The sequence below is a fragment of the Halobacillus litoralis genome (genome assembly GCF_009856355.1).
GTDB lineage: Bacteria > Bacillota > Bacilli > Bacillales > Halobacillaceae > Halobacillus > Halobacillus litoralis_B.
In genome coordinates, this window is record NZ_WMEW01000006.1 from 57230 (window position 1) to 169468 (window position 112239).

A 112239-nucleotide genomic window follows, 5' to 3' on the forward strand; every position below is an offset into this window, starting at 1 on the left:
TCCTCCTTCTCCATAAAAAAGGCCCCGTCTCTAATAAAAGAGACGAGGCCTGGGCTCGCGGTGCCACTCTTAAAGCTGAACATCATTCAGCCGCTTGTATTTGGTAACGGGGAATCCCCGGCTCTTCCTACTCCAGTTTCAGAAGAACATCTCCAAAGTCCGGTTCACCGACAGAAAGACTCCCGGGCTTCCACCATCCCCCAGTTCGCTGTGGCCTTCCTGCCGGCTACTCTCTTTGTCGTTGATTTTGAATATTTGAAAAGATTATATCGGAATTCCAGAAGAGATGCAATGTTTCATTTAAGAATAGGGTGGTGGTCTTTGGTGAACCTAGTTGGAAGAGGTGAAATCATGGATTGGATATGGAAAGCTGTACTAATCATCATTGCGGGTACGATTATCCTGCGTATCGCCGGCCGGAAGTCAATCTCACAAATGACCTTGTCCCAGACAGTTATCATGATTGCCATTGGGTCCCTGCTTATTCAGCCGGTAGCAGGAAAAAACATCTGGGTGACGTTTGGTGTTGGTGGTGTGCTTGTCTTAACCTTGATGGCGATGGAATATTCACAGGTGAAATTTGATTTTATGGAACGGTTTTTAACGGGGAGGTCTGTCTCCATTATTGAGAATGGCCAGCTGAATGAAAAAAACTTGAAGAAGCTGCGTTTCACCGTGGACCAACTGGAAATGAAGCTCCGTCAGTCGAATGTTTCCTGTATCCAGGATTTGAAATCCGCCACACTGGAGCCGAACGGCCAGCTTGGCTTTGAGTTGAAGGAACATAAGAAACCAGCCACTAAACAGGACATGGAGGATATAAAGCAGCAGCTGCATCTGCTGGCTTCCAAGCTGTATCCTGATCAAGCAGTTCAGGCTTCATCCGAAAGCCCGTCAGGCGAGGACCTGTTTAAGGAAGTCGAAAACAAACACCATGAACAGCCCTTTCCGAAACGTCTTCAGTAAACGTCTTCAGTAAGGGAAGGCATTTGAAAGGAATTTTGGATCGGAAGCTGATATAATGAACTCGAGGTGAGACAAATGGATTATATACACTCCATTGAAGATTTAGATGCTTTTGTGAATGAGGAAATGCTCTCGATTGTTTATGTATCCAGACCGGGCTGCTCCGTTTGTCATGGTCTTCTGCCTCAAGTGGAGGATCTGCTGGCTGATTACCCCAAGATCAAAGCCCGACATGTGAATGCAGATGAGGTACCCCAGGTAGCCGGTCATTATTCTGTTATGACCGTTCCGGCCGTTCTTGTCTATTCGGAAGGGAAGGAACTCTTCCGGAAAGCCCGTTTCGTGCCGATTGGTGAACTCAATCAGCAGCTTGCTAAATTAAATCATTTTATAAACGAAAGCTAAACGCCTGCTGCTGGTCTTTTTGACCAGCAGCGGGCTTTTTATATGCAGAAAAGAAGGCATAAGAAGATTTTCTTGAAGAGTAGGCGAAGCAGAAGAACCAATAACTGATCATTCTAACAATTCGGTTTTGTCGAGCATTTCTTAAAAATTCAAGGCGCAAATACTTCCATAAGACGAGATTATTTCCGATGAGAAGCGATGAATGCGAAATATCTCTTCATGAAACCGTTTACACGGACTAATTGACGAATATAGACCCGACTTGTATCAAAGCCCTTGAATATGTATTTGCCAGTGTTATGATGAAAAACGTCTTAGAGAAAAAGCGAACAAAAATGCGAACGGGAGAGATTAACCCAAATGATTAAACAAACGATTGCTTTTCTAGGTGCAGGATCTATGGCAGAGGCGATGATTTCAGGAATGGTGGAATCGGAAAATATTCCAGCTGAACAGATCATTGTAACCAACCGAAGTAATCAGGAACGTTTAAACCACATTCAATATAAATACGGCGTCCGTACAGTTTTAAAAGATGAATTGAATTTCGCTGAAGTGGATCAGTTCATTCTGGCCATGAAGCCGAAAGATATTGACGCTGTTTTGGAAGACTTGAAAAATAAATTGAACCCGGATCAAGTACTGGTTTCGGTTCTTGCCGGTATTTCTACTTCTTATATGGAAGATCGTCTGAACGACCATCAGCAGGTGGTGCGTGTGATGCCTAACACTTCCAGCATGCTGCGTGAATCAGCCACGGCCGTGTGCCCTGGTCAATTCGCAGACATGGAGAACGTCGAGGTTACGAAAGCCCTGCTTCGTTCAATCGGTGAAGTTTTCGTCATTGAAGAAGAGAAGATGGATGTTTTCACTGGAATCGCTGGAAGCGGACCTGCTTATTTCTACTATTTGATGGAGCATATCGAAGAAACAGGTCGTGCAGAAGGAATGGACTCAGAAACGCTTCGGGAAATCGGAGCACAGACGCTTCTTGGTGCCGCTAAAATGATGTTGGAGCGCGACGAATCTCCGGCAGAACTGCGGGAAAACGTAACTTCTCCAAATGGTACAACAGCAGCAGGACTCGATGCGCTTGCAGCCAGCGGCGGAGGTCAGGCTATTTCAGAAGCCGTGCGTGGTGCAGCATCCCGATCCAAAGAACTAAGTGCAGAACTTGAAGGACTACTCGTAGGCAGTAGATAAATACAGCAATCAGACGCAAAATCGTTAAACAGGAGTGATAAGTTGAGTCAAAATAAGAAACGAATCGTTATTAAAATTGGAAGCAGTTCACTTACAAGTGCCCACGGTGAAATCAGCCGTCGTAAGCTTGAAAAACTTGTCGATGAAGTTGTCCGCCTGAAGGACGACGGCCATGAAGTTCTCCTTGTTTCCTCAGGAGCTGTAGCCGCAGGTTACCGGAAACTGGGATGCCTCGAGCGTCCAAGCACCCTTCCGGAAAAACAGGCAGCCGCATCCATCGGCCAGGGACTGTTAATGGAATCTTATTCCGACCTATTCCTATCCCATGGGTATATGGGTTCTCAAATCCTCATCACACGCAGTGATTTTTCTGATGAAAACCGCTACAACAACGCACGTAACACCATCAATGTCCTACTAGAACGCGGAATAATCCCTATTGTAAACGAAAATGACACCATTACGATCGACAGACTTAAGTTCGGAGATAACGACACGTTGTCAGCAAAGGTCGCCGGCCTTGTCGACGCAGACCAGTTGATTATCCTTTCAGATATCGATGGACTTTATGATGCTGATCCTAGAAAGAACTCCGATGCAAAACTGCTTGATAAAGTCCACGAGATTACCCCTGAAATTGAAGCTGCTGCCGGTGACCCTGGTAGTGCAGTTGGAACAGGCGGCATGAAATCTAAAATTGACGCCTTTAAAATTTCCATGGCTTCCGGTATCGCGTCCTTCCTAGGGAAGGCCAATACCCCGAATATCGTATATGATGCGGTCTATGGAGATGCTGTAGGAACGTACTTTGAAATCACGACTGACTCTGAAAATCTGGATCAGAAGAAACAGTGGATCGCCTTTAATTCCGGACCGGAAGGGAAAGTGATCATTGACCACCGTGCGAAAGAAACGGTTGTCGACATGAAGCAGAGTTTAATGCCGGGGAATGTTCATCACGTCACAGGCCGCTTTGAAAAAGGTGCCGTCGTAAGAATTCAGGACCTGGATGGTGAAGAAATCGGCTTAGGCGTAGTCAACTATTCTTCTGAACAAATGAAAAATATGATCAATCTGACAGAACCTGAACTCGAGTCTTACGATAAAGCCGCCGTTGAACAAAAAGATTTTGTCTGCCACTTAGAAGTATCCATGCCCGTAGGCGTTTAAAATACTCAAGGAGGTCTTTGATGACTGTAACTACAAAAGTAAATGTGGAAGCCCAGGCGATTGAAGCGAAGAAAGCATCCAAACAGCTCATGATCCTTTCAAAAGAAGAAAAGAACGAAGCCCTGCTGCATCTGGCTGATGTTCTGGAACGTGAATATGAAAGCATTCTCCAGGCCAACGAAAAAGATCTGGCCAATGGACGCGAACAAGGATTTACCGATGCGTTTATGGACCGTCTTTCCTTGTCTAAGGAACGCGTGGAGGATTTTGCCCAGGGACTTCGGGATGTTGCTGAACTGGAAGATCCGACAGGGCAGGTTCTGACCGACTGGACACTGGAAAATGGACTACAGGTAGAGAAAGTTACTGTCCCGCTCGGTGTCATCGGGATGATCTATGAAGCACGTCCGAACGTCACTGTTGATGCAACCGGGCTTGCTTTGAAATCAGGCAATGCTATTGTCCTGAAAGGTGGATCTTCTGCCATTCATTCGAACGAAGCGATTGTAGAAGTGATTCACAAAGGTCTTGAGGAAACGAAAATGCCTAAGGAAGCTGTCCAGTTCATTGCTTCCACAGATCGTGCTGCAACGAACGAACTGTTCACAATGAAAGAGCATATCGACGTATTGATCCCACGTGGAGGCGGCCGCTTGATTCAGGCTGTTGTGGAAAACGCCACGGTTCCTGTTCTTGAAACAGGGGTCGGAAACTGCCACATTTATATCGATGAGCAGGCGGATGCAGAAAAAGCGTTGAACATTTTGATCAATGCTAAAACCGATCGTCCGGCTGTTTGTAATGCAGCAGAAACACTGATCGTTCACAAAAACTGGTTGAAAGAGAACAAAGATGCGCTCATCGCAGCATTAAAAGAGCACAACATTGCGGTTCATGGGGATGAGCACATCGTTGATACAATTCCAGGTGCTGTTCCCGCCGGAGAAGAAGACTGGGCCAATGAATACTTGAGCACGGATCTTGCGGTGAAAGCTGTAGATAGTCTGACAGATGCAGTCGCTCATATTGAAACGTATGGAACGAAGCACTCTGAAGCGATTGTTACAGAAGATCAAAAAGCTGCCGACCACTTCCTGGCCCTTGTTGACGCAGCAGCTTTATACCACAATGCGTCCACGCGCTTTACAGATGGAGGGGCCCTTGGATTCGGGGCGGAAATCGGAATTTCCACCCAGAAACTTCATGCCCGTGGACCAATGGGACTGCCGGCACTGACAACGATCAAGTTCCTTATGAAAGGGAACGGTCAAATCCGATAAAGCATGATAAAGATGCCGAAGGCTGTCGAGAATGTTCTCGACAGCCTTCTTTGTTATATGCGGGTACAGGGAGTAGAGCGCATTTTAGATCAGTGGTTTGTTCACTCCCCACTGGCGGCGACAGCCGGAAAGGATGTGCCTTATCCTTATCGAATCCTCTCCCGCTGTATGGAGGTTTACTTTATATTCCAGCCGCTGTATGATGGTGTAATCGATATGTTTTCAGGAGGGATGGAGATGAGACAGGAAGAGGCTGTAGACGCACTGTTGAAAAGTTTGAAAGCGGATCCGCTCGTGAAAGCTGTCTTTTTAAAAGGATCGATGGGAAGAGGGGAGGAAGATGACCATTCGGATGTCGACCTTTACGTTCTTGTAGATGAAGAAGAACAGGATGCGTTTTTAAAGGAAAGAAAAAAGCATCTATTACGCTACCGACCTCTCCTGTTTTATGACGAAATCTTCATTATTGCTCCGCAGGTCATTGCGGTTTATGATAATCTCCTCCACGTGGATCTATTTACGGTTACAGAACAAACGCTTATACATAAGGATTATTTCCGAGTGCTTTATGACCCTGAAAGGCGGATGGAAAAGCATCAACAGGAGCAGCATCTGTATCTGGATGAGCAGGACTTTCAGGATGCTGTGGATGATGTCACATTCTTTTTGCTGCAGTATAAAAAAACATCCGATAGAGGAAATGATATGTGGGCTTGTAAGGTCATGAATGATCTGGCTGTAAAGACAGCAGAAATTCTTCTTCAGCATTATGTTCCCGATCGTGCACAGCTGGGGTTGAAAACAGCGGAAAAATCCCTTCCTGCAGAGCCGAAAGAAAAACTGCAGCACGTTTATCAACACCTCTCCCTGAAGGATCATCCAAAAGCTGTGCATCTCCTCATCCATTTAATTGAAGGGGAGATGACGTGGCTCTATGAAGTGTGGAAGGGTAAAGAAGACATTCTTCCGTTTTTGGAACGCATGATCAGCGAATTAAAGAGATAGAGTTTTCTCGTGGAGCTGCTCTTATTCCAAGTGTATATTCACGTATGAGCGCCGCGGGTAAAGGCTCCGTCCCAGACAGGATGTTTGTTTTTGGCTGTAGAAAAAACCTGTGTTAACCAGTAAGAGTTATCCATTTGTCGTGTGAAGGGTCACTTTCCGCTTATCGGTGGATGAATGCCGCGGGCACGCCCTCAGCTGACTTGGTCAGGAAAACCGCCTGCCCAAGTGGATCTTCGGCCCGTGCTGTTCCCGCAGGCATCACTACCGAACGCTCCTCGTGCCGACGTTAGTATATATAGGAGAGATTCTGCATTAAGCAGGTTTGCCGATTCAAAAGAACGGCAGGCTGCGCTGCTGCCGCCTGTGTGGAAAAGAAAAAGGGAAGGAACAGGCGCTGATGACGGCTGTCTGCCGGAATATGAAAAAGATTGGCCTTCATCCAGCAAGGGTGAGCTGGGTGAAGGAGGGTCTTTTTCGATTTTAAAGAACGCCCAAGGAGCGGTGCCCCTTCACTCGAGTGTGCCGAGATCACCGAGCGTGGGTTTTGTGAGGAAGCTCGGACGCTCGTCCGCGGAAAGGGAAGGGGTTCGCTCCTGTCGGTAAGAAAGAAAAAAGCTTGTAGAGAAACCCCTGTTTCTTTACAAGCTGAAACAAGCATCCTGTCCCAGACAGGATGCTTGTTTTTAAAAGGTTTGACCTGCCATCGCCTGCGATAACGTTGCCGTCGTCGTAACATGGCTGAAATCCAGGCCGAGGGAAACAGCGGTCTGGGCAATTTCAGGACGTATGCCTACGACGGTTGAGGAGACTCCGATAAGGCGGAGACTGTCGATCAGCTGGAAAATCTGCTGGGCAACCATCGTGTCTACGAGATAGACTCCAGACAAGTCTATGTACAGCAAGTCTACATCCTGTTCCGTGCACTTCCTTAAAATATTTTCCAAAATGGCAGCGGCTCTGTCCGTATCAATGTTTCCGACAAGAGGAAGGAGAGCCTGATCATTGGAAAGTTGAATCAATGGAGAGCTTAATTCATTGATCGTCGACTGCTGTTTTTCAATCGTACGGTTCAGGTAATTGGATTTCTCCTCGACGACTTTATACATGATCTGATCGAAGGCATCCACCAGTAGGCGGGTCCATTGTGTTTCTCTTTCCCTGTCTACGCTGACATTCTGGGTTTCCATGAATTCTTTAAGGAAATCAAGGTACTGGATACGGACGCGCATGAACTCCCGCATAATCTCGTGGGTGGGTGTCTCAAGATGGTGGGGATCCCGTCCAATTTCAACGATCCAGTCGTTCATATGTTCGAGGAAATCCTCTTTATCCAGTGTGAAAATCTCGGCCAGGTGTTTATGAAACGCATAGTTTTGGGATTTTAAGTTTTCAATCGTTGCTTGGTCACGGGAGGCGTAAACACCGGAAACCGAACTTTGATCGAGTGAATTGTACCATTCTTCCGTTAAATTCCAAGCTTTTTTCAACAGAAATTCGCGAAATGCTAGATTGGCTTTCAAAGGGGAAGCTCCTCTCTCTACTTGAGCCTCTCATAAAAGATCCGGAGAGCTTCATAGTTAATTCTATTATATAAGGTCATCTCTGTATTTTCCATCTTTACGAGGCTGGAAACAAAATAAAACAACCTGCAGCATACAGGTGATCAGAATCATCGATGTCTACCATGTTTTCCTCGGAGTAGTGGTACCTAAACATCGGATGGAACAGAAGCATGAAAGGTCGACTTTAATAAACGTTCCCGTAGCCGTATAGTGAGAGGGGTGATTTTCATGGATAATCAAAAGCTCCAGAACGGCACAGGAAGAGTGGTCGGGAGAACGTTTAACAGCTCTGAATATAGAAGATTTGACGCATACATAAACACCATCCTTTTCCTTGATGCCATGCGCGCAGAAGCGTTGTCCATCTTTACAGTACAGCATAAACGGAATGGTCGTATCTCCTCGTAAGTGCTGATGATCGCCGCGAAGAGCCGCGATAGATGTACGGCAGCTGATTTCAGAATGACGTCGGGACACCATATTCTGTGCTTTGATGATGGCCGTCACAGTCCTAGTAACCGAGCAGCGGCAGGAAGACAAGGGTTTCAAAGGCAGAATCCTCCTTTCTATTCGTTTCTTCTATTCTATTCCGTGCAGGGAGAAAGGGCTGTGCTTCTGTCCTGTTCCACCCTGATATAGGACAAAGGCCAATCCATAAGAAAGGGTCGATGCATAAGGTATAAGACAGCGGAAGGAAGATCGGCAGCTAGAGACTGCATATACAAGGAAACACCTTCCGTTTCGAGAATGCCAGCGTACACTGGCATTCTTTTTGTCGTTTTTACTTCCATATGAGTAGAAATCTCCTCATTTTTATAGATGGATTAAAGTGAATGTTCATTCATTTTCTGGTTGAATTTTCAGAATAATGAAGGTAGAATGAATACATACTAACCGTTTGGTATGTTACATAACCGATTTTCCTAAGGAGTGAGCCGATGCATGTGAAGGACTTGTTTGATCTAACGGGGAAGACGGCACTCGTAACCGGTGGGGGACGAGGGCTTGGGAAACAGATGGCCGAAGGATTTGCAGAGGCAGGGGCGGATCTCGTCCTTTGTTCAAGAAAACAGGAGGCGTGCGAGGAAACCGCCCGGCAGCTGGAAAGAGAACATGGAGTCAAGGTTTCCGCCTATGGGTGTGATGTCACAAAGATAGAAGATATTGAACACGTGGTCCAAAAGACGTTGGAAGAGTTCGGCACCATCGACATTCTCGTCAATAACAGCGGAGCGAGCTGGGGGGCACCGACATTGGAAATGCCGTTGGAAGCTTTCCAAAAAGTGATGAACGTCAACGTGACCGGGACGTTTTTAATGTCCCAGAAGGTCGGAGAAGTCATGGTAAACCAAAAATCAGGGAAAATCATTAACATTGCCTCTGTAGCGGGTCTGGGCGGAGCGGATCCAAGGTTCATGGATACGATTGGATATAACGCGAGTAAAGGAGCGGTGATCACTTTCACGAAGGATCTGGCCGTGAAGTGGGGAGCTCATAATATTCAAGTCAACGCCCTTGCTCCCGGGTTCTTTCCGACGAAAATGTCGAAAGGACTATTGGAACAGGGGGGAGAGTTCATTCTGGACCGTACCCCTCTCAACCGCTTCGGTTCAGAGGAGGATTTGAAGGGAGCCGCTCTTTTTCTAGCTTCCCGGGCATCGGATTATGTCACAGGAGACGTGCTCGTCGTCGATGGCGGCATGCATGCGTCATGCTGATAAGAAAGAGGTTTGAGCAAGGGGGGGGAATGAAGCAGACCGGGTTATGCGTTTCTATCAAACATCTCCCTTTTTCAGATCCCAGGTATCCTTATGAGGATTTTCCAAGTTTCAGAGGAGGAATCATATGAAGGTGAATCAGATCGCTGTCGTTGGTGCGGGAAGTATGGGGCATCAGATCGGCATGTTGTCGGCACTTGCAGGTTTTCATACGTATGTACAGGATGTCCGTCCGGATGCTTTAAGGGAAGCCGAGGAGAAGCTGAGACAGATCATGGCGAAATGGGTGAAAAAAGAGAAAATCTCGGAGCAGGAGAAAACCGAAGCCTTTGAACGACTTTCCTTTACGACAGACTTACGAGAAGCGGCCGGAGAGGCGGATCTTGTCATTGAAGCCGTCGTCGAAAAGCTGGATGTGAAGAGGGAAGTGTTTGCGCAGCTTGATGAAATCGTCCCTTCCCATACAGTGCTGGCCACAAACTCTTCCACCATTGTCAGTTCTTTGATCGCCGATACGGTTTCACGTCCGGATCAGGTCTGCAATATGCATTTCTTCTATCCTCCCCTTGTCATGGACTGTGTAGAAGTCGTCAAAGGGGATCATACATCAGAGGAGACAGCCCGGACAGCTATGGATGTCTGCCGGGCGATGAACCGTACAGCCGTTTTGCTGCAGAAAGAAATATCAGGATTTATCGCCAACCGGATTCTTTTTGCGATTCAGAAAGAGGCGATGAGCTTGTATGAAGGTGGATATGCGGACTTCAAGGATATCGATAAAATTACCCGCAAAGCGTTGAGCCATCCGATCGGCCCGTTTGAACTGATGGATTTATCAGGCATTGATGTCGGATATTACGTCATGCAGCAGCAGTATAATGAAACGGGCGATCCTGCTCATCTGCCATCCAGGACGATGAAGGAAAAGGTCGAAGCCGGTGAGCTGGGAAGGAAGACAGGTAAGGGCTTTTATACGTATGAAACGAAGGTGAATCAGTAGGAGGAATGGGTCATGCATGAAATGGAGGTCACCGTAAGATTTTGTGAAACAGATATGCTCGGTCATGTGAACAACAGCAATTTCTTTGTCTATATGGAGGATTCACGGATTCGGTTTTTCAACGAGGTGAATTTGGTCGGTGATGACTGGAACTTTATTCTGGCCTCTGCCAAGTGTGATTTCCTCAAGCAGGTGTATTTCAATCAGACGCTGATCATCAAGAGCAGTGTCGCAAAAATCGGGAAGTCCAGTTTTCATCTGACACAGGAAATGGTGGAGAAAGATTCCGGGGTGGTCGTGGCCGAGGGAAGCTCGGTAATTGTGCAGTTTGATTTTGAAAAGCAGAAGAGTCTGCCATTTACAGTCGAGATGAGACAACGTCTGGAAGAACATATGCCCGTTGCGAAATAGGAGGGGTCGGATGGCCGATACGAAAGATACGCAGGCGGTACGTAAAGGTGAAGAGCTGGATTATGAAACATTGGTTCCTTTTTTAAAAGAACGATTGAATATGCCGGACCAGGAGCTTTCGATCAGGCAGTTTGGCGCCGGACATTCCAATTTAACATATGAGCTTTCGGCCGGGGACGACTGGAAGGTTGTGCTGAGACGTCCGCCGCTCGGCCTTGTCGCCCCCAAGGCCCATGATATGGAGCGGGAGTTCAATGTGCTGCAGGCGCTGCATCCTGTCTATCCGCTGGCTCCCAGGCCTTTTCTTTATGAATCCGGAGACCTTATCGGAGCCCCTTTTTTCATTATGGAACGTAGAGAGGGGATCGTCTATGATAAACAGTTTCCCGAGGGAGTGGAAGGAAGTGCGGAGCTTGGCCGTCGCATTTCAGAGACGATGGTGGACAAGCTTGCCGCACTTCATGATGTGGATTACACAAAAACGGAACTCGTCCATATGGTAAAGCCTGAAGGGTTTATGGAGCGTCAGGTGCACGGATGGATCAAACGGTACGACCGCTCCCGTACGGATGATGTTGTGTCGGGGGAGCGGCTGAAGAAGTGGCTGGTGGATCATGTTCCTTCTTCTGAAGCTGCCTCTGTCATTCATTATGATTATAAGTTGAACAATGCCATGTTCAGCCGGGACGATCATGCGGAAATGGTCGGCCTGTTTGATTGGGAAATGACAACAGTGGGAGACCCTCTTGCGGACCTTGGAGCAGCACTCAGTTACTGGATTCAATCTGATGATCCTCCGATGCTGCAGGAAGGACTTGGACGTCCCCCGGTTACCGTAGAGGAAGGTTTTTTTACAAGGGACGAATTTGTAAACGCTTACTCATTGAAGAGCGGGCGGAATGTTGACGACGTCCATGTGTATTTGACGTTTGCCTATTTTAAGCTGGCTGGAATCATCCAGCAGATTTACTTCCGCTATAAAAAGGGGCAGACCGAAGACCCAAGGTTTGCTCATATGAACCATTTCGTCAATAACTTGATTCAGCATGCCGAAGAAACGGCAGGGCTGTAACTATGGGGAAAATCGAAGTCATATTTAAAAAAGAGGACATTCATCCCGAAAAACTGGCAGGGAAAACAGCTGTGGTCTTTGACGTTCTGTTTGCAACCTCCACAATGACGTCCGCGATTGCTGATGGTGCGCTTTCTGTGCTTCCTGTCTACAGTCCGGAAGAAGCCGTGAAAACAGCGGAAGCCTTTGATGAGCCGTTCCTTCTTGCCGGTGAGGACCAAGGGCGGACGATTGATGGGTTTCACCCGCCTCTTCGAAATCAGCTGAAAGAACTTGTGGCTGGGAAGCATCTGATTTTGACTACAACCAATGGTACAGTCGCTCTTCATAAGGCTCAGCAAGCTGCTCATCTTTACGCTTCTTCACTGCTCAACAACCCGGCAACAGCCAGGCATCTGAGTGAATCACACAGCGGGGAAACGATTGTGATCATCTGCTCCGGGTCGAGCGGGCTGTATACAATGGAGGATTTTTATGGCGCAGGAAGCCTCGTGCACTACATGCAGCAGAATGGAAACTGGGAGCTCTCCGACGGGGCGTTGACTTCGCTCCACTTTTATAAGGGAAGTGGCAGTGCGCGGACGGTGCTTCGTTCCTGCCGGATTGGCGGCTGGTTAATGAAGTATGGCCTGGACCCTGCTGAAATTGACTTTGCTGCACAGGAAGGGATTTATGAAACGGTTCTTGCTTACGACAGAAACACAGGTCAAGTCAAGGAGGGGCATTATGCATCCAGTTGAACATGAATGGAAAGGTGGTCAGTTCCTGACTTCCAGTGTGGATCCGGAAACGGTATTCACTCCGGAAGATCAGACAGAAGAGCACCGGATGATCGGACAGACAGCCCGCCGGTTTATAGAGGGCGAGATCCGTCCGCACAGGGAACGGATTGAAAAGGGAGATTATGACTTTGTTGCAGAGCAGATGAAAATAGCAGGGGAACTGGGACTCCTGGCTCACAGCATTCCAGAAACATACGGTGGTCTTGGACTTGATAAAATCAGCAAAGGCATTGTAGGGGAGGCACTGGGAAGCGCCGGCGGCTACAGTGTAGCGCATTCCAATCACACGTGCATCGCGACTCTTCCCATTACCTACTTCGGATCGGAGGAGCAGAAGCGGAAGTATCTGCCGAACCTTGCTTCCGGAGCATTTATCGGCGCCTACTGTCTGACAGAACCGGACGCCGGCTCGGACGCCTTATCCGCAAAAACTACAGCCGTATTGAATGAAGAAGGCTCCCATTATGTGCTTAATGGAACGAAGATTTATATCACAAATGCAGCTTTTTCTGATACGTTCATCGTTTACGCCAAAGTAGATGGAGAACATTTTACAGCCTTCATTGTTGAAAAGGATTTCCCGGGTCTGTCCATCGGGCCGGAAGAAGACAAGATGGGGATCAAGGGATCATCCACCTGCTCGGTGATTATGGAAGATTGTCACGTACCGGTGGAAAATCTGCTGGGAGACGTCGGCCACGGCCATTTGATTGCTTTGAACGTATTGAACCTCGGCCGGTTTAACTTAGGGTTTGCAACGCTTGGTGCGGCTAAATACAGTTTCCAGCTTGCTCTTTCCCATGCATCTGAACGCCGCCAGTTTGGTAAGACGATCTCGGATTTCCGGGCGAGTAAACAGAAATTAGCCTGGATGGCCGCGGATTTGTATGCCGCTGAATCAATCATGTACCGGACAGGCGGTCACATAGAATCAGCGCTTGCCGGTCATTATGAAACCAAAGACAAACGCGCTGCAGCCAAGGCGATGAACGAACATCGTATGGAAGCGGCTATCTGCAAGATTGTCGGTTCAGAAACCTTGGATAGAGTCGTGGATGAAGCTGTTCAGCTTCACGGAGGAGCCGGGTACATCAAGGAATATCCAATCGAACAGGCGTATCGTGATGCCCGCATCAACCGTATTTTCGAAGGTACCAACGAAATTAATCGTCTGCTTATCCCGGGAGCCTTTTTCCAAAAAGCCGGGAAAGGAGAATTTGATGCCGATGCTTTAGTGAAACAGGCCGATGATTCTTTGAAAACAGGTGGATATAAGCGGGAAGGTGGGACAACGGCGAAGCTGGAGGAAGCCGTCGCTTTGTTCAAAGATTTATATCTTGTAACCGCCGGTGCTGCCTACAGCATCTATGGTGCAGGTATCAAAGAAGAACAGGAAACACTGATGGAACTGGCGGATATTGCTATTGAAATTTATCGTTCCGAATCGTCTGTGCTGCGAGCCAAAAAAGCCGGAGGGGAAAAGGGTCTTCATCTGCATCTGGCCGAGACGGCCGTGGAGCGGTCTGTGGAAACCGTCCGGCAGTCAGTCAGCCGATTGTTTGGTTCTCTTCTTAAAGGAGAGGAACGGACGAAGGCACTGAGGAGTGCTGCTGCCCTGTTAAGTGTGTATTCATTTGAAGGAAGCCTGGATCGGAACCGCCGCCTTGCTGAACAAATGGTGGAAGCCGGTCACTATAGAGTTTAAAAGGAGAGATGATGGATGAAATTAGGGAATGATCATGTAGCTGTCGATATTAATGGACCTGTGATGTCTTGTGTATTGAATCGTCCAGACAGTCTGAACGCTTTTTCCGACCAAATGATCGGCGGTTTGATGGAGGCTTTGGAAGAGGCGTCCGGAAATGAGGATGTGAAAGTGATTGTACTGTCCGGAGCGGGGCGGTCGTTCTCAGCAGGCGGGGATGTCAAAAGTATGGGGGAGGCCTCAGCCCAGCATCTGTATGACCATGTGGGAGAGCTGAATAAGCTGATCTTGAAGATTAAAGATGTACCGAAGCCGGTTGTAGCTGTGGTGCATGGTTATGCGGCCGGGGCCGGTTTCAACCTCGCTCTTGCCTGTGATCAGATTCTTGCAGCCGAAGAGAGTCAATTTGTTCTGAGCTTTGCCCAGGTGGGCTTGATTTCCGATGGCGGAGGCCATTATTTCCTTTCCCGTCTTATCGGACCTTACCGGACAAAAGAGCTGCTGTTTACCGCCGAGCCGATTCCTGTTGAGACAGCGGCCGAGTGGGGGCTGATCAACAGGGTGATTCCGATAGGGGAACTGGAAGAGGAAGCTATGAATTATGCGCTTCGTCTGGCTAAAGGGCCTGGACGAGCTATCGGTATGATGAAGAAAATCGTAGACCAATCTGATAAATCCGACCTTGCTGCCATTTTAGAACAGGAGCGGATTTCACAAACCATGATGGCTGAAACATCGGATCATAAAGAAGGTGTTGCCGCATTTAAGGAAAAGCGTAAGCCGCATTTCACAGGAAAGTGAGGGATAGGTAATGAAAGCTATTCAATTCAAAGAATATGGAAGTCCATCGGTGCTTGAGAAAGTGGATGTGGAAAAGCCGTCTCTGGATAAGGATGAAGTGTTGATCAACGTGTCGGCCGTCGGGGTCAATTATGCCGATACGGCCCGCAGGGAAGGGGCCTACGTTGTTCCAACGCCGCTGCCGTTTATTCCGGGTGCTGAAGTGGCCGGTGTTGTGGAGAGCGTCGGCTCTGGAGTTCAAAATGTGAACGAAGGAGACCGGGTGGTCACGCTGATTGAATCCGGCGGTTATGCTGAGTTCGCAAAAGCGAAGGCTGTCTCTCTCATTCCTATACCTGATGGTGTGGACGATGAAACGGCCGTTGCGATTCCTCTCCAAGGGCTGACCGCCTATCATATTCTAACGACAATGGGCCGGATGGAGCACGGAGAAACGGTGCTTGTCCATGCAGCAGCTGGAGGGGTAGGTTCACTTGCTGTCCAGCTGGCCAAACAATTTGGTGCAGGAAAAGTGATCGCAACAGCAAGTACGGAAGAGAAGCGGCAGCTGGCCCTTGAACTTGGAGCGGATGAAGCGGTGGACTACACGAAGGAAAACTGGCGGGATGATGTTCTTGGAATGACGGGGGGCCGTGGTGTTGATGTTGCCCTTGAGATGGCTGGAGGAGATGTGTTTCATGAAACAGTGAAATGTATGCGGTCCTTCGGGCGTGTCGTTGTGTATGGGGTGGCCAGCGGGGACCCGCCGAAAATGTATCCATCCGGGTTGATGAACCGGAATTTATCAGTGATCGGTTTCTTCCTCCCGCAGATTATGAAGAAGCCCGAGTTGTTTAAACGAAGCCTCCATCACTTGTTGGAACTGGTGAATACCGGCGATTTGAATTTGACGGTAGGGGGCGTTTATTCGTTGGAGGAAGCGGCTGAAGTTCATGAATTGATGCAGGGGAGAAAGACGAAAGGAAAACTGGTGCTTAAGCCATAATACCGGTGGAAGGCTGTTGGGAGAATCCTCTCGACAGCCTTTTTAGTTTAGCTCTGTTCAAGTCTGTTGTTGATATTTTAAACGATTACTAAATCGTCTCCGTCCGGCCGGGGCCGGTCCGTTATTTACTCAAGGCATGGTACGGCAGGGAAAACCGTCCGCTTTCCTCGGGGAACGATGAGCCTCCTCGAACTTCGTCCTCCGGTCTCACCTTGTTCCTTTTTCCCGCAGGAGTCTACCTGTTTTCCCTGCCATCCCTTTCGTAGTGATGTAATGGACTTCGGTTATGTCCTTTTTAACTATCCGTTTTTGAAGAGGCGGCCTTGGGAATGGCGGGACTCCTGTGGGGTGTAGATACATCGTGAGACCCCGGAAGACGCAGCCTGAGGAGGCTCACGGTACCCCACGGAAAGGGAGTCATTCCCAAGGCCGCCTCATACAAATCCCATGACAGAAAGGGGTAATAGGCGCTCACATGTTAAATAACAACACCACGCTATAACAGAGCCTTTAGTTTAATGGACTTTGAGGCTGGTCCCGCAGGGAGGAATCCACCGGGAAATTGTCGAATACACAGGACACGCAGAAATAAAGGAGGCTTTTATTTTGTTTATTTACACAGTGGATGACCAGTTGTCATTAAAATTAATTGGACACGAAGACGCAGAAGAACTCTTTCAATTATCCGACCAATCCAGAGACCACCTTCGAACGTGGCTTCCATGGATTGATTTCACAAAGACGGTGGAGGACACACAGGGGTTTATTAAAAGCAGTCTAAAGAGATATGCTGAAAATAATGGATGGACGGTCTGTATCCTTTGGGAAGGTCGGATAGCTGGGATCGTTGATTTCCACGAACTGGATTACAATAACAAAAGGACAAGCATTGGTTACTGGATGGGAGAGGAATTTAAGGGCAGAGGTCTGTTGACCCGTGCGTGCCGCGAACTATTCGACTATGCTTTCCATACGCTTGGGATGAACCGGATTGAAATCCGGGCGGCAGAGCAGAATGTAAAAAGCAGGGCCGTCCCGGAGCGTCTCGGCTTTGTGCAGGAGGGGCTCATCCGCAGCGCAGCCCTGCTTTATGATGAATACACGGATCATGTCGTGTACGGGATGCTGAAAAAAGACTGGGTCAAGGAACCGCTGGACGTATGAGGTACAAGGTAGAGGCTGTCCAGTTGAAAAGTCCGTCCAAAAAGGAAAGCGAGGATGCATATGTCCTTCACGAAGAGGCCGGTGTTTTCGGAGTATTTGATGGGGCGACCCCTCTGGTCTCATTTGAAGATGAGGACGGACATAACGGGGCCTATCTTGCCGCCCACCATTTCAGAGAACAGCTGCAGGGCATGGATGCGAACGATACCCTGATTCAAACGGTCGAGTCAGCCAATACCCGTTTGTACGAGAACATGGTGGCATACGGGGTGGATCCCTCGAAAGGAGAGGAACGATGGTCGACGTGTGTGGCTGCAGTTAAACTGGGAAGCACGCACTTCCATTATGCTCATCTGGGAGATTCGATGGTTATCGCCGGTGATAAAATGGGGGCTGTCCATGTCCTTACGACAGATACGGTAGCCGGAATAAGTGACAGAGCAAAAAAGAAAAGAGCAGAGGATCGGGAAGAAGGCCGGGCGGTTCGGGAAGAGTCGTATTATGATGTGCTCCTTCATAAACTTCAGTACAACAGGGAGCTGGCTAATGTGCATGGTGGATATACAGTCGCGAACGGGATGCCGGAGGTCATGACACACCTGGATACAGGTTCCTATCCGATGAAAGACCTGGAGGATATCTGGCTTGTAAGTGACGGTTTATTCCATCCCGGACTTTCCCTGGAAGAGACATGCAGGAAAATGAAGCAGCAAGGGATACGCTCCTACATCAATGACCTTACTGCCTATTTAGAAAATCACCGCCATCCGATTGATGACCGGACAGTCGTTCATCTGCGTTTTACATAATGAAAGAGTCCGCGGAAGAAGAATCTGCTGCCAAATCGAAAAAATGAAAAGCTGTACGATGATCATACCCTCTTGATCATCGTACAGCTTTTACTGCTGTCTATTGGACGACAGCAAGCAGAAAACCGTCATAACCTTTGTTTCCGACCGTTTGGAAAGCTGTACTCTCCAGACGTGGATGATGGTGAAGCAGATCGAACATCCGCCGGATTCCCTGAATACTGCTGGATTTACTGTCTTCCTCCAATATTTCCCCGTTCCTGATTACGTTATCCACCAAGATGGTGGTTCCTGGTTTGGACAGCCTCAAGACATGTTCAATGTAGTGAGGATTGTTTTCCTTATCCGCATCGATGAAAACAAAATCGAAAGGCTCTTCGTTCTGGAGCGCAGGCAGCGTCTCAAGAGCAGGACCGACATGGATGGAAATTTTATCCTTTACACCTGCGTTTTCCATGTTGACAGCAGCAGTTTCTGCATGTTTTGGGCTGAATTCAAGGGTGGTGAGTGTGCCATTTTCCGGGAGGGCTTTAGCCATCCAGATGGAGCTGTATCCGCCGAGCGTACCGATTTCCAAAACTCTGCGGGCTGCCTTCATTTTCACATATAGATAGAGCATTTTCCCCTGCGTAGATGAAACACCGATGGAGGGCAGGCCTTCGCTTTCATTCAAAGCATTAATGGAAGCCATGTCCCCGTCTTCCGTAACCAGACGATCAATCACGTATTCGTCAACCTTTTCCCATGTTTCACGTTCGCTCATGAAATCCTCTCCTTTTCTTTATTCAAAGCTCTGTTAAAATCTGTTGTTGATATTTTAAACGATTACAAAATCGTCTCCATCTGGAATCAGGGGGCCGGTCCGTTGTTTACTCAGAGCATGGGATGGCAGGGAAAACCGTCCGCTTTCCGCGGGGAACGGTACCCCACGGAAAGGGAGTCATTCCCAAGGCCGCCTCATACAAATCCCATGACAGAAAGGGATGATAGGAGCTCACATGTTAAATAACAACACCAAGCTATAACAGAGCCTTATTCAAAAGTCGTGCAACCTGCAGCGGATGGAATGAACAGTGATAGAAAGAACGGGCGGAATCCTGGGGACCGCCCGTTTTTCGTTTTATTCAAAAAGCTGTGGAATCCCTTGAATCAAGGACATACCGCCCATATACGCCATCGCTATGACGATGATGGCTCCAAAGATGGTGAGCCAGAGCGGGTGTTTGTAATCACCGACGATTTTTGTTTTATAGGCGGCCACAAGCATGACGCCGAGAGCAATCGGAAGGATCAGGCCGTTCAACGATCCAACAAGAATCAGAACCTTGACCGGCTTTCCGACAGATACAAAGACCGTGGTGGAGATGACAATAAACCCTACGATAAACCATTTATGATAGCGTTCAATGGTTTTGCTGAATGTACGGATGAAGGATACAGACGTATAAGCGGCACCGACGACGGATGTAACGGCGGCTGCCCACATGATGATTCCGAAGATCTTATATCCGACATTCCCTGCCGCTGCCTGGAACACAGAAGCCGGCGGATTGGAAGGGTCGAGAGTAACACCCGAAGCAACTACACCAAGGGAGGCAAGGAAAAGGAAAATCCTCATAATGGAGGCAATCCCGATAGCTGATACCGAGCTTTTCGTTACCTGACCGAGAGATTCCTGCCCCTTCACACCAGCATCCAGAAGACGGTGTCCGCCTGCGAAGGTAATATAACCACCGACGGTTCCTCCTACAAGTGTGATAATGGCTAGAAAGTCAATCGTATCCGGAGCGAATGTTTTAGCGGCCGCCTCACCAATGGGCGGGTTGGCTGAAAACATGACGAAAATGGTAAGAGCGATCATGATAAAACCGGCAATTTGAGCGAACCGGTCCATCACTTTCCCAGCTTCCCGTACAAGGAAGACAGCAACGGCTACAATACCACTGAACAGGGCTCCCATTTCCGGGGAGATACCGAAGAGGACATTGGTCCCAAGGCCGGCGCCGGCAATGTTCCCGATATTAAAGGCGAGACCACCGGCAACGATTAATATGGATAAGAAAACGCCAAGGCCGGGCAGAAGACTGTTCGCAATATCCTGCGCCGGTTTTTCTGAAACGGCAATGATCCGCCAGATGTTCAGCTGCGCACCTATATCAATAATGATGGAAATAAGAATGACAAAACCGAAGCTGGCTGCAAGCTGCTCGGTAAAGTGTGTGGTTTGTGTTAGAAATCCCGGGCCGATGGCGGAGGTCGCCATAAGAAAAGCGGCCCCTAAGAGGAGACTTCTGGTCGATTGTTGTTTCATGTTGTTCTCCTTTCTACTTACCGTGATAAGACAGAGCCGATGGCTTCAAGCTGGATGTCCGATTTCTGGAAAGCCTCCCGTATGTATTTCGCGAAGTCCACAGCGCTCGCACCGTCCCCATGGATACAGATCGTTTCTGCTTCGATGTCGATATCAACATCCTGAAGCGTCGTCACTTTTTTCTCCTTGACCATACGGATGACCTGATTGACGGCTTCTTCATGATCGGTAATCAGCGCGTTCGGTTCCCGGCGTGAAGTTAACGAGCCGTCTTCCTGATAGGTACGGTCGGAAAAGACTTCACTGGCTGTCTTCAATCCTATGGCTTTTCCAGCGTGAATCAATTCACTGCCGGCCAGTCCGAACAGGATGAGAGAGGAGTCCACGTCATGAACGGCTTTGGCAACAGCGTCGGCCAGCGGACGGTTTTTAGCCGCCATGTTGAAAAGGGCACCGTGCGGTTTCACATGCTGGAGCTGACCGCCTTCGGCTTGGACAAACCCTTGAAGTGCACCAACCTGGTAGATGACCATGTCATACGCTTCTTCTGGTGAAATCTCCATTGGACGACGGCCGAATCCGGGTAAATCAGGGAGGCCGGGGTGGGCGCCAATGCCCACTCCATACTGTACGGCCATGCGGACGGTTTTTTTCATGTTGGCTGGATCTCCGGCGTGATAGCCGCAGGCAATATTCACTGAAGTTACATAATTCATCATTTCCTCATCCCGGCCAATCGTATAAGATCCAAAGCTTTCTCCCATATCGCAGTTTAAATCAACAACGTACATGCGTATTCCTCCTTAAGTTAATTTCATTTCAATGCCGCGGGCCAACAGGTTAATATCCTTCTCCTGCTGCAGATACAAGCGCTGGGCTTCCTCGTGGGTAATCATTGTAAACGAAAAAGATTCCCCCGGCCGCATCTGGGCAAGCCTGGGCAGGTCGACAGAAGCCACTTGAGCGATTTTCGGATAGCCTCCCGTCGTTTGTCGGTCGGCAAGGAGAATAATCGGGTTGCCTTCTGCAGGAACCTGAATGGTACCAAAGGCAACAGCTTCTGAGAGAAGGTCCCGTTCTTCGACGGCTGATAATTGACAGCCGGTCAACCGGTAGCCCATTCGGTCAGATTTGGAATCGATCTTGAATGTCTCACTTGTTAATCGGTTTTGACTTTCTTTGTCAAACCAATCATATTCTCTCCCCGGCATAATACGGATCGGCTCTTTTGTGTATCCATTGTGATTGAAGGCATGTCCGACATACCACGAGGCCTCGTGGAAACCGGCATCGCCTGCGTCTGCTTTCCATTGTTCCATCACGCGGTTTGATAAGGGAGAAAGTTCGGAAGGTTCAAGTACATCCCCCTTTTCGACCGGCCGCCCATGGTATCCGCCGATGCCCGCACGGATATAAGTAGAAGCGCTGTTCATCGTAAGAGGGATATTAAAGCCGCCTGCCACTGCCAAATAGGCACGGAAGCCGGTTTTCGGTTTTCCAAAACGAAGTTCACTTCCTTGTTTTATGTAAAGAGGTTTCCAAGTCCCTACACGTTCTCCGTTGATCATTGGTGTTAAATCACCACCGCAGATGGAAATGCAGGCATCCTGCTGGAACTCCAGTACAGGACCCATCAGCGTAATTTCAAGAACAGGTGCATGCTGTCCATTACCAACAAGAAGGTTGGCAATCCGGTACGCTTCCTGATCCATCACTCCACTGGCAATGACTCCGTGTTTTTGGTGTCCGTACCTTCCAAAGTCCTGAATGGTCGTAAGAAGGCCGGGTTTCAATACATGAATCATGCTCCACCCTCCTTCAGGTTTTCATATTCTTCTTCAGTAATTCTACGGAACTGGATACGGTCTCCAGCCTGCAGGAGTGTGGGAGCTTCTTCGTTTGATGGATCAAACATTTTAGACGGTGTCCGGCCGATCAGCTGCCAGCCTCCAGGCGTTTCCAGAGGGTAGACCCCTGTCTGGGCGCCGGCAATTCCAACTGTGCCCGCTGGGATTTTCAGTCGTGGATCTTTTCTTCTGGGTGCTGCAATCGCAGGGTCCATACCGCCGATATAGGGGAAACCGGGGGCGAAACCAATCATGTACACCAAATAGTTTCCGTTCATATGTCTTTCAATGACTTCTTCTTCTGTTAATCCATTTTTCTCGGCCACATAAGACAGGTCAGGACCGAGGTCACCTCCGTAACAGACAGGGATTTCTACCGTCCGCGCGGGACCGGTTTCCTTAATTGTTAAAGTGGACAAAAATTCAGACACCTGTTGGTGAACCCAATCATAGGGGAGCTGGTTCTGTGAGGTTTTATGATTTGCTATGTAGAGAGGATCATAAAAAAGCGTCACTGTCGTAAAAGCGGGGATGTACTCCACCATCCACTCCGGCTGCCAATCATCGAGGCTGCTGGCTGCAGTCTGCACGGTATGATTGATCTCTTCACTGATTTCGTTTCCGAATTCAATTAATACAGCCTGATCACCTAAGGGATGCAGGGTCCAATCCATACAAAAACCTCCTTTATTCATCGAGTTTGAGTCATAAGGCTGAAAAATCCTTATCTCTTATCGTAGCCTATTTCAAGAAGGCTTTCAATTTAAGAATCCATTACAGCAGAGGGTTAAAGGATCCGTCGGAAAGGGAATAAAGAAAAAAACAGTAAAATGGAGGGATTCAGGATGCCATGGGATACCGAAGATTATCCAAGCTCACTGAAAAATCTGGATGAAGTTGTTCGTAAGAAGGCCATAGACATAGCTAATGCTATGCTGGATGAAGGATATGAGGAGGGACGAGCGATTCCGATCGCCATAGAACAGGCGAAGGAATGGCGTAACAATGCAGGGGAGAAGGAACTGAGAGAGGTAAAGGAGATGAGTGATCAGGCACTGAAAAGCAGGGATGCTGATCAGGATGACCGAGACGCACGTCCGGAATTAATGGAAAAAGGCGAGCATGTCCTGCCTCATGAAAATGGCTGGGCTGTCAAAGCAGAGGATGCAGAAAAACCTTCCAATGTATTTGAGCGTAAACAAGAAGCCGTCCATCGTGCAGAAGAAATTGCTGAAAATAAAGAAACCCAGGTCATTATTCATAAGAAAGACGGAAGTATCCAAGATAAATATTCGATTTAGAATGGAATTTTATGTTTAAAATGGATGGAAATAGGATATTGTCCCTATACAATAAATAAAGGAGGAATTCATAGTGGCTGAATCCAACAATCAAGCAGAACACGTTGTTCCTCACGAGGACGGCTGGGCTGTTAAAGCAGAAGGAGCAGAACAACCGACGAAGATCTATGAGAATAAGCAGGATGCTATCGATCGTGCGAAGGAGATTGCCCAGAACAAAGGGACGTCGGCAATCATCCATACTGAAAAAGGAACCATCCAGAATCAATACAATTATTCCAGCTGACCAGCGAAAAGCACCCGGATCCGGGTGCTTTTTCTATGTTTTCTTTTCCGAGCCTGTGGTAAGATGAATGATAATGGTCAGATGGAAGGAAGGATTCCGATGAATGGACAAAAACGCAGCGATATCCAGACTGGTGCAGAAGTGGATATCGTTTTAAAACAGGATCAACGCACAGGAAAGCTGACAAGAGGAAGAGTGAAAGATATCCTGACTAAATCCCCTTCTCATCCGCACGGCATTAAAGTACGTCTGCAGGATGGACAGGTAGGAAGAGTCAAACATATTCTCAAGTAATAAAAGCTTATGATTGTATATTCTGTTAAGTAGGAAAGGTGCCGTTTATAAACGGCACCTTTTGGCTGTAGAAAAAGCCTGAGATAACCAGTTCGAGTTGTCCACTTGTCGTGTGAAGGGCTACTTTCCGCTTATCGGTGGTTGAATGCCGCGGGCACACCCTCCGCTGACTTGGTCAGGAAGACCGCCTGCCCAAGTGGATCTTCGGCCCGTGCTGTTTCCGCAGGCATCACCACCGAACGCTCCTCGTGCCGACGTTAGAATATAGAGGAGAGAGCTTGTGCACTAAGCAGGTTCGCAGACTCAAAAGAATGGCATGATGGGCGGCGCTGTTGCCACCTGCGTGGAAAAGAAAAAGGGAAAGCACAGACGCTGATGACGACTGTCTGCCGGAATATGAAAAATACTGTCCTCCATCCAGCTGTGCTGGGTGACGCGTCTTTTTCGATTTTAAAGAACTCCTAAGGAGCGGCGCCCCTTCCACTCCTGCGGAAGAACGAGTGGTCCGAGATCGCCGAGCGTGGGTTTTGCGAGGAAGCTCGGGCGCTCGTCCGCGGAAAGGGAAGGGGCTTACGCTCCTGGCGGTAAAAAAAGAAAAAAGCTTGTAAAGAAACAGGGGTTTCTTTACAAGCTGAAGGTGCCGTTTATAAGCGGCACCTTTTTTATGGATTCGTCAATGCGTGATAATAACGATAGGGCATTTCAATGGTGAAAAAAGCCCCGTCATCATCCTCTTCCGCATGAGTAATCATATATTCTGTTCCAAAAATCTGTTCCATCGCATAGTCTCCGTTGTCAAAAGGCACGCGATCAATGGAGAAGCCGGACTGGAGCACCTTGTGACGGTCTTCTTCTGTAAAGCGGCTGATTTCCGTAAGCTGGACCATCGGACGAATCAAAGGAGAAGAGCCGGGGTTTTCCACGGTCTCATAACCCACATCCACCTGCACCACGTCCTGTGCTTCACCAAGCATCTCCAGAACGATCGATTTAAATTCTGATACATCTATGAAGAAACGTACTTCTTCAGGTTCTAAGCGGCTTAAATAATCGGTCATCGTCATAACTCCTTCCCTCTATGGCTATATTACCATGAGAGAAAAAGGTTAAACGTCCCTCCTATGGAAAAAGCGCACTGGAGAATTCCAGTGCGCTTCTATACTTTCGGAAAATATCTGAAGTTTTTCACCTTGTGTTAGATAAACAAGTCTTCGTGGATACGTTCATCCACGGTATTGCCGCGGTTGTTTAATTCTACATGGTAGTTTTTAAGCAACTTAAACGACGCAATCCCTACCTCTATTGCATCCTTACAGCTCCGAAGCTGATCCAGTGTGATTAAGTCGTATCAAAACGTAGCAGAATGCCAGTCTCATACAAATCACTCTTTCTTTTTCCGAATTGCTCTTTTAACGAGCACCAATACCTAGTATAGATTAGAAGTTGATGTATGTCAAATATCGTTTTGAATATCGTCTACCATGATGTTTATTGATTTACGATTTGAACGGCGGCGTCGGTACATAAATAAGGATTCCCCGGTTTATCAAAAGATAAACCTAATCGTTCTGCTCGGGCTTCATGTCCTCATCAAACTCTTCCTCTGTAAGCGAATCGTTCTTAGATTTCCTGTGTTTCTTTTCGTCGTGAGCAAGTTTTTGACGCATTTCTTCGTCGGGAACGTTATCCATCAGTTGTTCTTTCTCCAGCTTTTCCTTGAAGCTTTGATCGTCTTCGGCCAGACGGTTGTTCTTTTTATGATTCTTTTCAGACATTCGGCTGTCCACCTCCATTGATGATTTTGTTCTGCTTTTCATGTTCCTTTTTCTGCCATTCGTTAAACACGATCAGCATACTTGCATCGGAGGGTGAGCTAACCAGCCGGCTTATCTCGGAGAGGGCTTGTGATTTTCAGATTGATGCCCGTCTATATGGAGTGAAATCTAAAAAAACGAGCGGGGGTCCGCTCGTTTTTATTTGCTGGTGAATTTTTGTTTCATGTTTTGGATGAATGGGATCTGCATGATGTAATCCACAGCCGTGCTGATAACTAAGCCGTGAATGATGACACCGAGGACGGTGAAGATCACGATGATGGTATGACCGGCTGCTGTCTCTGGTTCAAACCCTGACCGCCCAAAAAAAGTCAGCGAGAGAAGGGCGCTCTGCATAGCCTCACCGTAGGTTTCCAGTTCCTGTTCGTACAGGTTTAGAGGGATAATCAGCAGGAAGATAAGAAGGAAGGTAATTCCAAGTACTCCTGAAAGGTGCTGACGCTTAAGGAAGCGGATAAAGGGCATGGTGTAGTATTTCGTCATGGATTTAAGACGGAGCAGGTGAAGGATCCGTGCCACGCGTGCCACTTGGAAGACGGCATCAAGAGGGATGGCGGCAATGACGATAAAAGGGTTTTTCTTGATAAACTCCCATTTATTTTTACTGGTTATAAGACGATAGAGGAAATCGAGGAAAAAAATCGACCAGGTAGACCAGACAATGACGCTGTTGTATCCGGTCTGCTGCCAGATGGTGGCAATCGAAGCCGCAGCAAGACCCACCATCAGCAATTCATATATGGTACGCTTCGGTTTTCTTACTAGTCGTTTCATATGCACCCTTCTTCCAGCCTGTGTCGAATATTCTACTATTATATCATTGGTACTCATGGATTCGAACAGAGTTTTTGTCTGTTTTATATGCAAAACATTGGCAGAGCGTGATTCGTTTTCGTGCAGTTAGGTTTATGGTATTCTCAAATTAAAGACAAAGAGGAGAGACGTGTGTGCGGATTCTAGTAAACTTTCTGAAGTTCTCTGTGGGAATAATCGGAATCGGTCTTTTGTTCTTTTATGTGATTCCATATATAGAAAATGAAGCAGGACCTTCCTTTTTGCAGAAAGAGGATGTGCCTATGCCTGAAGCGCTTCACCCTGTCGTTCAGGAAAATAAAGTGGAACTCGTCGACCGTGCCGCGGAGAAGGGGATTGCCGTCGTCATTACAGATGGGCACCGTTCTGTAAGTGAGCAGGATATGCTTTATGAGCAGGGAAGATCCGAGGAGGGAAGTATCGTGACCTATGCGGAAGGCGGGGAGTCCTATCATAATTATGGTCTTGCTATCGATTTTGCGATTGAAACCAAAGACGGTCGTGTCGTCTGGGATATGAATTATGATGGAAATAACAATGGAACATCGGATTGGATGGAAGTTGTGGAAGTGGCTGAAGATCTCGGATTTACATGGGGAGGGGACTGGAAAAACTTCAAGGATTATCCTCATCTTCAGATGGACTTTGGATTGACGATACGGGAACTTCAATACGGAAAGCGTCCGGAAGTCGAGGACTATGCCAAATAAAAGACCGCAGCAGACATAATGTTATGTCTTCACTGCGGTCTTTGTTACTGCTGGAACGTTTCATAGGGTTTGATCATGCCATAAACCGTTTCGATGTACGGAAGGGATAAGCCGACCTCGCTGCCTAGACGAAGGGCTCCGCCGTGCAGATGCTCCACTTCAAGAGGCAGGCCTTTTCTGCGGTCCTGGTGCATGGAAGACGTCATTTCTTCCCCGAGGCTTCGTAGCTTCTCGAAGCCGTTCTGTACGTGTTCATCCGTCAGGTTTATTTGATGGGCACCGGCCAGTTCTTTCATTTCTGAAAGCATCCGTTCGGCAATGCGGAGCGTCTGCGGAAAGCTGCGGACGACACCGATCGGTTGATTGACGGCTGTTGTAATTCCAGAGAACGATGTAATGAACATGTACTTTTTCCACATATCTTCAAGGATATTCGGACTTAATGTTCCTGTCATGTTTGCCTGATTGCAGGCGAGAGCCAGTTCTTCACAGACCGCCTGCTGGGATGGGTGGAGAGGACCGAATACTAAATCATGAAATTCACTCGTTTGAATGACATGTCCTGCATCGTCCAGGGTGGCTATAATGTAGGAAAGTCCTCCGAGAACAGCTTCCTCCCCGAGCTCTTTCTGGAGAATACTGATATGCTCCATACCATTGAGGACAGGAAATACTTTGGCTCCTTTTTGAACAAGGGCTTTCAGCCAGTCCAGCGTTCCGTGCAGGTGATAGCCTTTAACTGCAAGAAAAACTAAATCCGGCTCATGGATTTCCTCTGGACTTCTGGCGATGACTGGAGCGTCGGCTTTGAAGTCCCCCATTTCACTATGTAATTGTAAACCATGCTTCTCCAGCTGTTCGGCACGGCCTTCCCGTACAAGGTTAATCACATCATGGCCGGTTTCCTGCCAGCGCGCCCCGAAATAGGCGCCGAGCGCACCCGCACCTAATACAACGATTTTCATCGACATGCACCTCCGTTACTAATTTGTTTCAGCTACGCGTTCTGTTGTAAAACTGGATGTAACGACGCGGTTCATTTCTACGATATCTTTAATATTGTCATCCAGATAATGGATCATATCATCAAAGCCGACATCTTTCATGACGCTGTGATAGTGCTCCTCGCTTTCAAATACGGACTGACCGAGAAGCAGTTCTTCATTCTCTTCCATTTCAACAAGGTTCAAAAGCCCCATGGACCCCTGTCTACCTGTTAATTCACGTGCGAAGTAAATGTGGTGCTCCAGTGTTCCGTGATTCACAAGGATATCTCCGGACTTTTTAGTGATCTTCAAAAACTTTTCAATATTGGGTTGTTCAACTCTGAAAAAACAAATCACTGTAAACATGTGGTTCCTCCTCTTTATGCTTTTTTATCCAATGCTGTCGAACGACCGGCATCAATCAAAAGGAAAATGGCCGTAACAGAATGGAGAATCCAGCCGAGAACCGGAATCCACCCGAGAGCACTTGTGATCAAGCCGAGCACACTGCCCGCATAGGTCCGTTTATCTCGTACGGCAAATATCAGGGTGATCAAGTGGGCTACAAACATAAAGAGAAGGGCATTCCATCCGCTTCCCACGACAAATAACCCTCCGATGAAGGGAATGGCAAGCAGTGCTTCACATCCTCCGGTCACCCATTTGAATAGTGTTGATAGTTTCATTTTAGCAGTCTCCTTTTCACATGGTCTATCCACTTTTTTTACCTTATAGGAAAATTTAAAACCTTTCAATTCATGGAAAGTGAAAAGAAACTCTTTATTCCTTACTGCCTTATTTCGACAAGAGCAGGGGGAAGTCCTTTATTTACATGGATAAAAACCAAGCCTCCCGGAGGTGATCCGGGAGGCTTGTGTGGATTTTGGAATCTATGCATTTCCGCATTTCAGTTGTCCAGCTCTGCCACCCAGACTCTCGTGACATAAGTCAATCCCTTACGTGAAGAAAGACCACTTCACTGCAGGGGTTGTCTTATGCATGTCGAGTCTATCAGGGTGGCTCCGCATTTCAGTTGTCCAGCTGCAGTGCCCAGGCCCTCGAGGTCATAAGTCAATCACCTCCGTGGAGGAAGGTCACTCCACTGCGCTGCTTGTCTTATGCTTGTCGGGCCTGTCGGGGCACTTCCGCATTTCAGTGATGTCCAGCTCTGCCACCCAGACTCTCGTGACATAAGTCAATCCCTTACGTGAAGAAAGACCACTTCACTGCAGGGGTTGTCTTATGCATGTCGAGTCTATCAGGGTGGCTCCGCATTTCAGTTGTCCAGCTGCAGTGCCCGGGCCCTCGAGGTCATAAGTCAATCATCTCCGTGGAGGAAGGTCACTCCACTGCGCTGCTTGACTTATGCTTGTCGGGCCTGTCGGGGCACTTCCGCATTTCTGTTTTACTTACTGGCTTTTTGTAGTTTCTGGATCATTTTGAGGGAGCGGCCGGTTCCGATGGCTACGGATTCGAGTGGGCTCGGAGCCATGTGGACCGGAACGGAAATTTCGTCGGACAGCCATTCCTGCATGCCGTTGAGGAGAGAGCCGCCTCCTGTAAGGATGACACCATGGTCCACAATGTCTCCGCTCAATTCCGGCGGGCACTCTTCCAGTGTCGCACGGATGGTTTCCAGAAGCTGATCGAGTGATTCCTTCAGGGCCTGCTGGATTTCGGTGGATTTTAGTTCGATGGTTTTTGGCAGCCCTGTGACCATGTCGCGGCCGCGGACTTCCATCGTTTCTTCCGGGTGGTCGATCAAAGCATACCCGATTTCCATTTTGATTTGCTCTGCGGTCCGTTCGCCAATAAGTACATTGTAGGCTTTGCGTACGTATTGGATGATTTCCTCATCCATAACATCTCCACCTGTCCGGATGGATTTGCAGGAAACGACGCCGCCGAAGGAGATTATCGCGACTTCACTTGTTCCACCGCCGATATCCACGACAACGTTTGCAATCGGCTCATCCACAGGAAGGTCAGCTCCGATCGCAGCAGCGATAGGCTCTTCGATCAAGTGCACGTGCTTTGCGCCGTAGCTTTTAACAGCGTTGTGAATAGCGCGGCGTTCAACAGACGTGGATCCGGATGGCGTACAGATCACAACGGTTGGTTTACGCATGGACAGCCCGGATTTTTTGGAAACTTTTTTCAACAGCTCTTTCAACATTTGTGCTGTCATGTCATAGTCGGCAATAACACCATCGCGGAGCGGACGGACGGGGATGATGTTCCGAGGGGTCTTTCCTACCATTTCTTTAGCTTCTTTTCCGACAGCAACGACGTTTTTGGTTTCGGTGTTGTAAGCAACAACAGATGGCTCGTTCAGCAGAATTCCTTTAGACTTGGAATAGATAAGTATGTTTGCAGTACCGAGGTCGATACCGATTTCAGCGTTTGATAACATTTAGACGTACCTCCAAAGATGACAGATTCTCTTATATGTCTTCTCATATCATAGGAGTTTTATGGGGGTTAAACAACAGGAAATTCGTGGCTCTCCTTATAGTAGGAAAGTCTCTGTGACATGTATAATAAGACTATGGATAGATAGAGGAGTTTAATTATGAGATTTTTGAAGCATGAAGAAATTATTAAAAAGTCCGAGCGTATCAATCAATCGTATGAGGTGGACCCGGGATTTTTTGACCAGATTGTCGATGACCTGCTTGATAGTGGAAAAGAGACAGAATCTGTAATTCTGGAAGGCTTTGAGCGGCTTTTGTCGGAAGTGGATCAAGAAATTGAACGCATGGAGGATTTCGCTGCCATGAAACCGAATTGTTTTATGGGGTGTGCATTCTGCTGTTATTTTCCAATTGTCATTACAAAATTAGAGGCGAAACTGCTTTTCAAATCGATTGAGCAGTTTTCCGAAGAACGCAGGGAGAAAATCTTTAAACACTGGGATACGTATTTTCCTGCACAGGAGAAAAAACTTCAGGAGGCTCTTTCTATGGATTATGAGGACCCGGATACGAAGCTGGCCTATAAGCGTTTGAATCTTCCCTGCCCGATGCTTGATCCGGAAACACAGCTCTGCATGGCTTATGAAGTACGTCCGATTCCCTGCCGTACGTACTTGAATTACAGCGACCCTCAGGTGTGTGCGGATCATGACATGCCAAAAGAACCATTCAGTTATGAATTTTTATATTCTTTTTATTTCAGCAGTATCAATGAGCTCATTCAGGCGCTTTATGAGAACGGGGAAGATGTATTTGTAGACTACCCTATGGATGCCTGGCAGTATGATTACCTGCCCGCATGGATCCAAAAATACAGGGAAGGGGAGTTTTATGAAATATAAGCTGTTGTCGTTGAATGTCGGACAGCCGGAAACGTATGAGACCGAAAAGGGTGAGTTGAAGAGCGCGTACCGAAAGAAACCGGTGTCTACTCCTGCTTTTTTATCGTATTTGAATGTTGAGGGAGACGAGCAGGCTGATAAGAAGAATCATGGAGGCAGAGATAAAGCCGTCTGCCTTTATCCTGCCCAGCATTACCGGCATTGGGAAGAGCACTACGGTCAGTCATTTGCGTTTCCATCCTTTGGAGAAAATATAACGGTCGAAGGCGTCTCAGAGAAAGACGTTCATATCGGGGATATTTTCCAGCTTGGAGAAGCTTTGCTGCAAATTTCTGAGCCCCGAAAGCCTTGTTACATCATTGCCCGGACCCATGGGATTAATGATTTCCCCGCTCAGGTCATGAAAAAAGGGTTTACCGGCTTTTATCTGAGGGTTTTGAAAGAAGGGAGGGTCCAGGCCGGAGATTACTTCAGCCTGGTTGAATCTCATCCTGCCGGAGTGACGGTGGATGAAGTGAATCAGCTCCGCTACCACGATAAGGATAATAAGGAGCTTCTTGAGAAAGTCCTGCGTCTGGAGCCTCTGGCAGAAGGGTTGAAAGAGACCTTGAAAAAACGTCTTTAGGAGGGCTTTTATGAATTCGTTTTCCAAACGTGCCCTGGAACTTGCCTGTGAAAATGTAGAGGAAGGCGGGCATCCCTTTGGAGCTGTCCTTGTCTCAGCTGGAGACGTCATCGCCGAAGGCGTAAATGAACTGCACAAACATCCCGATGTGAGTGGTCATGCTGAAATGCTTGCGATCAGACGGGCCCAGCAGAAGAGAGGAGCAGTCGATTTAAGTGACTGTGTCCTTTATGCCAGTGGTGAACCCTGCTCCATGTGTCTGACTGCCATTTATTTCTCCGGCATTCAGACCGTCGTTTATTCTCAGTCTGTGGAGGAAGCGGCAGAGGCGGGGCTTCGTCTTTCCGGTGAGGTCTATGACCAGATTGCCCGGCCGAAGGAATCGCGGAGAATCACCTATGAATACGAGCCGGTAGAGAATGAAAGCTATAATGCGATGCTTCTTTATGCAGAAAAATCAGCAGAACGGGAGCGTTAACGATGGACTATGCACATCTCGTTGAAGAAAAAATCAAGCAGGCTTTGAAAGATGGGGATTTTGACCACCTGCCCGGCCGCGGTAAACCTCTCCACAAGGATGAATTCGCTCATTTGCCGGAGGAAGTAAGGAACAGCTACCGGATCTTAAAGAATGCCAACATGCTCCCGGAGGAAATGGTGTTGAAAAAGGAAATCAGTGAGCTTGAGGATATCCTCGCTGAAGTCAAAGACCCACAGTTATCGGCGCATTATAAAAAGAGGATCACGGAAAAACAACTGCGTTTCGATATCCTTATGGAAAAACGAAAGGGGAGCGGATCGCCCGCTTTTCAACAGTATCAGCGAAAAATCGACAACAAACTTGGGTTTTGATCAGGCAGCCTTTTATTGAAGGCTGCTTTTTTCATTTTTTCGTCTACCCATTCCTCCTTTGGATTATGTATAATAAAAGTGAGTAATCACTCACTTTTATGAAGAAGGAGCGTGAATCAAATGGAAGCTGCCGTGGAAATGAAAGGTATTTCCCATTGGTTTGGAAAAGTGCAGGTCATCCACGATGTAGATCTGAGCGTTGAAAAAGGAGAGATTTTTGGTTTGCTGGGACCTTCCGGATCAGGAAAAACGACGTTGGTTAAAATGATGACCGGACTTCTTCGTCCTTCCAAAGGCGTAGTCCAGTTGAACGGAGAAAAAATGCCGTCTTTGAAACAGTTGAGGCAGTTTGGTTTTATGGCCCAATCGGATGCCCTTTATTCGGAATTAACAGGGAGGGAGAACCTGGATTTTTTCGCCTCCCTGTATGGGATGAGCCGAAAGGATCGGCACTTACGGATGAATCATGTCCTGGATATGGTGGATTTAACGGCTTACGCCTCCCGACCTGTAAACACCTACTCCGGCGGTATGAAAAGGCGGCTGTCTCTGGCGGCGTCCCTCATCCACGAGCCTGAACTGATTATTCTGGATGAACCGACGGTTGGGATCGACCCCGTCCTCAGACAGTCCATTTGGAGCGAGTTGAATAGATTAAGAAACCATGGTGTGACGATTATTGTTACGACGCACGTCATGGATGAAGCAGAAAAATGCGGACACCTGGCCCTGCTGCGTGACGGTAGAATGATGGCTGAAGACATCCCGTCCCAGTTAAAATCAAAGCTGGGAGTCTCTTCTATTGAAGAGGTCTTTCTGCATTACGGGGGAGGGGCCCGGGCATGAACACAGCAGCTGTTGTAAAACGGATCCTCAAGCAGTTCCACCGTGATAAAAGGAGTGTAGCTTTAATGGTTGCTGCACCATTGCTGGTGCTGACTCTTATGTGGCTGGTCCTTGACACAGAGACCTCAGCGGTAAAGCTTGCCGCTGTCGACGTGCCTGCCCAGGTGGTGGAGTCCATAGAAACAGAGGGAATAACAGTTACAGTTATGGATGAAGCGGAGGCTGAAGAGAAACTGAACGAGGCTGAGATCGGGGGGGTGCTTCAATGGGAGGACGGGGCACCTTTTGTAATACTTGAAGGCAGTGACCCCAACACCTCCGGGACCATTAGAAGCACGCTTCAGAAGCAGTTATCGGAGCAGAACGCCTCAATGGAATGGGAATACTGGAACGGTTCCTCTGAATTAGGCCTGTTTGATTATGTTGGACCCGCACTGATTGGTTTTTTTGTTTTCTTCTTTGTTTTTATCGTCGGCGGGGTTTCCTTTCTCCGTGAACGGACGCAGGGGACGTTGGAGCGTCTATTGGCATCGCCGGTCCGTCGAAGTGAGATTGTCTTCGGATATTTAGGAGGGTTTGGTTTGTTTACCGTTGTCCAGTCCATCATTATTGCTGCTTATTCCATTTATGTTCTGGATGTATTTATGGCAGGGAACTTTTTATATGTTCTACTCGTTACGATCCTGATGGCGTTGACCGCTTTGAGTCTGGGCACCCTCGTATCGACGTTTGCCGGGAATGAGTTTCAAATGATTCAGTTTATCCCGCTGGTTATTGTTCCGCAGGTCTTTTTCTCCGGTTTGTTTCCGACCGAGGGGCTGGCAGAGTGGGTTCAGGTTGTCGGGAATCTGATGCCGCTGACTTATGGTGCAGAAGCGTTGAGGGATATTATGTTAAGAGGATCCTCCTTTGAATCCTTTCAGGTGGAGGTTTATATCCTGCTTGGATTTACCACTCTCTTTACGGTATTGAATATAGCTGCTCTTAAAAAACACCGGCCGCTGTAGCGCGGTGAAATAAAACGTAGGAGGAAGAAGATGAATGATTTGAAAGATATGATGAGAGCCTTGGAGCAGGAGGATGGAGAGGAAAAAAATCTGACCCCTAAACAAGCGCAGATTCTCAAGGCCGCTGTCGAGATTTTTGCCGAAAAAGGGTATGCTTCTTCATCGACGAGCGAAATTGCGGCAAGGGCCAATGTAGCCGAGGGCACGATCTTCAGACACTATAAAACCAAGAAAGACCTGCTGATTTCGATTGTAACGCCCTTCATGGCGAAGTTCATGGTTCCTTTTTTTGCCGCCCGATTTACCAGGAGGGTTTTTGATGAACCGCCGGAGGAGTTCAGAAGTCTGCTGAGTACCATTTTGAAGGACAGGTTTGCATTCGCCGCAGAAAATGCACCTCTTTTGAGGATTGTGCTTCAGGAAATGGCTTTTCACCCAGAACTGCAGCAGAGATTTCAGGATGTTTTTATCAAAGACGTATACCCGAAATTTGAAGCTGCGCTTGATCGTTTGAAGCAGGGCGGGCAGGTGGTGGACAAACCGAACAGTACCATCATACGGATGATCATGTCTGCTGTTATGGGGTTTCTCATTACGCGGTTCATCCTTTCTCCTGATCTGGATTGGGATGACGAGCGGGAGATTGAAGAAACAGTCGCTTTCATCATGTACGGTCTCGCAGAAAAATAAAGTGAACCGGGGTGTGTTTTCACGAGATCAGGGAAACCTTTATACTGGAAAATAAAGGAGGGTGCAGCCGATGTGTGGAAGGTACACGCTGTTAGCTGAAGAAGCGGAGATTCTGAAAGAGTTTGGGATTTCCCAGTCCATTGACGGGTACGAGCCGAGATATAACATTGCCCCCGGGCAGCAGGTGCTGGCTGTGATTCATGATGGGAAAGAAAAACGGGCCGGTTATATGAAATGGGGGCTCGTTCCCTCCTGGGCGAAAGATCCTAAAATCGGCTATAAGATGATTAACGCCAGAAGTGAAACCGCTCATGAGAAACCAAGTTATAGAAAACTGATGAGCAGAAAGCGCTGCCTGATTGCCGCGGATAGTTTTTATGAATGGAAACAAACAGAAAGTGGGAAGCAGCCGCTGCGGATCCAAACGGAGAACCGACCTTTGTTTGCTTTTGCCGGCTTATGGGACCAGTGGAAGGGGGACGATGCTCCATTGTATACGTGTACGATACTTACAAGGGAAGCCAATGAGGATGTGGCTCCTGTTCATGATCGTATGCCCGTCATCCTTCCTCGGGATCGTCAGGATGACTGGATCACACCCGTACAGTGGGAAGCCCGGCAGGCCAAGGATTACCTGGACGAGCTGACGATGGATGAACTTACGATGTATGAAGTCAGTACACATGTGAATTCAGCCAAAAATGAAGATGAAGCGTGCATCCGGCCGCTGGCATAAAAACGAAATTGTATCTGTTTCAGATTACAGGCTGTAGAAGAATGGATCATCCTGGGGGGGAAGGTGGTTACGATCGCGTTGTGTTGTTCCCGCAGGCGTCATCACCGATGCTCCTTGTGATCTTATCAACTGATAATTGGAAAGAAGTCATAAGTGGTATGAAACAAGCTGCATGGCTCATGACAACGGATAAAAATGTAGACGTACCGGCGGTGTCTGCTTACGAAGGCGGGAAGCATTGAGCTTGGCCCCGGTCCCCGATGAGAGAAGGAAAGAGGGGCTTTTCGGTTCTGGAGTTCCGGGAAGCATGAGTTTTTCTACAAACTGAAACCCGGAGCAGCATCTGCTCCGGGTTTCAAGTTGTTGAGAAAGTATCGCTGATCGTATGACGTGTCTGAGATCTTTGGTGAAAGACATGCGTCACGGGAAAGGCTGATCATTCAGCCCCGGATCGATTATCCAACCTGCCGCTGTTCTTTTTCCTGTTGTTTTTCCTGCTTGGCTACTTTCAGGAACTTGTTTGTTTCGGCCGCTACGACTCCGGATAACAGGAGCAGGCCGATCAAGTTCGGGAAGGCCATTAACCCGTTCATCACATCAGCGAACACCCAGACTGTGCTCAGCTGTGAAACAGCCCCGACAAGGACAAAGGCTACAAAGACGATTTTATATAAGCCGATAAAGCGTTGGTTTGTTAAATAACCGAAACACTTCTCGCCATAATAGGACCAGCCTACAATGGTGGAGAAAGCGAAGAAAATCAAGCCGATGGTGACGATGTAGGAGCCGAATTCACCTAAAAACAGCTCAAAGGAGGCAGAGGTCAGGTCTGCTCCGTCAAGTCCACCCTGGTACTGTCCGGCCATGACTATGGTTAACCCAGTCAATGTACAAACGATAATCGTGTCGATAAAGACCTGTGTCATGGATACAAGAGCCTGACGTCCGGCATAGTCGGTTCTTGCTGCAGCAGCTGCAATGGGTGCAGATCCAAGTCCGGCTTCGTTGGAGAATACGCCCCGGGCAACCCCGTAACGAATCACGCTTCCGAGAATACCGCCGCCTACGGCATTAGCTGTGAAGGCATCCGAGAAGATGGTCCCAAAGGCCGGCAGGATCAAATCGGCATTAAGCACAAGAATAATTAAGGCCCCTATTACATAAAAAACGGCCATAACTGGAACGAACAAGGCTGTGACACGCCCAATACTCTTGATTCCCCCGAGGAGAACCAGTCCCGCGAGAAGCGTCAGTACAATTCCCGTCACCCATGGAGAGATGTTGAAGGTCCCCTCAACAACGTCTGAAACGGAGTTGGACTGCACCATATTTCCGATTCCAAATGCAGCGACGGCCCCGAAGAGGGCAAATAAAATGCCGAGCGGTTTTCCGAGCCATTTGGTTTTTAAGCCGCGGGACAGATAGTACATGGGTCCGCCGGACATCTGTCCGTCTTTTCCTTCAATTCGATATTTGACGGCAAGAACGGCTTCTGCATATTTCGTCGCCATTCCGAAGACCGCTGTAATCCACATCCAGAAAACGGCTCCCGGTCCGCCAAGCACGACTGCTGTCGCCACCCCGGCAATGTTCCCGGTACCGATCGTTGCCGCAAGCGCGGTCGTCAAAGCCTGATAGTGGGAAATATCCCCTTTTTCACCCGGCTTTTTCTTTTTGTCCGGTTTAAAAGCGAGCCTCAGTGCATAAGGCAGTGTTTTAAACTGGAGAAAACCGAGGCGTAAAGTCAAGTAAACCCCTGTCCCTACCAGCAGAACCAGCAGGACGGGGCCCCAGACCAGACCACTCAGTTCACTTAAAAAACTATGAAGTGCACTCTGTTCTCCCATTGTCATCCCCCTTAAAGATAAAAAAGATAAAAACATTCCATGTATAAAATATTCCGAAAATTCAGAGCGTCTGTCAACCTCTTTTTATAAAATGGTGTCGAAAAGCGGTTCGATAGATGACAAAAAGGGAATGTAATGGGAGAATATTTGCACCAGGCAGGATTATGTGTCACCTTATAGAATTAGTACAGTTAGAAATACTATGATGGAGGAACCAACATGATACGAGTTTTATTTGTTTGTCTCGGCAACATCTGCCGGTCGCCGATGGCTGAAGCTGTCTTCAGGAATCTGGTGGAAAAAGAAAACCTCAGTGGTCGGATATCTGTAGATTCCGCAGGGACCGGTCACTGGCATACAGGTTCCCAGCCTCATGAAGGAACACGGGAGATTTTAGATAAGAACGATGTGACCTATGAAGGCATGACCGCGCGTCAGGTCAGGGAGACGGACTGGGATGAGTTCGACTACCTTGTTGCCATGGACCAGAAAAATCTTCAGGATCTTCACAGCATCCGGCAGAAAGATGGAGTCACTGTGACCAAGCTGATGGACTATTTACCGCAGTTGGATGTGGATGAAGTGCCCGACCCGTACTACACAGGGAATTTTGATTACGTTTATGACCTTGTCCAGCAGGGATGTGCCGAACTGCTGGCCTCGATAAAAAAAGAATATAAACTTTGAGGAGGAAGAAACATGGGACAGACATTATGGAAGGGTATTCTGATCGGCGCTGCTGCAGGTGCTGCAGCAGCCCTGATTGATAAAGATACACGCACAATGGTGGGGCAGAAATCGAAAGCGGCTGGTTCCAAATGCCGTGAGATTGCTGCGAGTCCGTCAGAAGCTGTTCATTCTCTGCGCCTGAGCTACGAGTCGTTTTCCAAACAGCTGAATAAAGGAGTCGAAGATCTTCTTGAATTATTAGACAAGGCGGAGAGTATGCTAAACAAAGTAGGAGAAATCAATCAGGAGGTCAAAGACCAGTTAAGAGCTGCGGATAATTCCGACAACGCTTCCTGATGCCAGGAGTGATGGAATATCATGAAAGTCATCAAGAATTTCTTCCGGGAGCTCTTCACCCGGTTTGGGGAGGATGATGTAGGCGGGATGGCTGCCCAGCTGGCCTACTTCTTTTTGTTATCATTATTTCCGTTTATGATATTCCTGCTCACGCTTTTAGGGTATCTACATATTGATGAAGAGCGTATCCTTACTTTCGTGAGTGCATATGCTCCGGCAGATACGTTTGATATGATCACAGAAAATGTGACCTCGCTTTTCTCAGATGAAAATGGAAGCCTCTTGTCCATTGGACTTGCAGGTACGCTGTGGGCAGCCTCGAATGGGGTCAATGCCATTATGCGTGCCTTTAACAGAGCTCACAGCGTGAAGGAAAGTCGTTCCTTTATCGTTTCAAGGATGCTGGCTATCGTTTTAACCATCGCTATGGTGATCGTCATTGCCATTGCTTTTCTTCTGCCGGTGGCGGGTCAGGCGATCGGTGTTTATTTGTTTTCTTATTTCGGCTTATCCGAAAGCTTTATCGGGTTATGGAATGGACTGCGCTGGGTCATTTCCTCGATCATTTTTTATGTCGTCCTTTCTTTCCTTTATGTAACGGCCCCGAATAAGCGGTTGAAATACAGGGATACGGTAGGAGGGGCTGTTTTTGCTACGATCAGCTGGCAGCTTGTTTCTCTGCTGTTTTCCTTTTATGTGAGCAATCTGGGGAATTTCTCTGCGATGTATGGCAGCCTTGGCGGGGTGATTGTCCTGATGATCTGGCTTTATCTTTCGGGAATTGTGATCATTCTCGGCGGTGAGATCAATGCCATGGCCTACCACCGCAGGACCGAGGATACGTGGGGATGAAAAAAGCTGCCGGGCATAAGCCCGGCAGCTTTTTTCAGTAGGTATATATTGTTCGTGATCGTTTCGCTTCAAGATCAGGTCAATGATGGATAGCACGGAAAGTGTCCAAGAGGGGGCCTCAGCAGGCGCGGATGAGTAGAACGTTAGAACCAATGCCTGAGGTGCACACTTTTTTAGTTTTTCAATAAACGCAGTCCGTTCAGGATGACGAGAATCGTACTCCCTTCATGTCCGATGACCCCAAGCGGCAGGTCCAGCACCTGAAGAAAGTTACTCATGATCAAAAGCATAATGACTGTGATTGAAAAGATCACATTCTGTTTGATGATCCGGTTCATGCGTTTTGAAAGCTCCATGGCATGGGCGATTTTCGGAAGATCATTTTTCATAAGGACGACATCGGCCGTTTCAAGAGCAACGTCGGTTCCTTCTCCCATAGCGACTCCGACATCAGCTTCCGCGAGAGCAGGTGCATCATTGATTCCGTCTCCGACCATGGCGACGTGTGGGAAATGCTCCTTCAACTGCTTGATTTCCTCCTGCTTCTGATCGGGGAGACACTCGGAAATGTATTGGTCAAGATCAGCTTCACGAGCAATGGCCTCAGCGGTGGCATCATTATCCCCAGTCAGCATAATCGTATAAATTCCTTGATTTTTCAGGGTCTGTACAGCCCGCTTCGTATCCTCTCTCACTGTATCTTTCAGGGCAAGGAGTGCAGTGACGACGCCGTTTCTTTTTACAAAAATGACAGTCTTTCCTTCGGAAGCCAGTGTGGAAAACACCCCGTCCTCGAAATGGGAGCATTGGTCACGGCCGATGAAGTCAGCTTTTCCAATCATCCATTCTTCGCCCTTATACCAGCCGCTTACCCCGTTTCCACTGTGGTTTTTTACTTCCTCAACGTTTACAAAAGACATGTTCTTTCCCTCCGCATACTTCACAACTGCTTCTGCGAGAGGGTGGTTGGACTGCTGTTCAATGGATGCGGCGGCTGATAAGATATCATCGGCTGATCCTTTGTCAGAGGCAATGAAATCCGTCACTACCGGCTGTCCTTTTGTGAGTGTTCCGGTTTTATCAAAAGCGAAGGCCTTGATGGAAGACAAATGTTCAAGATGTACCCCGCCTTTAAACAAAATGCCCTGGCGCGCCCCGTTGGTAATGGCTGAAAGGGTGGCCGGCATAATGGAAGCGACAAGGGCACACGGAGAGGCTACAACGAGCAGAATCATCGCTCTGTATAAGGTTTCCATCCAGGTCCATCCCAGTACGAAGTGTGGGAGAAACATCATGACAGCTACCGCACCCAGCACCGCTTTAACATACGTACTTTCAAAACGTTCGATAAACAGCTGGGAGGGCGATTTTTCGCTTTGGGCGTTCTGGACCATGGTGATGATTTTTTGAAACAATGTTTCTTTCGATTCTTTTGTCACTTCTACAAGCAGACTGCCATCGATATTCATGGTTCCCGCAAAGACCTCGTTCTCCAGCCCTTTGGCAGCCGGCATGGATTCTCCTGTAATCGTACTTTCATCCAAACTTGATGCGCCTTCTGTGATCACTCCGTCCGCAGGTACGCGTTCACCAGGCTTCACGCGAATGAAATCGCCGACCTTTAATCTTTCTACGGACACCCACTGCTGATGGCTGCCTGTTACGAGCAGGGCCTGCTCAGGCTGCAGGTTCATAAGGGAGGAGATCTCCTTGTGGCTTTTGTTCATGGTATAAGTTTCCATAGCACCACTTAAGGAAAAGATGAAAATCAGGATGGCTCCTTCTGTCCAGTAGCCGATGGCAGCCGATCCGATGGCAGCAAGGATCATCAGCAGTTCAACATTCAATGAGCGGTCCTCTAAGGTTTCTTCCAACCCTTCCTTCGCTTTGGCAAATCCACCGATGATAAAAGCAGAAAGGTAAAGGGTGATATAAACGGGAGGGGACCAGTAGTTTTCCCCTATCCAGGCAAAGAGGAGAAGGACACCACTGAAAAGGGCAGCGATCAATTCTCCGTGTTCTTTCATATAAGTAAGAAATTCGGGCTTATTCCAGGATTTAGAATATGGATAGGAACGGGTTTCATTCACGATATGTTCAGCTCCTTTTTATTATTGAAAATGAAATTCATTCACAACTATTTATAAATCTTATTACTTTATAATTATTATAATCTGTTGCTTGTTACTATCATAGCATATCGGAAGGAAAAGTCTACAAAAAAATTCCCGTCCATAAAAAATTGCGGTACAGTTGATTTGACAGGTGTCAAGTTGCTATATTAAACAAGTGATACGAATAAACATGGAGGGTGGAAAGAACGATGCGCAAAGCTTTTATACTTATAAGCCTGTTACTGCTGGCTGTTTTTGTGGCTGCTTGTGGATCAAGTGAAGACACAGGAGACAGTGGTTCAAATAATGAAAGCGAAGAAGCTTCTGACAGCAAGTGGAATGAAATACAGGAAGAAGGAGAAATTGTCGTTGGGACATCCGGTACACTTTTCCCGGCTTCCTACTACCCGGAAGGCTCCGATGAAATGACCGGGTATGATGTGGAAATCATGCGGGAAGTCGCCGACCGTCTCGGCCTTGAACTGAAATTCGAGGAGTATGGTGTGGACGGTCTGCTGTCTGCGATTAACAGTGGCCGGATCGATGCGGTTATTAATGATATGGAAGTCACGAAGGAGCGCCAAAAACAATTTGCGTTCAGTGAACCTTATAAATACTCCTATTCCACGATGATTGTGCGGGAATCTGATTTGTCCGGCATTGAGAAACTGGAGGACCTTGAAGGCAAGACCCATGGTGGTGGAGCGACAACGGTATTCTCCCAAATTGCGGAACATTTCGGTGCGGATACGAAAACATACGGAAATGTCACCAACGATGTCTACCTTCGTGATGTGGAGAATGGAAACACAGACTTCATTATCAATGACTACTATCTACAGTCCCTGGCCCTGCAGGCTTTAACAGATATTGAAGTTCAGCTTCATCCCGATTTGAAATTCCATCCAACCAACTCAGCCATTGTTATGCCGAAAGAAGCAGAAACAATGAAAGAGGAAATTGATGCCGTACTGGCTGAAATGAAGGAAGATGGAACATTAACGAAACTGTCCGAAGAATTCTTCGGCGGCCAGGATGCTTCGAAGGAACCGGAAGAGGACATCCGCGAAATCGAAGGCCTGGATTTATAAGGGTTATGAAATGTTTGGCATTGAAATAAACGAAATACAAGTCGAGAAGCTCTTTAATGCAGAGCGGGCCTGGGCCAACCTTCCTTTTATTCTGGAAGGTGTGCCTCTTACTTTATTTGTAGCAGTCATTGGGATGGCCATCGGTCTCATTCTTGGTTTTTTCCTGGCTCTGGCTCGTGGGTCCAGCCATATCTGGCTCCGGTGGCCGGCGAGGTTTTACATTTCCTTCATGAGAGGAACGCCGATTCTTGTTTATTTGTTTGTTCTCTACTTCGGGCTTCCTGTCGTAGGGTTGAAACTGCCGGCCACGACGGCAGCGATCATCGGTTTTGGAACGAACAGCGCTGCCTATATTGCTGAAATCAACCGAGCCTCCTTGAACAGTGTTTCCAATGGACAGTGGGAATCTGCGCGTGCTTTAGGATTTACGTACTGGCAGACGATTCGGAGGATTATTATGCCGCAGGCGACGAGAATCGCTATTCCGCCATTAGGAAACGTGTTTCTTGATCTGTTAAAGGCAACCTCTCTGGCTGCCATGATTTCTGTACCTGAAATTTTGAACAAAGCGCAGATCGCAGCAGGCCGGACGGTGGATTCGATGACGATGTATATTACTGCGGCATTGATCTACTGGCCGCTGACGATGATTTTCTCAGCGCTTCAGGATTATCTGGAGAGAAGAAACAACCGGTATTTATAATATTCGAAGACCAGAGCAGGGTTCCCTGCCCTGGTCTTTTGTTTTTTGGATGGCGGGGCTAAGTAAACTTCTCCCTTGATTCCTTGGGCAACCTCTTATATGATAGGAAAAGAATTTAAATCGTAATGATTATTATTTTTTCGAAAGGGATGGACCATGAGTGAACAAACCATTGTAAAATTCGACAATGTTTCCTTTAAATACGAAAGAGAAATCGTCGTTCAGGATGTTGACCTTGAAATTAAGTCAGGTCAGTTCCTTGGCCTTGTCGGCCCTAACGGATCCGGGAAGTCGACACTCATCAAGCTGATGCTCGGCCTTGAAAAGCCGGATAAGGGAAGGATTCAGCTGTTCGGCAGGCCGTTGAAACAGTATAAGGACTGGCAGGAAATCGGTTTTGTCTCCCAGAAGGCGAACAGTTTCAACTCCGGATTTCCGGCGACGGTTCTGGAGGTTGTGAAAACCGGGCTCGTATCAAGAATAGGGACATTTAAATTTTTTAATAAGAGACATAAAGAGAAAGCGATGGACGCCCTGCGGACAGTGGAAATGGAAGAATATGCCCATACCGGTATCGGTGACCTTTCCGGCGGCCAGCAGCAGCGGGTGTTCATAGCCAGGGCTCTGGTCAGTGATCCGTCACTGATGATTCTGGACGAGCCGACCGTCGGGGTCGATGCCAAGCATGTCACTGAATTTTATGATCTGCTCGGTAAATTGAACAAGGAGCGGGGCATTACGCTGCTTATGGTTACCCACGATATTGGGACGATTACGGATCACGCCACCCATGTGGTCTGCATGAACAAGACGGTCCATTTCCATGGACAGTCGGAGGAATACAAGGAATTCAGTGAAGAGGATTTGAATCAGCTTTACGGATACGCCGTTCAGCAGCTGACTCATAATCACAGTCACTAAGGAGGGAAAGAGAGCGTGCTGGAAAGTTTTATGCAATTTGAATTTTTACAGAACGCGGCGATAACAGGACTGTTGATCGGCATTGTTGCTCCTCTGCTTGGAGTGTTTATTGTTGTGCGACGGTTATCATTGATCGCTGATGCCTTATCCCATATTACATTGACAGGGATTGCGGCAAGTCTGCTCTTGGAAAAAAGAGTGACGGCCATTAACGACTGGAACCCGGTTTATATGGGCATGGCGTTTTCTGTAGCGGGTGCTGTTTTAATTGAACGGCTTAGAAAAGTATATAAACACTACGAGGAACTGGCTATTCCGATTATCTTATCCGGAGGGATCGGACTTGGTGTAATATTGATATCCCTGGCTGACGGATTTAATACGGACTTGTTCAGCTACCTGTTCGGTAGTGTTACAGCGGTAAGCCGCGATAGTATGTGGACGGTATTGTTTGTAACGGTGATTGTTATTCTGATTGTCATTTTCTTTTATAAGGAACTATTCGTTCTATCCTTTGATGAGGAACATGCGTCGGTATCCGGAGTGAACGGACGCTGGATTCATTTATTATTTATCGTGATGGTTGCGCTGGTAATTGCTTCTGCCATGCAGGTGGTCGGTATTCTGCTCGTATCAGCACTGATGACGCTGCCTGTGGCTTCTGCACTCAGGATAGCCACCAGCTTTAAGCAGACGATCGGCCTTTCCATCGCATTCGGGGAAGTATCTGTTATGGTGGGCTTGTTTTCTTCCTACCATCTGAGCGTACCGCCGGGTGGAACGATTGTCGTTATGGCTATTTTGATTCTGGTAATGTCTATTATTTATAAAAATGTTAGAAACCAGCAATGGATAAAGGGTGAGGCTTCATGAACGTGGAAACAGCTCTACAGAGACTGAAGGAAAAAGGATATAAACGAACGAAGCAGCGGGAACGTATGCTGAAGATCTTTTCCGGTCAGGATCAGTACATTGCCGCCAAGGATATTCTCAAGGAGTTTCAGGAGTACTTCCCCAGTGTCAGTTTTGATACGGTCTACAGGAACCTTTATATGCTGACGGAGGTTGATATTCTGGAGTCGACCGAGCTGGGGGGCGAAAAGCATTTCCGCCTCAGCTGTGATACAGACGGACACCACCACCATTTTATCTGCACAGACTGTGGAAAAACGAAATCGATCGCCTTCTGCCCGATGGAAAAGGTGAATGAGAATCTGAAAGGCTATGATATTGAAAACCATAAGTTTGAGATCTATGGCAAATGTCCCCAGTGTCATTGAACAGATGGGAAAGGATGTCTCCCGAGGCATCCTTTCCTTTATTGTTTAAGAAGTAATGGTTACTGTTTACAAGTAGTAATCATTACGATAAGATTTAAACAGATCATACGGAGAGGACGAAGTTCAATGAAGAAATCAGGTCTATTATCCTTTTTATTAATATCTGTAATTATTCTTCTTAGTGCCTGCGGTAGTGAAGAAACCTCAGGGGACGGAAATGACGAAGAAGAAAAGAAAGATAAGCTGAAAATCTATACGACGGTGTATCCGCTGCAGTTTTTCACAAGTGAAATCGGTGGAGACACGGTCGAGGTGGAGTCCATTCTTCCACCGGGAGCGGATGCCCATACGTACGAACCTACGACAAAAGAAATGGTGGATATGGCCGGGGCCGACTTGTTCGTTTACAACGGGGCGGGTCTTGAAGGATATGCGGAGAAAATCTCGGAAGCTTTGAAACCTGAGGGGACTACCGTGCTGGAAGCAGCCGGCGATATGGACTTGAATGCACATGTCCATGACCACGGAGCGGAAGACAGCCATGAAGCTGAGACAGCGGACGAACATGCTGAGCATGAAGACAGCCACGAGGGTGAGACAGAAGAAGAACACGCTGAGCATGAAGACAGCCATGAGGGTGAGACAGAAGAAGAGCACGCCGAGCATGAAGACAGCCACGAAGGACATGACCATGGTGAGAATGATCCACACGTCTGGCTCGACCCGGTTCGCTCCATTGAGCTGGCTGAAGGCATTAAAGAGCAGCTGATCGAGCTGAATCCCGAAAAGGAAGACCTTTATGTGGAAAACTTCGAGGCGCTGAAAGGGAAACTTACGGCGTTGGACGAGCAGTTCCATAAACAAGTGAATGCGCAGCCGAAAGACAAGATTATCGTTTCTCATGCGGCCTATGGGTACTGGGAGGAAGCCTACGGGATCGAGCAGATTGCCGTTTCCGGACTGAGCCCGACGAATGAACCTTCCCAGAAAGATTTAGAGGAAATTATCCATGTGGCGGAGGAAGAAGATCTCAAGTATGTAATCTTTGAGCAGAATATTACACCTAAAGTATCCAAAGTCATTCAGGATGAAATCGGTGCAGAGCCGCTGCAGTTCCATAACCTTGCTGTCTTGACAGAAGAAGATGTAGAAGAAGGAGAAGATTACTTCTCTTTAATGGAACAAAACCTGGAAGTGCTTTACAAAGCTCTGGCAGAATAAAAAAATCGGGCAGCCCTTTAAGATGGGGCAGCCCGATTTTTTTCTAATGAAACGGGAGAATTGAAAGCTATTGCTGCGAGAACGACTACTAACAGGGATACGATCACATAAAAGAAGGAAAGGCCCGGCCACAGGTCGAGCGCGAATCCCGACAAGAAGGGTCCCAGAATACTTCCAATACTAAACGACATCCCGCAGAGAATGTTGCCGGCCGGCAGCAGCTCTTTTGGGAGCAGGTCTGTCATATAAGAAATTCCCAAGGAAAACAGAGAACCGACAAAAAGTCCCCCCAAGGCAAAAGAGGCAAACAGCCACGGAATCGAATTCTCAAAAACAGCGGCAAGCATAAAGGAGCCGATTCCGCCGGTAACGACTGTCAGGATCACTTTTTTTCTTCCGATGTGGTCACTTAATATGCCCAAAGGAATCTGTGAAAATAAACTGGCGGCGGCAAAGGAGGGGATGATGAACGATAATATGTTCACATCGTGGCCGATCCGCATTCCATACACCGGAAAGATTCCGTGCAGGGTGGCTTCCAGAAACCCATAAGCAAGGGGTGGTAAAAAGGCGGCCCAGGCCAGGCGCAGACTCCGTCCGAACCGTCTCACAGAGCTTGTTCCATAGGCAGTGGCCTGGTCCGTATCCGGCTTTTCGTTCCGCACCCGGAGAAGGAGCAGCCATACAGTGAAGCTTAAAAAGGAAGACAAGAGAAACGGAACGAACATCCCGAATTCCAAAAGGTTGGTCATTAATGGACCAAGTGTGAACCCGACACTGAAGAATAAGCCGTAATAGGCGATGCTGCGTCCTTGGTTCTGCTGATCTGCGGATGCGGTGATCCATGTCTGGGTGCCGAAGTGAAGAATCTGATCGCCGGTTCCCACAGCCACCCGGAGCATAAACCAGAACCAGAGCGCCTGCCAGAAAGGGAAGAGCGCAAGCGAAATGAATACGAGCGCTCCTCCAAACAGAATGATGGCTTTGTACCCGAACCGCCGAAGTGGTTTTTCCATAAACGGGGATGATAATAAAATACCTATGTAAAGTCCCGTCGCATGGATGCCGTTGACTGATGAAGAAATACCATTCTGCTCAAGGATGACTGCGATGAGAGGGAGCAGCATGCCCTGGGAAAATCCTGATATTGTAACAAGGCCGATTAAAATCCAAAATCTTGTGCGTTTAGAAACCATAGTCTTCCTCCTGTTCTACACGACTATCGTATCGGAAAAGACGTAAAGCAGGCAAGGTGCAGGCGTCCAGGGCCGTGCGGTTTCTTTTGCATTAGGATCTATTATATAATGAACGCAAAGCCGTTAAGGTAAAGGAGTGAATGAACTGATGGAATTTCATTTAAGAGAGAATGGGATCCGTACGTCCTTCGAATACGGGCAGCTGGACATTTCCGGCGATGAAGCCAATGGTTTCCGTCCGTTTCAATTGATGGTCTCCTCTATTGCAGGATGCAGTCTTGGGGTGTTCAGGAAAATCCTCGATAAGCAGCGGATGAATTATGAAGATATCCAGGTATCTGCAGAAGTAACGAGAAACCCGGATGAGGCGAACCGTATTGAGAAGATCCATCTGCATTTCGTTGTAAAAGGCTATCACCTGAATCAGGACAAGCTGCTGAAAAACCTGGAAATCTCCCGCAGCAACTGTTCGATGGTACAATCAGTAGAAAATAGTATAAATGTGGAAGAAACGCTTGAGTGTATCCAGTTAAGCTAGTAAAATAAAAAGAGCATGAGTCCGACAGCCGGATTCGCGCTCTTTTTTTGTGTCTTATGTACAGGTTTTCGGTTCAAAGCTACTTTGAAATAAAGAAATGAGGGAGACCATGAGAACATTAGTCATTAAAGGATTCTTTTATCTTGCAGGGTTGATTGTCATTGCGATGGGCGTCACGCTTACGATTAAATCGAATCTGGGAGCTGGAGCGTGGGATGCCGTAAATGTCGGACTGACAGAGCAGATCGGACTAACCATTGGAACGTGGGTCATGGTGATTGGTGGATTTCTGATTGTAACCAATGCATGGATTGCAAAGGAAAAACCGGACCTGCCTGCGGTGATTACGATATTAGTACTTGGAAAATTCATTGATTTCTGGATGCTGCAGGTGTTTGATCACTTGGTGTTTCAAGCCTTCTTTATGAAATTGATGACTTTAATTCTCGGCATTGTTATTATCGCCATCGGCGTATCTTTATACCTTCAACCGAAGTTTTCGTTGAATCCGGTCGATGGCTTTATGGTGGCGCTGCAGAAGCGTTTCGGCTTCAGCATTACGAAAGCTAAAACGTTAACCGAGTCCTTTGCACTCGTGCTTGCGCTAGTGCTTGGTGGTCCTATTGGTATCGGTACCATTGTGATCCTTCTCGGGATCGGACCATGCATCCAGTTTTTCGACAGCAAAGCGAACTATATGATGAATAAGCTTATTGCAGCAGAATAATGTATACTCCGGGCCATCTTTCACAAGCTATAAAAAAAGTGAAAGGTGGCCCTTGATGTGAATAGAAAATGGCTGGGACTACTGCTGTTTATTTGTATTCTTACATGGTTTGCTGCCGGTTCTGCTTCGGCTGAACCTAAGAAAAATGAGAAAGAAGAAGGCTCCATTCCGAGTCACGTCTTAAATATATCCAAGGATAACACGTATCCGAATTCCACAGATGATCAGGAATTGCTGGAAGCGGAGGAAATTACGAAAGAGCTGATGGAGAACACCGATGTGCGTATTACCAATCCACAGCTGATTGAAATGCTGAATGAAACTTCCTTAAAACCTTCCCCGCTGGCGATTGGATATCGAGGAGACATTTTCCTTGGAAGATGGCCGCTTTCCTATCACTCAAAAGAAACCAACATCAATTGGGAGTATCAGGAGATTAATACAAACGAATTGAACAACCACGGTGGAGAAAAGCAGGAGAAGCTGAGTTATCTTCAAAAAGAGGAAAAAGCGGTCAAGGGCGGTCTGACATCACGGATCAGCCACAGCGACCAGATGATGAAGCTGATTCTTCTGGAAGCTCAGAAAAACACCAAACTTCCATTATCCTTTAATACCGTCATTGGAAAAGGAACGAAACAGAATAATACGTACGGCATTCCAACAAACAAAGTAGGGGTGCTCCACGCCTACGCGCCGGCTGTGAATGAAAAAGGTGAAGTGGCTTTTGGTGATGTATACATCCAGCTCAAGGGATCGAAAAAGACACTTTCCATAAAAAACGTGACCCGGCAGGGGATTGGAGCCTGGATTCCAATTCAGGATCACGTCAGCTTTTCTTTTGAATTGAAATAAGAGGGTGCGCCGGATGTAGAAGAACAACAAGGTTGTTTTCCTATATCCGGTGCGTTTTTTTAGTTAAATGAAAGCCGTTCTGGACAGGAAAAGCGACTTGTACTATGATGGACTGGACGCAGAACAGATAAAGGAGCTGAATCGTTACATGACGCAGCAGGAGAAAATTTCCAACTTAAAGCAGCGCCTGGAAGAGTTTATGGGACGTGTAGATAATCTCGACCCAGAGCAGACGTCAGTGGAAGACATTGATCGTCTGATTTCAATGCTCGAATCCCTTGAGCGCAGCATGGACGAATAAGCAGCTTTCAGAATTGACTCTCTTTTTTCCTGAGGGTTGATTTTTTCACCACCATCCTTTATCATGATAAATCGCTAATGTATGAAACTACTGGAGAGGAGAATGTCTTATGGCATGGGCAGTTGTCGTATCTGTCCTGGTGATGACCGTGTTAAGTTTATTACGCGTGAATGTCATCGTTGCCATTATCGCCGCGGGTTTGACCGCAGGCCTGATGAACGGGGAGAGCTTGACGGATGCGTTGACCCTTCTCGTTGACGGGATGGGGGAACAGGCAAATGTGGCATTAAGTTATATATTACTGGGAGCTTTTGCAGTTGCAATCAGCTACTCAGGCATCACATCAATACTCGTCGGATTTTTACTGCGTGTTTTGAAGGATAAACGGACGATGATTGTTTTTGTCATTGCGTTCGTAGCCAGTCTTTCGCAAAACGTCATTCCTGTACACATCGCTTTTATACCGATTCTTATTCCACCGCTTTTGAAATTATTTGATGAAATGAAGCTGGACCGCAGGGCTGTAGCTGCCGCTTTAACCTTTGGTTTGAAGGCGCCTTACGTCATGATTCCGGTTGGATTCGGCTACATTTTCCACGATACAATTAAAATGTCTATGGAAACGAACGGCATTGATCTTGGAATCGGAAGCATCGCTTCATCTCTGCTTATTCCCGGTTCAGGAATGATTGTCGGGCTGTTTATCGCCATATTCATTACTTACCGGAAGCCGAGAGACCCTTCTGTTGTTCCAGAGGATAAAGAAACACCGGATCAGGAAGTTGTTCTGGATACACGTTTCCAAATGAAACACCTTCTGACAAGTGCTGCCATGCTTGTAACGCTTGTCATTCAGGCCGTCTGGTCCAATTTGATTCTGGCTGCTCTGGCCGGCATCATCCTGATGTTCATTTTCCGGGTCGTTCCCTTCAGCAAAGGAGACAAGGTCATCAACGAAGGCATCGCAATGATGGGCTTTATCGCTTTCGTAATGCTTGTCTCATCAGGGTATGCCAACGTCCTGACGGCGACAGAATCCGTATCGGCGCTTGTAGAGCTCAGCTCCGACTATCTGGGAGATAACCAGGCTTTCATCGCCTTCATCCTGCTCTTGGTCGGACTGGTTGTCACGATGGGAATCGGTTCTTCCTTTGCAACGATTCCGATTTTGGCGGCTCTATTTGTACCCATCTGTGTCGCTGCCGGTTTTTCACCCATGGCTACGGCTGCATTGATTGGTACAGCGGGGGCTCTTGGGGATGCTGGTTCTCCGGCTTCTGACAGTACACTCGGTCCGACATCCGGGCTGAATGCAGACGGCCGTCACAACCACATCTGGGACACTTGTGTACCGACATTTCTGCACTACAATATTCCATTGTTCATCTTCGGATGGGCCGCATCATTGTTCCTGTGAAAAGGCAGCGTGGGGAATTTTCCCACCTGTCTTTTTTTATATTCCTTTTTCCTTCACACATACTAAACAAAAAAGTGAGGGATACACATGAGCAGGATAGTGAAGTGGATTGCGGCCGTCCTTATGGTCTGTCTTTTTCCTATAACCACCGATGCAGAAGGCTGGGGATATAATAAAAGCAAAAATGGGATGGCACCGGACCCAGGCAGGTATGGGCCGATGATTGAACAGCATCATGGTTTTTTTATGGATCCTTCTGAAGAACGTGTGGTTTATTTAACGTTTGATAATGGGTATGAACAAGGATACACCGGTCAAGTCCTGGATGTCCTGAAGGAAAAAGACGTCCCGGCTGCCTTTTTCGTGACCGGCCATTATATAGAGAGTGCGCCGGACCTTTTGAAGAGAATGGCTGATGAAGGACATATCATTGGAAACCATTCCTGGAGCCATCCGGATTTCACGCAGAGTTCCAAATCAGAAATGGAGAAAGAACTGGCGCGTGTGGAAAAAGCCGTGAAGGAAAAGACAGATCAGGACATTATGACCTTTCTCCGTCCGCCCAGAGGCACATTCAATGCGCAGACGTTGAAATGGGCGGAGGAATTCGGCTACACCCATGCGTTCTGGTCCATCGCTTTTGTTGACTGGCATACTGACAGACAGAAAGGCTGGGAGTATGCCTACCGGAGCGTTATGGATCAAATTCATCCGGGAGCTGTCATCCTCCTGCATACCGTTTCGAGTGATAACGCAGAAGCCCTCTCTCAAATGATCGATGAACTCAGGAAAAGAGGCTACCGCTTCGGGAACCTGAACGAAATTTTAATGAAACAGCTTATTCCCGCTCCAGTCTGGAATTTATAACAAAAGGATGCCGCCGTACATGCCGTACAGCGGCTTTTCACTTTCAGCGGGAAGGGGAAAGTGTCTGGCAGTGTAATGTTTTGCTAAGTATCATCAAAGCTTCTATGATAAAGGAAGAATTAGTCGGATGAGCGTCAGGTCTTATTTCCTATTCTTTACAAAATAGAAAAATCTAAGATAATGAAGGAGGAAAAACTCCCATGTGGAAAGAAAAATTAAAGGCAGTTAACTTTTATGATTTTGATTACACGTTACTTCGATGGCAGCTGGATCCTGTCATTCGTCTGGACAGAGAGGAACGCTGGGTGGATATCCCTGTAAAGCTGAACGAAGATCATCACATTGTCAGGGTGCAGGCTCTCGGCACGACCCTTGATCCCGTCTTTTCTGTGCAGAGTGACAGCCATGAAGCCAAGTCAGAGCTGCTGAACTACATCAAGCACCTTTTTCAATGGGATGTCGATTTAGAGAATGTACACGAGCATTTCCTGGACACCGACTTGGAACAGTTGTTCAGAAATCACCCTGGAACACCGATAGTGAAGGATTTTCATCTTTATGACTGCTTAATGAAGGTCATCATTCATCAACAGCTGAATATGAAGTTTGCATATACGCTGAGTACCAGATTTGTCGAGACGCTGGGCACACAGAAGGACGGCGTATGGTTTTATCCTGACTCGGAAACGGTGGCCCGGACGCCGTATGAGACTCTGAGAGAATTGCAGTTCAGCCAGAGGAAAGCTGAATATGTCATTGATACATCGAAGCAGATAGCAGAAAGGGAGCTGGACCTGCCGGCACTGGATGTTATGGAGAACGATGATATTATGAAACATCTGACCAAAGTCAGAGGAATCGGCCCGTGGACAGCAGAAAACTGGATGATGTTCGGTCTGGGAAGGGAAAATTTATTTCCGAAGGCCGACATAGGGATTCAAAACGCCTTGAAGCATTATTATCATATGGACCGTAAACCTACGAAGGACGAGATGGGAGCATGGAGTAAGCCGTGGTCGCCCTATTTGAGCTACGCCTCGTTAACATTATGGCGCAGTATCGAAGGGTGATTCTGCTGTCATATCGTTGTTCTTTTAGACGTACAATGTTTAAAAAGCAAAAATAAAAGCTAAATCGTTAGAAAATATTCAAAATTTGTTAATCTTGCGTTATAATGAAAACCGTATTGGAAATAAACGAGCGGCAAAAGGAAAGAGGTCTTACTATTGGTTATAAGAGAGAGGTATTCAGACCAAGTTCATAGCGGTGAGATTTTGGATGTTCTCAGTATAAATGGAACACCCGCGTGTCTACTCGATCTGCGTCTTCAAGCCGTTACTTTGAATCAGGAAATGATTCATATGCTGCATTTGAAGGAAACAGACCTGTCTTTCTCTCAATGGATCCGGTGTTTCCGCCATACAGGCCAGCACCGTCTTCAACAATCTCTGCACCAGCTTCTGACTGAGGGACTGCGGGAGTCCTCTGTCCAGCTGACGGACAAGAATTTTGACCGGAGGTTTCACTGCCGTATGGTACATCTGACCAACGGCCAGATTACATTTACTCTTGCTAAGATGGAAGAAGAGCAGCATTTTTATGCTCCAGGGCCGGCTGACACGGATATGCCGTCCAGGAATGATAAACCGTCCTTATCCATCACGAACTACGAAGGCTTTCCGCTTTCAAGCTTTTCCTCTTCTCAAATCAAGCATCGCATGACACACATTGTCGATAAATTTCCACATGGGCTGGCTGTTATCAACCATAATTGGGAAGTCGTTTATGCTAATCCCAAAATGGAAGAGCTGACTAAACGTCCTTTTTTTAAAAATTACTATAAACGGCTGTGGGACATATTTTCCATTGATGAGCATTATCCGTTTTTTCAGCATTTTCTACGCTCTATGGAAACGCATGAAACGATGGAATTTGAAGGTTTTCTTGAGGACACCCAGCTTGATGTGAAAGTAACCGTTCATCCAACTGAGCTGGGACTGACGGTGTTCCTGCAGGATATCACCCAGTACAATAAGCACTTGCAGGCGCTTAAAGCTTCTGAGGAGCGGTTTGCTCTTCTGGCCGACAACATTACGGATGTGTTCTGGATCAGTGAACCGGACTTTGATGAGGTCCACTACATCAGCCCTGCTTTTCAAAGTTTATTTGACATCCCAAGGCGCAAGGCGTTTACAGATCCGAAGTCGCTGCTTCAGCACGTTCATGAAGCAGACCGTGCCCATTTCGTAGAAGGGCTTTCCAAGATGAAGGAAGAAGAGCACGTTGTTGACTACCGCGTGATTGTCGGGGGAAAAGAAGAAAAATGGATCCGCACGAAAGGTTTTCCGGTCGATTATAACGGCAAGCCTCTCATCTTAGGTATACATCAAGATGTAACCGAATACAAAGGAATGATTGAGCTGAAGGAAAAGTCCCAGCAGCTTTCAACTATTACCCAGATGTCTGCCGGTATTGCTCATGAAATTAAGAATCCATTAACCGCCATTAAAGGATTTCTTCAAATCGGAGCGGCGAATCCCGAACTCAGGGATAACTACCAGGAAATTATTTTAGATGAAGTCAATCGGATTGAGGCGATTGTCCAGGATTTCATGATGTTGTCGAAGCCGAAGTCTTCCATCCAGCTTGAGGAAGTGGATCCGGAACAGCTGGTTTCCTATGTGCTTCGCCTTCTTGAGCCGGAAGCCAATGAAAAGCAGATTCTCCTGCTGTTTGACTGTGATCCGGTACAGGAGACGTTCAAGACGGAACCGAAACGGATGAACCAGATTTTAATCAACCTGGTTAAGAATGCGGTGGATGCGGTGGATCTTGGGGGCGAGGTACGGATCGAAATCCAAATGTCGAGCTCTCATCTAACGCTTTACGTTAGAGATAATGGGCCGGGTTTAAGTACCCAGGAATTGGCGAAAATCGGCGAGCCGTTCTTTACCACCAAGGAAAAAGGTACCGGGCTCGGTGTGATGGTGACGAAGAAGATTGTTTCTGATCTAAACGGCACGATCAACTATGAAAGCGAAAAAGGAAAAGGAACGACGGTTGTTGTCAAACTGCCTCGTGCCTGAGCGAAAAACGTCACATGAAAAGTGGCGTTTCAGCTTGTAGAGAAGCCCTTGTTTCTTTACAAGCTTTTTTCTTTCTTACCGCCAGGAGCCAAAGCCCCTTCCCTTTTTCGCGGACGAGCGCCCGAGCTTCCTCGTAAAACCTACGCTCGGCAGGGGTGGAAAGGGCACCGCTCCTTGGGGGTTCTTTAAAATTGAAAAAGACAGCTCAAACTTGATGGATGAAGGACAATCTTTCATATTCCGGCAGGCATCCGTCATCAGCGCCTGTGCTTTCCCTTTTCCGCGCACGCGGAAACAGCGCAGCCCCTGCCGTTCTTTTGAATCTGCAAAGCTACGCTCGACTTTCTCTTTTCTCATACGGTATATCCATTTTTCTTCATTTTATCGTCGCGTAAAGTTGTTTTCCACAGGGACCGGCACGAAGAGCGTTCGGTGGTGACGCCTGCGGGAACAGCACGGGCCGAAGATCCACTTGGTCAAATGGTTTCTTGACCAAGTCAGCTGAGGCCGTGCCCGCGGCAAGCATCCGCCGATAAGCGGAACGTGCCCTCTCAACACGACATGCAGGCAGCTCTAACTGGATAGGACGAACTTTTTCTACAGACTGACGCTACTTAAGAAGTGGCGTTTTTTTATATTTCCTTATCAGGGAAAACCATTTCAATTTGCTGAAAATTCCTGCTTAAACCGCTTACTTAAAATAAATCGTTTTTTTACATCATCAGCTGTTTACAAAAGACGGAAAGGTCTCTATAATCCCGATTGTATTGCAAATTTCGTTCGACAAAATCCCATGAATTATTACAACAAAGGAGGCTCTCAGATGTTGAAAAAAGTGTGGTCATTTCTATTGATGAATCTCGGTGCGCTTGCTGTAGCAACCAACGTGCATTTCTTCCTATCCCCGAACGATCTGGCAACAGGAGGAGTGAGTGGTCTATCCATCGTATTGAATAAGGTTTTCCCTGATTTGTCCCTGGGAATGATTATGATTCTTTTGAATATTGTCTTGTTTATTGTCGGTTTTATTTTCCTAGGATTCCAGTTTGGTGTGAAAACCATCTATGCCAGTTTTGCGCTTTCGTTTATGGTCTGGGGACTTGAAGCCTTTTTCCCTATGCAGGAAGCTCTGAGTGATGATCTGTTGATTCAGCTGATTATCGGGCAGATCATTGCGGCTTCAGGAATGGCCCTCGTTTTCCATCAGGGAGCTTCCACAGGCGGAACCGATATCCTGGCCATGATCTTAAATAAATTCTTTTCCATTGAAGTTGGAAAAGGTGTGCTTTTCTCCGATATCGCCATTGCCACATCTTCCATCTTCCTATTCGGCCCGACGGTCGGTATGTATGCGTTCTTCGGTGTCATTCTGAATGGTCTGGTGATCGATTATATGCTCCAGCAGTTTGAGGATAACAAAGAGATTGTTATTATCAGCCGTGAGAGTGAGCTTGTCCGCCACTTCATCATCAATAAGCTTGGACGCGGCGCTACCATTCACGAAGCGAAGGGTGCGTTTAACCAGGAACAGAAGGAAGTCATAACCACCATTCTCAGCCGGAGAGATTATACCCGTCTGAAGAAATATATGACGGCAGTGGATGAGCAGGCATTTATCACCGTTCACTCCATGAATGAAATCCTTGGAGAGAATTTCAAAAGACTGGCGTAGTTTCCCTGAAAAACGACAGCCGCTGCTCATCACTTCCACTACCAAAGATGAGCAGGAGAGGAAGCGTTCCAGTGTGATAGAACGAGCTGCTTAGGTTAACCCTTGGATGAAAAATAAAGAGATACGGAAATATAGATCAAATGGAAAAAGAGTCTCCGGAACGGTTTACCGGAGGCTCTTTTTTCTGCTTTTCCGGACGGAATGAGAAATGAGCGAAACGTTCATGATGATGATGCTCAGAACGGATGCAGTGGTATAATTATAATTTTTTGTCACGACGGAGAGGGACAGAAATAAGGCTAAAATGACTCCTGAAATAAACAGGAGAGGGAAATTTGAAATGACTCGCTGTTTCTTTACCGGGCGAAACTCCATCTGCCGCACTCCTCTCTACAGTTAGTAACAGTATATGAAAAATTTTAATTATCTGTCAATTGTTCCGCGCAAACGAACAAATATTTGAAAGATTTAGATAAATTGGTATAATGGGGGTGTTGAAAATGCAGCACGCTATTATGGAGGAGGATGGCAGATGAATCGAGAAGAATTGATTGCCCCGGAACGATACAACGTCGTATCAGAAATGGAAAAGTATACAGGCGATTCTGAGCGGAAAGCCCTTTTATGGTTGAACGATCAAGGCGAAACCAAGGAAGTTACATATCAAAACCTGATGAATCGTGCGAACAAAATTGGAAACGCTTTCCTTGACTGCGGGTTGAAACAGGGAGATAAAATCCTCGTGATGATCCCACGGCTGATAGAAGCCTACCAAGTCTATACAGCGGCATTAAAGGCCGGTCTCGTCGTTATTCCAAGTTCCGAAATGCTCCGGACAAAAGATCTCCAATACCGTGTTAGTCATGGAGAGGTCCGTGCCGTTGTCAGTTATGCTCCTTATACCGATCAGTTTCAAGGGATCCGTGAATACGATCAACTTGTGAAATTTTCTGTCGGAGAGCGGAAAGAAGGGTGGTATGACCTGGACCGTTTGATGGAAGATTACAGCAGGACGATGCCAGCTGCTGACACAAGTCGGGATGACATGGCTTTTCTTTCTTATACATCGGGAACGACAGGAAATCCGAAAGGAGTCGTTCACACCCATGGATGGGGATATGCTCATCTGAAAACAGCGGCTTATCAATGGCTGGCCATTGAAGACGGAGATACGGTCTGGGCTACTGCCGGTCCTGGGTGGCAGAAATGGATTTGGAGTCCATTTTTATCTGTGCTGGGGACAGGGGCACAGGGGCTCGTATATCATGGGAAATTCGATCCGAATGTCTATTTGGATTTGATGGACAAACATGATGTCAATGTGCTCTGCTGTACGCCAACGGAATACCGTCTTATGGCCAAAGTGGATGACTTAAGCAGGTACAGCCTGAAAAACCTCCACAGTGCTGTGTCAGCTGGCGAACCTTTAAACAGAGAGGTGATCGACACCTTCGAGCGGCATTTTCAAGTGACCGTGAGAGACGGGTACGGTCAGACGGAAAATACGCTTCTCGTGGGAATTATGAAGGATATGGAAGTACGTCCCGGCTCAATGGGACGTCCGACTCCCGGTAATCAGGTCGATATCGTAGATGAAATGGGAGTGCCTGTCGGAACAGATGAAGTTGGGGATATTGCTGTACACCTGGATACTCCAGCGCTGTTCAAAGAATATTATAAAGACCCGGAGCGGACGAAAATGTCGCGAAGAGGCAATTATTACATTACCGGAGACCAAGCCAGGAAAGATGACGAAGGTTACTTCTGGTTTGAAGGGCGCAGTGATGACATCATTATCAGCTCAGGCTATACCATCGGCCCCTTTGAAGTAGAGGATGCGCTTGTGAAACATCCGGCTGTCCAGGAATGTGCCGTGGTGGCAAGTCCGGATGAAGTCAGGGGCAGCATTGTAAAAGCATTCGTTGTCCTGCGGCCCGGGTATGAAAAAGACCATTCCATCGTTCAGGCACTGCAGACGCACGTGAAGGAGCTTACGGCCCCTTATAAATACCCAAGGAAAATCGAGTTTATTGACGAACTGCCGAAAACAACGTCAGGTAAAATACGAAGAGTCGAGCTGCGTGAAAAGGAAAAATCCTGCCAAAATTAAGCTGGAAAGACCGGAGACGTTCAGACTCCGGTCTTTTTTTTTATTCAGGATCGTCTGTTTGAAGTGATAAGATAGATGGGAATCAGACAGATTAAAAGAACAGGAACCAAGATCAAAATGGGAAGGTGGGATTGGATGAACATATATATGGAAATGACTTACCGTGCCAGAAACAAAACGGAGGCCTTTTTCAAATCTGAACCGGTTTCTCCGGGGGAAGCACTTCTTATTGCGGAAGACCTTGAAAAAACAGGGCGTTTGAAGGAGATCGCTTTTATCGATGATTACGATACTTCATGGAAGCTGAAGGACTTGAAGAAGTATATGGAAAAAGTGGACGCCGAGCCACATAACATCCGGGTATACTTTGACGGAGGATACGACAGGAACGACAGGAAGGCAGGTCTGGGCTGTGCGGTTTATTACGAACAGGATGGACGGTTTATGCGTTTAAGGAAAAATGCGGCGGTTGAAGAGCTGGATACGAATAATGAAGCAGAGTACGCCGCCCTTTATTTTGCTGTTCAGGAACTGGAGGCTATGGGCGTCGGGCATATCCCTGTTCATTTTATCGGTGATTCCCAGGTCGTCATCAATCAAATGAAAGAAGAATGGCCGACTATGGAACATTCCCTTCATGAATGGGCGGACCGGATTGACGAGAAGCTTGCTGCCATGGCTGTTGAACCGTCTTACCACTTGATATCAAGAAAAGACAACCGTGAATGTGACCGTCTTGCCACTCAGGCTCTACAGGGAACGGAAGTGGAAAGCACCTCCGAAGTGAAAGGATAGGTTACAAATGGATGGTGACGGGGGTTCCGTTCGGAATGGTGAGCGCCAGCTCTTCCACGTCTTTATTGAACATCCGTATACATCCGCGTGACACGGCTTTTCCAATGGATGACGGGTCATTCGTGCCGTGGATACCGTAGTGTTCTTTTGATAAACTCATCCACATCGTACCAAAGGGTCCTCCGGGGTCCGGAGCCTTATTCAGGATAATAAAATCCCCTATAGGTGTCTCATAAAGCATCCGTCCTACAGCTACCGGGTATTCTTTTAAATATTTCCCGTTTTTATAGACACGGAGAAGGCGTTCATTAATGGAAACATCGAGCTGATACGGCTGTGTTTCCACAGGGGGGTATCCCGGAATTGTAAGCCGCTGCCCGACCATAATCAAATCCGGATTGGGTATCGTATTGACGGCCAAAATGGCTGTGAGCGGCATCCGGTAATCCCGTGCTATTTGATAGAGGGTTTCTCCAGGCTTTACCGTATGGAGCATTCCATCATCTCCCCAGGTGTAATACTTCAGTGTATGCACCCATGCCCTGGAAAATAAACCAGACCAGCTGTATGCCGCTGGTCTGGTTTTTTAGAATGGTTATAATACGATGGTTTTGTTTTCATGAACGATGACACGGTCCTCTAAATCCCATTTGACTCCCCGGTTTAAAACGGTGCGCTCGATCAACCGGCCTTTCTTTTTCAAATCTTCGATATGGTTGCGGTGATCGACACGAATCACATCCTGCTCGATGATCGGTCCTTCGTCAAGATCATCCGTCACGTAATGGCACGTGGCTCCTATAAGCTTAACGCCCCTTTTGTGTGCCCGTTTATGTGGGTTAGCGCCGATAAAGGCCGGCAGGAACGAATGATGAATATTGATGATTTTTGATGGATGAGTCGACACGAAATGCGGGGTAAGAATCTGCATATACCGTGCGAGTACAATGACATCAATGTCATGCTCCTTGAGAAGCTTCAACTGTTCCTCCTCCACTTCATGCCGGATTTCTTTATTTGCTGGGATGTGATAAAACGGAATGCCGAAGGATTCGACAAGCTCTTTTCCTTCTTTATGGTTACTGATGACGAGAGGAATGTCTGCCATAAGGCCGCCGCTTTCCCATTCGTATAAGAGCTCTCGAAGGCAGTGAAGTTCCTTGGAAACGAAGATGGCCATTTTCTTCAACTTATATAAAAATGTCAGGCGCCATTTCATATGGAATGCGGCAGCAATTTCCTTGAAGCCCTCCTGAAACGCTTCTTCCTTTTCTTCCATATCGGAAGCGGCAAATTCAATGCGGATGAAGAATGTCCCCTCGTCAGGATGGGTGGTATATTGGTTGGACTCTACAATATTGGCTCCATGTTGATGAAGAAACGTGGAGATGGCAGCCACGATTCCCGGTTGGTCCGTACAACTGATAAGAAGCCGCGCTTTGTTTTTGTTTTTTTCCGTATGTTGCTGGATGTGCTGGTTGGCAGACGTCATGTCTATTCCCCTTTCTCTGTTTCTTTATATTGTAGAGGAAAAAAATCCCGAAGCAAACAATGTTTTTGCAAAATTCACTCTACACTTTCACCATTCGACAAATGGACGCATACAAAACGATGGACAGAAAGGTTGATATTTATGAAACGTTTTTCCCTTTATAGTCGTATAGGCAGGTACAAAGAGAAATCCTGGCGGAAAAATAACAGGTCCTGTCTATACAAAGAATGAATCAGGAAGGATGGCATGCGTGAAGAAAAAATTAATGACGTCAGCAGTTCTGATTACCTTTTTTGTGTTGTCGGTCTGGTACATCCATCACACGTTTTTTTTCAGCCCTTTATCTTTTGAACAGGACGACATCACTTATCAATCATGGACCGATTACCAACGTCCGATGACGCTTACTTATTATGACTTGGATGGAGGGCGGACATCCTACCAAATTGAAGAGGATGAAGAGATACGCTCCTTCTTCAAGGCTATGAAGCAGTGTCCTTCAAGTGCAGAGGGGAATGAAGGTGAACAGGTCCTGGGGGCCCTGCGTATATCCAGTGCACGGGACATTGTACTGGAAGCCTATTTTTACAATGACTTCTGGCATGTCCTGCAGAAAGATCATGAGCGGCTTGAAATCACACCGAAACTGGAGGGGCTGATCAACCAATTATAAAGAAAAGCGCGCGGTTTCTCCTATACCTTAAGGGACAGGTCAGAATTGCATGAACAGCTCCTTTGGAAGGGACATTCTTCCTAAAAGCATAAGGTTGTACTATACTTGGAAAGGATACAGGCAACCATAAGTGGAAGGAGTCAGAAGGATGAATAGCGGGTTCACCCATATTTTTAACATCTTAGTCGGAATATTGATCGTTGTCGAAGGCGGCGTGTACATATTTATGAATAATAAAGACGGTGATCTTCATCTGCGGAGTATGATCATGACTGTCCTGCTCATTACTGCATGGGCGATGTCCTACCGGAAGCAGGTAACGAGCGATAACCCTAGTGCATGGTTGATTGTAACCATCATCATTATGATCCCGATGATTCTCCCGTGGCTGTTTTTTATATGATTTTAAAAAAAGCCGGCGGTAAAGCCTGGCTGCGGCACAGAAGACGGCCGCCAACAGGTAAAGAAAGCCGAAAACCAGGAAGAGAATTCCCATCATTACCACCGTCACTTCAACCCCCGTTTTCGGGGGTTTTTTTTAAGCAGCCAAACAGTCAAATTCAAATCGGAACGGCTGTCCACAGGAGTGAAAATATTAGGGAGAACGCTTTTTCCACCCTTTCTCCTCCTTTCCATAAACAAATGTTCATTTCTGTCAAAACCCCTCGAAAAACCTGTGAAATAGGAATATTTTACCCTGGATGGGGTATTAGATTTACATCGAAATTTGCCTTATGTCTATACAATTGGTACAATTTATTCTGTACGATTTACTTAATCCCCTGATTTATCCCCCGCATTGCATGTTTTAACCCTTGCAGTCCAAACTACTTAACGAAGGTATAAGAAAGGATGTATGTCACTTGAAAACAAAGCTTATTGACTGGCCCACGTTTATAGGGGCCCTGATTTTACTGCTTGGAGTAACCCTGCCATTGATTATGTTCCCTGAGGCAGGGAAGGAAGTAGTGTCTCAAGCCAATACATTTATGACAGAGAATTTCGGCGTTCTTTATATGGTTCTTGGATTTGTCATTTTTGCTTTTTTAATCTATGTAGCCTTCAGTAAAAATGGTGCCATCAAACTTGGAGATGAAGGAGAAAAGCCTGAATTCAGTACATTCTCCTGGGCCGCGATGCTTTTCGCTGCCGGGATCGGTTCCAGTATTCTGTACTGGGCGGTCATTGAATGGGCGTATTATTATCAGGGGCCTCCATTCGGTGTAGAACCGGAATCCAAGGAAGCAATCAAATGGGCTTCTACTTACGGCATGTTCCACTGGGGACCGATCGCCTGGGCGATCTATACGCTGCCGGCGCTGCCGATTGCCTATTTCTACTATGTACGGAAAAAGCCGGTGTTGAAAGTATCAGAAGCTGTACGTCCGGTCCTTGGTGATACGGTGGACGGCCCGGTTGGTACAATTATTGATGTTTTGTTTATGTTCGGACTTCTGGGCGGTGCAGGGACGACGCTTGCGCTCGGAACACCGATGATTGCACAGGGTGTCAATGATTTAACAGGCATTCCCGTAACTCTCGGTCTGAAAAGCGGGATTATGCTGCTCTGTACGTTGATATTCGCGATCAGTGCCTATTCAGGCCTGAAACGTGGAATTAAAATCCTTAGTGATGTGAACTTATGGCTGTCTATCTTCCTGCTTGCGTTTATTTTCATTTTCGGTCCGACCCGTTTTATGAGTGAAACGACGTTCACATCTCTCGGACTTCTTGCCGATAACTTCTTCCGCATGGCGACATGGATGGAGCCGTTCGGGAACCTCGGCCAGTTTGAGAAGACGAGCTTCCCTGAATACTGGACCGTGTTCTACTGGGCATGGTGGCTCGTTTACGCGCCGTTTGTCGGTTTGTTTGTTGCCAGGATTTCCAGAGGACGTACCATTCGTCAAATGATCCTCGGTACGATGGTGTATGGTACGATTGGATGTGTCCTTTTCTTCGGAATTATGGGTAACTTCGGTCTTTACCTGCAGATTTCAGGTGAATTTGATGCCATTGCCTTCATGAATGATAACGGGGCACCGGCAACCATTATTGAAATTATGAACCAGCTGCCGCTGGCTGATTTCATCGTCTTGATCTTTACGGTCCTGGCTATCATTTTCCTTGCCACGACCTTTGACTCTTCCTCCTACATTCTTGCGTCTGTGACACAAAGGAATGTGGAGGGTGAACCGCTCCGTTGGAACCGTCTATTCTGGGCATTCGCGTTATGTATCATGCCGCTTGCTCTGATGTTCCTCGGTGGACTGGATACCCTGCAGACAGCAAGTATTGTCGGTGGTTTCCCGCTCATTATCATCATGTTCCTGCTCGCCTGGTCGTTTATGAAAGCGTCCAATACCGATATTCGCGAGTCTGATGACTATGAGCCGTCCACGATTCACATTAAGCGATGGAAAAACCGCAGGAAAAAGAAAAAGCGTTCCGCCCTTGAGGCCCTTGAAGATAAAGATACGGATGGAAGATAAGAAAACCCTGAACTCCAATGGAGTTCAGGGTTTTTTCTTTCCCGCAGAAGAAAGGGAATCAAACATTCTTTTTTTCCGGCAGGTAAGGCGTGACGTCTTGAATAGTCACATCTCCGCTTTCCTTTAGAAACCGTTCCACCAGATGCAGGTGATCGGCGCCGACGAGAACAAGAATGCGGTCTCCGGGGGCTGCGGTCCGCAGGATATTCGCCGCCATGGCTAAATCGCGGTGATGCCACTGTTTCAGCCAGTGGACACCAATTTGATGCTGGCGGTCACCGACTCGAGTCAATTTCATATAGACACGTTTCAACTGTTTCTTGTAATCTTCGTCATTAATGTAACGGAAATAACCGGCTAATGTCTGTTTATCCTCCATCTGCTTCACGCTCTGCTGGATGGTGAGGATTTCCTTGAGCAGCTCGGGCTGATGCTCTTCTGCCCAGGAGAATACTTGGTCAAGGGATGGGGTGGACATATCCACCATTTCATCAACAGGATATAGACGGTCCTGTTGAAGGGCTTCAGCCAGTGGAAAAGCGATCTGTTCCACTTCATCGTAGGCAGGGGCCTGCTCTCCCTGCAGGAACTGCTTCAGTCTCTTATTGATTTCTTCTTCCAGAAAAAACGATTTTTCCACACCGATTTTTGTCGGGTTCCATTCCTGCAGTGAAGCGGTTATGGAAGACAGTTCATCACTATGTTTGTGAATCATTTCCGGCTCCACAGCCATATGAAAAGTGCCGAGAAGCATAATTTCGGGTTTCATTTCATCATTCCTTTCCGTGTCATTTAAAATACGGCAGGATATCTTCGCCGATTTCCTGCATCACCTCAGCTGTCGGCCGTTTGTTTTTTGAAAGGCCGAACATCATATGGTTCACACCAGCGGAACGATACTCTTCGATAATATTCTTTAAGCCTTCCCGCCCGGTTTGATAACCGGCAGGGATTTTTTCGATGGGGGCCTCCGGGTCCTCGGAAAGAACAACAGGAAGCGGCATGAAGAAGGGACGGAAAACATCCCCATGGATCTGTTTCACTTTTTCCCTGTACATGTTGATCGTCTCCCTCTGCTGTTCCGGACGCTGAGGATAAAACATCCATCCGTCTCCATGCTCAGCAATCCAGTCGATCGTCTGCTGACAGTAGCCCGTCATAAAAACAGGAATCCTGTTGGGCGGTTTAGGGACGAGATTGGATTTGTCGAGCTTACCGAAGGAGGAGACGGCTTCAGGGTATTCTTCATATAAGGCCTTCGTAAAAAAATCAAAAGCTTCTCTGAACCATTCTCCACGTTCCATGATGGGGATGTTCAATCCTTCAAAATCCTTCCGCCGGTCTCCTGAGGAAATACCGGCCATCAAACGTCCGGGAAATAAGCGTTCAATGCTTGCCAGCTCTTTCGCTGTGCGTAAAGGGTGACGGAGCGGCATAACCAATGCTGCTGTGCCGAGATTGATGGACTGTGTCTGCGAAGCCAGATAAGTTAAGTAGATCAGGCTGTCGAAGATCTGTCCGGTTGCCGGATCCTCAAATGTTGGATCTTCAAGAAGGACGTCCTGAAGCCATAGGCAGTGAAAGCCGAGTTTTTCCGCCATCTGTGCTTTTTGTACTTGATCATCCATGCGTGGTGTTTCTTTCTCGTAATTTTCAATCGGTATCGTCAGCCCAAAAGAGATGTGATCTTTTTGGAGCATGTTCTGCCATCCGCGGTGGTTTTCAAACAAAATGCTTCCTCCTCCGTGTTTCTTTCTCGTTATCATTATAATGAGGTGGAGGCTGGACTTCTAATCAAAGGAACTAAAAAAGCACCTTCTCCCAGCGGGGGAGAGGCGCCCGTAACATTTAGAGGATATAGATGGCGAGATAAAGGATAAGAGTGAGAAAAGCGGAACCCCCGGCTACACTTGCGATTTCTGTTCGGTCGTAATCTACACGTTTTTTCAATGTCATCGCTCCTTAAAGATAAAAATATAAGATTGCTATGTATTTTTTGTTCTACTCTATATGACGAATGAATAGTCAGAAAGGTTTCATTTATATTACAAAAATGTAACTTTTTTATGTCGTAAATTTTCGGAGCGGGTGCAAAAGGGAGTTTTCACCTCTGATATAATAGTGGAAGAAAATAAGAATAGATGGGAGAGGTAACACTTATGTCTACATATACAATGACCTGGGATCTGGACAGTCTGTTTCAAGGCGGCAGCCATTCCAGTGAATTAAAGAATTATGTCCAGCAGCTGGAGGGTCACCTGGATGCGCTTGAATCACTTATTTCGTCTTTCGTTTCTCCGGCCGGTCCTGATGATACGGAAGCTTTACAGCAAATCACGCACGCTCTTCAGGTGGCCGTGAAGGAGCTTGAAGAATTCAGTGCCTTTACAAGCTGCCTTCAGGCCCAGAATGTCAATGATGCAGGGGCTGGTCAATGGCTGGCGAAAAGAAGTGAACTGGGGGCGCGGCTGAACAACGCGCTGATCCAGCTGGATGAGACATTTGTGAATATGGATGATGATGTTTGGACTTCGCTCCTGCAGCAGCCATCACTAAAGGAACTGTCTTTCGTGCTGGACGAGCGGAGGCGGAAGGCCAAAGATAAGCTGGATGCTGCACGGGAATCGTTGATCAATGACCTGAGTGTGGACGGCTATGAGGCGTGGGAACTCATGTATGACCGGCTGGTTGGTAAATTGGCTGTCGAAGTGGAAGGCAGGTCCCTATCGGTGGGGCAGGCCTCCAACAAATTGGACTCCCCGGATCGTTCTGTGCGGAAGGAAGCTTTTGATCAATTGCAGAAGGCATGGCAGAACGAAGTGGGCGTATTCAGTGAAACATTGAATCATCTGTCAGGATTCCGTCTGCAGACTTATAAGCATAGAGGATGGGGGAGTGTCCTTAAGGAGCCGCTCGATTATAACCGGATGCGTGCTGACACGCTGGAGACGATGTGGGAAGTAATTGCCGATTATAAGCATGCGTATATCCCTTATATGAAAAGAAAAGCAGAACTTCTTGGCGTGGAGGGCCTTCGATTTTATGATGTGGAAGCTCCTGTTGGAAAAACGGACAGCACAAAGAGCTTTCAGGAAGGGGCGGCCTTCATTATCGAACAGTTCAGGAAGTTCAGCCCTGAAATGGCCGATTTTGCTGAGATGGCCTTTGAGAAAGGGTGGATTGAGGCCGAGGACCGCCCGGGCAAGCAGCCGGGAGGATTCTGCACGAGCTTTCCGGATAGTGGAGAAACACGGATTTTCATGACATACTCCGGCAGCCCTTCTAGTGTCGCAACGCTCGCTCATGAACTTGGTCATGCGTATCATCAGCATGTCATGAATGATCTGCCTGTATTGAATCAGGGCTATGCGATGAACGTGGCTGAAACAGCTTCTACATTTGCCGAAATGATTGTCGCAGATGCAGCAGTAAAAGAAGCGGAAGCGGGAGAGGAAAAGATGACGCTTCTTGAGGAGAAGGTCCAGAGCAGTGTGGCTTTCTTTATGAATATCCATGCCCGTTTCCTGTTTGAAACACGGTTTTACGAAGAACGACGAAAGGGAACAGTATCTCAAGAGCGTCTTAATGAACTGATGGTGGAAGCGCAGAAGGAAGCCTATATGGAGACGTTGGAAGAGTATGACCCGACTTTTTGGGCATCCAAGCTCCATTTCCATATTACGGATGTTCCGTTTTATAACTTCCCCTACACCTTCGGTTACCTGTTCAGTGCTGGCATCTATGCGAAGGCACTGGAGGCCGGTCCTGAATTTGAAGAGCGTTACACAGCACTGCTGAGGGATACAGGGAAAATGACCGTGGAGGAACTGGCCTGGAAGCACCTCGGTGTCAATCTCGAGGAAAGAGAGTTCTGGGAGCATGCGGTGGAACTCTGCACAGCCGATTTGAGTGCATTTATGAAATACAGTGAAGCATCAAAGGAGGGATAATGATGGATGAAACGCGTATTCCGGAAGAAGCCAAGCTGGACAGGGTGGCTGAGCTGGATGGATGGAAGCTGACAGATGAGAAATTTATTACCAAACGCTACCGCTTTCAGGATTTTTTAACAGGCGTCCGCTTTGTTAATTTGATAGCAGAGTATGCAGAGGAAATCCAGCACCATCCGTTTATCAGCATTGATTACAAAATGGTGACGTTAAAACTTACCTCCTGGAATGCCGGGGGGCTGACAGAACTGGACCTGGAGTGTGCCCGGAAGTACGACAGCATTTATCGGTCTATTGAACAGAAATAAAGGATGTTGAACGCATCTTAATGCAGAACAAAAACGGCTCCTGGAATCAGGAGCCGTTTGGCTGTACAAAAAGCCTGAGTTAACCAGTTAGAGTTGTCCGCATGTCGTGTTGAGAGGGCACGTTCCGCTTATCGGCGGATGCCTGCCCAAGTGGATCTTCGCCCTTGCTGTTCCCGCAGGCATCACCACCGAACGCTCCTCGTGCCGACGTTAGATTATATAGAAGAGAGATAGTGCCCTGCCCTGCGCAGGTTCGCCGATTCAAAAGAACGGCACGGGCTGCGCTATTGCCGCCTGCGTGGAAAATAAAAAGGGAAGGAAAAGGCGCTGATGACGGCTGCCTGCCGGAATACGGAAAAGATTGTCCTCCATCCAGCAAGGGTGAGCGGCGTGAAGGAGGGTCTTTTTCGATTTTAAAGAATCCCCAAGGAGCGGTGCCCCTTCCACTCCTGCGGAAGAACGAGTGGCCCGAGATCGCCGAGCGTGGGTTTTGCGAGGAAGCTCGGACGCTCGTCCGCGGAAAGGGAAGGGGCTTGAGCTCCTGGCGGTAAGAAAGAAAAAAGCTTTAAGAAACAGGGGTTTCTCTACAAGCTGAACGGCTCCTGGAATCAGGAGCCGTTTTTTGTCTGTTTCAGTATATCGATATGGGTATCCGTAAATAATGCGGACGATGGTGCGGGCGGTGCATAACAATGAATCGTTTCTTCAGTAAAAGGATGAACGAACGTCAGCCTGGCTGCATGAAGAGCCTGTTTATAATGGTTGTTTCCTTTTCCACCGTACAGCGTATCTCCGATCAATGGGTATCCCACAGCACTCAAGTGCACACGGATTTGATGGGTCCTTCCTGTCTCCAACTGGAGCATAACGAGGGAACAGTCCTGGAGGGCATCATAACTTAACACCGTATAATGCGTCTCTGCATACCGGCCGTCCTCGCGTACCATTCGTTTAACGGTATGATCCGGATCTTTGGCGATCGGTTTAATGATCTTCCCCTGTTCCGGGAGAAGCCGGCCGTGGACCCATGCCAGATAAGTGCGTTTGATTTTTCTTTCCTTAATTTCCCTGCCGAGCATCGCTGTGGCGAGTGGATGCTTGGCAAATAATATGGCTCCTGATGTATCCCGGTCGAGCCGGTGGACATACTTCGGAGTAGAGGGGATGCCACGTCTCTGGAAATACCCGGCCGCTCCGTTCACAAGGGTATCGTGTTCATCCGGCCGGTTCGGGTGTGTAAACACACCGGCCGGCTTATTGATAACAAGGAGATGGTCATCTTCATAAACAGGATCGATAGGCATGGAAGCCGGAGTGACCTCTAAAGGCTCCGGTCCAAAAAGCCGGAGGAGGAGGTGGTCTCCTGTATGAACGCTCGTCGTTTTATAATGGGGAAAGGCGCCGTTCAACATCACCTCATTGTTTGAGCGGAAACGATGCATCAATTTCCTAGGCACATGCCACTCCCTTGTCAGGATCTTTTCAATGGTTAAGCCGTCCCACTTATGGGGAATGATGACGTTGAGCCATTCTCCGTCCCGGGTCGTTTTCATGATGGACACCTAATTTCTGGCTGTTGTGTATCCGCTCCGCCGCAGACGGGGAGCTGGACCAATTGATTTTATTTTACTTGTTTCCACATCTGTGGTGCAATGGGAAATAGAAGTGATTCTTCCGGAGGGGCGTAAAGCCCGGCAGCTGTCTATCGTTAAGTCTAAGTAAATCTGGTATCGATCCTAAATCAGTTGTGTTATAATAGAACGGTTGAATAATATTTGCGATACGAAAGAGGTGTGTGCTTCATGCAACACAGAGATGATATTCGTAATATAGCCATCATCGCACACGTTGACCACGGTAAAACAACGCTGGTTGACCAAATGCTTCACTATTCCGGAACTTTCCGTGATAACGAGCATGTCGATGATCGCGCTATGGACTCTAATGATTTGGAAAAAGAACGCGGCATTACGATTCTTGCTAAAAACACCGCGATCAATTATAACGATGCCCGTATAAATATTTTAGATACACCAGGTCACGCCGACTTTGGTGGGGAAGTGGAACGTATCCTTAAGATGGTGGACGGCGTTCTTCTTGTCGTTGATGCGTATGAAGGCTGTATGCCTCAAACCCGCTTCGTTTTGAAAAAAGCACTGGAACAGAAATTGACACCAGTGGTTGTGCTTAACAAAATCGACCGTCCGAATGCCCGCCCTGACGAAGTGGTCGATGAAGTGCTGGATCTGTTCATCGAGCTTGGTGCGGATGATGAGCAGCTTGAATTCCCAGTTGTCTATGCGTCTGCTCTAAACGGGACGTCCGGCGATGAGCCTGAAGACCAGCAGGAAACGATGGATCCAATCTTTAAGCTGATCATGAACAACATTCCTGCTCCGCAGGATACGAAAGAAGATCCGCTTCAATTCCAGGTGACACTGCTTGACTATAATGATTATCTGGGCCGTATCGGTATTGGTCGTGTCTTCAGTGGTCAGATCAAAGTCGGTCAGCAGGTTTCCTTGATGAAGAAGGACGGTTCAGTGAAGAACTTCCGTATATCCAAGCTGTTCGGTTTCATAGGCTTGAAGCGTGTGGAAATTCAAGAAGCCAAGGCAGGGGACATCATTGCCCTGTCCGGTCTCGAAGACATCAACGTTGGGGAAACGGTCTGTCTTCCTGAACATCAGGAAGCCATGGAAATCCCGCGTATTGACGAGCCTACCCTGCAGATGACATTCCTGGTGAACAACAGTCCATTTGCCGGCCGCGAAGGTAAATACGTGACCGCTCGTCAAATTGAAGAGCGTCTGCTTACACAGCTTGAGACAGATGTCAGTCTTCGTGTCGATCCTACAGACTCACCGGATGCTTTCACTGTTTCCGGACGTGGTGAACTTCACCTTTCCATTCTGGTGGAAAATATGCGTCGTGAAGGCTATGAACTGCAGCTTTCCAAACCGCAGGTTATCCTCAAGGAAATCGACGGGGAGACTTGTGAGCCTGTCGAGCGCGTGCAGATCGATACACCGGAAGAGTATCAGGGTGCCGTTATGGAATCCATTGGATACCGCAAAGGTGAAATGCAGGATATGGTCAACGATGGTAATGGTCAAGTACGTCTAGAGTTCCTCGTACCATCCCGTGGTCTTATCGGCTATGCGACAGAGTTCATGACGCAGACCCGCGGATATGGAATTCTGAACCATACCTTTGATGGGTATGCCCCACTTGTAAAAGGACAAGTCGGCGGACGTCGGGAAGGTGTACTTGTGTCTCTGGATAAAGGTAAAGCATCCACGTACGGCATCATGAACCTTGAAGACCGTGGTACCATCTTCGTAGAACCAGGTACAGAAGTGTATGAAGGTATGATAGTCGGAGAGCACAACCGTGAGAATGATTTGACGGTCAACATCACAAAAGAAAAACACTTGACCAACATTCGTTCCGCTAACAAAGACACAACGAACACCATCAAGAAGACCCGTCAAATGACGCTTGAAGAAGCGATTGAGTATCTTGATGATGACGAATACTGTGAGGTTACTCCAGAGAACGTTCGTCTTCGTAAGAAATACTTGAACAAAAACGAGCGCGAAAAAATGGCGAAGAAGAAAAAACTGCAAAATACAGATGTATAAAACGAAAGGACCACCGGGCATTTCCGGTGGTCCTTTTTTATTCGGTTACTTCTATGGTTTGTTCTTTTCTGCCTTCGAGCTCTTTTTCTTCCTGTTCATAAACGACGGTAACCGTATAGTTTCCTGCTTCTTCGAACGTATAAGATCCCTGATATTCACCTGGTTGTTTTTCCTCAGCCGTGACTTCGGATGATTCACCGCCTGCTTCAGGTGTGATGATGTAGGTGACCTGACCTCCAGTGAACGGCTCCTCCATATGGTTGATATGGGCGGTAAGCATGGATTCACTACCTGCAGAGAAAGTTTCCTCTGTCATCAAATGGACCATAAACTTGCTTGATTCCATCTCCATCGAATGTCCTCCATGTCCTGTGCCGACCTTTACTTCTTTCTGCGGCATTGTATGCAGATCGCCGACCTGCGTATGAGCAATTACCTGATAGGAACCTTCCTGCTCAAATGTATAGGACAGCTCATAGATGCCGGCTTCTGTATGTTCAGCTTCTTTGGTTTCTGAAGTGTCCTGACCTTCTTCTGTGTTCCAGATCTCAAATTTAACATAGGAGGCATCGGGAACAGGCTCATCATTCTGTGTCACTTCTGCACGGATGTCTACGGGTTCATTGATGGGATAAGGCTGCTGATCAAGCAGCACTTCAACTTCAGGTATGGGAGCAGCCTGGTCTTCGCTTCCGCTGTTCTCAGAATCAGCACAGGCCGTTAAAAAAATCGTAAGAATAAGGGCAGTCATTAAAATGGCGGCTTTCTTCAAAAAATCATCTCCTTTATGTTGACCCTTGTTATAGAATATCATTTCCATCATGGTCATGGAGACCTGAATTTAGTCAGTCCGGTGAAAAATTGCCAGTGAAAGAATGTTTTGGATTTTGCGGACTGCAAAAAAAGTTCTGCTCCATGGAGCAGAACTCTTCTTTCTTACGTGACCTGGTCCTTGGACCAGTCATACGTATAGAATTTTTCTTCGGTCACCCACTTGAGCGCTTCCGGATCGTTCACTTTGATGCCCTCTTCGAGCATCTCCAGCATAGCGGCGGTCTGGGAAATGTGGGCCCGCATCGCGTTCATCTTCTGTTCCTGAACACCCCGGATGTCGTGAACGACGTCTGGTTTCCCCAGGTTTTCCTCGGTGTCATTGGCAAACGCAACGGCGTGGAACTTCGGACGCTTATCCTCATCGATGTCACGCAGAGCACGGACAACGGCACGCGCTGTCGCCTCATGGTCCGGGTGGACAGCGTAGCCTGGATAAAAGCTGATGACAAGAGAGGGGTTCAACTCGTCGATAAGCTGGCTGACCATGTGTTTCATTTCTGTATCGTCTTCAAATTCCAACGTTTTATCACGGAGACCCATCATCCGGAGATCATCAATCCCCATAGCTTCTGCGGCTTTAACAAGTTCTCTGCGCCGGATGTCAGGGAGCGATTCCCTTGTGGCGAACGTGGGGCGGCCGAGGTTTCTTCCCATTTCCCCGAGCGTCAGGCAGGCATAGGTTAATGGGGTGCCCTGATTTATATAAGTGGAGATCGTTCCAGACACACCAAACGCTTCATCGTCCGGGTGGGGGAAGATCACAAGTACGTGTTGTTCATTTTGTATCATTTCTTTCACTCCTTGAAGAGGATCACTAATCTCCATTATTGCCTACTTTTTTTAAAATGAAAAGTCATTTGTTTATAGGCGGGGTTTATAAAAGGCAGGAAAAGGAAAAAGAGGATTAGACGAAATTTGGAAGGGAGTTTTTATAATGGAAGAACGTATTCAATATTTGGTCCGTTGGCTGCAGGATAAAGTAGAGGAGGCTGGAGCTGACGGAGCGCTTGTCGGAGTCAGCGGCGGAATCGATTCAGCTGTCGTCTCCTACCTTGTCAAAAAGGCTTTTCCTGATCAGTCGCTTGGTGTCCTGCTGCCGATCCATAAAAAGATGGAAGAACAGACCGATGCACTTGCTGTGGTAGAAGGAGCGGATCTTGACTATATCGGGATCAATTTGACGGACACCTATGAAGCAGCCTATCAGGCAGTGAAGGGGCAGATTGAAGAAAAAGGGGACTGGAATGATGATAAATCCCAGCTCGGTGGAGCGAATCTGAAAGCACGCCTCAGGATGAGTACCCTGTATGCGGTTGGTAATAACTACAATTATCTTGTTGTCGGAACAGATAATGCCGCTGAGGATTATACAGGCTACTTCACAAAATACGGGGATGGCGGCGTCGATCTCGTTCCGTTAATCAATCTGCGGAAAGAAGAAGTCCGGGAAATGGCGGCAGCTCTGGATGTTCCTTCCTCCGTTATTGAGAAAAAACCGAGTGCCGAACTGTGGGAAGGCCAGACCGATGAGGATGAGCTCGGCATGTCTTATGATACCATTGACGCATACCTGCGCGGGGAGAAGATTGATCCTGAAGATGAGAAAGTATTGAAAGACACACATGAAAAAACGGCTCATAAGCGGCAGATTCCTGCAGGGCCGGAAAAATACCGGGGAAATTAATCATGGAAGCATCAACCGCCCTTCTTATCATCGATATGATGAATACATTGGACTTTGACGGGGGAGAGGACTTGTTGGAGAATGCTCTTCCTGCGGCCGAGGATCTGCAGAGCTTTAAACAGGAAATAAAAGAGCAGGGAATGCCTGTCATCTACGTGAATGATAACTTCGGACTGTGGCAGGACAACACCTCCGACATCATTGATGTATGCCGGAAGTCACCGGGTGAGCCGCTTGTGGAGCTGACAGAACCGGATGAGGATGATTTTTTCATTATTAAGCCGAAGCATTCCGGATTCTTCGGAACCCAGTTGGAAATCCTGTTGAATCAGCTTGGTGTCAGCAGACTGATTCTATCAGGGGTCGCTGGTGATATCTGTGTGCTGTTTACAGCAAACGATGCGTATATGAGGGAGTATGAGCTGTGGGTGCCCTCCAATCTTTCAGCCTCGGAATCACGTGGGGATAACGACAATGCGATGAAAATCATCCGGAGATCTCTTGGAGCAGAAACCGCTCCAACCTCCGAAAAGAACCTGGAGGATGTTTTTTCCGTTGACAAACAGACATGAATTTCATATATTGAAAAGGATGAATCGTCTGTTCCACGCAGAACGATCCTTAATATAGAGGAGAATGATGTATGAGTGTGGTTGTTCTTAACTAATCCATGAACTGGATACGTTTCTAAACTGGTGTAAAAAGTGTGCCCGGATGCATGCTTATTTAAGTGACGCCTTTTTAGGAACAGTTAAGAACAAGCATAAGCATAGCCTGGACAGATGCGTCTTTGAAGCTGTGGCTGCTTTTTCAGCCCCGGCTTCTTTTCGTATCCCGTGGAACAGACGACGTTCACACAAAGTCCGCGATGAGCTTATTTCAGCTTGCCGCGGGCTTTTTTATATGGATAACAACAGGAGGCGTTCCCATTGAACGAACAAACATTTCAAGTGTTGGAATATGACGCGATTTTACAAAGGGTAGCTGAGCACGCCCATACAGAGTCGGGGAAGAAGACGATCCTTGAGTTGAGACCGATTTATGATCAAAGGAGACTTGAAGTCATGCATAAGGAGGTAGAGGAGGCCAAGGCCATTCTCGCCACCCAGAGCCGTGTCCCGCTTCATACTCTCGGTGACATTCAAGGAATGCTTGAGCAGGGGAAAAAAGGCTTGTATCTTCAGCCGAGGCAGCTGATGATCCTTCTTTCCTTCCTGGATCATATGACGAAAATGAAACGGTTTATGAAGGGGCAGCAGATGATTGCTCCAAGGATTGCTCTTTATGCTGAGTCGATGGCCGAACTGACTGGATTAGAAGAAGATATCGCCTCATCGGTCCGGCATGGAAGGGTGGACGACCATGCTTCGAAGGAGCTTGCGAAAATCAGGAGGAAAAAAGAGAAAAAAGCGGAAGAAATCAAGGACCGGATGAGCAGTCTGGCTAAAAAATATGCGACCATCATGCAGGAGCCGCGTCCCATGGATAAGGGCGGCCGGTGGACGCTGCCGATCAAGCGGGAGCAGCGCACAAAAATGAAAGGGACCGTGCTGGACCAGTCTGCGTCCGGAGCCACTCTTTTTGTCGAACCGGAAGAAGTGACCCGTCTTCAGGAAGATCTCCAGCTATTGATTTTCAGTGAGGAGCAGGAAGTCGAGCAGATCTTATATACGTTGACAGGAGAGGTGCTGGAGCACGAGCAGGACCTCTCTATCGCTGTCGAGACCATGCATCAGTATGATGTTTTATTTGCTAAAGCTAAATACAGCCGATGGACAGCAGCCCATACCCCCATCTTTTCTGATCATGTGTTGAAAATCAATAAGGGCAGACACCCGATGCTCGGGGAGAAGGCTGTTCCGCTGACCCTTCATATGGAGGATGGGGAGCAGGCGCTTCTTATTACGGGTCCGAATACCGGTGGGAAAACCGTTACCTTGAAGACGGTCGGCCTGTTCTGTCTGATGGCCCAGTCAGGGCTTCACATTCCTGCAGAAGCGGGCAGTGTTCTTCCATTATATCAGTCGATTTATGTAGATATCGGAGACGGACAGAGCATTGAAGAGAACTTGAGCACGTTCAGTTCGCGATTGACGAACTTGATTGATATTTTACAGAAAGCGAACGATCATTCGCTGTTGTTATTAGATGAAATCGGATCCGGGACAGAGCCGGGTGAGGGAATGGGGCTCGCAACAGCCATCCTTGATCAGCTGGCTTCCAAAGGATCGGATATTCTGGCTACGACTCATTATAGTGAAATGAAAGCTTATGCGAAGGAGAAGGAAGGATTCATCAACGGGGCGATGGCTTTTGATCTGGAAACCTTGAAGCCTACCTATCAGCTTCAGACGGGTACAGCTGGGGAGAGCCAGGCGTTTGATATCGCTTATAAACTTGGGCTGCATCCGGATATTCTGAACCACGCTCACAGGATCACCTATAATGAAGAGTCTTCTTATAAGCTTGGGGATGATCAACGGAAACATTCTTCTTATGCTGATCAGGTGGCTGTCAACCGCTATAAGAAGAACCGGAAACGGAACGACGGCAGACAGCAGCCTTCTTTCAAAATGGGCGATAATGTGCATGTCCCTGATTCGGAAGCTGCCGGTATCGTCTATAAAGGACCAGATGCCAGGGGCAATTACGTTGTCCAGGTGAAAGGGGAAAAACAGACGTACAACCATAAACGGTTGAAACTGCACATCCCGGCTGAAGAGCTTTATCCGGAAGGTTATGATTTTGATATCATCTTCAAATCGAAGGAGTACAGGAAAATCGACCGGATGATGAACCGCAAATATGTGGAAGGGCTCACCCTGGATGAGGAAGAGTAGAGCCGGCGGAATTCTGTCTGGAATCTTTATTCCGTGGTATGCTTAAAGGAACTTAAGATGATAAGGGAGGTCTCTGTATGAAGAGAAAGAGGATATGGACTGCCGGCATCATTGTTCTGCTTTTAGCGGTAATGTTCGCTGTACCTGAGATCTACTCCTATGTAACAGAGCGGAATTATGAGAGTGAGGAAGTGGCTGCTTCAGAAGTTCCGGAAGGGTATGAAACAGCTACGCTGGCCGGCGGGTGTTTCTGGTGTATGGAGCCCCCGTTTGAAAAACTGAAGGGTGTCCACAGCGTCGTCTCCGGCTACACCGGCGGAGATGTGGAAAATCCGACCTACGAAGAAGTGTCTTCCGGCGGCACCGGCCACATCGAATCGGTGCAGGTCTACTTTGACCCTGAAGTTATATCCTATGATCAGATTCTTGATGTTTTCTGGAAGCAGATCAATCCGACCGATGATGAAGGACAGTTTGTAGACCGTGGTTATCAATATACAACGGCGGTATTTTATCATAATGAACAACAGAAACAGACAGCTGAACAGTCCCGTAGAGAGCTGGGGCAGTCCGGCCGCTTCGATCAGGACATCGTCACACCGGTCGTTGAAGCAGAGACGTTTTACCGGGCGGAAGAATACCATCAGGATTATTATAAGAAGAATAAACTCCGTTACGACTACTACCGCGGAAATTCCGGGCGTGACCAGTACCTTGAAGATACGTGGGGGGAAGATCTGAAGATCGATCTTCCAAAAAAATAACGGCAGAAAAAAAGCCTTTCCGCTTTGAAGCGGAAAGGCTTTTTAATACTGCTTCGTTTCCTGAGGCATCTCACGATTAGCATCTACTTCAGGATCTATATTGGTGTATCCTACATAACTGAAACCAAGCACAATGATTACTAATACCGCCATTAAAAATCTACGCATCTTTCTATTCCTCCATCACTGCAGCCTTGTCGGCGTTCTGCAGCCTCCTGCTTCTTTTATTGTAAGCATTCCTTGAAAAGAACACAAGGTCCTGATGGATATTATGAAACCAATTTCAATCCGATGATTCCGGTAAGGATACAGGCGATAAACAGCATCCGTTTCGGTGTCGCTTTCTCATTAAAAAAGAGGATGCCGAGCAGGACGGTTCCTGCCGACCCGATCCCCGTCCAGATCGCATAAGCTGTTCCGATTGGCAGGTGATTCAATGACAAAGAGAGGAAATAGAGACTCCCGCTCATCGCAATGGCGGCACCGATCGTCGGCAGCTTCTTTTTAAACCCTTCGGATAACTTTAAAAAGAACATGGAAGTCATTTCTCCAGTTCCTGCGAGTACTAAGAAAATCCAAGCCATGTTATCCCTCCTGCGCCTGACTTGATGAAGCTGAATCTGTCATTTTCAATCCGATAATGCCTGTAATCAGCAGCACAATAAAGAATATTTTCCCTATACCCCCGGAGTCACCGAGGAAAAGCATGCCGATCAGTGCTGTTCCAACAGCCCCCACCCCGGTGAAGATGGCGTAGCTTGTGCCTACGTCCAGGCTTTTTAAGGCTATCGTGAACAGAGCAAAGCTGATCACGATGCAGATGACGGTGATCGTGGAGTAAAGGGGGACGGTGAAGCCTTCGGACAGCTTCAACCCGACCGCCCAGGCGATTTCAAACAGAGCACCGACAAACAAATAGATCCATGGCATATTACGATCCCTCCTGATGATGTGTCTGGATGCCGAGCCAGAAGATTTCCCAGCTGCTGTGCTGGCGTTGCTCGAATACATCCTGATCATAGTAGTTTTCTTCTAAGAACAGACCGTCAATTAACGTATAAAAAGCGGAAGTAAGCGTATCTGTAGAAAGAGGACGGATTTTCTTTTCCGCTATTCCTTTTTCCATGATCGGTTCAATGACAGTGGTCATTTGATCTTCCACCATAAGGAATACCTCTTTGATTTCAGCTGTAAACTTTTCAGGTGGGAAGAAGGTGACACGCTTAAAAAAAAGCCCTTCTGTGGAATGGGCCATGCGCTCTAAATAAAACCGATAGAATTGATGGAGCTGTTTCTTCACAGGCATTCCTTCCAGTTCAGGGGCCTGCTCAAGGATGCGTTTCCTTTCCATGTCTCCGACGTAATGAAGAACATCGAGAAAGATGGCATCTTTATTGTCAAAGTGATTATAAAGAGATGGTTTCTTGATGCCTACAGCATCGGCGATCATGGTCAATGATGTATTTTCGTAGCCGAGCCTGGCAAAAAGCCGTAAACTTTCCTGTCTTACTTTATCTTTGGTCATAGGATCATCCTTCTGTATACAAACTAACGGTCGTTAGTCTTTATTGTAGCACGCTTTAATTTTTGAGTCCAGTTCACCGCTGTTTCGACATGTTTAGTCAAGAGGTGTAAAGGGAACAATAACTCAAAAGGGGCAGCAGACAGAAGAGAATGTCTCTATAGAGAATTCCAAGTAGAAGGGGTTTGAGTGGGTGAATCAGTACAGACTCGATCGATACGAAGGTTCATACGCAATCCTTGTCGAGGATTCAGAGTTTCAGAATGAATTGTACGTGTTGAAAGAACGACTGATCGGTTTTGTTAAGCCGGGAGACTGCCTGGAAATTGAATTTGATACGATAGGAAACTTAAAGCACGTTGCTATTATATCTACACCTGACAAAATGGAAAAAGCATAAAAAGAGTGCGTCATCATTGTTCAAAACAGAACCTGATGACGCACTCTTTTTATTTTCAACCGTCCATCCCGGCCGCAGCTTTTAAGGAGGCTAAGGTATGATTGTTCAAAAAGCCATGGATCTTCTGGATGAAGGGGTATTGATTTCAGACGATCAGTTCATCATTACTTATACGAATCCGGCATTTATGGAGTTGTTTCAGCTTCAGGGGGGTGCAGTAACAGGAGAATCCCTTCATCATCTCTTCCCTGACATTGATCAGGAAAAGAGAGTCGTTACCAATTCAACGAAGAACCAGCAGCCGGTGGTGATCGACCATTATCCGATGCGCTGGAAGGGGAAGGCGTATGTATTCAAAATTCATACGAAACCTTTTACATACGAAGGGAGAACCTACAACCTGACCCGTGTTTTTGACAAAACGGAATCGTACAACAGAGAAAAGCAGCTGATTCACATGATTGAGGAAATGACGGCGAACGTCGTAAAAGTGGCTGATGGTTTTGCACTGCTTCCACTGCAGCCGATCTTAAGAGATGAACAGAAGGAGGTTCTGCTGACCCGTGTTCCGGAGCTCTGCCAAAACCAGCGGATTGACCGTCTGGCGGTAGAGTTTTCGGGCATTGTATCGGTGGAGGATGAATGGGTGCATCTGTTGAGGGATTTAGTTGTCAGCCTTCAGCTTCTTGGCATTGAAGTCGTCCTTGCCGGTATGCGTCCACAGGTGGTGATGCAGTTCACTCAGAACAGGATCAGCCTGGCAGGGGTGCGTACATTCAGGAATCTTCCCCAAGCCGCCGACTACTTTTTGAAAAAGCGGAAATGAAAAGGAGGCGCCTGTGTCAGGCGCCTCTTATTCATCTCCGTACTTCTTTTTTCAATTCGTGATCTTTAATTTCCGCCTGTGGCAGCATGATGGATGAAAAATCGAAGGGCTCGAGGCTTTGCCCCTGGCGTATGCGGTTCGGAGCGTCCGGATTTTGGAGCGCTCCTGTACCGAGACTGACAAAATCCGCTTCTTCGCTGTTTAATAACTGCAGGGCTTTGGATGTCTCATGAAGGCCGCCGTTGGCAATGACAGGCAGCCCGCTGAACAATTTCGCAGCGGCAGCCATGGAAAGGGACCCTTCTCCGAAGCTTGAGGCCGTCCCATCTTTATCGATCACATGGATGAAATCAAGCGGGGATTCCCCAAGCTCACCGAAGATGGTTTTGGCATCTGTTTCACCAAGAGCCCAGCGGTGTTCGCCATCAGAGGCTTTCCCTTGGGAAATCCGAATGCCGAGAAGGTAATCGTGGCCGACTTCCTTCCGTACTTCCTTAATAACTTCAAGGATATACCGCATCCGGTTGGTTGTCGTTCCTCCGTATTGATCGTCCCGCTGGTTAAAATAGTCGGTGATGAACTGATCCAGCAGGTAGCCATTCGCTCCGTGCAGCTCTACACCGTCGAAGCCTGCTTCCTTAGCCAGACGTGCAGACTGTGCGAAAGACTGTTTGATTTCCTCCAGTTCCTCATGCGAGGCTGCTTTCGGCGTAGGGAAAGGTCCCTTTCCACCGTAAAAAGGCAGCTGGTCGTTTTTAGGCGCAACAGCCGATGGTGCGATGGTTTCAGCGTTGGCGTAGGCGTTCCCTTGTGACTGGGCGCCCGCATGCATGATCTGGGCAATGAACAGAGCTCCGTGGTGGTGAACACCTCTGACGATCGGCTTCCAGGCGTCCCGGTGCTGTTCATCGGCAAGTCCCGGCTGATTCCAATATCCCTGAGAATAGGAACGGTCAGGATAGATTCCTTCGCTGATGACTGCTCCGAATCCACCTTTTGCATAACGCTCATAATACTGTTTCATCCGCTCGTTGGCTGTCCCGTTATTGGCCGCGCTGACCCGTGTCATGGGGGCGACGATGTATCGGTTTTTAAAGCGGTTGTCCTGAACGATCTTTTCTTCAAATAAAGGGGTGATATCGCTGGTCATAATTTCCTCTCCTTCCACAGGTCCATATCCGTTCCACTGAGGCTTCAAACCGATGCAGTGTGCTATAATACAAACAAATGTTCTTGGAAGGTGAATCACTATGGAAAAACTGATGGAAGGATTGAACGAAGCTCAGCAGGAGGCTGTCGTTTCTACGGAAGGATACATCCGCGTCGTGGCTGGTGCAGGTTCGGGTAAAACGAGAGCGTTGACTCATCGTTATGCGTTTATCGTGAATGAACTGGGGGTGGACCCGGCTCATGTGTTATCTGTGACCTTTACGAATAAAGCGGCTCATGAAATGAGGAGAAGGGTGAAGCGGTTGATCGGCGGCGAACAGGATACAGGGTTCATCACGACCTATCACGGCTTCTGTGTCCGGGTGCTCCGGGAAGATATCCACCGGCTGTTTTATCCGAAAAACTTTTCCATCTTAGACGTAGAGGACCAGAAAACCCTGCTGCGGGAGATATTTGAAGATATGGGGCTGAAAATGAACGAGAAAACATTCAAGCGCCTTCTCGACAAGATCGGAATATTGAAGGGGAATACCCATTATGTCCAGCAGATGATTTTACGTGGCGGAATGCCGGAGGCCGGTGAATCCGGCGATCTGGACGGACAGATCATCCAACAGTATTTGAAGAAACAAAAGCGGGTGTACGGTCTGGATTTCGATGACCTGCTGAATTTCGTCTTTGTCCTTTTTGATCAATATCCGGACGTACTGGCCAAATGGCAGGACCGTCTGTATTACATCCAGGTCGATGAATTTCAGGACAGCAGCCTGAAGCAGTTCGAACTTGTCCGGATGCTGGCACAGGAGCATGAGAATCTTTTCGTTGTCGGGGATCCCGATCAGACGATCTATGAATGGCGTGGGGCAGATCCGAAGTATATGGTCGATTTTGAAGAGTTTTTCCCGGGGGCGCAGACGGTTTTTCTGAAGGAAAATTACCGTTCCACCCCTGAAATCCTCTCCTTCGGCAATGCGTTGATTAAAAATAACTACTTCCGGGTTGATAAGGATATGCTTCCTGTTCACCCGCCCGGGATTAAGGCGGTCCATTACCACGGAAAAAATGACATACAGGAAGCGAAGTGGATTGTTCAGCAGATTCAAAGTCTTGTAGAGGAAGAGAAGGCACGTCTCAGCGATGTAGCTGTTCTGTACAGGGCCGGTTATTTATCCCGTTATGTAGAGCAGGAACTTATGGCTGAAAATCTGGAATATACCATTTTCGGCGGCTTTAAATTCTTCGACCGGATGGAGATCAAGGATGCTCTGGCTCATTTAAAAATGATTGCCACAGGAGATGACTTATCGTTTTCAAGAATTATCAATGTACCGAAAAGGCAGATCGGTAGAAAGCGGATGGCCTTTATCCGGCAGAAAGCAGAAGCTGAGGGGCTTTCTTATTATGAAACCCTGAAAAAATATGTGGACCATGAGCAGCTTCAGCGGACAGGGGCGCAAGCTTTCATTTCTGCTATGGAAGAACTCAAGGAGAGGAAGAAAACATTGAACGTGTCGGAACTGCTGCAGGAAGCCATGCAGCGGACAGGCTACGAGGCCTATCGTCGTGAAGACGGCGATCAGGAACGTCTGGATAATCTGGCCGAACTGCTTCACTCTATTGTCCAGTACGAGCAGACGCTCGGGGAAGATGTCGATCTGGATGAGTATCTGCAGATGGTTTCCTTGTATACCGATCATGACAGGGAAGAACGGGCGGATACGATTAAACTGATGACGATTCACACGGCCAAAGGTCTGGAATTCCCGTACGTTTTTGTCATCGGCATGACGGAAGGAGTCATGCCGAGTGTCCGTACAATCCGACAGCGGAAGGAGCGCGGACTTGAAGAAGAGCGGAGACTTGCCTATGTCGCCGTCACCCGTGCCGAAAAGGCATTGTTTATGACAGAATCAGAGGGGTTTCAAAATGGCGGGCAGAAGAAATATCCGTCCCGCTTTATCTTTGAGGTGGACGAAGATTTATATGAGCGTGCCGGGGATCTGGACCCGTCCCTTGTGGAGGAAGCGAAGGAATATATCCGGGCCTCTCACCGCTTGCGAGACGATGCTCCTCCACAAGGATTTGAAAAAGGCGCCCGCGTCCATCATCCGGTGTTCGGAATTGGAACCATCCAGTCCATTGATGAAAAGAAAAACAACTATCTCATTTTCTTTGATAACCTGAAGGCCCCTCGTCCGATCAGCCGGCTGTTTAAAAAGCTGGAGAAAGCTTAGTGAATACGAAAGCCTGTTACCTATAAAAAAAGCTGCCGGGAGGGGTCCCCGGCAGCTTTTATAGTTGATTGGCAATTTCTACAGCTTTTTCCGCGCGTTCTTCATCTGGTCCGTAATATTCAACCTGGTAGATGATATCTTCTTCTCCTTCATACCATTCCACAAACACATGCGTGTCCTTTTCCTGAACGCCTGCGAGCGCTCCGGAATCCAGAGGTACCTGAAGTTCGGAATCCTGCAGGATATTTCCAGGGCTGTATAAGGTCGTAACGATGGCTTTATGTCCGGAATCAGATGTATAGGTGACCTCTGCTTCGCTTTCTCCGGTAGAGGAGGATACCTGGGTCACTTCAAATGGCATATCAGAAGGCAGGCCGAGGTTTCCCAGCTGCTCCTCAGACAGTTCCTGAACAGGTTCTGCAAAGGTATCAGGATATGCGGCCTTCAAATCCTCATACGATAGGTTTTGTGAGGAACAGGCAGCTAGAAATAAAAATGCTGTCAGCATAAACAGTCGTTTCATGATCCTTCCACTCCTTGTGTCGATAAGAAACAATCGACCCTATTTTATCATACTTTTCTCTCAGCTTTGACGAAAAAATAGGATATAGAATGAAACGTATAGGGAATTGTATCGTATAATAGAAATAGAGAGATCAGGCTTCATCATAGACAGACTGGGAAACTTAACAGGAGAAAACTTGGAAAAGAAAGGGAGGAAACGATGGAATCCATTCAAATCCGCTCGTTTCGCGAACAAGATTTTGATCATGTTCATCAGTTGAATCAACAAGAAGGATGGGAGGGGCTTGTGCAGCATAATGAAGAAACGCTGTGCGCCTGGATCAATTCGGAACCTGCCCTCGTGGCCGTGGATGATTCCGGAGAACTCGTCGGTTATTTGAGAGGATTGACTGACGGAACGACCACCTTGTACATCTGTGAACTCCTCGTTAAGGAATCCTGCCGCAAGCAGGGAATTGCCGAACAGCTTGTAAGAACAGCCCATGAATGTTATCCGAACGCCCGCGTGGACATGCTGGCTACAGAAAGCTCGGAAGGCTACTATTCTCACACAGGCTACCGTTCGTTCTATGGTTTTCGTAAAGCAGCAGAAGAAATGTAAAAAAAACTGGCCCCGGTTCGGGGTCAGTTTTTTCGTGTCTTCAGTAATTGAGCTTCTTCCTGAGGGGTCAGCACGCCTGTAGCTTTGCCGACATTCCCGTTCTGGAGTGTCCAGATCCGGTTATGGTCCTCATCGGCGGTGGAGAAATCCCCCGCCTGCCATTTCGTCAGAATCTCTTTATACACCTGCTTATGAGTGAGCGTGGTCTGATCGAGTCCAGTCAGGAGCCAGTCAATCCGGTCCGGATGAATTTCGGTGAATCCCCATTTTTTATTGGCTTTTACTTTCTGGTGGGACATGGAGTGGATGTAGCTTTGATAATCGGAATCTGTCAGTTCGCTTTGGCTTTGTTCGCTGCCAAACGGGTTTTTCCCTTCTTCCTCATAGGTTTGGAGCTTTTCATCTGCTTTTTCAGCCGACTCTGTCATGGCTTCTTTGACTTCTTGTTCGGTCATAGCTTCCGCCTGTGTGCTCATCAAATACCAGCCGATGCCGGCAGCTGCGAGCAGAAGGACGGTGGTGGATAATACCCATTTCTTCATACCTCTGCCCCCTGTTTAAGAATTTTCTTCCAATAGACCAAGTATAAAGCAGTTGGTTTCAGGAAGAAAGGTCCGGGACATAAGAATTATTGATCCATGTAATGAGCGGCTTTGGCAGCCCATGAGCGGGGAAGCAGTTTTGAAGCATAAGCCATCGTCTGGTTGGCCGGTCCCGGAATGATGACACGGCGGCCTTTGACAAAGCCGACAAATCCGGATTTGGCTACCGCTTCCGGTGTCATCGTCTGTTTGACCAGCTTCGTATGCTCCGCCTGCGCCGTTTTGAAGAAGTTGGTTTCTGTAGCGCCAGGGCAGAGCGTCGAAACGGTGACATGGGTGTCCTTCAGTTCTTCCACAAGGGCTTCCGAAAAGGACAGGACGTAGGCTTTGGACGCATAGTAAACGGCCATTTTCGGTCCCGGCTGGAAGGCAGCGGTGCTGGCGATATTCAGGACACCCTTCGGAATCGAACGGAAGCGTGCGGCTTTGATTTCCGGGAGAAACAGATGGGTGAGCTCTGTGAGTGCGTTGACGTTGACTTGGAGCATTTTCTGCTGATCTAACAGCGGCAGATCTTCAAACAGGCCGTTCAGACCGAACCCGGCATTGTTGACGAGTACGGTGACGTTCAAGCCCAGTTCTTTGACTTTGTCGTAAACAATCTGGGCGGCCCCGGGCTCTGACAGATCCTGCGGGAGAATGGTGACAGGATGACCGTCCAGTTCATGCCGCAATTCCTCCAGTTTATCCTGGGATCTTGCTACAACAATCAAGTTATAACCAGCCTTCGCGAAAAGCAGGGAAAGCTCATACCCGATTCCGCCGGAGGCTCCGGTAATCAGTGCAGTCGGCTTCATGCAAATCTCTCCTTTAGACAATCCAATAGTTTTATTGACAATAGTCTATACCCTATTGGGTGGGAGTACAACTCTTCTTCCTTTTGATCCGTCCATTTTTGACTTTCAGGAGAGCATGGAGCTTTTTTTCAAACGTTTCGTTCCTGCATAAAGCAGCAGAAGGGTCATCGCGGCTGTGACGAGACTGGTGTACCATAAATCCGCAGGCACGTCTCCTGTAATGAGGAGGGACCGGAGATACGAGGACAGCCGTGCGGGACTCCAGGCGAGGTACTTGGAAAACACACTGGTGACCAGGCTCATGATCATGAGAGCTGCCAGTGTGAAAAACAAGACGAGGCCGGGGATACGTGACCAGGCATTCATAAAAAGACTGATGCTCGTAAGAAATAAAATCCACAAACTGTAGAAAAAAATGGCTGCAGCCACAGCCGTAAAGGGCAGGTCTCCAAAAAGGAGCTGGACGTAATACCAGCTCGCGATCAGTCCAATGGCAGCCGAGAGGATCAACAGTGTGGACGCGGCTGCCCACTTTGCCGTCAAATAGGATAAGTGAGAGACCGGCTTTACGAGGACCAATTCCGCCACGCCTGATTTTTTCTCTCCGGAGATGCTGCCCATCGTGATGAGTGCAAGGACGAGAACCCCCAGCGTGTTCAGTTGGGAAATGCTCATCATGAACGCTTCTGAAGGCGGCGGGGTCGGCAGGTCGAACACGGCCCCTTCGGGAAGACCGCCGGTGGCTTCAATAATCACCGGAAGGTAGTAGGTGGACAGGGGGTCAATGATACAGAAGAGAATAAAGACAAGAGGCACCCATATCCATTTGTAATTCCTGAGGATTTCAAGCCATTCCTTCTTATAAATGGTGATCCACTGCATGATTCTTCACCGCCTTTATAAACAAATCTTCCAACGTCGGCCGGCCGACTTCAAAATGGACGAGCGGCCAATCATCCCGGGAAGCTTCATCGAGTACTTTCTTTCTGACCGCCCCGCTGTCGGTGACATACACGTGGAGGGTTTGTTTGTGTATCTCTACACGTTCAACCGCCGGCCAAGTGCTCACATAGTCCCTCCAACTTTCACTGTCCATCGAAAATTTCAGCGTAAGTTTCTCCATCTGGTGACGGGACTTCACCTCCTCAATGGTTCCTGACTCAATGACTTTCCCTTCATGCATGAGCAGGATTTCGTCACTCACTTCTTCGGCATCATTCAGGATATGGGTGGAATAGAGGAGGATGGTTTCCTTTTTCAGCTCTTCCATTAAATCAAGGACTTCCCGGCGGCCGATCGGATCCAGGGCAGACACCGGTTCATCCAGCAGCAGCACCTTTGGCTGGTGGATGATCGCCTGGGCGATGCCGAGGCGCTGCTTCATCCCGCCGGAGTATCGGCTGATCCTTTTATTCCGGAACTCCTTCAGACCGACACGGTCCAACGTCCAGTCTGCCTGACGTCCGGCCTTCTGTTTGGATAGACCGGATAGTCCTGCGGCATAAAGGAGGAATTCCCTGCCTGTCATCCAGCCGTGAAATTGGGGGTGCTGGGGGAGATAGCCGATATGAGCGCGGATATCCCCGGAGGATTCCTCCAGGTGGACGGTTCCGGAATCGGGCTGAAGCAGCCCGGACATCAGACGCAGGGTTGTCGTCTTGCCTGCGCCGTTCGGACCGAGAAGCGCCATGCATCTGCCCGCCTCCAACTGAAAGGATAAACGGTCAACGACATGATGCCTGCCGAATGATTTCGTAAGTTTGTTCACCTTCATCATCCTTCTTCACTCCTTCCGAAAATAAAGTAGGCGACAGGCCCGAGCGTGTTGACGAAGATGATCAGCAGCACCCACATCCACTTCGGCCCGCGGGTTTGTTTCGTCCTTGCCAGGCTGATGAGCGCTGTCGCCATCAAAATGATCTGAATGACCATCAGCGGCAGAAGGACAGGAAGGTTTTCAGTGAGCATCTGCACAACCCCTGTCATCATCCCGAACTCCTTTTGGAAAGAGTGACGGCTGTTCCATAGGCCATAATTTCCGAAGCGGCATTGGTGATGGAGGACGTTTCCAGACGGACGGCAATGACAGCATCCGCTCCTTTTTCCTCTGCATGTTGAACCAGTCGTCCAATCGCCTGCTGACGGGCGCTGTCCATCATGCTTGTATAATCTTTAATTTCTCCTCCGACAAGGTTTTTCAGCCCCGCCAGAATATCTCTTCCTACATTTTTCGACTGGACCGTGCTGCCACGCACGAATCCTTTTACTTCCTGAACGTCATAACCAGGTACAAAATCAGTAGTTACGATAATCATTCCATGGTTCCTCCTTTTTTTCTTTCTTTGCTTCCTTCCACAGCCTTGCGATCACAAGGGCGAGGGCGGCGTAAGAGATGAGCAGGGCAGTGATACCTGCCTGCACGGATACAAAAATGATGAGCCCGTAGGCAGTCAGTTGTGCGGCTGTACAAACCGAGATGAGGAAGATCTTCATGCTGATCGATCCTTCCAGATCGTGTGACACAGGATGATGAACACGATGGTTGGCACTGGGAATTGAATAAGGCCGACGAGGCCCCACAGCCAGGGCGCCCGGCCGCGCTTTTTAGCCTGGATAAACAAAAGGGTGCTCTGGGTGATCAGAATGGCGGCAATGATCCCCCACCCCCATACAGGAATTTCTTCAGGTCCGTAATGCTTCATTTATCTACCATCACCATTTCTCTTTTCTCCTTCCACACATACCCGAGCAGCACGACAGCGGCTGCTCCTTGAACGATGATGAACAAGGCGGGGATAAAATAAAAGCTGAGGGCAAGCCCGGTAATCATCAAAAGGGCAGCGGCCCATAGCAGCATCAATTCCTTCCACAGCCTTTGGTGCCATGCCTGCTGTTCTTCTCTTACAAGCGTTTCAAAATACAGGAGCGGTGGTTCTTCCACGTCCAGGTGCTGGTCAATCTGCTCTGATGCCTTCTGCAGCTTTTCCTCCAGCGGCGGGGTGTTCCTGTTATCCATGTTCATTCAACTCCTTCCGCAGCTTTTCCATGCCGTAGTGCACCCGTGATTTTACCGTGCCGGTCCTGGACTTCGTCATTTTAGCAATTTCTTTGTATTCAAAGCCGTAGTAGTGCTTGAGCAGCACAGGGATCCGGTATTTTTCCTCAAGGTTCCAGAGAGCCTCCTGAACGTCATACCATTCCTCCGGGAGCTGCTTGGTGGTCTGCAGCTGGATTCGTTCCTTTTCCTGCTGCTCCAGTTTTTCATTTCTCTGCTGTTTTCTTCGTGCATCGATATAGGTGTGGGTGGCAATCTGGATCAGCCAGGTGGAGAATTTGGACGTCCCCCGGTACTGGTCAATCTTCTGGACAGCTTTTATGAACGTGTCCTGGGTGACGTCATAGGCCAGCTGTTCATCGCCGCACATTTTCCACACATATTTCATCACGAAGGCGTAGTTGTCTTTCAAAAGCCGGGCAAGACTTTCTTCATCTCCATTCCTGGCCCGTGTCATATCGTTGGCTTCCATAATCATTCCTCTCTTCCCGCCTGTATATAAGACGTCTCTGAATGCAGAGGCGTTCAAAAGAAATCCTGTCATTTTTTAAAAGTGCTTCTCCTGAATGGAAAGGGGGTATCCCGGAGCCGTTCAGCGTTTCTTTTATTATAAACAGATAGCTTTGAAGAACCGCAGCGGTTTGTTATGGTGGGAATAGAGCAGCTGGAAATTCTCCTGTTGACTTTATTATCTGAATTTTATAGACTGTGAGAAAGTATTTTATAAATGAATACAAAGTTAGTTGAGAAGAGAATGAGTTGAGTTGAGGAATAGGATGAGCAGAGCAGAGCCGAGTAAGAGCGAGGAACCGCCGGACGTACGGAGCTGGTAGGTTGCCTGGCCGAACCCCTTTATTTCATCCACTCATTTATCATTCCTCAACGTCTCGTTCTCCATAAACCTATTATGGAGAGGTGAGCGAATGACCACTTACGAAACATTTCAAACCGATGCGGAAGTGTACCGCACCATTCCCATCAGTCAATCCTTTTTTACAGATACGATTACACCCATTCATATGTTTCATGCATTGAAAGATGAAGCTGTCTTTATGCTTGAAAGCCAGGACCCGGAATCCCCGTGGTCGAACTTTTCCTTCATTGGACTCGATCCGATGGTTCAGGTGAAAGAAAAAGGCGGACGGTTTCTAATTGAAGACTACCGTAGGCAGACAAAAGAATACGAGGAAAGTTTTAAGGCCGCTTATGAAAGAGTGGTCCGTGACCTGGAGGTAAAGCAGCCGGAAATCGACCTTCCATTTAAAGGGGGCGGTGTCGGTTACATCAGCTATGATGCCATCTCAGATTTCGAACCGGTGGAACCGGCGGAACAGGATGATCTCAATCTTGCCCGTTACCATCTGCTGTTCTGCCAGACCCTGATCGCCTACCATCATAAAACAAAAGAAACGACCATTCTTTCCTTTGGAAGGGTGGATGATCAAGCCGCCTCAAAAGAGGTTTATGATTCGACGAAGGAACGAATCAAGGAGATTACGAGCCGTTTAAGAAAAGGCAGCGATCTAGAGGATCTGATGCTTGGTGAAGAGGCAGGGCAGGAACAGGAACTGGTTCTTTCCAGCAACTATAAGCCGGAAAAATTCAAGCAGGATGTGGAAACGATCAAAGAGTACATCCGGGCGGGCGATGTTTTTCAGGCTGTATTATCCCAGCGCTTCCACACCATCACAGACCGTACAGGCTTCGAGCTTTACCGGGTGCTGCGGAAAGTGAACCCTTCCCCTTATATGTTCTACCTGAATATGGAGGATGTTGAAGTGATCGGCAGTTCACCAGAGCGGCTGCTGGAAGTGCAGAACGGTCAGCTTGAAATCCATCCCATCGCCGGAACACGGAAGCGCGGAGGTACTCAGGAGGAAGACGACCAGCTGGCTGAAGAACTGCTTGCAGATGAAAAAGAACTGGCTGAGCACCGGATGCTTGTCGATCTTGCCAGGAACGATATCGGCCGTGTTGCTGAATTCGGAAGTGTGGATGTCCGGGAGTATATGACGATCGGACGCTTCTCCAAGGTCATGCACATCATCAGTAAAGTGACCGGGCAGCTGAAGGACGGGGTTTCACCAATCGATGCCCTTATTTCATCCTTCCCGGCCGGAACGTTATCCGGTGCCCCGAAGGTCAGGGCCATGCAGATTCTTCGTGAGCTGGAGCCGACGCCCCGGAATCTTTATGGCGGCGGCATCCTTTACCTCGGTTTTGACGGGAATATCGATTCCTGTATTACCATCCGTACGATGACTTTAGCGGATAAGCATTTATACATTCAGGCAGGAGCCGGTGTCGTGGCTGATTCCGATCCTGAAGCTGAATATCAGGAAACATTGAACAAAGCAAGCGCATTGAAGAGAACGATCGAGTTAGCCGAGCAGGTATTTTCGAGCCGAGAAGGAGTGGAGACGAGATGAAACAAACGTTGAGCAGGGTTGTAGCCGGAGAGTCCATGAACGAGCAGGAAGCCTTTGAAACGATGAACACGATCATGAATGGAGGAGCCACCACCGGTCAGTTGATGAGTATGCTGAGCGTCATGAGCTACCGGGGAGAAACCGTCGAGGAGATGACCGGTTTCGTCCGGGCCATGCGTGAGAACATGACGAAAATGGATGTGGACGATGCTTCAATCGTAGACACATGCGGGACCGGGGGCGATGGTGCGTCCACCTTCAACATTTCGACGGCGGTATCACTCGTTCTTGCCAGTATGGGGGTGAAGGTCGCCAAGCACGGCAACCGGAAAGTTTCCTCCAAAAGTGGAAGTGCCGATGTTCTGGAATCTCTCGGTGTTCCGATTGATACGACACCGGAGCAGGGAGCCAAAGCCCTCCAGGAAAAGGGGATGACCTTCATGTTCGCTCCCCTCTACCATCAGGCGATGAAGCACGCGGGTCCTGCCCGTCAGGAGCTTGGATTCCGCACAGTTTTCAATCTGCTGGGACCGATGTCCAACCCGGCCAACGCCAGACGGCAGTTGATTGGGATTTATGACACAGCGTATGCCGAGAAAATGGCTGAAACCCTGTATAAGCTTGGTTCTGAGCACGTCCTTCTTGCCACCGGCCGGGACGGTCTGGACGAAATTACAATTACCGGGGAAACCGACCTTGTGGAAATGAAAGACGGGAATATCCGCCGCTTTACCATTAAGCCGGAAGACTTCGGGATGAACAGAGGAAATATTGAAGACATCCAAATTACAGAAACCGAGGAAAGTGCCGCGATCATTAAAGACGTCCTGTATAACCGGGCAGGAGAGACAGCCGCATCCATTGTAACGTTGAACGCAGCAGCGGGGCTTTATGTAGCTGGGAAGGCGGATACGTTGGAAGACGGCGTCGAACAGGTCCAGCAGGCCATTCAATCCGGCAGGACCAGGGAATACTATGAATCTATTGCATCAGAAAGGGAGAATCGCCAGTATGCTTGAAACCATCTTAGCTGTGAAGCATCAGGAAATTGAAAAAATGTACCTGCCTGAGGAGCAATCGTTTCCAAGGCATTCTTTATATGAAGCATTGAATAAGGCGGATCCGTCGGGATTGATTGCTGAAGTGAAGAAAGCTTCCCCTTCCAAAGGAATCATCCGGGAAGACTTCAATCCCGTCCGCATTGCGCATGAGTACGCCCAGTCCGGCGCCCATGCCATATCTGTTTTGACTGATCAGCACTTTTTCCAGGGGCATCGCGATTATTTAACACAGATCAAGCAGGTCGTGGATATTCCTGTTATGAGGAAGGACTTCATCATCGATTCCGCCCAGGTCGTAGAAAGTGCGTATATCGGAGCCGATGCGATTCTTTTGATCGGCGAGGCTCTCGAAGCGGAGAAGCTTCACGAGCTGTATAACCAGGCCTATGAGCTGGGAATGGAAGTGCTGGTGGAAGTCCACAGCGAAGATACCCTTGAAAAAGTGCTGAACCAGTTCACGCCGAAAATCCTCGGTATCAACAACCGCAATCTTCATACGTTTGAAACCTCCTTGAAGCAGACCCAACGGATGGCGGCTCTGGCGCCTGAGGAATCGCTGCTCGTTTCGGAAAGCGGCATCTTCACAAATGAAGATGTTCAACAAGCCGCCGGATTTGGAGCGAAAGGCGTTCTTGTAGGAGAATCTCTGATGAGGCAGGATGACATCAAAAAAGCAGTACGTACACTGCTTGAGGGAGTGGAGGTCCGGTGAGGGAACCTATTGTGAAATTGTGCGGCAACCAATCGCTTTCTGATACAGCGAAAACGGCTTCCTCCAAAGCCTCTCATCTCGGCTTCATTTTTGTGAAGCGTACGAAGCGTTACGTCCGACCTGAACGTGTCGGCCGGTGGATACGGAAGGTCCGTCCGCGTCAGAAGCTTGTCGGTGTGTTCATTGATCCAACCGTTGAGGAGCTCGAGGAAATCCTCCATTTCGTTCCTCTTGACGTCATTCAGCTGCACGGGAACGAAACGGTTTCCCAGCTTCTTCAGATTAAAGAGGCGTTCGGTCTTCCTGTCTGGAAGGTGGTTCATCATCAGGATGGAGGTCTTGATCAGATGGACATTTTCAAAGGCGTAGCTGACGGCTTCATCGTTGACAGCAAAGTTGGGGGAGCATCCGGAGGCACGGGCGTCCGGTTTGACTGGGAAGCGGTCCCTGCCTACAGGGATGCCGCGTTTGACCAGGGAGTGCCCTGCCTGATCGCTGGAGGCATCAAGCCTGAAAACGCCGGGGAACTGTTGAGTTACCAGCCGGAGGGCATCGATATTTCAAGCGGAATTGAACGAGAAAATAAAAAAGACATTGGTAAAATACAAGCGATTATGAAAGAGGTGGAAGCAAATGTTGCAAGCATTTCCTGATATCAAAGGCCGGTTCGGTGACTTCGGAGGCAAATACGTGCCGGAAACGTTGATGGGCCCGCTCCAGGAGCTTGAAGAAGCTCTGGATGAAGCTATGGCGGACCCCGAATTCCAAAATGAATACCATCATGTGCTCAAAGAATACGCGGGGCGCCCGACTTCTTTGACGTATGCCGATAAAATTTCCGATCATCTCGGCGGGGCGAAAATCTACTTGAAGCGTGAGGATTTAAATCATACCGGCGCTCACAAACTGAATAATGCCATTGGACAGGCTCTTCTCGCTAAGCGGATGGGGAAAGAGAAAATCATTGCTGAAACCGGAGCCGGTCAGCATGGTGTCGCTTCTGCCACTGTCGCAGCCAAGTTCGGCCTGGAATGCATCGTATTTATGGGAGAAGAAGATATCCGCAGGCAGGAATTGAACGTGTTCCGTATGAAGCTTCTCGGTGCTGAAGTCGTTTCTGTTTCCAGCGGGAACGGCACATTGAAGGATGCAACGAACGAAGCGATCCGCTACTGGGTCGCGAATTGTGAAGACCACTTCTACCTGATCGGTTCGGTTGTCGGTCCACATCCGTATCCACGAATGGTCCGTGATTTCCAGCGCATCATCGGAGACGAATCAAGACGTCAGTTCCTTGAGGTTGAAGAAACTCTTCCGGACCGTATTTACGCCTGTGTCGGCGGCGGCAGTAATGCAATGGGAATGTTCTACCCGTTTCTTCAGGACGAAAGCGCCCTCGTTGGTGTCGAAGCAGCCGGGAAAGGAATTGACACACCAGAGCATGCGGCTACCCTTTCCAAAGGGACACCAGGTGTCATTCACGGATCGCTGACATACTTGATGCAGGATGATAACGGACAAATCACAGAACCTTATTCCATCTCTGCAGGCCTTGACTATCCAGGCATCGGCCCTGAGCATGCCCATCTCTTCCAAACGAAGCAGGTCCGCTATGAAGCTGTGACGGATCAGGAGGCCCTCGATGCTCTCAAGCTTCTTACGCAGACAGAGGGAATTATTCCTGCGATTGAAAGTGCCCATGCTCTTGCTCAGGCTTTCAAGGAAGCCGGAAGCATGGAAGCGGATCAGACCATTCTTATCAACCTGTCCGGACGCGGGGATAAGGATATGGCAACATTAATGGAACATTTCCAGGAGGAGGTTTAAACATGCTGACGAAAACATCGTTTCAAGGAAAGCTTAGCAAAACAGAAAATCTGTTCATCCCGTTCGTCGTAGCGGGAGATCCTTCTCCGGAATATACGATTGAATTTGCGCTGAGGCTGCAGGAGCAGGGCGCCGACGTTCTTGAACTCGGCGTTCCTTATTCCGACCCGCTTGCGGACGGCCCGACCATTCAGCGGGCAGCCAAACGTGCGCTGAACGCAGGGATGTCGCTGAGAAAAGCGATTCAGCTTGTCCCGGAACTCCGCAGGCACGGAGTGGAGATTCCCGTTGTGATCTTCACGTACTACAACCCTGTCCTGCAGATCGGCCACCAGGACTTCTTCAACCTGCTTGAAGAAAACGGGGCGGAGGGCGTGCTGATTCCAGACCTTCCATTTGAGGAAAGTGAAGAAATACGCAGCATGGCCCTTGAAAAAGACGTGGAATTCATTTCTCTCGTGGCACCGAATTCGGACACACGGATACAGCAGATTGCAGAGCACGCCCGCGGTTTCCTCTACTGCGTCTCCTCCCTGGGGGTTACGGGGGGAAGCAGCGGGATGTCCGCAGAAGCTTTATCCTTCATTAAAAAAGTGAAGGAGCACAGCCAGGTTCCTGTGGCCGTCGGCTTTGGAATTTCTACCAATGAAGACGTCAAGCTTGTTCGTGAACATGCCGATGGTGTCATTATCGGAAGTAAGATCATCCGGCTTATCGAAGATGAGCTTGAGGTTATTGAAAAGGGTCAGAAGGAAGAGGCACTGGAAAGCTTTACGAAAGGCATTCAGGAACTCGTCAGAGATTGAGATAGATCGAGCAGAGAGGAGATGAGCAGAGTGATTTATATGATCGACCACTATGATTCATTCACGTACAACCTCGTCCAGTACCTGGGCGAGCTCGGTAAAGAGGTCGTTGTCCGCAGAAACGACGAAGCATCGATTGAAGAAATTGAACAGCTGGATCCGGAGCTGATATTCCTGTCACCCGGACCGTGCTCTCCGGATGAGACGGGGGTAACCCTTGAAGTCATCGATCATTTTAAAACGAAGACACCGATTTTCGGAGTCTGCCTCGGTCATCAGTCGATCGCCCAGGTATTCGGTGGAAATGTCATCCGGGCGGAACGCTTGATGCACGGCAAGTCCTCCCGCGTCTTTCACGACGGGCGGGGCATTTATGAGGGATTGAATAATCCAATGGAAGCGATGCGTTATCACTCCCTGATTGTCGAACTGGATTCCCTTCCTGATTGTTTCGAAATCAGCTCCACCACTGTGGAAGGTGAAATCATGGGCATCCGCCATCTGGAATATCCCGTGGAAGGTGTGCAGTTCCATCCCGAATCCATCGGTACGAATGATGGCATGCAGCTTCTTAAAAATGTCATCGAACAGCGGATGAAAGCTTTATTATAATAAAGAGGAAAGCCGGTATGCCCATTCATACCGGCTTTTTATTTGGGACTATAGAACTAATTTTACTACAAAATTCTGTCGCTGTTTTCCTTTTTTAACTGAAATTTCATAACAAAAAGACAACTTTTAGAGAAGGTGTCCTTAACCGGCTCATCAAAGATTGTGAAATATGAAACAAGAGGCCGAACCCCTGAAAACAACGGTTTTTTCACGGGGTATAATGCGTTTTCACAAACGATGAAACTATGTTAGGTTATATAGTGTTGTGTTAGACGGGCAGTCACCGGCCGGTGGATAAATCTTCATATGCTCTAAGAAATCCAGCAGTAAAAAACATCAGGAGATGATTCAGTCAGTATGGAATTGCAACAAGATCCAACTTTACTATGGTTTATTGCTATATACGGGATTGTAATGATCGGCATCGGTGTATTCATGTCGAAGAAAGTATCTGGAAGTGAGGACTTCGTCCTTGCCGGTAAAAGTCTGGGACCTTTTGTCCTTATGGGTACCCTTCTCGCTACGTGGACAGGAAGTGGAAGTATATCCGGTGGAGAGACGTCCATGGCGTTTTCTTACGGTATTCTGCCTTCCTTGATGATGATGCTCCCAACGTTGGTCGGAATTATTATTCTTTATGTCGTAGCTCCTAAAATCCGTGCCTACGGGAAATTTACCGTCTCAGGAATTTTGGAAGCGAAATACGGACGAACGTCCCGAAACCTTGCGAGTGTCATTATCATCCTGGCTTATGTCGGGATCGTATCCTATCAGATGAAAGGCTTCGGCTTTATCTTGAACTTGACGACGGGAATGACCGTCCAGGCAGGAACAATCATCGGTGCAGGAATGATTATTTTCCTTGCCATGATTGGCGGACTGCGTTCCGTTTCCCAAACAGATGCCATCAGTGGTTTCTTGATGGTGGGTGGTCTGATTGTGACCGTTCCTACGATCATCATGGTTGCCGGCGGGTGGAGTGAAATCGTCGCCAATGTTCCGGAAAGCCACATGACATCAACGGGCGGATTGACGACCGTGCAGATGATCGGTTATCTGCTGCCTTCGTTATTCCTTCTGCTTGGTGACCAGAACATGTACCAGCGACTCGCCTCATCCAAAGGGGACAAGTCAGCCAAACGGGCTCAAATAGGCTGGTTGATCGCGATGCTGATCATTTCGCCGTCCATTTCCATCATCGCCTTTGCCTCCCGTTCCTTATTCCCGGACATTGATCCCGGAATGGCCCTTATGGCTACGACCGTAGCTATGCCTATGGCCATCGGCGGCGTTCTTCTGGCAGCTGCAGCGTCCTTTATCATTACGACCGGAAACTCGTATCTTCTGTCGGCAGCGACCAACTTAACGTACGACTTGTACGGCAAGTATGTGAATAAAGACGCCTCCGATAAGAAGCTGCTCACGATGACGCGGATCTTTATCGCAGCCCTTGGATTGTTTGCTTATATTATCATCAGTTATTTCCCAACCGTGCTGAGTGTACAGATGTACGCTTATACCGTGTACGGTGCCGGATTGACGCCGGCTGTCCTCGCCGTTTTCTTCTGGAAACGCGTAAACGCAGCAGGCGGCGTATCTTCCATGGTTGCTGGTGTTGTCACAACACTTGTATGGGAGATCGTCCTGCAGAAGCCGTTTGACGTCAACAGTGTCGTGATTGCGGTCCCTGTAGCCGTTCTCGTCCTCATTATCGTTACCCTTGTAACGTCTAATAAAGGAGAGGCTGCCGCAGACGTGCGTGCATCCTAATTCAAGAAGACCTTCTGATTGTAATCAGAAGGTCTTCATGCTGTAGAAAAAAATACAGCTTTTCGTATGTCACGTGGTCACGTTCCGCTTATCGTGGATGTCTGCCGCGGGCACGGCCCCAGTAGATCTTCGACTCGCGCTGTTCCCACAGGCCTCACCACCGAACGCTCCTCGTACCAACTATAGGCCATATGCGAACGGAAAGACCTTCTGATCTTAATCAGAAGGTCTTTTTTGAATTTTTTTGTCAAAAAGTATTGATAAAGAAATACGGACATGCTATTATCATACTTGTCTTCAATAAATACGGGGCATTAGCTCAGCTGGGAGAGCGCTACACTGGCAGTGTAGAGGTCAGCGGTTCGAGCCCGCTATGCTCCACTTATAAGGTATGATTAAAACCCTTCTTACAGTAGTAAGAAGGGTTTTTTGTTTGAAAATGTAGAATTTAGGAAAAAGAACTTTAATCTAACAAATTGGGGTGACAGCATGGGAAAAAGGAAAGTGAAAAACAGATGGCTCATTGCCTTATGTGCCGTCGGCATTCATATTTCTATCGGTTCGGTCTATGCGTGGAGTAATTTCACAGGACCGTTGAGTGAAGAGTTTGGCTGGTCGGCCAGCCAGGTGCAGTTTACGTTTAGTGTCGCTATCTTATTTCTAGGTTTATCTGCTGCTTTTCTTGGCTGGTTTGTAGAAAAATACGGTCCGCGGGTGGCGGGGATAACAGCGGCTGTATTCTTCGGCATCGGAGTCGCGGGATCAGGGATTGCGGTACAGGCCGGATCGCTCTGGCTGCTGTACTTTTTTTATGGGGTTCTTGGTGGGATCGGTCTTGGAGTGGGCTATATCGCACCGGTATCCACCCTTGTGAAATGGTTCCCGGACCGTCGTGGACTGGCGACCGGTATGGCGATTATGGGCTTTGGCTTCGCCGCTGCGATTGCCAGTCCGCTGATGAACTTTTTTATCAATCAGACAGGCATTGCCGCAACCTTCTACATTCTCGGAGTCTCCTATTTTGTCGTTATGATTGGTTCTTCCCTTTATCTGTCCCGTCCGCCGGAGGACTGGGTTCCGGAAGGCTACGATCCGGAGGAACAGGAATCTTCGGATAAACAGGATCTTGCCAATATGCGGGCGAAGGAAGCGGTCAAGACGAAGCGTTTTTATTACTTATGGGTGATGCTCTTCATCAATGTGACGTGCGGGATCGCCGTCATCTCCGCCGCCAAGCCGCTGCTTGAGGAAAGTGTCGGTGTAGCAGCTGGGACAGCAGCAACCCTTGTGGGTGTGATGGGGATCTTTAACGGTCTCGGCCGGATCGGCTGGGCGAGTGCGTCGGACTATATCGGGCGCGGAAATACGTATCTAGCATTTTTCGTTCTGCAGATTGGTCTTTTCCTGATTGTGCCTTATACATCCATTACATGGGTGTTCGTCGTGGCGTTTTCCATCATTTACACTTGCTACGGTGGAGGATTCGCAGCAATGCCGGCCTTTATCGGCGACTTGTTCGGAACGAAGGAGCTTGGTGCCATTCACGGGTACATTTTGACCGCGTGGGCAGCTGCGGGACTTGCCGGACCTGTGTTTGCAGCATGGATGAAGGATACGACAGGCAGTTATGAGAACAGCTTGATCTACTTTGCCGGGTTGTTTGTGATCGCCCTCGTCGTTTCAATCTTAACGAAGCGTGACGAAAAACAGAAACGCCAAGCGCTGAAGGCAGAATCACGTACAGCGTAATAGAGAGGAAACCTGGAGACTCATTCTCCGGGTTTCCTTTTTTTAGTGGGAGGCGTAGAATGGGATTCATATATAGATAGGTAAGGGGAGGAGAGCAGGATGATTCAGAGGTTGAACCGGCTGCTGCAGAAGCTGATGCCCTGCATCACACCTGGAGCTGTCGTTTTCGGTGTGATTTTCGCCAGGTGGCTTGAACCGCTTGTTTTTCTTGTACCATGGATCTTTGCTGTCATGACCTTTGCCGGCAGTCTTGGTTCCAATTTTACAGATTTGAGAAAGGTGCTGCGTCACCCTTTAGGGTTAATTATCTGTCTCCTCGTTTTACATATTCTCATGCCTGTCATAGCCCTTGGAACAGGAACGTTATTTTTCAGCGGGGATGTGAACACAACCATCGGGCTTGTTTTATCCTTTGTCATTCCAACCGGGATTACGTCGCTGATCTGGGTATCGATCTATAAAGGAAATGTCGTGCTTACGCTGTCGATTATTCTGGTCGACACGATGCTTGCTCCATTTATCGTTCCGATCGTCATGAAACTGCTTGTCGGGAATGCGGTGGAAATGGATGCGCTGGCGATTATGATGGGGCTGCTCTGGATGATTGTGATCCCGTCCATAGCCGGGATGTGTGTGAATCAGTGGGGAAAAAGGGAGTGGACGGAGCGTTTGGAGAGGAGCCTGGCTCCGACAACCAAACTTGGCATTGCTTCTGTCGTGATGATCAACAGTTCAGCGGTCGCTCCTTACTTGAAGGAAATGAACGGAAAGCTGGCAGCGACAGCGCTGACGGTGTTCCTTCTGGCTGTCCTGGCCTACACGCTCGGCTTCTGGTCGGCAAAGCTTGCGAAGCTGGAAAACGAAAGTGTCCTATCGCTCACGTTCAACAGCGGTATGCGCAACATAAGTGGAGGAGCCGTGATTGCGATCACCTATTTTCCAGCGGCGGCCGCTGTGCCGGTCATCGTCGGGATGCTGTTTCAGCAGGTGCTTGCTTCCTTTGCCGGTAAGTTTTTCGAAAAGCGGACGGTACGGGTGAAAGAGGCCGGTTAATCGATATCATGCAGATTCGGCTGGTATATTCGGAAAAAAGTTGATATCTCACTAATATGGATCGTTATATTCAAGAAAAGACCGATATATCTATCGGATTGACCGATATCCGGTGCTAGGAACACGAAAAAAGCGTCCGCTTCGTCAGGAGACTACTGAGAAACTCCTTCCTATCAAGAGAAGGGGTTAAAGGTGGTTGTTGCTTCTCACGAATCGCTTGTCGATGGATGCCTGCCGCGGGCACGGCATCAGCTGACTTGGTCAAGAAGATCATTTGACCAAGTGGATCTTCGGCTCGCGCTGTTCCCGCAGGTGTCACCATCGAACGCTCATCGTGGAATCAACGGTGTCCCATCTAAAAAGAGTGATTTTCTTTAATTTATAAATCAAAGAAAATCACTCTTTTTTATTATACGATGAAAAGAATACATAAAAGTTAGGGATTCCATGTTAGATCGTCAATCATCCATACCTTTCACAAATTCTCAGTTTTTCAGTAGCCTTCTTCGTTAGCGGACGCTTGTTTTATACGCCTCGTTTGTTTCCCCAGACGAGGGCGTGCACCTGAGGCAGCACACGTACATGATTCAGGTTTTTAGAGGCCGTTACCTTGTCGATCAGCCATTCATACTGATCAAGCAGGTGGGAAGCCAGGCTGCCCGGCTTTTCTTCAACAAGGTCATCATTGCCGACCTGTAAAAAGAAGGGGACGTCCGGGTACCGCTGATGCACGGTTTCCGCATACGTCAGATCCTCATCGTTGAAAATAACGACCTTCAGACTGACATGCGAGGAGCGCCCCTGCTCCTGAAGCCTCTGGATGATGTCATCGAGCACGTCCCAGTTTGTCGTCATCAGCGAGCTCGGCGGTTTTGGTGAAATCGTTAAATCATCGATATCAACAAACCAGTCCTGCCACCGGCTTCCCTGCGTTTCAAGGGCCACTTCAATGCCGCGTTCGTGCAGCGGCTGAATAAGCTCATGCAGACTTTTCAAAAGGGCGGGGTTTCCACCGGAGATGGTGACGTGATCAAATCGGTCGCCGCCTTCTTCTATCAGTCTGTCGATGATGTCATCGGCTGTCAGGCGTTCGATATCCTCTTTGGCACTGCCGTCCCACGTGAAGGCGGAGTCGCACCAGGCGCAGCTGTAATCACAGCCGGCTGTCCGGACGAACATTGTTTTCCGGCCGACGACCATCCCTTCGCCCTGGATGGTCGGTCCGAAAATTTCGAGCACAGGGAACTTATGCATCATTCATCCACTCCCCTCGTGCTTCCGCATAACTTGTCGGCGTTTCATACAGCTTTACAAATTCAACGCGGTAATCATTCGGGTAGGAACGAAGCGACTCCTGCATTTTTTCATAAATCCAGACGACCATGTTCTCCGCCGTTGTATTCATCTGCGGAAGGGTATCGTTCAAGTATCTGTGATCGAGGTGGATTTCAATTTCATCCTTCCAGATTTTCTTGATATCTCCGAAGTCAATCACAAGGCCGATCTCATCCGTATAGCCGCTGATACCGAAGATGACTTTGTACGTGTGGCCGTGAAGGTTTTTACATTTCCCTTCATAACAGTGCAGGTGGTGGGCAGCGTCGAACGTGAACTCCTTGCTGACCATCACCCGCTTCTGGTGGTATTTCAACTCATGGCGCTTAATATCTTCATCGATTTTCTGCAGGTTTTCCACAATTGTAAATCCGTACATCGTCACGCCTCCTTCCGCTTAGTGAGGTAATTTTCAAGTCCCTGTCTGCGCAGCTGGCAGGCCGGGCACTCTCCGCATCCGTCACCACGGACACCGTTATAGCAGGTGAGTGTTTTTTCGCGTACGTAGGAAAAGGCGTCCAGGTCATCGGCCATTTTCCACGTCTGCGCTTTATCCAGCCACATGAGCGGGGTATGGATGACGAATTCATCGTCCATCGACAGGTTAAGGGAAACGTTCAACGATTTAACAAACACATCGCGGCAGTCGGGATACCCGCTGAAGTCCGTTTCACATACACCAGTAATAATGTGCTTGGCACCAATCTGACGTGCGAGAATGGTAGCGAAAGATAGGAAAAGAAGATTTCTTCCTGGTACGAACGTGGAAGGAAGTTCTCCGTCTTCTCCGTCCTTCACTTCGATATCGTCCCGGGTCAGAGCGTTTGGTGCAAGCTGATTTAACAGAGACATGTCGAGCACATGCTGTCGGACACCCAGGTCTCCGGCGATCTCCTCTGCCACTTCGATTTCCTGTTTATGACGCTGATTATAGTCAAAAGTGACCACTTCCACGTGATCAAACTGTTCTAAAGCCCAGAAAAGGCAGGTCGTGCTGTCTTGCCCGCCGCTGAACACGACGACGGCTTTCTTATTTTTTTCCATAAAAAAATTCTCCTTTCAATCATGAAAAAGAGAATTCTACACACCCAAAACCATAAAAAAACCGCACCTAAGGCAAGGTACAGTTCCATCCTTAGTTTTTTATAGAGGGTGTCGCTAGAACCTCTCCTGCTTATTCAGCAGATTTTATGAAACTATCTGCCATTGTATCACATCTCTGCAGAGGGAAACAGAAATTTCTAAGATTCCTAATAAGTATATTGTGAAATGTTTCACAAAGTAGTCACTCTCTTTTCCATCCTTTTCCGATATAATTAAGGTATCAAGAGGTAAAGGTGTGGGTATGATGACATTTCTTCAACTAATCACGGCACTGATGCCGGTTGCTGCTGTCTTTATTCTACTCGTTTTATTCCGCTTTCCGGCCGTCCGGGCCATGCCGGTCAGTCTTCTTATCGTTGCTGTAACCGCCGTCTTCATTTGGAAGGTTCCTTTAGTCAGGGCTGCGGCGGCTTCCCTTGAGGGGACCATGATCGCCCTGTCTATTTTGTGGATTGTATTCGGGGCGGTGCTTCTATTGAACACGTTGAAAAACAGCGGCGCACTCGGGGTGATTCGGACAGGTTTCTCCGGTATTACGAGTGACCGCAGGGTCCAGCTGATTATCATCGCCTGGCTGTTCGGTTCCTTTATTGAAGGGGCAGCCGGATTTGGAACGCCTGCTGCGATTGCTGCGCCTTTGCTTCTGACCCTCGGTTTTCCAGCGCTCGCCGCAGTCTCTCTTGCTTTGATCGCGGACAGCAGTGCTGTGTCTTTTGGTGCCGTCGGTACACCTTTAATTGTCGGCGTGGATCAAGGGTTGAGGCAGGGGGCGGCTGTAGCCGAACCGGTGCAGCAGGCCCTTGGAAATCAGACGTTAACGCAGTTTGTTTATGAGGTGGCTCAATCGGCTGTTCTGATGGACTTGTTTATCGGCAGTTTTATTCCTCTCGTTCTCGTCCTGATTCTGACAAAGCTCTTCGGTGAGAATCGCTCGTTTAAAGAAGGTCTTGAGATTTGGAAGTTTGCCCTTTTTGCAGGTGTGAGCTTTACGATTCCAGCTTTACTTGTCGTTCATCTCCTTGGACCGGAATTTCCGTCTATCATCGGGGGTCTTGTCGGCTTGGCGGTCGTCGTTCCGGCGGCTAAAAAAGGATTTCTTCTTCCGGATGAACCCTGGGACTTTGGAAAAAGGGAGGAAGGGGAAGCGATGGAGGAAATCAGCGCCAACGCTGTCACCATGCCTTTATACAAAGCCTGGGCGCCTTACATCGTTGTCGCTGTCCTGCTCGTTCTGACCCGTGTGAATGTTCTTCCTCTGAAAAGCTGGCTGACCTCTGTCTCTGTGACATGGGACGATATTTTAGGAACAGGCATCACAACTTCTTTTCAGCCGTTCTATCTGCCTGGGACGATCTTCGCCGCAGCTGTCCTGTTCACCATTTTTTATCACAGGATGAGAAAGAAAGAAGTGCTGGCAACATTGAAAACGTCCACGCATACCATGGTGGGGAGTGCCATAGCCCTGGGCACAGCTGTTCCAATGGTTCGGATCTTCATTAACTCCGGCGTCAATGATGCCGGCCTTGCCAGCATGCCGATGGAGCTTGCCGAGGTCGTTTCTGCTTCTGTCGGAGAAGCGTGGCCGCTGGCCGCCCCTGTGATTGGTGCGCTTGGTTCCTTCATATCCGGAAGTGCGACGTTCAGCAACATGATGTTTTCTTTATTCCAGTTCAGTGTAGCGGATCAAATCCAGGTGGCCCAGCAGCAGGTGACAGCCCTTCAAGTGCTCGGTTCCAATGCGGGGAACATGGTGTGCATCCTCAATGTTGTAGCCGCTGCTTCTGTCGTAAACCTCGTCGGTGAGGAAGGAACAATCATCCGCCTGACAATGATTCCTATGCTCCTGTATGTATTGATGGCAGGGATGCTCGGGATGGCAGCCGTCTATCTCTTTTAATTCAGGCACAGACGTGAAAACGGTCCACCAGACAGCGGGCCGTTTTCGCAGAATAAAAGTAAAGTTTTTTAGATTTGCTTGTTGACTTCCTCTGTATATTTTGTATAATTATAAACAATAAATAATAAAAATACATTCGAAGACGAAGAAAGTACGTATGAATGCCGGTCTTACAGCGAGTCGGGGTTGGTGGAAGCCTGATGACCATTCATAGGGAAACGCACTTCCGAGAAGTTTGGTGAACGCGAGTAGCCGGAACCGGGATCCCCCGTTATCAGTATTGAGTTGGTCTATGTTTCATAGACAATGAGAGTGGCACCGCGGATGTTAATGATAAAATCCGTCTCTTACGAGTAGTAGGAGACGGGTTTTTTAATGGACAAAAATATGGAGGAGGACGTTAAAATGACAAAACCAAAGGTAGTATTAGCATATTCTGGTGGATTGGATACTTCAATTTCTGTAAAGTGGATTCAGGAGAAATACGGATATGATGTCATTGCACTCGGGCTTGATGTTGGAGAAGGGAAGGACCTTGAGGCCATCCGCCAGAAGGCGCTGGATGTCGGAGCAATCAAAGCGATTATGGTCAATGCCAAAGAAATTCTTGCCGAGGAGTATTTGATGCCTGCTTTGAAAGCCAATGCCTTGTATGAAGGCAAGTATCCATTATCTTCTGCCTTGTCCCGTCCGCTCATTTCCAAGCTTCTTGTAGAAGTTGCAGAACAGGAGGGTGCGGTGGCAGTCGCCCACGGCTGTACAGGAAAAGGGAACGACCAGGTTCGTTTCGAAGTTTCCATTCAGGCGCTGAATCCGGAGCTTGAAGTCATTGCTCCTGTCAGAGAGTGGGGCATGACCCGTGATGAACAGATCGTGTATGCCGAAGAAAAAGGAATTCCTATTCCGGTGAATCTGGAAAATCCGTTTTCCATAGATGCCAATATCTGGGGACGCGCATGCGAAGCCGGTGTCCTGGAGGATCCATGGGAGGAAGCACCGGAAGCAGCTTACGCCTGGACCAACCCGCTGGAGAAAACACCGGATACACCTGAAATCCTTGATATCGATTTCAAGGAAGGGAAGCCGGTTGCCCTGAACGGGGAAGAAATGGACATTGTGCCATTGATTGAAAAGCTGAATGAACTCGGTGGTCTGCATGGTGTCGGAAGAATCGACCATACCGAAAACCGTTTAGTCGGAATCAAATCAAGAGAAGTGTACGAAAATCCGGCAGCGATGATTTTGATCAACGCCCATAAAGAACTGGAATTCCTTACACTGACCCGTGAAGTATCCCAGTACAAAACGAACGTGGATCAGCAGTTGTCCAAGATGATTTATGACGGTCTTTGGTATTCTCCGCTTCAGCCGGCACTGTCCGCCTTCGTGGAAACGACCCAGCAGGTGGTCACTGGAACAGTGAAAGTGAAATTATTTAAAGGCCATGCCATCGTCATCGGGAAGAAGTCACCGGTTAGTCTTTACAATGAAGAGTTGTCCACGTATTCCAAGGAAGATGCTTTTGATCACAACGCAGCGGTCGGTTTCATCAAGCTGTGGGGACTGCCGACAAAAGTCCACGCTGATGTGCATAAAAAGAAGTTGATCGATCAGGCAGCGGTGAAGGTCAATGAGTAAGCTGTGGGGCGGACGCTTTACGAAACCAACCAATCAGCTGGTCGAAGAGTATACCTCTTCGATCGGCTTTGATCAAAAGCTGGCCCTCCAGGATATCAAAGGAAGTCTCGCTCACGTGGAGATGCTCGCTCACTGTGACATTATTTCCAATGAAGAGAAAAACCAGATTATCCGCGGGCTCCACACCATCCAAGGGAAAATCGAAAACGATGATGTGGAATATTCCGTAGCGGATGAAGACATTCATATGAATATCGAAAAGCTTTTAATAGAAGAAATCGGTCCTGTCGGAGGGAAGCTCCACACCGGAAGAAGCCGGAATGACCAGGTCGCCACCGATATGCATCTTTACCTCCGTGAAAAAACGGAGGCCATCATTGAGCTTGTGGAAAAAGTCCAGACGGCTCTGCTGGGGCAGGCGGAATCGAATGTAGAAACGATCCTGCCGGGCTATACCCATCTGCAGCGGGCCCAGCCGATTTCCTTCGCCCACCATGTGCTCGCCTACTTCTGGATGTTTGAACGTGACAAAGACCGTCTGCAGGACAGCTTGAAGCGGATCAACTGGTCTCCCCTTGGAGCTGCAGCGCTTGCCGGGACACCGTATCCGATTGACAGGCAGATGAGCGCGGATCTTCTAGGCTTTGAAAAAGTATACCCAAACTCCCTCGATGCAGTGAGCGATCGGGACTTTATTCTAGAGTTTCTGTCGATTTCATCGATTATGATTACTCATATTTCCCGTCTTTCTGAGGAATTGATTTTATGGAGCAGTGAAGAATTCAACTTTGTTGAGCTTGATGATGAATTCTGTACAGGATCAAGCATCATGCCTCAGAAGAAAAATCCGGACGTTCCAGAGCTGCTGCGCGGAAAAACGGGACGTATATATGGGAACCTGATGGGGCTGCTGACCCTCCTGAAAGGCCTGCCGCTCGCCTACAATAAGGATATGCAGGAAGATAAGGAAGGCATGTTCGACACGGTCGACACTTTGGAGGGGGCACTGGCGCTGCTTGCTCCTATGCTGGATTCAATGGAAGTGAAGGCAGGGGAAATGAAAAAAGCAGTGAAAGAGGATTACTCCAATGCCACTGACATTGCCGATTATCTGGCTGTCAAAGGCATGCCATTCCGTCAGGCTCATGAAGTGATCGGAAAGATTGTGTTGTACGCCATTCAGGAAGGACGCTATCTTCTGGATCTCTCCATAGAGGAGTACCAGCAGTTTTCTGAGTTGTTTGAAGACGATATATATGACAAGCTCGCTCCGGAACACGTGGTCGCTGCAAGGAACAGTGAAGGCGGCACCGGCTTCGAACAGGTTCATGTTCAGATTAAAACAGCAAAAGAGCACCTCTACGAGTAAGAGGTGCTCAGCCTGTAGAGAACATTTTTGTTTTCAAAGTGTTGTACTTGTGCACATTTTTGAATCCTATTGAAAAAAGCTGTCGAAGACTTTTTCGGCAGCCTTTTTTGATGGACTTCAGGGCTCCAGTTTTTTTCTCCTGTGATGTTGCATGATGTATAGAGGGTTTTCTGTTCATCATTCGATCAGGTTACGAAGAGTGTTCGGTGGTGACGCCTGCGGGAACAGCACGGGCTGAAGATCCACTTGGTCAAGTGATCTTTTTGACCAAGTTAGCTGAAGCCGTGCCCGCGGCAAGCATCCACCGATAAACGGCTCGTGACCATTCACAACGACATAGGGCCGCTTGTCGAGATGATAGGTGCTCTTTTTGTATGGAGGTTTGAAAGGGTTTCCTTAAGGATACTATATCCATATCAACTATATTTAGAGAGGAAGAAAACGATGTCTAAAACCGTTCAAGCTTATTTCCAGACAGAAAATGATGCCGAAAGCGCCAAAGCCGATCTGCAGTCGTTATCCGTCCAGCGGGAAATGGTGGAGGCCATTCCGGGGGATGTGGACCTGACCCCGGTTGTCCCTGTAGCAGGCTCTGCCAATACAGGCGGCGGGACATTCAATTTTACAGAGGTCATCACTCCAAAGCACGACCGTGAGGAAGCCCTATCCGATAAAAGGCATTTGACCCATGTACTCCATTTTTCCGTGAAGGAGGAAGAGTATGAACGAGCCGTTGGGGTCATTAAAGATCACAACGGGCATATGAACCGAAATGACCTTGATGATGAATAAATCCCGTGCGGGGGCTCTTCCCGCACGGGGTTTTTTTACATGTAGAGGCTGGCCAGGAAAATGCCGATGGATTCCTGGTAGATTTCATCAAACTGTTCAAGTGGAAGCGGGTTGACTCCCTGTCCGAGTTCCACAGTAAACCCCGGCTGGCGGAAATCCTGAATGAACCAGTCCTTGTATCCGGCATAGCTGTCTACGAAACGAATCGGCTCATAGCCGCTCACCCGGTTGAACTCTTTCACGATCGTCATCGACCGGGGAGGCTCAAGCCCCTCATAGCCCCAGTAAATGACTTCTCCCTGCGTATGAAAAGCGAGCATTTTTGAAAAGTTTCTCTGGCGGGCAAGCCCGGCCATCGCCACGGCTTCCGGTTCACTTAAAGGTTCATAGCCGGGAAAATCCCGGAAAGCAGGGGCTTTCGGCTTACGCTCTGCTTCGACTTCCCATTTAGCCGGGAACTGGTTATTGAGATCCACGCCGCGGATATTCGCTTTCCAACCGGAAAAGTCCCGGCTTCCCTCATTTATAGAGAGCGCAGTTTCGCCGAATGCTCCTTCCGG

122 protein-coding genes, 1 tRNA gene, 2 pseudogenes, 1 riboswitch and 2 other annotated features (1 of these 128 running past the window's edge) are annotated in these 112239 nt (G+C 48.0%); of the genes and pseudogenes, 79 read left to right on the plus strand and 46 right to left on the minus strand.

Annotated features, from left to right (window positions below):
* Positions 1–35 precede the first annotated feature (35 nt).
* Positions 36–251: a binding site (T-box leader), on the minus strand.
* A 100-nt stretch (positions 252–351) separates the two neighbouring features.
* The 6 genes from GLV97_RS10225 to GLV97_RS10250 all read left to right on the plus strand — a co-directional run bounded on the left by GLV97_RS10225 (position 352) and on the right by GLV97_RS10250 (position 6029).
* Positions 352–966 carry a DUF421 domain-containing protein gene (locus GLV97_RS10225; protein WP_160838953.1) on the plus strand — a complete coding sequence of 205 codons (615 nt, stop codon included), beginning with the start codon at positions 352–354 and terminating at the stop codon, positions 964–966.
* Between the two features lie 75 nt (positions 967–1041).
* Positions 1042–1371: a thioredoxin family protein gene (locus tag GLV97_RS10230; protein WP_160838951.1), complete on the plus strand. Its 330-nt coding sequence runs from the start codon at positions 1042–1044 to the stop codon at positions 1369–1371.
* A gap of 360 nt (positions 1372–1731) precedes the next feature.
* Complete coding sequence (proC, locus tag GLV97_RS10235; RefSeq protein WP_160841425.1) at positions 1732–2574, plus strand: pyrroline-5-carboxylate reductase; 843 nt, start codon at positions 1732–1734, stop codon at positions 2572–2574.
* Positions 2575–2616: 42 nt separating this feature from the next.
* On the plus strand, positions 2617–3744 hold the full coding sequence (gene proB / locus GLV97_RS10240) for a glutamate 5-kinase (RefSeq protein WP_160841426.1): 1128 nt from the start codon (positions 2617–2619) through the stop codon (positions 3742–3744).
* 20 nt (positions 3745–3764) lie between these two features.
* Positions 3765–5024, plus strand: coding sequence for a glutamate-5-semialdehyde dehydrogenase (locus GLV97_RS10245; protein ID WP_160889614.1), 1260 nt, complete (start codon positions 3765–3767; stop codon positions 5022–5024).
* Positions 5025–5036: 12 nt separating this feature from the next.
* Positions 5037–6029, plus strand: coding sequence for a nucleotidyltransferase domain-containing protein (locus tag GLV97_RS10250; RefSeq protein WP_237418607.1), 993 nt, complete (start codon positions 5037–5039; stop codon positions 6027–6029).
* Positions 6030–6712: 683 nt separating this feature from the next.
* On the opposite strand, the gene GLV97_RS10255 is transcribed toward GLV97_RS10250, so the two are convergent.
* Positions 6713–7549, minus strand: a complete 837-nt coding sequence (locus tag GLV97_RS10255; RefSeq protein ID WP_160841429.1) for an STAS domain-containing protein — start codon at positions 7547–7549, stop codon at positions 6713–6715.
* A gap of 159 nt (positions 7550–7708) precedes the next feature.
* Positions 7709–8071 carry a CotY/CotZ family spore coat protein gene (locus tag GLV97_RS20340; RefSeq protein WP_423784968.1) on the minus strand — a complete coding sequence of 121 codons (363 nt, stop codon included), beginning with the start codon at positions 8069–8071 and terminating at the stop codon, positions 7709–7711.
* 458 nt (positions 8072–8529) lie between these two features.
* Here GLV97_RS20340 and GLV97_RS10265 point away from each other — a divergent pair, with 458 nt between their 5' ends.
* The 10 genes from GLV97_RS10265 to GLV97_RS10310 all read left to right on the plus strand — a co-directional run bounded on the left by GLV97_RS10265 (position 8530) and on the right by GLV97_RS10310 (position 18038).
* A complete protein-coding gene (locus GLV97_RS10265; RefSeq protein ID WP_160838935.1) occupies positions 8530–9309 on the plus strand; it encodes an SDR family oxidoreductase in 780 nt (259 codons plus the stop codon).
* Positions 9310–9436: 127 nt separating this feature from the next.
* On the plus strand, positions 9437–10309 hold the full coding sequence (locus GLV97_RS10270; protein WP_160838934.1) for a 3-hydroxyacyl-CoA dehydrogenase family protein: 873 nt from the start codon (positions 9437–9439) through the stop codon (positions 10307–10309).
* 12 nt (positions 10310–10321) lie between these two features.
* The gene (locus GLV97_RS10275; protein WP_160841431.1) at positions 10322–10720 is read left to right on the plus strand and encodes an acyl-CoA thioesterase; all 399 of its coding nucleotides are present in this window, start codon (positions 10322–10324) and stop codon (positions 10718–10720) included.
* 10 nt (positions 10721–10730) lie between these two features.
* On the plus strand, positions 10731–11792 hold the full coding sequence (locus GLV97_RS10280; RefSeq protein ID WP_160889616.1) for a phosphotransferase family protein: 1062 nt from the start codon (positions 10731–10733) through the stop codon (positions 11790–11792).
* 2 nt (positions 11793–11794) lie between these two features.
* Positions 11795–12532: a 2-phosphosulfolactate phosphatase gene (locus GLV97_RS10285; RefSeq protein WP_160841433.1), complete on the plus strand. Its 738-nt coding sequence runs from the start codon at positions 11795–11797 to the stop codon at positions 12530–12532.
* Complete coding sequence (locus GLV97_RS10290; RefSeq protein ID WP_160889617.1) at positions 12519–14279, plus strand: acyl-CoA dehydrogenase family protein; 1761 nt, start codon at positions 12519–12521, stop codon at positions 14277–14279. Before GLV97_RS10285 ends, GLV97_RS10290 begins: the two co-directional genes overlap by 14 nt.
* 15 nt (positions 14280–14294) lie before the next feature.
* Positions 14295–15080, plus strand: a complete 786-nt coding sequence (locus tag GLV97_RS10295; RefSeq protein ID WP_160889618.1) for an enoyl-CoA hydratase/isomerase family protein — start codon at positions 14295–14297, stop codon at positions 15078–15080.
* 10 nt (positions 15081–15090) lie between these two features.
* Positions 15091–16065, plus strand: a complete 975-nt coding sequence (locus tag GLV97_RS10300) for a quinone oxidoreductase family protein (protein WP_160889619.1) — start codon at positions 15091–15093, stop codon at positions 16063–16065.
* Positions 16066–16671: 606 nt separating this feature from the next.
* A complete protein-coding gene (locus tag GLV97_RS10305; RefSeq protein WP_160838921.1) occupies positions 16672–17229 on the plus strand; it encodes a GNAT family N-acetyltransferase in 558 nt (185 codons plus the stop codon).
* On the plus strand, positions 17226–18038 hold the full coding sequence (locus GLV97_RS10310; protein ID WP_160889620.1) for a protein phosphatase 2C domain-containing protein: 813 nt from the start codon (positions 17226–17228) through the stop codon (positions 18036–18038). Before GLV97_RS10305 ends, GLV97_RS10310 begins: the two co-directional genes overlap by 4 nt.
* Before the next feature lie 100 nt (positions 18039–18138).
* Here the strand turns inward: GLV97_RS10310 and GLV97_RS10315 are convergent, their stop codons facing one another.
* The 5 genes from GLV97_RS10315 to pxpB all read right to left on the minus strand — a co-directional run bounded on the left by GLV97_RS10315 (position 18139) and on the right by pxpB (position 22870).
* Positions 18139–18801 (minus strand): O-methyltransferase, encoded by a 663-nt coding sequence (locus GLV97_RS10315; protein WP_160889621.1) that lies wholly within the window; start codon positions 18799–18801, stop codon positions 18139–18141.
* 357 nt (positions 18802–19158) lie between these two features.
* A complete protein-coding gene (locus tag GLV97_RS10320) occupies positions 19159–20349 on the minus strand; it encodes an NRAMP family divalent metal transporter (protein WP_160838915.1) in 1191 nt (396 codons plus the stop codon).
* A gap of 17 nt (positions 20350–20366) precedes the next feature.
* Positions 20367–21140 carry a LamB/YcsF family protein gene (locus GLV97_RS10325; protein ID WP_160841439.1) on the minus strand — a complete coding sequence of 258 codons (774 nt, stop codon included), beginning with the start codon at positions 21138–21140 and terminating at the stop codon, positions 20367–20369.
* 12 nt (positions 21141–21152) lie between these two features.
* The gene (locus GLV97_RS10330) at positions 21153–22154 is read right to left on the minus strand and encodes a biotin-dependent carboxyltransferase family protein (protein ID WP_160838911.1); all 1002 of its coding nucleotides are present in this window, start codon (positions 22152–22154) and stop codon (positions 21153–21155) included.
* Complete coding sequence (gene pxpB, locus GLV97_RS10335; RefSeq protein ID WP_160838909.1) at positions 22151–22870, minus strand: 5-oxoprolinase subunit PxpB; 720 nt, start codon at positions 22868–22870, stop codon at positions 22151–22153. Before pxpB ends, GLV97_RS10330 begins: the two co-directional genes overlap by 4 nt.
* A gap of 171 nt (positions 22871–23041) precedes the next feature.
* On the opposite strand from pxpB, the gene GLV97_RS10340 reads away from it, so the two are divergent.
* From GLV97_RS10340 to GLV97_RS10350, 3 genes are all read left to right on the plus strand, one after another.
* Complete coding sequence (locus GLV97_RS10340; protein ID WP_160889622.1) at positions 23042–23497, plus strand: DUF2188 domain-containing protein; 456 nt, start codon at positions 23042–23044, stop codon at positions 23495–23497.
* A gap of 73 nt (positions 23498–23570) precedes the next feature.
* Positions 23571–23783 (plus strand): DUF2188 domain-containing protein, encoded by a 213-nt coding sequence (locus tag GLV97_RS19960; RefSeq protein WP_160838905.1) that lies wholly within the window; start codon positions 23571–23573, stop codon positions 23781–23783.
* Between the two features lie 99 nt (positions 23784–23882).
* A complete protein-coding gene (locus GLV97_RS10350) occupies positions 23883–24077 on the plus strand; it encodes a YwbE family protein (RefSeq protein ID WP_160889623.1) in 195 nt (64 codons plus the stop codon).
* 662 nt (positions 24078–24739) lie between these two features.
* Here GLV97_RS10350 and GLV97_RS10355 read toward each other — a convergent pair.
* The 3 genes from GLV97_RS10355 to GLV97_RS10365 all read right to left on the minus strand — a co-directional run bounded on the left by GLV97_RS10355 (position 24740) and on the right by GLV97_RS10365 (position 26686).
* Positions 24740–25135 carry a hypothetical protein gene (locus GLV97_RS10355; protein ID WP_160841442.1) on the minus strand — a complete coding sequence of 132 codons (396 nt, stop codon included), beginning with the start codon at positions 25133–25135 and terminating at the stop codon, positions 24740–24742.
* Between the two features lie 501 nt (positions 25136–25636).
* Complete coding sequence (locus tag GLV97_RS10360) at positions 25637–25852, minus strand: hypothetical protein (protein WP_160838899.1); 216 nt, start codon at positions 25850–25852, stop codon at positions 25637–25639.
* Positions 25853–26050: 198 nt separating this feature from the next.
* Entirely contained in the window at positions 26051–26686 is a 636-nt protein-coding gene (locus GLV97_RS10365) for a hypothetical protein (RefSeq protein ID WP_160838897.1), read from the minus strand.
* Positions 26687–26859: 173 nt separating this feature from the next.
* On the opposite strand from GLV97_RS10365, the gene GLV97_RS10370 reads away from it, so the two are divergent.
* The gene (locus tag GLV97_RS10370; protein ID WP_373562384.1) at positions 26860–27435 is read left to right on the plus strand and encodes a M15 family metallopeptidase; all 576 of its coding nucleotides are present in this window, start codon (positions 26860–26862) and stop codon (positions 27433–27435) included.
* A 44-nt stretch (positions 27436–27479) separates the two neighbouring features.
* Here the strand turns inward: GLV97_RS10370 and GLV97_RS10375 are convergent, their stop codons facing one another.
* The 4 genes from GLV97_RS10375 to mreBH form a co-directional block, all read right to left on the minus strand.
* On the minus strand, positions 27480–28400 hold the full coding sequence (locus GLV97_RS10375; protein WP_160889624.1) for a ketopantoate reductase family protein: 921 nt from the start codon (positions 28398–28400) through the stop codon (positions 27480–27482).
* A gap of 18 nt (positions 28401–28418) precedes the next feature.
* Entirely contained in the window at positions 28419–28787 is a 369-nt protein-coding gene (locus GLV97_RS10380) for a DUF1428 family protein (RefSeq protein WP_160838893.1), read from the minus strand.
* A 14-nt stretch (positions 28788–28801) separates the two neighbouring features.
* Positions 28802–29107: a hypothetical protein gene (locus GLV97_RS10385; protein ID WP_160838891.1), complete on the minus strand. Its 306-nt coding sequence runs from the start codon at positions 29105–29107 to the stop codon at positions 28802–28804.
* 719 nt (positions 29108–29826) lie between these two features.
* On the minus strand, positions 29827–30834 hold the full coding sequence (gene mreBH / locus GLV97_RS10390; protein WP_160838889.1) for a rod-share determining protein MreBH: 1008 nt from the start codon (positions 30832–30834) through the stop codon (positions 29827–29829).
* A 159-nt stretch (positions 30835–30993) separates the two neighbouring features.
* Here mreBH and GLV97_RS10395 point away from each other — a divergent pair, with 159 nt between their 5' ends.
* The 9 genes from GLV97_RS10395 (at position 30994) to GLV97_RS10435 (ending at position 36735) form a co-directional block, all read left to right on the plus strand.
* Positions 30994–31737, plus strand: coding sequence for a YkgJ family cysteine cluster protein (locus GLV97_RS10395; protein ID WP_160889625.1), 744 nt, complete (start codon positions 30994–30996; stop codon positions 31735–31737).
* Positions 31727–32362, plus strand: coding sequence for an MOSC domain-containing protein (locus GLV97_RS10400; RefSeq protein WP_160889626.1), 636 nt, complete (start codon positions 31727–31729; stop codon positions 32360–32362). Before GLV97_RS10395 ends, GLV97_RS10400 begins: the two co-directional genes overlap by 11 nt.
* A 10-nt stretch (positions 32363–32372) precedes the next feature.
* Positions 32373–32840, plus strand: coding sequence for a nucleoside deaminase (locus GLV97_RS10405; RefSeq protein ID WP_160841446.1), 468 nt, complete (start codon positions 32373–32375; stop codon positions 32838–32840).
* Between the two features lie 2 nt (positions 32841–32842).
* A complete protein-coding gene (locus GLV97_RS10410) occupies positions 32843–33214 on the plus strand; it encodes a DUF1992 domain-containing protein (protein ID WP_160889627.1) in 372 nt (123 codons plus the stop codon).
* Between the two features lie 120 nt (positions 33215–33334).
* Positions 33335–34060, plus strand: a complete 726-nt coding sequence (locus tag GLV97_RS10415) for an ABC transporter ATP-binding protein (protein ID WP_160889681.1) — start codon at positions 33335–33337, stop codon at positions 34058–34060.
* Positions 34057–35067 (plus strand): ABC transporter permease, encoded by a 1011-nt coding sequence (locus GLV97_RS10420; protein WP_160841448.1) that lies wholly within the window; start codon positions 34057–34059, stop codon positions 35065–35067. Before GLV97_RS10415 ends, GLV97_RS10420 begins: the two co-directional genes overlap by 4 nt.
* Positions 35068–35097: 30 nt before the next feature.
* Positions 35098–35757, plus strand: a complete 660-nt coding sequence (locus GLV97_RS10425) for a TetR/AcrR family transcriptional regulator (RefSeq protein WP_160841449.1) — start codon at positions 35098–35100, stop codon at positions 35755–35757.
* A gap of 70 nt (positions 35758–35827) precedes the next feature.
* Positions 35828–36493, plus strand: a complete 666-nt coding sequence (locus GLV97_RS10430) for an SOS response-associated peptidase (RefSeq protein ID WP_160889628.1) — start codon at positions 35828–35830, stop codon at positions 36491–36493.
* Between the two features lie 41 nt (positions 36494–36534).
* The gene (locus GLV97_RS10435; protein WP_160889629.1) at positions 36535–36735 is read left to right on the plus strand and encodes a hypothetical protein; all 201 of its coding nucleotides are present in this window, start codon (positions 36535–36537) and stop codon (positions 36733–36735) included.
* A gap of 213 nt (positions 36736–36948) precedes the next feature.
* Here the strand turns inward: GLV97_RS10435 and GLV97_RS10440 are convergent, their stop codons facing one another.
* A complete protein-coding gene (locus GLV97_RS10440) occupies positions 36949–38340 on the minus strand; it encodes an alanine/glycine:cation symporter family protein (RefSeq protein WP_160838875.1) in 1392 nt (463 codons plus the stop codon).
* Between the two features lie 219 nt (positions 38341–38559).
* On the opposite strand from GLV97_RS10440, the gene GLV97_RS10445 reads away from it, so the two are divergent.
* Genes GLV97_RS10445 through GLV97_RS10455 form a run of 3 tightly spaced genes read left to right on the plus strand, consistent with a single transcriptional unit; the run spans position 38560 to position 40218 of the window.
* The gene (locus tag GLV97_RS10445; protein ID WP_160838873.1) at positions 38560–39027 is read left to right on the plus strand and encodes a low molecular weight protein-tyrosine-phosphatase; all 468 of its coding nucleotides are present in this window, start codon (positions 38560–38562) and stop codon (positions 39025–39027) included.
* Between the two features lie 12 nt (positions 39028–39039).
* Positions 39040–39366, plus strand: coding sequence for a YtxH domain-containing protein (locus GLV97_RS10450; protein ID WP_160838871.1), 327 nt, complete (start codon positions 39040–39042; stop codon positions 39364–39366).
* Positions 39367–39387: 21 nt separating this feature from the next.
* The gene (locus GLV97_RS10455; protein ID WP_160838869.1) at positions 39388–40218 is read left to right on the plus strand and encodes a YihY/virulence factor BrkB family protein; all 831 of its coding nucleotides are present in this window, start codon (positions 39388–39390) and stop codon (positions 40216–40218) included.
* A 173-nt stretch (positions 40219–40391) separates the two neighbouring features.
* On the opposite strand, the gene GLV97_RS10460 is transcribed toward GLV97_RS10455, so the two are convergent.
* The gene (locus GLV97_RS10460) at positions 40392–42311 is read right to left on the minus strand and encodes a heavy metal translocating P-type ATPase (protein WP_423784969.1); all 1920 of its coding nucleotides are present in this window, start codon (positions 42309–42311) and stop codon (positions 40392–40394) included.
* Between the two features lie 230 nt (positions 42312–42541).
* Here GLV97_RS10460 and GLV97_RS10465 point away from each other — a divergent pair, with 230 nt between their 5' ends.
* The 6 genes from GLV97_RS10465 (at position 42542) to GLV97_RS10490 (ending at position 47548) form a co-directional block, all read left to right on the plus strand.
* Complete coding sequence (locus tag GLV97_RS10465; protein WP_160841451.1) at positions 42542–43423, plus strand: transporter substrate-binding domain-containing protein; 882 nt, start codon at positions 42542–42544, stop codon at positions 43421–43423.
* Positions 43424–43433: 10 nt separating this feature from the next.
* Complete coding sequence (locus GLV97_RS10470) at positions 43434–44126, plus strand: amino acid ABC transporter permease (RefSeq protein WP_160838865.1); 693 nt, start codon at positions 43434–43436, stop codon at positions 44124–44126.
* A 156-nt stretch (positions 44127–44282) separates the two neighbouring features.
* Positions 44283–45047 carry a metal ABC transporter ATP-binding protein gene (locus tag GLV97_RS10475; protein ID WP_160889630.1) on the plus strand — a complete coding sequence of 255 codons (765 nt, stop codon included), beginning with the start codon at positions 44283–44285 and terminating at the stop codon, positions 45045–45047.
* Positions 45048–45062: 15 nt separating this feature from the next.
* Positions 45063–45920: a metal ABC transporter permease gene (locus tag GLV97_RS10480; RefSeq protein WP_160838861.1), complete on the plus strand. Its 858-nt coding sequence runs from the start codon at positions 45063–45065 to the stop codon at positions 45918–45920.
* Positions 45917–46327, plus strand: coding sequence for a Fur family transcriptional regulator (locus GLV97_RS10485; protein ID WP_160838859.1), 411 nt, complete (start codon positions 45917–45919; stop codon positions 46325–46327). The genes GLV97_RS10480 and GLV97_RS10485 overlap by 4 nt, the downstream gene beginning before the upstream one ends.
* 126 nt (positions 46328–46453) lie before the next feature.
* Complete coding sequence (locus tag GLV97_RS10490; protein ID WP_160889631.1) at positions 46454–47548, plus strand: metal ABC transporter solute-binding protein, Zn/Mn family; 1095 nt, start codon at positions 46454–46456, stop codon at positions 47546–47548.
* A gap of 17 nt (positions 47549–47565) precedes the next feature.
* Here the strand turns inward: GLV97_RS10490 and GLV97_RS10495 are convergent, their stop codons facing one another.
* A complete protein-coding gene (locus GLV97_RS10495) occupies positions 47566–48744 on the minus strand; it encodes an MFS transporter (RefSeq protein WP_160889632.1) in 1179 nt (392 codons plus the stop codon).
* 148 nt (positions 48745–48892) lie between these two features.
* Between GLV97_RS10495 and GLV97_RS10500 the strand changes: the two genes are divergently transcribed.
* The 8 genes from GLV97_RS10500 to GLV97_RS10530 all read left to right on the plus strand — a co-directional run bounded on the left by GLV97_RS10500 (position 48893) and on the right by GLV97_RS10530 (position 56535).
* Positions 48893–49282 carry an OsmC family protein gene (locus GLV97_RS10500; RefSeq protein ID WP_160838853.1) on the plus strand — a complete coding sequence of 130 codons (390 nt, stop codon included), beginning with the start codon at positions 48893–48895 and terminating at the stop codon, positions 49280–49282.
* A 109-nt stretch (positions 49283–49391) separates the two neighbouring features.
* On the plus strand, positions 49392–50009 hold the full coding sequence (locus GLV97_RS10505; RefSeq protein WP_160838851.1) for a YczE/YyaS/YitT family protein: 618 nt from the start codon (positions 49392–49394) through the stop codon (positions 50007–50009).
* Between the two features lie 57 nt (positions 50010–50066).
* Entirely contained in the window at positions 50067–50864 is a 798-nt protein-coding gene (locus tag GLV97_RS10510; protein ID WP_160838849.1) for a YfkD family protein, read from the plus strand.
* Between the two features lie 148 nt (positions 50865–51012).
* Positions 51013–51165 (plus strand): SE1561 family protein, encoded by a 153-nt coding sequence (locus tag GLV97_RS19810; RefSeq protein WP_224871485.1) that lies wholly within the window; start codon positions 51013–51015, stop codon positions 51163–51165.
* Between the two features lie 109 nt (positions 51166–51274).
* On the plus strand, positions 51275–52582 hold the full coding sequence (locus GLV97_RS10515; protein ID WP_160889633.1) for a Na+/H+ antiporter family protein: 1308 nt from the start codon (positions 51275–51277) through the stop codon (positions 52580–52582).
* A gap of 87 nt (positions 52583–52669) precedes the next feature.
* On the plus strand, positions 52670–53449 hold the full coding sequence (pdaA, locus tag GLV97_RS10520) for a delta-lactam-biosynthetic de-N-acetylase (protein WP_160889634.1): 780 nt from the start codon (positions 52670–52672) through the stop codon (positions 53447–53449).
* 200 nt (positions 53450–53649) lie between these two features.
* On the plus strand, positions 53650–54519 hold the full coding sequence (locus GLV97_RS10525) for a DNA-3-methyladenine glycosylase family protein (RefSeq protein WP_160889635.1): 870 nt from the start codon (positions 53650–53652) through the stop codon (positions 54517–54519).
* A 204-nt stretch (positions 54520–54723) separates the two neighbouring features.
* Positions 54724–56535: a PAS domain-containing sensor histidine kinase gene (locus tag GLV97_RS10530; protein WP_237418608.1), complete on the plus strand. Its 1812-nt coding sequence runs from the start codon at positions 54724–54726 to the stop codon at positions 56533–56535.
* 75 nt (positions 56536–56610) lie between these two features.
* Here the strand turns inward: GLV97_RS10530 and GLV97_RS20345 are convergent.
* Positions 56611–56907 (minus strand): annotated as a pseudogene (locus GLV97_RS20345) (transposase); the annotation flags it as partial.
* A 451-nt stretch (positions 56908–57358) separates the two neighbouring features.
* Here GLV97_RS20345 and GLV97_RS10540 point away from each other — a divergent pair.
* From GLV97_RS10540 to GLV97_RS10550, 3 genes are all read left to right on the plus strand, one after another.
* Positions 57359–58207: a YitT family protein gene (locus GLV97_RS10540; protein WP_160838839.1), complete on the plus strand. Its 849-nt coding sequence runs from the start codon at positions 57359–57361 to the stop codon at positions 58205–58207.
* 532 nt (positions 58208–58739) lie between these two features.
* Complete coding sequence (mbcS, locus tag GLV97_RS10545) at positions 58740–60317, plus strand: acyl-CoA synthetase MbcS (RefSeq protein ID WP_160841458.1); 1578 nt, start codon at positions 58740–58742, stop codon at positions 60315–60317.
* A gap of 135 nt (positions 60318–60452) precedes the next feature.
* Positions 60453–61112 (plus strand): reverse transcriptase-like protein, encoded by a 660-nt coding sequence (locus GLV97_RS10550; protein ID WP_160838835.1) that lies wholly within the window; start codon positions 60453–60455, stop codon positions 61110–61112.
* Position 61113: 1 nt separating this feature from the next.
* Here the strand turns inward: GLV97_RS10550 and GLV97_RS10555 are convergent, their stop codons facing one another.
* Together GLV97_RS10555 and purU are read right to left on the minus strand one after the other, a co-directional pair.
* The gene (locus GLV97_RS10555) at positions 61114–61608 is read right to left on the minus strand and encodes a L,D-transpeptidase family protein (protein ID WP_160838833.1); all 495 of its coding nucleotides are present in this window, start codon (positions 61606–61608) and stop codon (positions 61114–61116) included.
* Positions 61609–61707: 99 nt separating this feature from the next.
* Entirely contained in the window at positions 61708–62604 is an 897-nt protein-coding gene (purU, locus tag GLV97_RS10560) for a formyltetrahydrofolate deformylase (protein WP_160838831.1), read from the minus strand.
* Between the two features lie 250 nt (positions 62605–62854).
* On the opposite strand from purU, the gene GLV97_RS10565 reads away from it, so the two are divergent.
* The 3 genes from GLV97_RS10565 to GLV97_RS10575 all read left to right on the plus strand — a co-directional run bounded on the left by GLV97_RS10565 (position 62855) and on the right by GLV97_RS10575 (position 65769).
* Entirely contained in the window at positions 62855–63277 is a 423-nt protein-coding gene (locus GLV97_RS10565) for a hypothetical protein (RefSeq protein WP_160889637.1), read from the plus strand.
* A 148-nt stretch (positions 63278–63425) separates the two neighbouring features.
* Entirely contained in the window at positions 63426–63680 is a 255-nt protein-coding gene (locus GLV97_RS10570) for a hypothetical protein (protein WP_160889638.1), read from the plus strand.
* Between the two features lie 460 nt (positions 63681–64140).
* Positions 64141–65769: a BCCT family transporter gene (locus GLV97_RS10575; RefSeq protein ID WP_160841459.1), complete on the plus strand. Its 1629-nt coding sequence runs from the start codon at positions 64141–64143 to the stop codon at positions 65767–65769.
* 58 nt (positions 65770–65827) lie between these two features.
* Here the strand turns inward: GLV97_RS10575 and GLV97_RS10580 are convergent, their stop codons facing one another.
* Together GLV97_RS10580 and GLV97_RS10585 are read right to left on the minus strand one after the other, a co-directional pair.
* Positions 65828–66538 carry a DUF5694 domain-containing protein gene (locus GLV97_RS10580; RefSeq protein WP_160889639.1) on the minus strand — a complete coding sequence of 237 codons (711 nt, stop codon included), beginning with the start codon at positions 66536–66538 and terminating at the stop codon, positions 65828–65830.
* A gap of 19 nt (positions 66539–66557) precedes the next feature.
* Positions 66558–67469, minus strand: a complete 912-nt coding sequence (locus GLV97_RS10585; RefSeq protein WP_237417325.1) for a TIGR03571 family LLM class oxidoreductase — start codon at positions 67467–67469, stop codon at positions 66558–66560.
* A 459-nt stretch (positions 67470–67928) separates the two neighbouring features.
* Here GLV97_RS10585 and GLV97_RS10590 point away from each other — a divergent pair, with 459 nt between their 5' ends.
* The 3 genes and pseudogenes from GLV97_RS10590 to GLV97_RS19970 all read left to right on the plus strand — a co-directional run.
* Complete coding sequence (locus GLV97_RS10590; protein ID WP_160889640.1) at positions 67929–69719, plus strand: M3 family oligoendopeptidase; 1791 nt, start codon at positions 67929–67931, stop codon at positions 69717–69719.
* Between the two features lie 2 nt (positions 69720–69721).
* Positions 69722–70027: a 4a-hydroxytetrahydrobiopterin dehydratase gene (locus GLV97_RS10595; protein WP_160889641.1), complete on the plus strand. Its 306-nt coding sequence runs from the start codon at positions 69722–69724 to the stop codon at positions 70025–70027.
* A gap of 246 nt (positions 70028–70273) precedes the next feature.
* Positions 70274–70444 (plus strand): annotated as a pseudogene (locus GLV97_RS19970) (IS5/IS1182 family transposase); the annotation flags it as partial.
* A gap of 191 nt (positions 70445–70635) precedes the next feature.
* Here GLV97_RS19970 and GLV97_RS10600 read toward each other — a convergent pair.
* Positions 70636–71580, minus strand: coding sequence for an RluA family pseudouridine synthase (locus GLV97_RS10600; RefSeq protein ID WP_160889642.1), 945 nt, complete (start codon positions 71578–71580; stop codon positions 70636–70638).
* Between the two features lie 249 nt (positions 71581–71829).
* Here GLV97_RS10600 and typA point away from each other — a divergent pair, with 249 nt between their 5' ends.
* Positions 71830–73671 (plus strand): translational GTPase TypA, encoded by a 1842-nt coding sequence (typA, locus tag GLV97_RS10605; protein WP_160838813.1) that lies wholly within the window; start codon positions 71830–71832, stop codon positions 73669–73671.
* A 37-nt stretch (positions 73672–73708) separates the two neighbouring features.
* On the opposite strand, the gene GLV97_RS10610 is transcribed toward typA, so the two are convergent.
* A complete protein-coding gene (locus GLV97_RS10610; protein ID WP_160889643.1) occupies positions 73709–74443 on the minus strand; it encodes a FixH family protein in 735 nt (244 codons plus the stop codon).
* 164 nt (positions 74444–74607) lie between these two features.
* Positions 74608–75294 carry a bacillithiol biosynthesis deacetylase BshB2 gene (bshB2, locus tag GLV97_RS10615; RefSeq protein WP_202409774.1) on the minus strand — a complete coding sequence of 229 codons (687 nt, stop codon included), beginning with the start codon at positions 75292–75294 and terminating at the stop codon, positions 74608–74610.
* 145 nt (positions 75295–75439) lie between these two features.
* Between bshB2 and nadE the strand changes: the two genes are divergently transcribed.
* The 4 genes from nadE (at position 75440) to msrA (ending at position 79793) form a co-directional block, all read left to right on the plus strand.
* A complete protein-coding gene (gene nadE / locus GLV97_RS10620) occupies positions 75440–76189 on the plus strand; it encodes an NAD(+) synthase (protein ID WP_160838811.1) in 750 nt (249 codons plus the stop codon).
* 2 nt (positions 76190–76191) lie between these two features.
* Positions 76192–76761 carry a cysteine hydrolase family protein gene (locus GLV97_RS10625; RefSeq protein ID WP_160838810.1) on the plus strand — a complete coding sequence of 190 codons (570 nt, stop codon included), beginning with the start codon at positions 76192–76194 and terminating at the stop codon, positions 76759–76761.
* A gap of 357 nt (positions 76762–77118) precedes the next feature.
* Positions 77119–79029, plus strand: coding sequence for an endonuclease MutS2 (locus GLV97_RS10630; protein WP_160889644.1), 1911 nt, complete (start codon positions 77119–77121; stop codon positions 79027–79029).
* Between the two features lie 77 nt (positions 79030–79106).
* Positions 79107–79793, plus strand: a complete 687-nt coding sequence (gene msrA, locus GLV97_RS10635; protein WP_160841466.1) for a peptide-methionine (S)-S-oxide reductase MsrA — start codon at positions 79107–79109, stop codon at positions 79791–79793.
* Between the two features lie 42 nt (positions 79794–79835).
* Here the strand turns inward: msrA and GLV97_RS20145 are convergent, their stop codons facing one another.
* The 4 genes from GLV97_RS20145 to GLV97_RS10650 form a co-directional block, all read right to left on the minus strand.
* On the minus strand, positions 79836–79961 hold the full coding sequence (locus GLV97_RS20145) for a hypothetical protein (RefSeq protein WP_263620998.1): 126 nt from the start codon (positions 79959–79961) through the stop codon (positions 79836–79838).
* A gap of 101 nt (positions 79962–80062) precedes the next feature.
* Positions 80063–80377, minus strand: coding sequence for a DMT family transporter (locus GLV97_RS10640; RefSeq protein WP_160838807.1), 315 nt, complete (start codon positions 80375–80377; stop codon positions 80063–80065).
* 1 nt (position 80378) lies between these two features.
* Positions 80379–80723 (minus strand): DMT family transporter, encoded by a 345-nt coding sequence (locus GLV97_RS10645; protein WP_160889645.1) that lies wholly within the window; start codon positions 80721–80723, stop codon positions 80379–80381.
* Position 80724: 1 nt separating this feature from the next.
* Positions 80725–81318: a TetR/AcrR family transcriptional regulator gene (locus tag GLV97_RS10650; RefSeq protein ID WP_160838805.1), complete on the minus strand. Its 594-nt coding sequence runs from the start codon at positions 81316–81318 to the stop codon at positions 80725–80727.
* Between the two features lie 190 nt (positions 81319–81508).
* Between GLV97_RS10650 and GLV97_RS10655 the strand changes: the two genes are divergently transcribed.
* Together GLV97_RS10655 and GLV97_RS10660 are read left to right on the plus strand one after the other, a co-directional pair.
* Positions 81509–81715: a hypothetical protein gene (locus GLV97_RS10655; protein ID WP_027956119.1), complete on the plus strand. Its 207-nt coding sequence runs from the start codon at positions 81509–81511 to the stop codon at positions 81713–81715.
* Between the two features lie 97 nt (positions 81716–81812).
* Positions 81813–82541, plus strand: a complete 729-nt coding sequence (locus GLV97_RS10660) for a PAS domain-containing protein (protein WP_160889646.1) — start codon at positions 81813–81815, stop codon at positions 82539–82541.
* 31 nt (positions 82542–82572) lie between these two features.
* On the opposite strand, the gene GLV97_RS10665 is transcribed toward GLV97_RS10660, so the two are convergent.
* The gene (locus GLV97_RS10665) at positions 82573–83691 is read right to left on the minus strand and encodes an NADH:flavin oxidoreductase (RefSeq protein ID WP_160889647.1); all 1119 of its coding nucleotides are present in this window, start codon (positions 83689–83691) and stop codon (positions 82573–82575) included.
* A gap of 100 nt (positions 83692–83791) precedes the next feature.
* Here GLV97_RS10665 and GLV97_RS10670 point away from each other — a divergent pair, with 100 nt between their 5' ends.
* On the plus strand, positions 83792–85945 hold the full coding sequence (locus tag GLV97_RS10670; RefSeq protein ID WP_160889648.1) for an ATP-dependent helicase: 2154 nt from the start codon (positions 83792–83794) through the stop codon (positions 85943–85945).
* A 58-nt stretch (positions 85946–86003) separates the two neighbouring features.
* Here the strand turns inward: GLV97_RS10670 and GLV97_RS10675 are convergent, their stop codons facing one another.
* Positions 86004–86468, minus strand: a complete 465-nt coding sequence (locus tag GLV97_RS10675) for a hypothetical protein (RefSeq protein ID WP_202409773.1) — start codon at positions 86466–86468, stop codon at positions 86004–86006.
* A gap of 201 nt (positions 86469–86669) precedes the next feature.
* Here GLV97_RS10675 and GLV97_RS10680 point away from each other — a divergent pair, with 201 nt between their 5' ends.
* Positions 86670–87071 (plus strand): GNAT family N-acetyltransferase, encoded by a 402-nt coding sequence (locus GLV97_RS10680; RefSeq protein ID WP_160838800.1) that lies wholly within the window; start codon positions 86670–86672, stop codon positions 87069–87071.
* 23 nt (positions 87072–87094) lie between these two features.
* Here the strand turns inward: GLV97_RS10680 and GLV97_RS10685 are convergent, their stop codons facing one another.
* The 10 genes from GLV97_RS10685 to sigY form a co-directional block, all read right to left on the minus strand.
* Positions 87095–87613 carry a DUF6241 domain-containing protein gene (locus GLV97_RS10685; RefSeq protein WP_160838798.1) on the minus strand — a complete coding sequence of 173 codons (519 nt, stop codon included), beginning with the start codon at positions 87611–87613 and terminating at the stop codon, positions 87095–87097.
* A gap of 86 nt (positions 87614–87699) precedes the next feature.
* Entirely contained in the window at positions 87700–88470 is a 771-nt protein-coding gene (locus tag GLV97_RS10690) for an SDR family NAD(P)-dependent oxidoreductase (protein ID WP_160841469.1), read from the minus strand.
* 105 nt (positions 88471–88575) lie between these two features.
* Complete coding sequence (locus GLV97_RS10695) at positions 88576–89352, minus strand: ABC transporter permease (RefSeq protein WP_160889649.1); 777 nt, start codon at positions 89350–89352, stop codon at positions 88576–88578.
* Positions 89330–90247, minus strand: coding sequence for an ABC transporter ATP-binding protein (locus GLV97_RS10700; RefSeq protein ID WP_160889650.1), 918 nt, complete (start codon positions 90245–90247; stop codon positions 89330–89332). The genes GLV97_RS10695 and GLV97_RS10700 overlap by 23 nt, the downstream gene beginning before the upstream one ends.
* Positions 90244–90456, minus strand: a complete 213-nt coding sequence (locus tag GLV97_RS10705) for a PLD nuclease N-terminal domain-containing protein (RefSeq protein ID WP_202410624.1) — start codon at positions 90454–90456, stop codon at positions 90244–90246. Before GLV97_RS10705 ends, GLV97_RS10700 begins: the two co-directional genes overlap by 4 nt.
* Positions 90456–90785 carry a YbjQ family protein gene (locus GLV97_RS10710; RefSeq protein WP_160838790.1) on the minus strand — a complete coding sequence of 110 codons (330 nt, stop codon included), beginning with the start codon at positions 90783–90785 and terminating at the stop codon, positions 90456–90458. Before GLV97_RS10710 ends, GLV97_RS10705 begins: the two co-directional genes overlap by 1 nt.
* Positions 90766–90963 (minus strand): hypothetical protein, encoded by a 198-nt coding sequence (locus GLV97_RS10715; protein ID WP_160889651.1) that lies wholly within the window; start codon positions 90961–90963, stop codon positions 90766–90768. Before GLV97_RS10715 ends, GLV97_RS10710 begins: the two co-directional genes overlap by 20 nt.
* A complete protein-coding gene (locus tag GLV97_RS10720; protein ID WP_160838786.1) occupies positions 90960–91172 on the minus strand; it encodes a sigma-Y antisigma factor component in 213 nt (70 codons plus the stop codon). Before GLV97_RS10720 ends, GLV97_RS10715 begins: the two co-directional genes overlap by 4 nt.
* A complete protein-coding gene (locus tag GLV97_RS10725; RefSeq protein ID WP_160838784.1) occupies positions 91169–91486 on the minus strand; it encodes a YxlC family protein in 318 nt (105 codons plus the stop codon). Before GLV97_RS10725 ends, GLV97_RS10720 begins: the two co-directional genes overlap by 4 nt.
* Positions 91479–91997 (minus strand): RNA polymerase sigma factor SigY, encoded by a 519-nt coding sequence (gene sigY / locus GLV97_RS10730; protein ID WP_160841473.1) that lies wholly within the window; start codon positions 91995–91997, stop codon positions 91479–91481. Before sigY ends, GLV97_RS10725 begins: the two co-directional genes overlap by 8 nt.
* A 451-nt stretch (positions 91998–92448) precedes the next feature.
* Between sigY and trpE the strand changes: the two genes are divergently transcribed.
* The 11 genes from trpE (at position 92449) to GLV97_RS10785 (ending at position 103544) form a co-directional block, all read left to right on the plus strand.
* On the plus strand, positions 92449–93954 hold the full coding sequence (gene trpE / locus GLV97_RS10735) for an anthranilate synthase component I (protein WP_160841474.1): 1506 nt from the start codon (positions 92449–92451) through the stop codon (positions 93952–93954).
* Positions 93951–94973, plus strand: coding sequence for an anthranilate phosphoribosyltransferase (gene trpD, locus GLV97_RS10740; RefSeq protein ID WP_160838780.1), 1023 nt, complete (start codon positions 93951–93953; stop codon positions 94971–94973). The genes trpE and trpD overlap by 4 nt, the downstream gene beginning before the upstream one ends.
* Positions 94966–95727 (plus strand): indole-3-glycerol phosphate synthase TrpC, encoded by a 762-nt coding sequence (trpC, locus tag GLV97_RS10745; RefSeq protein WP_160838778.1) that lies wholly within the window; start codon positions 94966–94968, stop codon positions 95725–95727. Before trpD ends, trpC begins: the two co-directional genes overlap by 8 nt.
* Positions 95724–96380 carry a phosphoribosylanthranilate isomerase gene (locus GLV97_RS10750; RefSeq protein WP_160838776.1) on the plus strand — a complete coding sequence of 219 codons (657 nt, stop codon included), beginning with the start codon at positions 95724–95726 and terminating at the stop codon, positions 96378–96380. The genes trpC and GLV97_RS10750 overlap by 4 nt, the downstream gene beginning before the upstream one ends.
* A complete protein-coding gene (gene trpB, locus GLV97_RS10755) occupies positions 96361–97554 on the plus strand; it encodes a tryptophan synthase subunit beta (protein ID WP_202409771.1) in 1194 nt (397 codons plus the stop codon). The genes GLV97_RS10750 and trpB overlap by 20 nt, the downstream gene beginning before the upstream one ends.
* 2 nt (positions 97555–97556) lie before the next feature.
* The gene (gene trpA / locus GLV97_RS10760; protein WP_160889652.1) at positions 97557–98360 is read left to right on the plus strand and encodes a tryptophan synthase subunit alpha; all 804 of its coding nucleotides are present in this window, start codon (positions 97557–97559) and stop codon (positions 98358–98360) included.
* A 30-nt stretch (positions 98361–98390) separates the two neighbouring features.
* Entirely contained in the window at positions 98391–98972 is a 582-nt protein-coding gene (locus tag GLV97_RS10765) for an anthranilate synthase component II (protein ID WP_160841529.1), read from the plus strand.
* Between the two features lie 357 nt (positions 98973–99329).
* Positions 99330–100742, plus strand: coding sequence for a sodium:solute symporter family protein (locus GLV97_RS10770; protein WP_160841476.1), 1413 nt, complete (start codon positions 99330–99332; stop codon positions 100740–100742).
* 308 nt (positions 100743–101050) lie between these two features.
* Positions 101051–101123: transfer RNA gene (locus GLV97_RS10775), tRNA-Ala, on the plus strand.
* 123 nt (positions 101124–101246) lie between these two features.
* On the plus strand, positions 101247–102491 hold the full coding sequence (locus GLV97_RS10780; protein ID WP_160889653.1) for an L-lactate MFS transporter: 1245 nt from the start codon (positions 101247–101249) through the stop codon (positions 102489–102491).
* A 99-nt stretch (positions 102492–102590) separates the two neighbouring features.
* A complete protein-coding gene (locus tag GLV97_RS10785) occupies positions 102591–103544 on the plus strand; it encodes a bile acid:sodium symporter family protein (protein WP_160889654.1) in 954 nt (317 codons plus the stop codon).
* Between the two features lie 115 nt (positions 103545–103659).
* On the opposite strand, the gene GLV97_RS10790 is transcribed toward GLV97_RS10785, so the two are convergent.
* The 4 genes from GLV97_RS10790 to queC form a co-directional block, all read right to left on the minus strand.
* Entirely contained in the window at positions 103660–103866 is a 207-nt protein-coding gene (locus GLV97_RS10790; RefSeq protein WP_160838765.1) for a hypothetical protein, read from the minus strand.
* A gap of 203 nt (positions 103867–104069) precedes the next feature.
* Positions 104070–104801, minus strand: a complete 732-nt coding sequence (gene queE / locus GLV97_RS10795) for a 7-carboxy-7-deazaguanine synthase QueE (RefSeq protein WP_160841480.1) — start codon at positions 104799–104801, stop codon at positions 104070–104072.
* Positions 104791–105258 (minus strand): 6-carboxytetrahydropterin synthase QueD, encoded by a 468-nt coding sequence (queD, locus tag GLV97_RS10800; RefSeq protein WP_160889655.1) that lies wholly within the window; start codon positions 105256–105258, stop codon positions 104791–104793. Before queD ends, queE begins: the two co-directional genes overlap by 11 nt.
* 2 nt (positions 105259–105260) lie before the next feature.
* The gene (gene queC / locus GLV97_RS10805; protein WP_160889656.1) at positions 105261–105923 is read right to left on the minus strand and encodes a 7-cyano-7-deazaguanine synthase QueC; all 663 of its coding nucleotides are present in this window, start codon (positions 105921–105923) and stop codon (positions 105261–105263) included.
* Positions 105924–106008: 85 nt separating this feature from the next.
* Positions 106009–106053, minus strand: a riboswitch (PreQ1 riboswitch).
* A 171-nt stretch (positions 106054–106224) separates the two neighbouring features.
* Here queC and GLV97_RS10810 point away from each other — a divergent pair.
* The 4 genes from GLV97_RS10810 (at position 106225) to GLV97_RS10825 (ending at position 111679) form a co-directional block, all read left to right on the plus strand.
* Positions 106225–107880 (plus strand): L-lactate permease, encoded by a 1656-nt coding sequence (locus GLV97_RS10810; protein ID WP_337194097.1) that lies wholly within the window; start codon positions 106225–106227, stop codon positions 107878–107880.
* Positions 107881–108010: 130 nt separating this feature from the next.
* Positions 108011–108231 (plus strand) — a binding site (T-box leader).
* A gap of 54 nt (positions 108232–108285) precedes the next feature.
* Positions 108286–109518 carry an argininosuccinate synthase gene (locus tag GLV97_RS10815; protein WP_160838761.1) on the plus strand — a complete coding sequence of 411 codons (1233 nt, stop codon included), beginning with the start codon at positions 108286–108288 and terminating at the stop codon, positions 109516–109518.
* On the plus strand, positions 109511–110887 hold the full coding sequence (gene argH / locus GLV97_RS10820; RefSeq protein WP_160889657.1) for an argininosuccinate lyase: 1377 nt from the start codon (positions 109511–109513) through the stop codon (positions 110885–110887). Before GLV97_RS10815 ends, argH begins: the two co-directional genes overlap by 8 nt.
* Before the next feature lie 444 nt (positions 110888–111331).
* A complete protein-coding gene (locus tag GLV97_RS10825) occupies positions 111332–111679 on the plus strand; it encodes a hypothetical protein (RefSeq protein ID WP_160889658.1) in 348 nt (115 codons plus the stop codon).
* A 35-nt stretch (positions 111680–111714) separates the two neighbouring features.
* Here GLV97_RS10825 and GLV97_RS10830 read toward each other — a convergent pair whose 3' ends face one another.
* Positions 111715–112239: the 3' end of a M14 family metallopeptidase gene (locus GLV97_RS10830; RefSeq protein WP_160889659.1), read on the minus strand. The gene runs 663 nt beyond the window's last position; only the last 525 of its 1188 coding nucleotides appear in the window; its start codon lies off the right edge, out of view; its stop codon occupies positions 111715–111717.

What these genes read in the sequence shown, in the direction of transcription:
- GLV97_RS10715 (WP_160889651.1), bottom strand. Translation starts at nt 90,963, where the DNA reads ATGAAGATCTTCCTCATCTCGGTTTGTACAGCCGCACAACTGACTGCC.
- GLV97_RS19810 (WP_224871485.1), top strand. Translation starts at nt 51,013, where the DNA reads ATGACGCAGCAGGAGAAAATTTCCAACTTAAAGCAGCGCCTGGAAGAG.
- GLV97_RS10310 (WP_160889620.1), top strand. Translation starts at nt 17,226, where the DNA reads ATGAGGTACAAGGTAGAGGCTGTCCAGTTGAAAAGTCCGTCCAAAAAG.
- GLV97_RS10600 (WP_160889642.1), bottom strand. Translation starts at nt 71,580, where the DNA reads ATGAAAACGACCCGGGACGGAGAATGGCTCAACGTCATCATTCCCCAT.
- GLV97_RS10245 (WP_160889614.1), top strand. Translation starts at nt 3,765, where the DNA reads ATGACTGTAACTACAAAAGTAAATGTGGAAGCCCAGGCGATTGAAGCG.
- GLV97_RS10250 (WP_237418607.1), top strand. Translation starts at nt 5,037, where the DNA reads ATGCCGAAGGCTGTCGAGAATGTTCTCGACAGCCTTCTTTGTTATATG.
- GLV97_RS10455 (WP_160838869.1), top strand. Translation starts at nt 39,388, where the DNA reads ATGAAAGTCATCAAGAATTTCTTCCGGGAGCTCTTCACCCGGTTTGGG.
- GLV97_RS10490 (WP_160889631.1), top strand. Translation starts at nt 46,454, where the DNA reads ATGAAGAAATCAGGTCTATTATCCTTTTTATTAATATCTGTAATTATT.
- GLV97_RS10285 (WP_160841433.1), top strand. Translation starts at nt 11,795, where the DNA reads ATGGGGAAAATCGAAGTCATATTTAAAAAAGAGGACATTCATCCCGAA.
- GLV97_RS10430 (WP_160889628.1), top strand. Translation starts at nt 35,828, where the DNA reads ATGTGTGGAAGGTACACGCTGTTAGCTGAAGAAGCGGAGATTCTGAAA.
- GLV97_RS10790 (WP_160838765.1), bottom strand. Translation starts at nt 103,866, where the DNA reads ATGGTGACACCTGCGGGAACAGCGCGAGCCGAAGATCCACTTGGTCAA.
- GLV97_RS10225 (WP_160838953.1), top strand. Translation starts at nt 352, where the DNA reads ATGGATTGGATATGGAAAGCTGTACTAATCATCATTGCGGGTACGATT.
- GLV97_RS10500 (WP_160838853.1), top strand. Translation starts at nt 48,893, where the DNA reads ATGGAATTTCATTTAAGAGAGAATGGGATCCGTACGTCCTTCGAATAC.
- GLV97_RS20340 (WP_423784968.1), bottom strand. Translation starts at nt 8,071, where the DNA reads ATGGTGTCCCGACGTCATTCTGAAATCAGCTGCCGTACATCTATCGCG.
- msrA (WP_160841466.1), top strand. Translation starts at nt 79,107, where the DNA reads ATGAAGAGAAAGAGGATATGGACTGCCGGCATCATTGTTCTGCTTTTA.
- GLV97_RS10300 (WP_160889619.1), top strand. Translation starts at nt 15,091, where the DNA reads ATGAAAGCTATTCAATTCAAAGAATATGGAAGTCCATCGGTGCTTGAG.
- GLV97_RS10445 (WP_160838873.1), top strand. Translation starts at nt 38,560, where the DNA reads ATGATACGAGTTTTATTTGTTTGTCTCGGCAACATCTGCCGGTCGCCG.
- GLV97_RS10645 (WP_160889645.1), bottom strand. Translation starts at nt 80,723, where the DNA reads ATGCCATGGATCTATTTGTTTGTCGGTGCTCTGTTTGAAATCGCCTGG.
- pdaA (WP_160889634.1), top strand. Translation starts at nt 52,670, where the DNA reads ATGAGCAGGATAGTGAAGTGGATTGCGGCCGTCCTTATGGTCTGTCTT.
- GLV97_RS10665 (WP_160889647.1), bottom strand. Translation starts at nt 83,691, where the DNA reads ATGACCAGCGATATCACCCCTTTATTTGAAGAAAAGATCGTTCAGGAC.
- GLV97_RS10700 (WP_160889650.1), bottom strand. Translation starts at nt 90,247, where the DNA reads ATGATGAAGGTGAACAAACTTACGAAATCATTCGGCAGGCATCATGTC.
- GLV97_RS10625 (WP_160838810.1), top strand. Translation starts at nt 76,192, where the DNA reads ATGGAAGCATCAACCGCCCTTCTTATCATCGATATGATGAATACATTG.
- GLV97_RS10415 (WP_160889681.1), top strand. Translation starts at nt 33,335, where the DNA reads ATGGAAGCTGCCGTGGAAATGAAAGGTATTTCCCATTGGTTTGGAAAA.
- GLV97_RS10350 (WP_160889623.1), top strand. Translation starts at nt 23,883, where the DNA reads ATGAATGGACAAAAACGCAGCGATATCCAGACTGGTGCAGAAGTGGAT.
- trpE (WP_160841474.1), top strand. Translation starts at nt 92,449, where the DNA reads ATGACCACTTACGAAACATTTCAAACCGATGCGGAAGTGTACCGCACC.
- bshB2 (WP_202409774.1), bottom strand. Translation starts at nt 75,294, where the DNA reads ATGATACAAAATGAACAACACGTACTTGTGATCTTCCCCCACCCGGAC.
- GLV97_RS10435 (WP_160889629.1), top strand. Translation starts at nt 36,535, where the DNA reads ATGGATCATCCTGGGGGGGAAGGTGGTTACGATCGCGTTGTGTTGTTC.
- GLV97_RS10685 (WP_160838798.1), bottom strand. Translation starts at nt 87,613, where the DNA reads ATGAAGAAATGGGTATTATCCACCACCGTCCTTCTGCTCGCAGCTGCC.
- proC (WP_160841425.1), top strand. Translation starts at nt 1,732, where the DNA reads ATGATTAAACAAACGATTGCTTTTCTAGGTGCAGGATCTATGGCAGAG.
- GLV97_RS10675 (WP_202409773.1), bottom strand. Translation starts at nt 86,468, where the DNA reads ATGAAACGACTGTTTATGCTGACAGCATTTTTATTTCTAGCTGCCTGT.
- GLV97_RS20145 (WP_263620998.1), bottom strand. Translation starts at nt 79,961, where the DNA reads ATGCGTAGATTTTTAATGGCGGTATTAGTAATCATTGTGCTTGGTTTC.
- nadE (WP_160838811.1), top strand. Translation starts at nt 75,440, where the DNA reads ATGGAAGAACGTATTCAATATTTGGTCCGTTGGCTGCAGGATAAAGTA.
- GLV97_RS10265 (WP_160838935.1), top strand. Translation starts at nt 8,530, where the DNA reads ATGCATGTGAAGGACTTGTTTGATCTAACGGGGAAGACGGCACTCGTA.
- queE (WP_160841480.1), bottom strand. Translation starts at nt 104,801, where the DNA reads ATGATGCATAAGTTCCCTGTGCTCGAAATTTTCGGACCGACCATCCAG.
- GLV97_RS10380 (WP_160838893.1), bottom strand. Translation starts at nt 28,787, where the DNA reads ATGTTTACAGTGATTTGTTTTTTCAGAGTTGAACAACCCAATATTGAA.
- GLV97_RS10540 (WP_160838839.1), top strand. Translation starts at nt 57,359, where the DNA reads ATGTTGAAAAAAGTGTGGTCATTTCTATTGATGAATCTCGGTGCGCTT.
- GLV97_RS10550 (WP_160838835.1), top strand. Translation starts at nt 60,453, where the DNA reads ATGAACATATATATGGAAATGACTTACCGTGCCAGAAACAAAACGGAG.
- GLV97_RS10325 (WP_160841439.1), bottom strand. Translation starts at nt 21,140, where the DNA reads ATGTACGTTGTTGATTTAAACTGCGATATGGGAGAAAGCTTTGGATCT.
- sigY (WP_160841473.1), bottom strand. Translation starts at nt 91,997, where the DNA reads ATGGAAGCCAACGATATGACACGGGCCAGGAATGGAGATGAAGAAAGT.
- GLV97_RS10230 (WP_160838951.1), top strand. Translation starts at nt 1,042, where the DNA reads ATGGATTATATACACTCCATTGAAGATTTAGATGCTTTTGTGAATGAG.
- purU (WP_160838831.1), bottom strand. Translation starts at nt 62,604, where the DNA reads ATGACGTCTGCCAACCAGCACATCCAGCAACATACGGAAAAAAACAAA.
- GLV97_RS10475 (WP_160889630.1), top strand. Translation starts at nt 44,283, where the DNA reads ATGAGTGAACAAACCATTGTAAAATTCGACAATGTTTCCTTTAAATAC.
- GLV97_RS10470 (WP_160838865.1), top strand. Translation starts at nt 43,434, where the DNA reads ATGTTTGGCATTGAAATAAACGAAATACAAGTCGAGAAGCTCTTTAAT.
- GLV97_RS10705 (WP_202410624.1), bottom strand. Translation starts at nt 90,456, where the DNA reads ATGACAGGGGTTGTGCAGATGCTCACTGAAAACCTTCCTGTCCTTCTG.
- mreBH (WP_160838889.1), bottom strand. Translation starts at nt 30,834, where the DNA reads ATGTTATCAAACGCTGAAATCGGTATCGACCTCGGTACTGCAAACATA.
- GLV97_RS10385 (WP_160838891.1), bottom strand. Translation starts at nt 29,107, where the DNA reads ATGAAACTATCAACACTATTCAAATGGGTGACCGGAGGATGTGAAGCA.
- GLV97_RS10595 (WP_160889641.1), top strand. Translation starts at nt 69,722, where the DNA reads ATGGATGAAACGCGTATTCCGGAAGAAGCCAAGCTGGACAGGGTGGCT.
- GLV97_RS10570 (WP_160889638.1), top strand. Translation starts at nt 63,426, where the DNA reads ATGAATAGCGGGTTCACCCATATTTTTAACATCTTAGTCGGAATATTG.
- GLV97_RS10770 (WP_160841476.1), top strand. Translation starts at nt 99,330, where the DNA reads ATGGAATTGCAACAAGATCCAACTTTACTATGGTTTATTGCTATATAC.
- argH (WP_160889657.1), top strand. Translation starts at nt 109,511, where the DNA reads ATGAGTAAGCTGTGGGGCGGACGCTTTACGAAACCAACCAATCAGCTG.
- GLV97_RS10690 (WP_160841469.1), bottom strand. Translation starts at nt 88,470, where the DNA reads ATGAAGCCGACTGCACTGATTACCGGAGCCTCCGGCGGAATCGGGTAT.
- GLV97_RS10640 (WP_160838807.1), bottom strand. Translation starts at nt 80,377, where the DNA reads ATGGCTTGGATTTTCTTAGTACTCGCAGGAACTGGAGAAATGACTTCC.
- trpC (WP_160838778.1), top strand. Translation starts at nt 94,966, where the DNA reads ATGCTTGAAACCATCTTAGCTGTGAAGCATCAGGAAATTGAAAAAATG.
- GLV97_RS10710 (WP_160838790.1), bottom strand. Translation starts at nt 90,785, where the DNA reads ATGATTATCGTAACTACTGATTTTGTACCTGGTTATGACGTTCAGGAA.
- GLV97_RS10810 (WP_337194097.1), top strand. Translation starts at nt 106,225, where the DNA reads ATGATGACATTTCTTCAACTAATCACGGCACTGATGCCGGTTGCTGCT.
- GLV97_RS10785 (WP_160889654.1), top strand. Translation starts at nt 102,591, where the DNA reads ATGATTCAGAGGTTGAACCGGCTGCTGCAGAAGCTGATGCCCTGCATC.
- GLV97_RS10580 (WP_160889639.1), bottom strand. Translation starts at nt 66,538, where the DNA reads ATGAAACCCGAAATTATGCTTCTCGGCACTTTTCATATGGCTGTGGAG.
- GLV97_RS10825 (WP_160889658.1), top strand. Translation starts at nt 111,332, where the DNA reads ATGTCTAAAACCGTTCAAGCTTATTTCCAGACAGAAAATGATGCCGAA.
- GLV97_RS10440 (WP_160838875.1), bottom strand. Translation starts at nt 38,340, where the DNA reads ATGGGAGAACAGAGTGCACTTCATAGTTTTTTAAGTGAACTGAGTGGT.
- GLV97_RS10725 (WP_160838784.1), bottom strand. Translation starts at nt 91,486, where the DNA reads ATGGATAACAGGAACACCCCGCCGCTGGAGGAAAAGCTGCAGAAGGCA.
- GLV97_RS10330 (WP_160838911.1), bottom strand. Translation starts at nt 22,154, where the DNA reads ATGATTCATGTATTGAAACCCGGCCTTCTTACGACCATTCAGGACTTT.
- trpA (WP_160889652.1), top strand. Translation starts at nt 97,557, where the DNA reads ATGCTGACGAAAACATCGTTTCAAGGAAAGCTTAGCAAAACAGAAAAT.
- GLV97_RS10585 (WP_237417325.1), bottom strand. Translation starts at nt 67,469, where the DNA reads ATGCTCCAAAAAGATCACATCTCTTTTGGGCTGACGATACCGATTGAA.
- GLV97_RS10495 (WP_160889632.1), bottom strand. Translation starts at nt 48,744, where the DNA reads ATGGTTTCTAAACGCACAAGATTTTGGATTTTAATCGGCCTTGTTACA.
- GLV97_RS10695 (WP_160889649.1), bottom strand. Translation starts at nt 89,352, where the DNA reads ATGCAGTGGATCACCATTTATAAGAAGGAATGGCTTGAAATCCTCAGG.
- GLV97_RS10650 (WP_160838805.1), bottom strand. Translation starts at nt 81,318, where the DNA reads ATGACCAAAGATAAAGTAAGACAGGAAAGTTTACGGCTTTTTGCCAGG.
- queC (WP_160889656.1), bottom strand. Translation starts at nt 105,923, where the DNA reads ATGGAAAAAAATAAGAAAGCCGTCGTCGTGTTCAGCGGCGGGCAAGAC.
- GLV97_RS10525 (WP_160889635.1), top strand. Translation starts at nt 53,650, where the DNA reads ATGTGGAAAGAAAAATTAAAGGCAGTTAACTTTTATGATTTTGATTAC.
- GLV97_RS10280 (WP_160889616.1), top strand. Translation starts at nt 10,731, where the DNA reads ATGGCCGATACGAAAGATACGCAGGCGGTACGTAAAGGTGAAGAGCTG.
- GLV97_RS10315 (WP_160889621.1), bottom strand. Translation starts at nt 18,801, where the DNA reads ATGAGCGAACGTGAAACATGGGAAAAGGTTGACGAATACGTGATTGAT.
- pxpB (WP_160838909.1), bottom strand. Translation starts at nt 22,870, where the DNA reads ATGGATTGGACCCTGCATCCCTTAGGTGATCAGGCTGTATTAATTGAA.
- GLV97_RS10360 (WP_160838899.1), bottom strand. Translation starts at nt 25,852, where the DNA reads ATGTCTGAAAAGAATCATAAAAAGAACAACCGTCTGGCCGAAGACGAT.
- GLV97_RS10680 (WP_160838800.1), top strand. Translation starts at nt 86,670, where the DNA reads ATGGAATCCATTCAAATCCGCTCGTTTCGCGAACAAGATTTTGATCAT.
- GLV97_RS10590 (WP_160889640.1), top strand. Translation starts at nt 67,929, where the DNA reads ATGTCTACATATACAATGACCTGGGATCTGGACAGTCTGTTTCAAGGC.
- GLV97_RS10405 (WP_160841446.1), top strand. Translation starts at nt 32,373, where the DNA reads ATGAATTCGTTTTCCAAACGTGCCCTGGAACTTGCCTGTGAAAATGTA.
- GLV97_RS10515 (WP_160889633.1), top strand. Translation starts at nt 51,275, where the DNA reads ATGGCATGGGCAGTTGTCGTATCTGTCCTGGTGATGACCGTGTTAAGT.
- GLV97_RS10505 (WP_160838851.1), top strand. Translation starts at nt 49,392, where the DNA reads ATGAGAACATTAGTCATTAAAGGATTCTTTTATCTTGCAGGGTTGATT.
- GLV97_RS10290 (WP_160889617.1), top strand. Translation starts at nt 12,519, where the DNA reads ATGCATCCAGTTGAACATGAATGGAAAGGTGGTCAGTTCCTGACTTCC.
- GLV97_RS10670 (WP_160889648.1), top strand. Translation starts at nt 83,792, where the DNA reads ATGGAAAAACTGATGGAAGGATTGAACGAAGCTCAGCAGGAGGCTGTC.
- GLV97_RS10555 (WP_160838833.1), bottom strand. Translation starts at nt 61,608, where the DNA reads ATGCTCCATACGGTAAAGCCTGGAGAAACCCTCTATCAAATAGCACGG.
- mbcS (WP_160841458.1), top strand. Translation starts at nt 58,740, where the DNA reads ATGAATCGAGAAGAATTGATTGCCCCGGAACGATACAACGTCGTATCA.
- GLV97_RS10270 (WP_160838934.1), top strand. Translation starts at nt 9,437, where the DNA reads ATGAAGGTGAATCAGATCGCTGTCGTTGGTGCGGGAAGTATGGGGCAT.
- GLV97_RS10660 (WP_160889646.1), top strand. Translation starts at nt 81,813, where the DNA reads ATGATTGTTCAAAAAGCCATGGATCTTCTGGATGAAGGGGTATTGATT.
- queD (WP_160889655.1), bottom strand. Translation starts at nt 105,258, where the DNA reads ATGTACGGATTTACAATTGTGGAAAACCTGCAGAAAATCGATGAAGAT.
- GLV97_RS10450 (WP_160838871.1), top strand. Translation starts at nt 39,040, where the DNA reads ATGGGACAGACATTATGGAAGGGTATTCTGATCGGCGCTGCTGCAGGT.
- GLV97_RS10355 (WP_160841442.1), bottom strand. Translation starts at nt 25,135, where the DNA reads ATGACCGATTATTTAAGCCGCTTAGAACCTGAAGAAGTACGTTTCTTC.
- typA (WP_160838813.1), top strand. Translation starts at nt 71,830, where the DNA reads ATGCAACACAGAGATGATATTCGTAATATAGCCATCATCGCACACGTT.
- GLV97_RS10375 (WP_160889624.1), bottom strand. Translation starts at nt 28,400, where the DNA reads ATGAAAATCGTTGTATTAGGTGCGGGTGCGCTCGGCGCCTATTTCGGG.
- GLV97_RS10465 (WP_160841451.1), top strand. Translation starts at nt 42,542, where the DNA reads ATGCGCAAAGCTTTTATACTTATAAGCCTGTTACTGCTGGCTGTTTTT.
- GLV97_RS10275 (WP_160841431.1), top strand. Translation starts at nt 10,322, where the DNA reads ATGCATGAAATGGAGGTCACCGTAAGATTTTGTGAAACAGATATGCTC.
- GLV97_RS10485 (WP_160838859.1), top strand. Translation starts at nt 45,917, where the DNA reads ATGAACGTGGAAACAGCTCTACAGAGACTGAAGGAAAAAGGATATAAA.
- GLV97_RS10295 (WP_160889618.1), top strand. Translation starts at nt 14,295, where the DNA reads ATGAAATTAGGGAATGATCATGTAGCTGTCGATATTAATGGACCTGTG.
- GLV97_RS10365 (WP_160838897.1), bottom strand. Translation starts at nt 26,686, where the DNA reads ATGAAACGACTAGTAAGAAAACCGAAGCGTACCATATATGAATTGCTG.
- trpB (WP_202409771.1), top strand. Translation starts at nt 96,361, where the DNA reads ATGTTGCAAGCATTTCCTGATATCAAAGGCCGGTTCGGTGACTTCGGA.
- GLV97_RS10815 (WP_160838761.1), top strand. Translation starts at nt 108,286, where the DNA reads ATGACAAAACCAAAGGTAGTATTAGCATATTCTGGTGGATTGGATACT.
- GLV97_RS10425 (WP_160841449.1), top strand. Translation starts at nt 35,098, where the DNA reads ATGAATGATTTGAAAGATATGATGAGAGCCTTGGAGCAGGAGGATGGA.
- GLV97_RS10400 (WP_160889626.1), top strand. Translation starts at nt 31,727, where the DNA reads ATGAAATATAAGCTGTTGTCGTTGAATGTCGGACAGCCGGAAACGTAT.
- GLV97_RS10320 (WP_160838915.1), bottom strand. Translation starts at nt 20,349, where the DNA reads ATGAAACAACAATCGACCAGAAGTCTCCTCTTAGGGGCCGCTTTTCTT.
- GLV97_RS10720 (WP_160838786.1), bottom strand. Translation starts at nt 91,172, where the DNA reads ATGAAGCATTACGGACCTGAAGAAATTCCTGTATGGGGGTGGGGGATC.
- GLV97_RS10410 (WP_160889627.1), top strand. Translation starts at nt 32,843, where the DNA reads ATGGACTATGCACATCTCGTTGAAGAAAAAATCAAGCAGGCTTTGAAA.
- trpD (WP_160838780.1), top strand. Translation starts at nt 93,951, where the DNA reads ATGAAACAAACGTTGAGCAGGGTTGTAGCCGGAGAGTCCATGAACGAG.
- GLV97_RS10395 (WP_160889625.1), top strand. Translation starts at nt 30,994, where the DNA reads ATGAGATTTTTGAAGCATGAAGAAATTATTAAAAAGTCCGAGCGTATC.
- GLV97_RS10340 (WP_160889622.1), top strand. Translation starts at nt 23,042, where the DNA reads ATGCCATGGGATACCGAAGATTATCCAAGCTCACTGAAAAATCTGGAT.
- GLV97_RS10420 (WP_160841448.1), top strand. Translation starts at nt 34,057, where the DNA reads ATGAACACAGCAGCTGTTGTAAAACGGATCCTCAAGCAGTTCCACCGT.